The organism is Rossellomorea sp. DA94 (assembly GCF_029834455.1).
Lineage (GTDB): Bacteria > Bacillota > Bacilli > Bacillales > Bacillaceae_B > Rossellomorea > Rossellomorea vietnamensis.
In genome coordinates this window covers 1544646-1659988 of sequence record NZ_CP122397.1, presented here as the reverse complement: position 1 = coordinate 1659988, position 115343 = coordinate 1544646, and the positions used below count along the sequence as shown (strand labels likewise).

The following is a 115343-nucleotide window of genomic DNA, read 5'->3' as shown; positions in this document are numbered from 1 at the left end:
TATTCAAGGCGAAGGATTCAAAACTTTAGAAGAAGGTCAAAAAGTTTCTTTTGAAATCGTTCAAGGAAACCGTGGAGACCAAGCAGCTAACGTAACTAAAGCATAATTTATGCTTACCGAAAGACTCTACTCTGTAGAGTCTTTTTTCTTTGCCATCCATTCACAATGTGTATACAATATTCTTAACTTGTTTTCTGGGAGGATTCTATGTATGGCAAAACACTCGTTTCATATCTCTACTGAATGGCCGGGTCTCAGGAATGATACAGGCACCTTGAGCTCTGAACATTTTCATACGAAAATTTCGATCCCACCTGAAATGGACGGTCCAGGAATCGGGACAAACCCTGATGAAATGCTCCTTGGAGCTGCAGCTACATGTTATATCATCACGCTTGCTGCTATGCTGGAAAGAAGCCATATAGAGAAAAAAGACTTAACCATGACATCTGAAGGGATTGTAGAAGTGGAAAAAGGGGTCATCACGTATAAAGAAATCATTCATCGGCCGATCCTATCACTCGGTTCTGCTGCCAGTGAAAAAGACATCGCACTTTCAAAGAAATTGATGCTGAAAGCTGAACAGTCATGTATGATCACCCGTGCCCTCAAGGGGAATGTATCGGTGAAGGTAGATCCAGAAATACATATGTAGTAAAAAAGGGCTTCCGAACGGATGCCCTTCTTTGTTTGCTCACGATTCTGCGTGAACAAGTTTTACGAGCATGTGAGAAAGCATATGCTGTTCTTCTTTATTTCCCGCTTTCCATAATTCATACAACAGCTTCTCTTCCCTGTTTTTCGGTTCTTCATGAGCTGCAAGATAGTCCCCTACCTTCTGTGCTGCCTTTGCCTGCTGCTCTTCATTCATCCCCAGCTTATCTGCTAAGGAAACCTTGTTACCTAAGTACTCTTTGAAATGATCAAAGTTTGAAAGAATGTCCTCTTTTTTATCATTGGACATTCGATCCATCGTACTGCTTACCTTCGACTCCATCTTTTCTTCTGTAGAATGATTTGCCATGCAGCCAACCTCTCCTCTCACTAATCTACTATGTATATTCCCAGCAAAGGAATTACTAAACATTTATTTTCTTTAATATGGAAAAACACACTCGACTCTCTCTGTATTGTTTATTTGCTGAACTTAATGTGTAAACAATAAGGAGGTAATAAAGCTAAACAACTATTAAGGAGGATGAATGAGTATGAGTTCAAAGAAGGTAGCGATCATTACGGGAGCGAGCAGTGGGATCGGTCAGGCAACGGCAAAGGAATTGGCGTCAAAGGATATCACGGTGATGCTTGCAGCGAGACGGGAAGAACGATTGAAGGAATTGAAAAATGAAATAGAGCAAATGGGCGGAACGGCATATTATCACGTCACAGACGTGACGAACGTCGAAGAAATGGAACAACTTGCGAAGAAAACGGTAGAAGAAGCCGGCCGGATTGATGTATTGGTCAATAATGCAGGCCTCATGCCCCTCTCACTGATAAATAAACGAAAAATCAAAGAATGGGATCAGATGGTTGACGTCAATATAAAAGGGGTACTCTATGGGATATCCGCGGTTCTTCCTTATATGGAAGATCAGAAGTCAGGACATATCATTAATATTTCATCTGTAGCCGGACATAAAGTGATGCCTGGCAGTTCTGTCTACAGTGGAACCAAATATGCTGTCAGGGCGATTACAGAAGGCTTGAGACAGGAAATGAATGCATCACATAACATTCGTACAACGATTATTTGTCCCGGGGCAGTTGCGACAGAACTGACTGAGACCATTACAGACGAAGATATTTTAGCCGCTTTCAAGGATCGGGATATGAAGCCACTGGACAGTGAAAATATCGCCAAAGCGATTTCTTATGCCGTGGAGCAGCCTGATCATGTAGATGTCAATGAAATCATTGTACGCCCTACCCAGCAGGATATGTAAACAACAAGGAGGAAATGGATTTTATGAATACACAATTTGATAAACTTTTCATCAATGGTGAATGGCTTAATGGAAACAGTGAAAAGACAATACCGAATCAGAATCCTTTTGATCATTCTGAAATCGGATCCATTAAAGCTGCCAGTAAAGAAGATCTCGATAAAGCGTATCAATCAGCACAGGAAGCCCAAAAATCCTGGGCAAATGAGCTTCCTCAAACCAAGAGAGCCATTATGGAAAAGGCGGTCTCTGTTGTTGAAGAAAATAAGGATTTAATCATTGAATGGCTCATCAAGGAGTCAGGCAGTACGTATATGAAAGCTGCAGGGGAAGTGACCGTCTCCATTAATAGCATGAAGGAAGCTGCAACGTATCCCTATAGGATGGAAGGGAAAATCCTGCCTTCCCAAGTTCCCGGTAAGGAAAACAGGGTATACAGGGCACCACTTGGAGTCGTCGGCATCATCAGCCCATGGAATTTCCCCTTCCATCTGGCTGTCCGCTCCATTGCGACTGCTTTGGCTACCGGAAACGGGGTTGTCGTTAAGCCGGCTACACATACCCCTGTGACTGGCGGGTTATTATTTGCAAGTATATTTGAAGAAGCCGGACTTCCCAAAGGACTTCTTAATGTTGTAGTAGGAAAAGGGTCGGAAATCGGGGATGATATCGTGACCCACCCCATCCCCCGCTTGATTTCCTTTACAGGATCTACGGAAGTGGGACGCCGCATCGGGGAACTTGCAGGGAAAAATCTTAAGAAAACGGCTTTAGAGCTCGGTGGCAATAATGTCTTTATCGTACTTGATGATGCAGACCTCGATCAGGCTGTTGAATCAGCCCTTTTCGGTAAATTCTATCACCAGGGTCAAATTTGCATGAGCATCAACCGGATTATGGTTCAAAAAGGGATGTATGAAAAATTTGTGGATGCCTTCGTTTCCAGGGTAAAAGAATTACATGTTGGAGATCCCTCGGACAAAAAGACACAAATCGGTCCATTGATCGATCAAAATCAAGTAGACCGGATATTGAAAGATATTGAAAGCAGCAAGGAAATGGGGGCTGAAGTGGCCCTAGGAGGAAATGCAGAAAAGAACTTATTATATCCGACCGTTCTGACCCATGTGACAAATTCAATGCCGATTGCAAAGAATGAAATTTTCGGACCAGTGGCAGCCATCATACCATTCGATTCCGAAGAAGAAGTTGTAGGGCTAGCTAACGAACATCCTTATGGCTTAAGCGGAGCAGTCCATTCTTCATCCATTGAGAGAGCGACGAATGTGGCTCATCAAGTGGAAACCGGGATGATTCATATCAATGACGAACCGGTCAATGACGAGCCCCATATGCCATTCGGCGGAGAGAAAGATTCAGGACTCGGACGTTTCAACGGGGAATGGGCACTCGAAGAATTCACGACGGTGAAATGGGTGGCCGTTCAACATAAAAGAAGGGATTATGGTCCTTTTATTGAAAAGAGATAACAAAAAGCGAGTCATGCCGACTCGCTTTTTGTTATGATTCCTTTATAGCTCATCAAATCCATTGGCATCCGATGTTTTCGTATATTGCCTCGATTTTTGTTCAAAGAAATCGGTCTTTCCCCTATCCACTTCCTGATACGCTATGATCCATTTGAGCGGATTCGTTCTGTACCCCTCGAATGGTTCGTCAAAACCTAATTGCTTCGATCTTTTATTGGCCATGAATTTAATATAATCCTCTACATCACTCATCAGAAGCCCTTCCACATGGGATCCAATGATCTCCCTCCCCCATTCCATTTCGAGGAGCGCTGCCTGTTTAAATGTTTCCATCCCGAACGTACGCAGCTCTTCCGTCTCATAAGAGGGATTTTCATTCAAAACTTCTTTAAATATCTTTTCAAACAATCCGACATGGAGCTGTTCGTCACGATTGATATAATTGATCATCGTGCTCGTTGCGACCATCTTTTGGTTTCTTGCTAAATGATAGAAAAAAGCAAAACCTGAATAGAAGAATAATCCTTCCAGGATGACATCATAAATGATTGACTTTAATAGATTCTGAACAGTCGGTGATTCCACAAATCCTTTATAGCCATTTGTGATAAATTCATTCCTTTTTAACAGAATGGGATCGTTCTTCCAAAAGTCAAACACTTCATTTTGCTCTCTTTTCGACACAATGCTCGATAACACATAGCTGTAGGAATGGTTATGCACGACTTCTTGCTGTGCCAGGATGATCATCAAGGCGTTTAGGCTCGAATCCGTCAGATAATCTGCCACTTTACCCGCATAGTCGGTTTGAACGCTGTCAAGAAGCGCCAGGAGACCTATGATCTTAAGAAAGGATTCCTGCTCGTTCTCAGGCAAAGTAGGGAACTGCTTGATATCTTTAGCCATATTGATTTCAAATGGAGTCCAGAAATTCCCTAGCATTCTTTTATATTTTGGGTAGGCCCAGGGAAACCGCACATCATCCCAGTTTAATATATTGGAACTTTTCCCGTTTACGATACCCGTCGATTTATTTGGGGCCATTGAGTCAATCAGTACCCGCTGTTTCAATTCTTCCATTTTCCCTCTTCCTCCCTAGCTATGACAGCTTTCGCATTCTTCAAAATTGGATACGGACGTAGACCTTACATAATAAGTGGTTTTCAATCCGGACTTCCATGCGTCCAGGTGAAGATCCAGTAAATCTTTAGCCTTGATGTCATTACGCACATACAGATTAAATGAAATCCCCTGATCGATATGTCTCTGCCTCTTTTCGTTCTGTTCCACACTCCAATGTTGATCCACTTGATAAGCGGTCTTGTAATACCAGGTCGTATGCGGAGACAGATCGGGAGCGGTCACTGGAATCTTGTAATCTTTCTTTTCTTCTGAATACTGGAGCCTGAATATCGGATCGATGCTCGCAGAGGACCCCGCAATGATCGAGGTTGAGGAATTGGGGGCTACCGCCATTAAGTACCCATTGCGGATCCCTTTGTCTTTAATCCCATCCTTCAATTCAATCCATCTTTCACTTGAATAGTCCCGCTTCAGAAAATATTCTCCCGTCGCCCAGTCCGAATCCTCGAAATAAGGATAGCTTCCTTTTTCTTTTGCCAGTTCATGGCTTGCGTTTATCGTGTAATAAGCAATCTCTTCATAAAGGGAATCACAATAGTCCACCGCCTGACTGCTTTCCCACTTCAATCCCTTCAGGGCAAGGAGATGATGCCATCCGAATGTCCCTAATCCGATCCCCCTGTACCGCTGATTGGTGATCTGGGCCTGCAGGACGGGAAGGTCATTTAAGTCAATCACATTATCCAGCAGTCTTACGCCTATCGCCACCACTCTCTCAAGCTCATCATCCAGGATGGTCTTGGCTAAAGAAATGGACGCGAGATTGCAAACGACATAATCTCCCGGAGACTTATATGTGACGATCTTCCCATCTTGTATCACCTCTTCTTCCATCACAGTCGCACTCATATTCTGAGCGATTTCGGTACACAGGTTACTGCAATAGATCATCCCTTTATGTGGATTGGCATTCATACGGTTAACGGTATCACGGTAAAACATATACGGAGTCCCCGTTTCGAGCTGAGAAATCATGATGCGCTTGAAGATTTCAATGGCAGGCACCACTTCCCGAGAAAGGGTGGGGTGAGCGACACATTCCCAGTACTTCTCACGAAAAGTACCAGCACCGGATGTTTCGTCATAGAAGTCTTCAAGGGAAAAGCCCATGACTCCTTTCACTTCATGAGGGTCGAATAAATACCACTCTTCCCTCTTCTCCACCTGTTCCATAAACAGATCCGGTAAGGAGACTCCCGTGAAAAGATCATGGGTCCTCTGCCTTTCGTCCCCATTGTTCAACCGCGTATCCAAAAATGGGAAGATATCTTTATGCCATACATCCAAATAAACGGCGATCGCCCCTTGGCGCTGACCCAGTTGATCGACGGATACCGCCGTATTATTCAGTTGTTTCATCCACGGTATGACCCCGGAGCTCACTCCTTTAAAGCCCTTTATATCACTTCCCCTGCTGCGGACCTTCCCTAAATAAATTCCAAGGCCCCCTCCATTCTTGCTAAGAGTGGAAACGTCAGTATTACTGTCATAAATGCTCCTTAAGTCATCCTCAACCGTATCAATGAAACAGCTGGATAGCTGGCCATGGCTTTTTCCTGCATTTGCAAAAGTAGGGGTTGCCACGGTCATATACAGATTGGATAGTGCCCAATACGCTTCTTCAATCAATGACATTCTTTTTTCCTTTTCCTCATTCATGCATAACGTCATACTGATGACCATAAATCGCTCTTGAGGAAGCTCCAGCACTTTTCCATTATGGGACTTTGTTAAATACCTCTCAGCCAGCGTAACGATCCCTATGTAAGTAAATAGTTGATCCCTGTCGAAATCCAGAATGGAACCTAAGTAATCCACTTCTTCCTTGCTATATGAATCCAGTAGTGACGGGGAATAAAGGTGAGCTTCAGTTAATTCTTTGACCATTTCATAAAATGAGCCGGATAGATTCTCTTCTGATTTACCCCTTGAAAATGATATGCCCTCATATAAATCCTTGATGTACAAGGATGCAGCCACATAGGTCCAATCCGGTTCGAGTGCGGTGATACGTTCGATCGCTGTCAGGATCATGAAATGATGAAGCTGTTCACTGGTCCATTCCTCCTGCTGATTTGCATACATGGTGATTTTCTTATCGAAATCTGTGAAATCCAGGTTGGGAAACTGTCTGCTAAGGCTGTGGAGAATCCCTTCCACTTCTTTTTGTTTTACCATTGTGAATGTCATGATTCATTCCTCCCGTTTCTTAATGTGGGAAGGAGTCAAAAAAAGCCCATCCTTCAGGAAGGACGGGCTTTAAACAATACGGAGATATAAATAGACCTGACGCCTATTGTAATCCTCGCTTTATCCTCCCAATTCCCGAAGAAGATAACACGTGTTAAATAAGGCAGGTCTCCTGACTCGCGCTTCACCCTACTCTAAGGCCTTCCCATCGATACGACAGTGGCAGTTCCTTATTTCGTCAGCACATACAGTTGCGGGGACAGCTCCGGATTCTCACCGGATTCCCTTTTAAGTCTCATCAGACACCTTATTTACAGGTTATAATCAATATATAGTTATTAAAATAAAAACAGACACCAAATGTTGTGTCCTTAACTATCATATATGATTCAAAATAGATTTACAAGTAATCTTTTCATTTTTATTTTTGCTCTCTCCGCAGAGATTGGTGTAAATTAGTCAATTACTAAGTTCTGTAGCTCTGTCAACGAGGATGAGCTTTAGGGTGAGGGGAACTGCTTCGCTTTCCACGGACGTTCGGTCGAGCCTCCTCAGCACAGTTCGCTTCCGGGGTCTCGACACGCCCGTTTTTCCGTAGGAGTCTACGCAGTTCCCCTCACCCTCTATTTAAGCTATTGGAGACAGAGCTCAAAAATTTTCGAAACCCTACTACAATAAATAGCATATATTTCTCTTATTAATCAGTGGTTTTCGCTTTTGAATGGATTTGAAGGGGTATACAATTATTACAAAAGGTAAAAGACCATCTTAATGTATTGATTGGAGCGGAAGGTGCTCGACTCCGACGGGAATAGCGGGAAAGCTTGAAAAGCGGAGGTGGCTTGCTCAGCCCCGACAAGCATAAGATGAATGGGCTAAGAAGGCGTCCTTGTGACTTCTTGGACCATTTAGCTTATGACCTCGAGGGGCTAGCCACCGTAGCTGGATCTTGAGACCCCGCAGGGCAAAAGCCCGAGGAGGCTCAACTCACGCCCCGCGGAAAGCGAGCACCTGCAGCGGAAATCAACTACTACTCGCTAATTCAAATTTTCGAAACCTTATCTACAATTAGTCTGGATTATGCTTATAATTATTATTTTCCCTGAAAAGGAAAGAAGATGATGGAATAGTGCTTCCAAACGGACAGTAGTCCGTCTACGTTTACATATATGTGGGTTGAGGGATATGAAGACCATCTCTATAATCCAAATAGAAGGTTGTTTGACAGTATTCTTTGGTCCCCAATATTTTTGATAGGTTGTTTAAATGGAGAAAGACTCGATTTAAACAACCTCTTTTTTTGAACGTATCTATGTAATATTCCTCCTGCTTTATCACTTTAGTAGTAATTGTATTCCCTATATATCAATGTACGGAAGGAGAATATGCTTTATACTCTGTGTTTCATCCAGATTACAATCAATATATTTTAACCTAAATACTTTCTTTTTGCAGGTTTTTCATTTACAATGCCCATTAAGTGATTTTTTTTAGAATCACACCTTAGTTCTGAAAGGAGTCTATTATGAAGAAACTATTAACGACTTTACTAGTAGGATTATTAACAATTGGATTAGCCGCTTGCGGTTCGAATGAGGAGAGCCAAAAAGCTGACGATAAACCAAAAACAGAGGCTTCTGACAAAAAGGCTCAAGAAGAGCAAGCGAAAAAGATGGAAGAAATGCAAAAGAAAATGGATGAACAAAAGGTGGAAAAAGATAAGATCGTCGCCATCGTCAACGACGAAAAAATCAAAGGTGAAGATTTCAACAATGTGTTGACTCAATCACAGATGCAGTATCAACAAATGGGACAGGACCCGACAAGTAAAGATGCTGTTAAAAAAATCAAAGATCAAACCATCGACAGCATAGTCGGTCAAACACTCCTTATGCAACAGGCCGAGGAAAAAGGCTATAAAGCGACGGATGATGAAATCAATAAGCAACTCGACGAAGTGAAAAAGCAATATAAAGATGAAAAGCAATTCGAAGATGCCATGAAGAAAGCCGGATTTACCATGGATGAGCTGAAAACTCAGATTGCTGAAAATATTAAGTACACCAACTACGTTGAAAAAGAAATCAAAGTCGACGAAGTAACAGAAGATGAAATGAAGAAGTTTTATGATCAATATGCAAGTCAACAAGGACAGGACCAAGCAAAGGATGCTCCGAAGTTTGAAGATGTAAAACCACAGATCAAGACTCAGCTGGAACAACAGAAGAAGCAAGAAAAGCTTGTTCAACATGTTGAAGATTTAAAGAAAAACGCTAAAATTGATGTAAAAATCTAACACAAGTCAGAAAGCCGCCTTCTTATGGCGGCTTTCTTTTTTTCTATCTTCCATAGGAGGTTTTTCTCCCTGTGCCGGGGGTATGGTATAAGAACCTATCATTTAAAGGAGGATGTACATCATGACCAAAAGAACGAATCAAAATCCGGAAAATGCCGAGCAGGATCAGGAAAGTATCCTTGATCAGCATGAAAGTGAACAAAATGTCGATCCCATCCCTATCGACGAACTAAAAAAGGACCAGCGTGACGAAAAGAAAAAACACGATACCAAAGACGAATAAATAAACCGCCCTGTGGATGACCCACAGGGCGGTTCTATATTATTCAGCTAACCAATCTGTATGGAAAGTACCTTCTTTGTCTATACGCTGATACGTATGGGCTCCGAAATAGTCCCGTTGTGCTTGCAGCAGATTCGCCGGCAGTGACTCAGAACGATAGCTGTCATAGTAAGCTAATGCACTGGCGAGACCCGGTACAGGAATGCCCAGCTTGATGGCTGTTGCCACTACTTCCCTTGCTTCATCCTGATAATTTTCAACAATCTCTTTAAAATATGGATCAAGGAGCAGATTCGTTAAGCCGGGATCACGATCATAGGCATTCTTGATTTCTCCCAGGAAGCCGGCACGGATGATGCAACCGCCTCTGAAGATCATGGAAATTTCACCCGGTTTAAGATCCCACTTGTACTCATCCGAAGCCGATTGAAGCTGTGCGAATCCTTGTGCATAAGAACAGATCTTGCTCAAGTACAACGCCTTGCGGATCATTTCGATAAATTCCTGTTTATTACCTGTAAACTCTTTATTTTTAGGTCCTCTCAGGATCTTGCTCGCCTTCACACGCTCTTCCTTCATGGCTGAAATAAAACGGGCAAATACGGATTCAGTGATGATGGATAACGGCACTCCTAATTCAAGGGAACTGATGCTCGTCCATTTTCCTGTCCCTTTTTGACCGGCAGTATCTAAAATGACATCTACAAGGGGCTTGCCTGTTTCTTCATCCACTTTCGTGAAGATATCGGCTGTAATTTCAATCAGATAGCTGTCAAGCTCCCCGGCGTTCCATTCTTTGAATATTTCATGAAGTTCTGTTGCACTTAACCCCAGTACATTCTTCATTAAGTAATACGCTTCACAAATGAGTTGCATATCACTGTATTCTATTCCGTTATGAACCATTTTCACGTAATGGCCGGATCCGTCCGGGCCGATATATGTACTGCATGCATCTCCTTTTACCTTTGCAGCGATGGCTGTGAGGAAAGGCTCGACTAAATCGTACGCTTCTTTCTGGCCGCTTGGCATAATGGCAGGTCCGTATAACGCACCCTCTTCTCCGCCGGAAACTCCTGCACCAATGAAGTTGATTCCCTTCTCATCCAGGGCCTTATTACGCCGGATGGTATCTTCAAAGTAGGTGTTCCCACCGTCAATGAGGATATCCCCTTTATCCAGATGAGGAAGCAATGAATCGATCGCTTTGTCCGTAATATTCCCGGCAGGTACCATGATGAGAATTTTACGCGGTACTTCCAGTGATTGAACAAATTCACTTACATCATGTGTTCCAACCAATTTCTTTCCTTGATGCTCGTCCAGTACTTCTTTTACCTTTTCATCCGACACATCATATATAGAAACTGAATAGCCCCTGCTTTCAAAGTTTAAGGCTAGGCTCTTTCCCATCACTCCGACGCCGACTACTCCTATTTGTTGTTTTGTCATTACGATCATTCCTTTCAAGTACGATTATATAGATTACTTCACCGTTATTATTATAATACGAAATAAATTTCCGTGGTGGATTTTTATGAAATAATATTTTTTTATTTCGTAAAATAGGTTAAAATTATTTTCACAGAAGTCTTATAGGAGGTATTCTACCATCATGGATGAGCAGGCTCAACATTGTTTTCCACGAATCCGGTCCCATTACTCTCAGTTCAGTGAAAAAGAAAAGATGATTGCTGATTTTATTATTGCTAATCCTGAAAAAATTATCCATTCAACCATCAGTGGCGTGGCAGAAGATCTCGGAATTGCAGATGCCACCGTCTTCCGCTTCTGCAAACGATTAGGCTTCAAAGGCTACCAGGCGATGAAGATTTCACTGGCTTCTGATCTTGTGGCACCGATCAAGGATATCCATGAAACCATCCAGGAAGAGGATACTGAAGGGGTCATCGCCCAGAAGGTGTTCCGGTCCAATATGAGGAGCCTTGAAGACTCATTGCGCATCATGAAAGAAGACACGTTCCGGCAAGCCGTTGAAGCGATGATTTGTGCAAGGAGGATCGAATTTTATGGTACAGGCGGTTCAGGATTCATTGCCATGGATGCCCATCATAAGTTTCTCCGAACCGGGATGACCACTAACGCTTATAATGACTCCCACATGCAGCTGATATCCGCTTCTCAACTGACAGAAGAAGATGTGATTGTGTTTATTTCCCATTCAGGGGCCAATAAAGATCTATTGGAAGTGCTGGAGGTTGCGAAGAAAAATCATGTCACCACGATCGGCATCACTCATTTTGCTAAGTCTCCCTTGAGCAGCAGGATCGATATTCCGTTATTCACCGTCTCACAGGAAACTGAATACCGCGGGGAAGCCCTTGCGTCAAGAATCAGTCAGCTGAGCATTGTAGATGCCCTTTATGTGAACATCATGAAAAAACGGAAGGACCTATCCAAAACCTCCCTGCAAAAAATACGCGATGCCATTTCCATTAAAAAAGTATAATCATTGAGAGGGACGGACCTTTAAAGGTCCGTCCCTCTCAATGATTATACTTCCAATCTCTCGATGATTGTGGCATTGGCCATACCGTGTCCTTCACACATGGTTTGCAGTCCGTATCTTCCTCCCGTGCGTTCAAGCTCATGCATCATGCTCACCATGATTCTTGCTCCACTGGCCCCTAATGGATGGCCGAGGGCGATTGCCCCTCCGTTCGGATTTAACTTGGATGGATCCGCATCGATCTCCTTCAACCATGCAAGTGCTACTGGGGCAAATGCTTCGTTCACTTCAAATATGTCGATATCTTCGACAGACAGCCCCGCTTTTTGCAGGGCTTTCCTGGTTGCAGGGATGGGCCCCGTTAACATCAGGGTCGGATCAGATCCCACCACTACACGGGTATGAATCTTAAAACGTGCTTTCAATCCCAATTCGTCGGCTTTTTCCCTCGACATAAGAAGAAGGGCTGCAGCGCCATCACTGATTTGACTGGCATTCCCAGCATGAATGACGCCATCTTCTTTGAATGCAGGTTTTAATTTCCCAAGTATTTCGAGTGACGTTTCTTTTCTTGGTCCTTCATCTTTTGTGAATAAGAATGGATTTCCGTCTTCCCCTTGTACTTTCACACCATAAATTTCACGATCGAAGCGTCCTTCTTCCTGGGACTTTAAAGCTTTCTGATGACTATCATAGGAGAACCGGTCTAATTCTTTACGGGTAAAACCATATTTTTCAGCAATTCGTTCAGCTGATAACCCCTGATGAATGATTTCATGTTTTCCCGTTAACTTTTCACTAAAATCTGCACCTTGATAATTAGATCCGATCGGCGTTCTGGTCATGTTCTCCACCCCACCTGCAATGACGACATCCATATCCCCGGAGAGGATGGCTTGTGATGCAAAATGCACGGCCTGCTGACTCGATCCACATTGACGGTCAATGGTTGTGCCGGGCACTTCAATCGGAAAATCCGCTATTAGGGCAGCCACCCTGGCAATATCTCCTGCCTGTTCTCCAGACTGAGTGACACATCCAAGAATGACATCGTCGATACAACCCGGATCAACACCCGACTTCTCTACCAATCCTTTAAGTATCTCTCCTGCCAAATCGTCAGGTCTCATCCCCATCAACGATCCCTTTCTTCTTCCAACCGCAGAACGGATCCCTTCAACAATGACAACTTCTCTCATCCCACTCTCCCTTTCTATAACCCCAGATTCTTCGCAATGATCACTTTCATGATTTCATTTGTACCGGCATAAATGCTTGCAACCGGTATATCCCGATATCGTCTGGCGATCGGATATTCTTCCATATAGCCATATCCACCGTGAAGCTGCATGCATTCTGTGGCAATGTGACGGGCCATTTCTGTCAGCTTATACTTGGCCATGGATACCTTTGTCACTACGTCCTTTCCATGCATATGCTCGGCTATCAACCCATCCAAAAAAGCTCTGCCCATTTCAATATCAGTGGCCATTTCTGCCAACTTGAATTGGGTATTCTGAAATTGACTGACGGGCCTTCCAAAGGCTTGACGGCTCTTCACGTATTCCATCGTAAGGGAAAACATTTCTTCCGAAGCCGTTTGGGCTGCGATCGCCACAATAAGCCGTTCCTGTTGCAGCTTATTCATCAAATAGTGAAAGCCACTGCCTTCCTCTCCGATCAGGTTTTCTTTCGGTACCTTACAATCTTCAAAAATGAGTTCGGCTGTATCCTGACAGTGTAATCCGATCTTATCAAGCTTCCGCCCCCTGGAAAACCCTGGAGTATCCCTTTCAATCGCCAACAGGCTGACACCTTTATAAGGCGGTTTACTGTGGAGATCCGTTTTAACCGCAACAATCACCAGATCTCCATGAATACCATTTGTGATAAAAGTCTTTTGCCCGTTCACAATATAATGGTCCCCGTCTGACTCAGCTGTCGTTTTGATGGCGGCTAAATCAGAACCTGTCCCCGGCTCTGTCATGGCAATGGCTGTGATCATCTTTCCACTCGCACATAAAGGAAGCCACTTCTTTTTCTGTTGTATTGTCCCGTACTCTGAGATATAAGGAACGACGATATCATTATGAAGCCCTATTCCAATCAAACCGGAACCCACTCTTTCCAATTCTTCATTAATGATGACCGAAAAGCCCCAATCGACCCCGCTTCCCCCATATTCCTCTTCAATGTCCGGGCAAAGAAACCCTTGCTCCCCCATCTTCTCCCAGAAAGATCTCGGAACCATCCGATTATTCTCCCACTCCTCATAAAAAGGATAAGCTTCCTTTTGTAGAAACTTCCTCAGAGCCAGACGAAATATACTGTGTTCTTCGGTTAAATAAGGATGTTTCATACGTCTCTCCCTCATTTCGTATTGGCGTCTAAAAGATAGCGCTTTCATTGATGAATGAATGAACATGCATTCACTCACTGGTTATTTAGGCTGCAGCCTGATGGCTCCGTCCAGGCGTATCGTCTCACCATTCAACATCGGGTTTTCGAGTATGCTTTTCACCAACTGGGCATATTCAGATGGATAACCAAGTCTTTTAGGGAAAGGAACCGTGCTTCCAAGGGATTGTCTTGCCTCTTCTGGAAGAGTGTCAAACATAGGGGTATGGAATAATCCTGGTGCAATCGTCATGACCCTGATGCCGTCCCTGGCAAGCTCCCTGGCAATCGGCAGAGTCATTCCAACAATTCCTCCTTTTGATGCACTATACGCAGCCTGACCGATTTGTCCGTCAAATGCGGCAACAGACGCAGTATTCACAATCACACCTTTTTCCCCATGCTCATTCGGTATGTTTTGCATCATCTTTTCTGCAGTCAACCGAATGACATTGAACGTACCGATCAAATTCACTTCAATTACTTTGGAAAATTTCTCAAGGGAATGGACTCCTTTTCTCCCCACCACTTTTCCAGGAGGTGCGATACCTGCACAATTCACAACTGTATTGAATCCTCCGAAATCTTCCATGGCTCTCTCAAGGGCCTCTTTTACACTTTTTTCATTTGTTACATCGGTTTCATGATAATGCATGGAGTCCCCATACTCTTTTTTTAACGTAGAGCTTCTCTCCCCATTGAGGTCAAGGATATAAACCTTTCCCCCTTCTTCCATGATTTTTCGTGCCGTGGCTTCTCCCAGTCCGGATGCTCCCCCCGTGATCACCGCAACAGAATTTTTCATCTCCATTCACATTCCCTCCAATCTGCCTGCTTATAGTTTTATTTTAGCGTTGGATGCAGGAAAAAGATATAAAGTTTTAAAAATTCCGTCTATTCATTAGATAAGTAGATCCACACGAACCAAACAGGCATGAATCCATAAAAAAACAGACTCACGAATGAGTCTGTTTTTGGATGTGTAAAGTTAGATTATGCTTTACGTACGTTAGCTGCTTGTGGTCCACGAGCACCTTGTTCAACGTCGAAAGATACTTCTTGACCTTCGTCAAGAGATTTGAAACCTTCACCTTGAATCGCTGAGAAGTGTACGAATACGTCGTCTCCACCTTCTACTTCGATGAATCCGAAACCTTTTTCTGCGTTAAACCATTTTACTTTACCATTTTCCATGTTTGTTGCCTCCTAAAGTGCGTTACACACAATATATTACTATTCTTGCGATATCAGGTGAAAACCAAATCTTGTTCTTCCCTCGTATACCGGACAAAAATAATTCTTCTATAGAATAACAGTAATGAAACAAATAAGCAAGTTCCTGAGAGGGAAGTTTTTAAAGTCAGACCTCTGACATAATTTAACTCCTTCATCTTAAAACCCTTTTTGCCGAGGGTGCATTCCACTATTTAACATGAATGCGCTTCCCTTTCTTCTTCCTTCTGGTCCTTTTGGTGGAACGTGATCGTTTTATCAAGTTTATCACTCATGGGACTCTAAAATGGAGGGTAAACTGTGGTATAATGAGTAAATATGAAAGGGAGTGCCCAATGAAATCCACAAAAAATCGGTTCAGTAATGGTTCTATGGTTACGATCAAGGAAACAGGAGAAACAGTGACAATATTGAAATGGCAATACGTTAAGAACATGAAGCGGTATTCTTATATCGTAAAGGAACATCCAGGCACATTTTATTTTGAAGAAGAGTTAGAACTGAACTAAATACGATTATCATTATTAATATGATTTTGACAAGGACTCTTACCCGAATTCAGCAGAGTCCTTTTTCAATTTAATCTTTTAAACGTCCAAAAAAAAGGATGCATCTTATAAGATGCATCCTTTTTTCTATGTATGACCTGTGAGGGATTCGAACCCACGACCCCTTCCCTGTCAAGGAAGTGCTCTCCCACTGAGCTAACAAGTCGCGATGTAAGGTACATATTCTATTATAGTAAATTCAAGAGAATTGTCAATGGATTTTTCTAAAGAAATTCACCTATTCCAGATTTCATGTATAAAAGAACATTCGTTCGCATACAATGTCAATACATCCTACTGAGAGGGGCTTCCACATAATGAGGATATTAGAGCGATCGTTGATGGATCGATGTCCCATTGAAATTATATACATGACTTCGGAGCTGAAATGTTCAAAAAGGAGAATACTGGTCAAAAGAGTTGAAAAGCATTATATCACCGCTTATTGCTATTTCAGGCGAGATGTGCGCAACTTCAGAATTCATGACATCCTAGCCGCTTCTCCAATCCTTTTTCATTCTGACCGAATGATATCAAGACTTGATCAAAATCAATAAGAGGCTGTTAGCCCATGAATGGGGTAACAGCCTCTTATTGTGTTATGCCGTTGCTCTTGTTGGTGTTTTATCTTCTCTCTTAATAAAGAATTGCAGCGCAAGCATGATACCGAATAATACCAGACCAATAATGTCTGACATCCCCTCAGGATAAATCAGTAATAATCCGGCTGCTACGCAAAGGAAACGTTCTATGACGAACACTCGACGGTACCAATATCCGATCATACCTGCCCCGATCGCCATCATCCCCGTTACGGCCGTGAAGACGACCCAAAGTAATCTAGGAATGGTCGTATCGATCATTAACAGTTCAGGTGACAGGACGAACATATAGGGGATGATAAAGGCGGCGATGGCCAATTTAGCGGAATTGACCCCTGTCCTTATCGGCTCCCCTCCCGATACCCCGGCCGCGGCGAATGCAGCCAGCGCCACTGGAGGCGTGATATCAGCAATGATCCCGAAGTAAAACACGAATAAATGAGCCGCAAGCTCCGGTGCCCCTAATAGAATAATCGCAGGAGCAGCGATGGTGGATGTTATGACATAGTTCGCCGTTGTCGGAGAACCCATGCCGAGTACAATCGACGCGATCATCGTAAATATCAATGTAAGGATCAGCTTACCTTCTGTTGTATTGGTCAGATCTGCAGCCAGGTCCACCAATCCATTTGCCAGAGTCAATCCTAATCCCGTTTTCGTTACAACACCGACGATCATACCGGCGGCAGCAGTTGCCACGGCTACAGACAAGGCAGTCCTGGCACCGTCAACAAGGGCATCCACAGCATCCTTGAAGCCGATCCTTGTATCTTTACGTATGGCACTGATGAGGATAGTGGCTACAATCGACCACAGTGCAGCACGCATGACACTCATTCCGCTTACCAACAGAATGATGACAGTCAGTATCGGAAGCAGCAGATAAATCTTTTTGAATACTTCTTTACGGTTGGGCATTTCTTCATCTGATAATCCACGAAGACCGATACGCTTCGCTTCAAAGTGAGTCATGATCCAAATCCCGGTAAAATAAAGGACGGCAGGAATCGAGGCAGCTTTCGCAATATCCCAATAGGAAATCCCCCCGATAAACTCGACCATCAGGAAAGCGGCAGCTCCCATGATCGGAGGCATCAGCTGACCACCTGTCGACGCAGCAGCCTCTACCCCTCCTGCAAACTCTTTACGGTACCCGAGCTTCTTCATCATAGGAATCGTGAAAGAACCCGACGTCACGACGTTTGCTACTGAGCTTCCACTGATCGTCCCTTGAAGGGCACTGGAGAAGATCGCAACCTTTGCGGGCCCTCCTACACGTTTCCCGGCAATGGACACTGCCAAATCATTAAAATATTGTCCGACGCCGGTTTTCACCAGGAATGCCCCGAACAATAAGAACAGGAAGATGAAGGTGGCTGATACATATAAGGGCGTACCAAGGATCCCTTCACTTGTAAAGAACATCGTTTTAACGATATCATCCCAGTCATATCCTCTATGGGCAAGGAATCCAGGCATCAGTCTGCCATAATACATATACAGGATGAAGGCAGAAGCAATGATGGTAATCGGTAACCCCACTGCACGACGGGTTGCTTCGAGTACAAGGATCATTGCAGCGAAACCGACATAGAAATCAAGGGAGGTCATTAATCCCACCCGGCTGACGATGTCATCCTGCATGATCGGCCAATAAGCACCGATCCCAATCGAGATGACTGAAAGAACAACGTCATACCAGGCAATCTTATCCTTCTTCAGATTCTTCTTCCGGGCAGGGAATAAGAGGAACACTAAAGAAAGAGCGAACCCTAAGTGAATGGATAACAATAATTGCCTAGGGATGAATTGAAAGATGGATGCTACTAATTGAAATAATGAAAATGCCAATAATCCGAAGAATATGATCCATTTGAATATCCCGTGATGAAATTTCCTGGTCGATGATTCAGGATCATACTTCTCAAGTAACTCTTGTTGTTGTTCTGCAGTCAATGATTCAAATTCTTTATCTTTTTCCAACTACAGTCACTCCTTTCCACTGATCATAAAGTGATTGTTTCATTATTTGAACCCGAACGACGGAGCCTTTATCAAAATAGTCGGCTAAAGGATATTCCTTTCCGTCCATCACAAGACGGTGATTGGCGACGACCTGTCCGATCCGGATATCAATGAATGGGAACACTTTATCCATATTAGAAATTAAATATTTGCCTTCCTTCGTCACTTCAAAGGTTTCATTTCCCTCTGCATTGGCCGGCATCCCAATGGCAGTATCTTCATAGAGTAATTGGGTTTGTTGAATTTGATTGGAAGATGTTTGATGGTAAAATTCCTCTACTTCTGATAGATGAATAGAGTGTGTGTAGCGAACCGAAAATGAATGATCGTCGGGAAGGCTGAAAAGGACCGGGTCCCCCGCAGTACTTCTCGGTTCTATCACTAAAAAAGTTTGTAAGGGTATAAAAAGGATGATTCCGACACAAAGAATTAGGAGAATCGCACCCATGAATGAAAATTTCTTCATCAAGAATTCCCCACCATTCCATTTTTTGTCCATTTTGCTAAAGGTTTGGAATTAGCTCGAACCAAAACAAAAGAATAGACCGTATTAAGCGGCCTATCCCTTCGTCCATCTACTGGTGTGAAACTATTCCATTGAAATTCCTTTTTCATCAAAGTATTTCTTTGCACCAGGATGTAATTCAATTCCCATACCTTTAAGTCCATCTTCAGCTTTGATCAGCTTTCCTTTGGCGTGGGTGATTTTATCCGTGTTTTCGAAAATGGCCTTTGTTACATCGTAGATGACATCTTCAGAAATATCAGCGTTCGTCACAAGCATGGCACGAACGGCAACCGTAGTCACTGCATCATCCACTTTACTGTATGTCCCAGCCGGGATTTCATCTTCTGAGTAGTAAGGATACTTCTCGATCAGCTCACTCACTTTTCCTGATTCAACAGGTACGATCGCAATGTCTTCTGTCGCAGCCAGACCTTCAACCGCTCCAGTAGGAGTACCCGATGTGATGAATGCCGCATCGATTGTACCGTCCTGGATTCCTGTCGTTGAATCATCAAATGATAGATTACGAGCTTCTAAGTCTTCCAGCTTGATACCATGAACCTCAAGGATTTGAGTGGCATTCAGTAATGTACCAGATCCAGCTTCACCTACAGAAACGACTTTTCCTTTTAGATCTTCCACTGATTTGATACCTGAATCCTTCGTTGTAACGATCTGGATAGTTTCTGGATAAAGTGTCGCGATACCTCTTGCGTTCTCTACCTTGTTGTCCTTGAACATTTCTGTACCTTCAGACGCGTAAGATGCAATATCCGTTTGCGTAAAAGCGATTTCAGTTTTGCCGTCTTTCACAGCGGCCATATTTTCAGCAGATGCACCTGAAGTGGATGCGGAAGACTTGATTCCGGTTTCATCTTCAATGATCTTTGCGAATGTTCCGCCTAACGGGTAATATGTACCCCCTGTTCCACCTGTAGCAATTCCAATGAAGTCAACCTCTTTGTTACCTTCACCATCAGATGATGAACCTCCACCTGATCCGCCGCCACATGCAGAAAGAACGACAGATAGAACTAGAAGTAGTGCAGTGCTTAGAAATAAACTGCGTTTTTTCATATTCTAATCCCCCCTATTAAATTTTGTACGTTAACGAAATAATTGTAACACAGTCTGTAACAATCTTGTCAAATCAAATACATAAACTTTTAACATTTTTCATAAAAAACCCTTTTATACAATTCCCATGTCATACAGTTCCCTTTATCCTGAACCTTGAAATGTATAGGAAATGTATAAAGCGGTTACAGGAATTACCCTCCTTTTCACCTTCCGCGTATATTTGTCCACACAAAAAGGACTGAAGATGAATTTCTTTCTTCAGTCCCCTTCTGTTATATATCAGGTTGTCTTTCAGCCTATTAATTCCTCGTCCTCGAACTTCAACTTATCTTCTTCTGAAATATTCTCTTCACGGTCCCTTAAGCTATGGGCGATCCTTGAAGATGCATTTGCAGCGATGCTTGCTACGATATCATCTAAAAAGGTATGGACACCCTTTCCGTTTTTCGTATCCAATTCACGGATGATGCCTATCTTATTTTTGTCAAGATGACCAAAAGTGGTCACGGCTATACTTCCATACCCAAGGGCAGCTCCCAGTGCGATGGTCTCGTCGACCCCAAATAAGCCCTCATCCGATTCCACGATCGATTGAAGAGGTTCAGAAAGCTTCTTCTCTTCAGCAAGCTGGTCCAACTCTACCCCGACAAGGATGGCATGCTGAATCTCCCTCTTTAATAAGACTCTCTTCACACTATCAATGCAATCGTCCATCGTAAGTTCATGATTATATGGATACTGCATTTCAAAGACGATTTCGGCTATATCTTCTATGGTCACTCCACGATCTTTCAATTTCTGGAGTGCAGCTTTGGTAACATCTCTTGAATGAACAGGTTTATTCATGGTTATTCCCCTTTCTAAACAGTCCTGATTGTATGAAAATTATAACACTCTTTTGAATTTTCGTATTGCAATCCGCTTTTGGGAATTCTGAAAGAGATTATGGTACAATCTTTCTGTAACCGTTAACAATGATTCTAGGAGGCTATCGTCATGACAACTGTAAGAGGAAATGTAACCGAATTAAACCTCTTTAGTAAAGAATTAAACGAAGAGATGAAGATGCTGGTTTATTTACCGGCAACCTACTCTCCCCTTTATAAATACACCCTGCTCATTGCACAGGATGGCAAAGATTACTTCCAGCTCGGGAGGATTCCGCGACTCGCGGATGAATTGCTTTCAAACAGGGAAATCGAAAATATGATCATAGTGGGGGTTCCATATAAAGATGTAGAGGATCGCAGACGGAAGTATCATCCCCACGGTGAGGAAAACGATGCGTATATCCGTTTTCTGGCACATGAACTGGTCCCCTATTTAGATGAGCATTACCCGACTTATCATATGGGGATGGGACGTGCCCTTATCGGAGATTCATTGGGGGCAACCGTCTCGTTGATGACTGCTTTGAAATACCCGAACACATTCGGCAAGGTTCTCCTACAATCTCCTTTCGTCAACGAAAAAGTCCTTGATGCCGTGGAAGAATTCACACAGCCTCATCTATTAAGCATCTACCATATAATAGGGATGCAGGAAACCGAAGTGAAGACGACAGATGGAAAAGTTAAGGACTTCTTAAAACCAAACCGACAGCTTCATGAAACATTCGATCAAAAAAGATTCAGTTCCTTTTACGATGAATTCGACGGGGACCACACCTGGAAGCATTGGCAGCCTGATTTAAAACGTGCATTGAAGTTAATGTTTTAGCTGACCTAAAAGGCAAGGGGTCCCTCCCTTGTCTCTTTAGACCAGCCGTAAGCTTCAGTAATCATCCCATTGCTCTTTCGTTCGCCCTATATTAAATTTTTGAAAAATTTGCTATACTATACATATGACAATGTTAGTTAAATAGAGGAGGATTGAAGAAAATGAATTATGGTATAGTCATTTTCCCATCGAAAAAGCTACAAGATATCGCGAACTCTTATAGGAAACGCTATGATCCTCATTACGCATTGGTTCCGCCACATTTGACATTGAAAAATGTCTTTAGTGCAGATGACGATCAAATTAAAGATATCGCAGGAAAGCTTTCCGTGATTTCAAAAAAATACGATCCATTTAATTTAAAGGTGTACAAAGTAAGTTCCTTCCAACCTGTAAACAATGTGATTTATTTCAAGGTCGAGTCAAAGCCTGAACTTCAAGGGTTGCACGATGACATGCATAATCAAAACTTCATGGGTGACGAGCCGGAATTCGCTTTCGTTCCTCACATCACCATTGCCCAAAAGCTTTCGAATGATGAACATTCGGATATTTTCGGATCATTGAGCATGCTGGGCATCGACCATGAGGAGATCATCGACCGCTTCCACTTGCTTTATCAGTTAGAGAACGGCTCCTGGACCGTGTACGAAACTTTCCGATTAGGGAAGGAACAGTAAACGGTGAACGTCGAAGTTGCCAAGACAGAGGATCAGATTCAAGAGGTATTCCATATTCGAAAGACGGTCTTTGTAGAGGAACAGCAGGTTCCCCTGGAAGAAGAGATCGATGAGTATGAAAACGACTCCACGCATTTCGTTCTCTATGACCAGAACAAGGCAGTCGGGGCCGGACGGTTTCGCATTCTTGACGGAGTTGGGAAAGTGGAAAGGATCTGCGTCCTTAAATCCATCAGGGGAAAAGGGGCCGGGCGTACAATGATGCTCGCCATTGAAGAGTATGCGAAGAGGCAGCCATTAGCACAATTGAAATTAAATGCCCAAACATATGCCATCCCTTTTTACGAAGGATTAGGATATCAGGTTACGTCCGAGGAATTCCTCGATGCCGGCATTCCTCATAAAACAATGAAAAAAACCATTTGAATAGAACAGAGAGTCCAGTTTCAGGTCTGGATTCTCTGTTCTTTTTTGTTTGTCCCTTCGTATATTCACCACCCTTCCCGGCGATAATGGGGAAAGGTATGGAAAGGGGGATCATTATGGAAATCAAGTCCATTGCCATTGAATTGATCGTCGGATATTTTGCTCTACTCATTCTGACTAAAGTCTTAGGAAAAACACAAATCACGCAAATATCAGCCTTTGATTTCATTTCCGCTTTAATTCTTGGTGAGCTCGTCGGAAACTCCCTTTATGACGGGAAAACGACCGTCTTCCAAATTCTCGCCGCCATTTCGATTTGGGGAAGCCTGATCTTCATTACTGAATACTTCACTCAAAAATCAAGGCGTTTCCGGCATATGCTTGAGGGGACGCCTTCGTTAATCATCAATAAAGGTCAAATTAATTATGATGAACTCAAAAAGAATCATCTGGATTTGAATCAGCTTCAGCATTTACTCCGGGCAAAGGATGTATTTTCTGTAAGAGAATGTGAATATGCCCTTCTTGAATCAGACGGGACGTTGAGCGTCATCCGAAAGCCGCTATATGATATGGTACAGCGACAGGATCTTCAACTCCCCATCAAGGCAGCCACCCTCCCTCTTGCCTTTATTGTAGATGGTGAAATTGTCTATGATAACTTGACCCTTGCCGGACAAGAAGATACTTGGCTATTGAGTGAAATAAAAAAACAAGGCTTCCACTCCTCCAAAGACGTGCTTTACGCAGAATGGGAAGATGGAAAAACCTTGTTGGTACAAGGATATTAACGGGGTTTAATGATCAGCTCATTGTTTTGAATCAAAAAGGATAGAAGTTTCTTCCGTTCAAGACTTGTGAGGTAGGCTGTGACCGATGTTCTGAATAGCAGCCACTGCCCCACATTCGAGACGGTGATTGTATGTAGGTCCAAGTATTCCCTCACGATATGATCGATTGTCATTCCGTTAGGACTTGTATTTACCACATTTAAAAGGGAGTCCATTCGTTCTTCATGAAGTTCGATATTTTCCTTTACTGTTTGAGTAATATCTTCTTCGAATCGGCCATGACCCGGGATTGCTCCTTTACAGGCTATGTGAAGGAGTTTTTTTAACGATTCCAGTGTAAGGTCTGCATCCACAATAAAGGGGATCACATGCTTTTTTAACGTCTCACTTCCAAAATAACTGTCCGCTGCATATAAAATACCATCAACCAGAAGACCTGCCTGACTATGCGAATGCCCTGGTAAATCAATGACGTCGAAGGTAAACGGACCAATGATGTTTTCTCCCGTTACTAGTTCTCCATCTACCTCGACTGCCTGTCCCTCAAGAAATTTATTCCTTAATTCCTTTATAGGAACAGCCCCATTGAACAAATAGATAGGTTCTAAAATGGAATTCTCAATGATCGCTTTTTCAAATTTCAGGGCAAACAATGGAATAGCATACTTACTCTTAAGATAGCGGGCACCGCCAAAATGATCGGCGTGGGCATGGGTGATCACGCAATAATCTAGGGGAAGTCCCTCCCCGTCCAATATCCTCTTCACCTTCTTAACAGCCGAATCATCCAATCCGCAATCGATTAATAGCCCCTTCCCATCTTTTACACAATAACCAATCGTAACCGCACCTGTAAATGCAAAGCAATGTTCTGTGAATTTCTGTAGTTTCAATTAAATACCCCCATAGAATCGGTTCACTACACATATTCGTTAAAGTGTTTTCCTTTTCCTGTGAGCTGTGCTAATAAAGTGGAGGGGATGGCTGATCTACTCATTTTCTCGTATGGAACCTTTACTTGAATGGAATGCGGAACATGATCTCCTGCTCCTTCTGGGTGAGCTTGTGATTTATTTTTCAGTGGTTTAATCCGTTGTACGGGGAAAAAGCTGAAGTGGTGTTGATCAACCTTGATTTCTCTTTCCTGATACTGTTTGTATTGATAGTGAGGAATCGGCGCAATATATCCCATTTTTATGACCTCCTTGGTTTTATTTACCCAATTTCAGATTGTTAAAAACGCACTCACGCATACCTTCCTGTCTCTTTAATACTTCCTATAAAAAAGAAAGAAGAATTAACATAAAATACGTGGCTTCACGTTTTTTTATGTCCATTCTCCTTGATTTTTAATGTCTTCTTTTATTTTTTCCCCTTGTTTAACATGTTGGAGATGGTTCCAAAGTCTAATTGCTTCCCATCGTTCACGATCGATTGGACAATTTTATCTTCCATTTCCTTATTTACAGGTTTATTGGCGATTTTAGATACACGTTTGATGACGCTTCTAACCGTTGCTTCATCTTTAAAGTTTGCATTTTGTAAAGAGTTTGCAAGCTCTAACACTTCGTTCATGTTAACGCCTGTCTTCTTCTCTAAATTCTTAAAAAAGTTATTATTCATTTCCATCACGCCTCCTTTTAACTATAAGCATCATATGTAAAAAACCCAGGAGCGTGAATTGAATACCAAAATAATTGAAAATTGGATGTAGCATCCTTAAAACAAAATCCCTTTAAGCAAGGGTTACTGTTTTACAGACATATCGTCTGCTCAGGCTCTGTCTATGAGTGTACGGTTGGATGGCAAGGGGAACCGCTACGCTTTCCGCGGACGTACGGCCGAGCCTCCTCAGCTCTCGCTTCCGGGGTCTCGGCACGCCCGTTTTCCGCAGGAGTCTCCGCGGTTCCCCTCGCCATCAACAGGATTAGAGTGACAGAGCCCAAGATGGAGGAACAAAACCAATTTTATAAACATGACTTCTACTACAGAATTCAAGCTCTACCCTTCTACTTCTGTATAAGATAGGCAGCTCCTAGTTCTTCAAGAAAAGGTGTTTATATTAATCATGTTTTAAACATTATGCTTTAAGTTGATTGGAGCGGAAGGTGCTCGACTCCTGCGGGAATTGCGGGAAAGTTGAGACCCCGCAGGGCAAAGCCCGAGGAGGCTCAACTCACGCCCCGCGGAAAGCGAGCACCTGCAGCGGAAATCAACTGTAACGTCACTCTTTAGAAAAAAAGAAATATATAAAAACAAAACAAAAAGACAAAATCTCTCCAATGAGGATTCTGCCTTTTGTACCCCTTTCTAACAGAAACTTGCTCCAACGATAATCAAGAGAATGAAAAGCACAACGATCAATACAAACGTTGAGCCATACCCCCCGCCATATCCACAGCCGGCACCATAACCACAGCCACCGTATCCATATCCATACATAAAATTTCACCTCTCTTTTACCTCTAGTCTCTTATAACATATGTACTAAGAGAGGAGAACGTATGGGCTTTTGGATATTTTATTGTGTGTTTGTCCAATCGAACAGGTCGAAGGTCAAGTTGCCTTCAGAATCCAATTGTGCCAGAAAGACGGACTCCACCCTCAGTTTCCGTCTAGACAGCTCCCGAACCAACCATGGCAAGGGAAAACCCACTTCAGCCAAGGCTTTTTGATCGATTTTCCCATCTGTGATCACGGCTTGGGGAGGGGTGGATTTTTGTGATATCGCAAATACATCTTCTCGGACAAGGGGTTGTTTTTCTTTCTTCAACAAAACACTTAGATCACCGTTCGTGTCAAGGGATGCGAATTCCACATCTGCAACGCGGAACACATCCTTTTTCCGTAATTGTTCAAGCATTTCATCAACGGAATACTTCTCCTTCTTCAACGCTTTTTCATCGATATTTCCATCCTTTATGAATACCGTAGGCTTGCCTTCAGCAAATCTCCTAAAGCGAATGCTCTTCAGGGACAGGAAAGAAAACAGGAGGGGAAATGCAAACCATAATAGGATACTCATCAGCCCTTCACTCAAGGGCAGGTTCAAATCCATTGAAAGTGTCCCTGCAATGCTCCCGACTGTAATCCCTGTGATGTATTCGAAGAACGATAATTTCGACAGCTGTTTCTTCCCCAACAATTTGGTGATCGCAAAAAGGGAAAGCAGGATAAATATACTTCTTAGTGCCACCTGTAAGTATTCAGGCATCTGTTTTCACCTCTATCATCCCTTTGGTTTGAACAGGAGCGCACCAATAAATCCGAAGATTATGGCGGATGAGATCCCGGAACTTGTGACTTCGAACATACCCGTAAGAACTCCCACCAATCCGTGTTCCCCGGCTTCCTGCATCGCCCCATTGACGAGTGCGTTCCCAAAGCTCGTGATGGGAATGGTCGCTCCCGCCCCGGCAAAATCGATAAGGGGCTCATATAATCCGAAGCCTGAAAGGATGGCTCCCGAGACTACCAGCAGACTTAATGTGTGCGCCGGGGTCAGTTTCGCCACATCAAACAATAATTGACCGATCACACAGATGATTCCACCTATTGTAAAGGCCCAAAAAAACATCGCTAACACTTGGTTTCCTCCTTTCAGATCTACATAAATTCAATCGACACCGCATGGGCGATACAAGGAATAGACTCTCCTTGTTGAAATGTCAGGGGTGACAACAATGCTCCTGTCGCAATGACCAAGATGCGTTTGTACGTTCCTTTTTTCATCTCATTCAATAAATGACCGTAAAGTACGGTGGCTGAACACCCCGGCCCACTTGCTCCTGATTGAACCGGCTGACTTTCACCATATATCAGCATCCCGCAATCTTGAAATAACCCATCAGGGATCGCGTAGCCTTTTTGTTTCAACATTTCAACAGCCGTCTGCCTTCCAATTGTGGCAAGATCGCCTGTAATAATGAGATCATAGTAGGAAGGGTCCCTTCCCAGATCCTGAAAATGACCAACAATCGTATCAACAGCTGCCGGGGCCATGGCCCCACCCATATTAAATGGATCCTTCAACCCCATATCCACAACTTTCCCGATCGTTGCGGATGTCACTCTCGGAGTCGGCATGGTGACCGATGTCCCATCTCCAACTACAGCATATCCGGCACCCGTAACCGTCCATTGGGCCGTAGGGGGTTTCTGGCCACCATATTCAGTGGGGTAGCGGAATTGTTTCTCCGTAGCAGAGTTGTGGCTGGAAGCTCCCGTAACCACATGACGGGCTCCGTGATAATTCACTAAAAACGCTGAAAGCGCGAGACCTTCCATAGATGTCGAGCACGCCCCGAACAAACCGAAATAAGGAATTCCACTGGTTCTTGCTGCAAAACTTGAAGGGGTGATTTGATTGATCAGATCACCAGTCAAAAAAAATTGGATATCGCTTTTTTGCAGAGATTGCTTTTCGAGAGCAATTTGAACGGCGTCTTCAATGAGTGTCCGGTTGGCTTTCTCGTATGTTTCCTGCCCCATCCATACATCATCGTAAAATTGATCGAAGTCGGCTGTGAGGTTTCCTTTTTTCTCAAAAGGCCCACCGACGACACCGGTTGAAAGGATGGCCGGATTGCCAGGAAATACCCACGAACGTGTCCCTTGCAGCATCAGATCACCCCCAGCTGGATTAGAATGGTCTTGATTAATGCCACTATAAAGGCTGAGAATACCCCGAAGACAATGACAGATCCTGCCAGTTTAAAGATATTCCCTCCAACACCGAGGACGAGTCCTTCTGTTCTGTGCTCAATGGCGGCAGAAATCACGGCGTTCCCGAAGCCTGTGACAGGGACGGCACTTCCTGCCCCAGCAAATTGGCCAATGTGGTCATACACCCCAAAGCCGGTCAGGAGCATGGCGAAAAAGACCATCGTCGCAACCGTAGGGTTCCCTGCAGTCTGCTCAGTGAAGTTGAAATAATAGATGTACATATACGTTACCGCCTGTCCGATCAAACAGATGAAGCCTCCCACAAAGAATGCTTTCACGACATTTTTCAGTAGGGGCCGCTTCGTTTCATATTGTTTTTCTAACTGCTCGTACTTCTTTTGTTCGGGGGTTTTTTGTGTTTTTGCCACGAAACATTCCTCCTACGTTTTCTCTTTTTGCAGCTTCACGATATCCTGGAATCTTTTTTCGGCATCCTTTTTTGAGATTGACCCATTTTTCAGTCTTTCTTTTAAGCGGATGGTTTCGAGAAAGATTTTATAGTCACTGGATAATATGAAATCTTCCTTTGGATATTTATCTTCCAAATAGCGGTCCATTTTCTTTTCGATCTTTTTCATTTTGAATCTGTGCAAGTGCTTCACCTTGTAAACAACGAGCGTTTCTTTCTTTCCCTGGATGACAGCGACATCATAAAGCTCCTTCATTTTGGAGATTTCCCTTTTGATGGCGTGACCGTAACTGTCAGTCTCTGGATTGTCCACTAATTCAATGGGAGGCGGATTGGTTTTCTTCATAAGTGCAATCTTACTATCGCTTCCATCTTCCTTATTCGCACATCCAATCAAAACGCATAATGAAAGTGGAATGATGATCCTTTTTTTATTCATGACAGATCCCTCTTTTGTTTGTACTCACCTTTATTTTTTTCATAAAGTCGTTTTTTATTAAAAAAAGACTGCCCAATTTGAGCAGTCTTAGCTTTTTTTCACTTTTGACCCACAGCCGCACCCTTTTTTCTTAGTGGATGAGTTTCCTTGTTTCTGTGTATTTGTAGAGGGTTTCTTCACTTTTTATTTCCTCCTTTATCCTGATTCCCTATTTAGTATATGTGAAGAAACCCGAGCTTGTTTCCACTAATTACCTATAGCTTCAGTCTGTTTTCCAACTTTGTACCGCAGCTTCCAGGATGGCAGCGATTCCCGCAACGGCCAATAGGGTGATGAGTGGAGTGAAGTACAATGAAAAAAAGCAATAGCCTCCATAAAGAAAGCCTGATACCCATATACCCGTACACCAATAACAGGACAATAACTCTCCGATAAACCCCTTCAAACCACCTTTTTTGGGAGAAAGATAAATTGCCTCTTCCCCATTCTCTTCCACTTCAACATACTCATCGAAAAATGGAGCTCGTAAGAACTCAGTGATCTTATCGAAGACAATGAGATGGGTCAAACGAAATATGGCTAAGCCAAGTGCAATCAGTTCAATAAAAGTAACTTGCAATGGAAAGACTCCCTTCAATTCACAAATTATACAAGCCCAAATTTACAAAAGAGGGCAGATGTCCGTTACCTAATTGCCTACAAGACAATATGTTAGTAATGTAAATGAAATTCATTTTAAGGAGGAACTTCTATATGGGTTGCGGAAGAGATAAAGACAATAGTTCAAAAGATCGTGGTTGCGTATGTCAAGCCGTCCGTGCTATTAAAGATATCCAAGACGAAGCAAATCAGGAGTGTAACGATTGTAAAAATGATTGTTTCCTTGAGCCACTAGGTTCATTGGTGAGCCCTTCCAATCGGTTGAACACTCGTATCTTCAAATTATATCTAAAAAACGGTGAGACGTTTAAAGCGCACATCAAAGGATGCCCTTGGAAATCACCATTTTTCCGGGTAAAGGAAGTTTTTGATAACTGCTGTGCCACTCTTCAAGTGTTAAAGCCTGACTATGCTGAAGCTTCTGGTTCTGGGTCAAGGTCAGGATCCGGTTCTGATATGGACACTATGGGCAATAACACTGACTGGGTATTTACCGGTGAATGTATCACAGTCGACCTGGATTGCTTCTGTGCGATTCAATGTATCAAAGATGTACACGTATTCTTGGAATGCGACGAAATAAACTAAGTCAGATGAAATAAGCCAGCCGGAAATCCCGCCTGGCTCTTTTTTTTATTGGAGGCCGATCATCTTGATGGATTGCAATTCATTCTTCCTCATTTTTACTTCTTCCCCTTGAAAGCTTTTAACGGTTATTTCATTTCCGGAATCCTCAAGGATGACGCCTTTCACTGCCAAAACACCATTTGAAAATTCACAAGGAAAAGGTACCTTACCGGAAATGCTTGCAGAAATGTAGTCTAATTTCTCTTCTATGGTCAATTCACGGAATGGCTTTAATTTCCTGAACGCAGAAGTGGCCGTTTTCCGTTCTGGAAGCGGAGGGGCCGGTTGGACATTTGGTTCTTCCTTGTTGTGCTCCCCCTGATCCAAAAATAATTGCTCATCAACATATTTACCTTCTTGTACACCTTGGCTTAATGGTGTTTCAGAGTCTGATATCCTTTTACTTTTATCAATCTCTTCCTTTGCCTTGGGTTTCTTGACTGATCGGTAAGTAACTTGCATATTGCCTTTCACTTCTTCTAATCTCGGCTGGTTTATATACAGCAGGGGTTCTCTCCCCGCTTTTTTCTCTTTTCTCACTGAGACACCTCCTAATTGATCTCCACTTTTATATGTATGCAAAAAGCGCCCAGGGGTTTCATGTTTATGGAATATAAAAAAAACGGCTGAGGGAATCTTATCCCACAGCCGTTTTTTATATTATTATCCCAGTACGTGATAGCCTGAATCTACGTGAAGGTTCTCTCCTGTAATCCCTCTTGAATAATCACTGAAAAGGAATACTGCCGTATCTCCGACTTCTTCCTGAGTCGTATTGCGGCGAAGTGGAGCACGCTCTTCGATTTCTTTCAGGATGCTGTTGAAGTCCCCGACGCCTTTGGCTGACAGGGTACGAATCGGACCTGCAGAAATGGCATTCACACGGATACCGTGTTTCCCAAGGTCGCTCGCAAGATATTTCACGCTCGCTTCAAGAGAAGCTTTTGCCACTCCCATGACATTATAGTTCTGCATGACTCGTTCTCCGCCCAAGTACGTCATGCTCACAATGCTTCCGCCTTCAGTCATAAGGTCCTTAGCCACTTTTGCCACTGCAGTCAGTGAATAGGAGCTGATATTGTGAGCAAGCAGGAAACCGTCTCTTGTCGTATTCATATAATCTCCGGCAAGCTCTTCTTTATTGGCAAAGGCAATACAGTGAGCCAGTCCATGAATCGTTCCCACTTCTTTTTTGATTGTGGCAAAACATTTTTCGATATCTTCATCATTCGTCACGTCACATGGAAGTACGAGTGAATCTTCTCCGCCTTCCAATGTTCCGGCTAAATCCCTGACACCTTTTTCAAAACGCTCACCTGCATATGTAAAGATCAAACGTGCACCTGATTGATGCAGCGAACGGGCGATACCCCACGCGATACTTCGCTTATTCGCCACTCCCATTACAACATATGTTTTACCTTTTAATGAAAGAGTCATTATTATCCTCCTAATTAATACATGTTATTAGTACCTGCTACTAATTCTACCGCACTCTCCCCTAAAAGAAAAGAAAATTTCTATCTTATTCTCTTTTTCACATCTTCCATTTGCAAGAGATGCCTCTGTTCGTGTTTCCCGAGAAGCTCGAGTACCTGCCATATCGGCATGTTACCAAATCGGTGATGGTTCATGGACAGGCGATCCAAGCCTTCTTTCGTGTATTTCTCCAGAAAGTGTGTGGTGAGGGATCGTGATTCATCCAATGCTTTCATCAACTCGTCCAAGGTCTGTGGATCAGTGGACGGCTCGATCGGCGCTATCATTTTTTGGGATGGATCATCGAATACCGATAAATCCACATCGGAATCGCTTCTCACCCCTTCATTTTCGGCAGAATCAAGGGCCAAAGTCAAAAAGCGGGTTTCCGCTCCGGCCAGATGAAGGATGATCTGCGCAATGCTCCACTCCCCGGGGGAAGGTTTTTGATTCAATTCCTCATAAGACAATCCTTTTATACTTTCCTTCACCAATTTCCGAATCTCTACAATTTTGGTTTCCCACATATTGGTTTCCTCCTTTTCACCTTTATTATCTATTAGGGATTAAGTCATGATACTCCTTTATAAAGTAAAAACTTCCCAAGAAAAATGTTTCTTGGGAAGCAGGATTCATGTTAGCAGTATTCACAGAATTCGAGTTCCCGTTTGAGTTCATCGACGTATTCTTTAGAACCTGTGACAATCAGGCGGTCATTCATATGAAGTTCTGTATCCCCATGGGGAACGATGGAATCCTTCCCTCTGAAGATCCGTACGAAGATGACATCTCCCGTGAATGGGAATTTCCGGAGTGTCATTCCTTCAAACTGACTGTTCAACATGCGGATTTCGTATAAGGATGTTTCTTGATTGGTCAGGATGCTCATGACGGATGGTGATTCAATGAGCGCCCTTAATAATGCTTTCGTTGATAAGAATACAGAATATACTTCAATATCCTGTTCACGAAGGCTTTCATGCAAATCAGGGCTCTCCACCCTTACAATCACACGACCTACTCCATACTCTTTCGCCGTCACTGCAAGTGTCGCATTAACCTCTTCATCCCCCGTTGAAATCACGAGGATATCGGATTCAAAGATTTCCTTCTCTTGTAGTGTCCCGAGATCATAATCATCGATTTCGTGGATATCGAACAGTGAATCAGCGATACTTCGATCTGATTTATCCTGTTTCGTATGATACAGGACGGGTTCATATAGGGAGGATTGAAGCTCCCTTGAAACGGGCATGGTTAATTGATTGGCACCCAGGAACGTAATTTTCAGCTTCTTCTCTTTTGCACTTTCCCGTGGGAAAAGCTTTTTAAAGATGATAGGTGTGATGATACACGTAATGACGGCCACCAGAATAAGCGTTCCACTCATTTGAGGGGTGATGATTTCAATTCTTTCTGCGATCTTCGCAGCAGCAATTACCAACGACAAAGTTGACGTAAGAAGAAATGCTGAAGCGATCGTCGTTTTCGTATCATACCAGTACCTTAATAAATAAACCGGGATGATCTTCGAAACAAGGAAGGCAAGAACCAGTAATGGGATGAGTAAAAGCATTTTCTTGTCACTCAGTAGTGACCCAAGGTCCAGCTCCACACCGATCATCACAAAGAAGATCGGGATCAAAAATCCATATCCAAATGAATCAAGCTTATGAACCATCTCCTGATTCGGTGCAAGTAAAGATACGAGTACACCGGCAAGGAAAGCTCCCAGAATGTTCTCGGCACCCACCGTCTCTGACACGGCCACCAGTAACATAATCAAGGTAAAGACCGCACGTGTACCGATTTGAACAGTCCCTGTCGATAGACTTTTGATGAAAGGGTTATTCTTCAGCCTCTTGGCGAGGAAGTACAATAGCAGACCTACACCAAAAAGGATCAGAAGTAGCCACATATTCCCGTGTCCTTCTCCATAAAGCGAAACGAAAACAGCCAGTAAAATCATGGTCACCAGGTCTGCGATGACAGCTACCAAAAGAATGATCTGACCGATGGCACTTTTCGTGATATGTGCCTCTTTCAGCGTAGGTACCACGACACCAAGGGATATCGTGGAAATGATCAACGTCATCAAGAACGCATTATCGATGAGTCCAAACAGGACAAACAGATATGACAATCCCAATGATACAAAGAAAATACCGATGAAAATGAGAATGGCCAATTTCAAGCGGTTTGGTTCTTCTTTCCCACTTGGTAATAGCTCTTTTTTCTTTTTCCCGCCGGAAAAAGCGGTGAAGTCAATTTCAAGACCGCTTAAGAACATGAGGAATATAAACCCCAGGGTAGATAATGTCTCAAGCCACATGTCCTGGTGGACGAGGTTGAACCCGCTCTTTCCTATAACCAATCCCATGATAATCTCTGCGATGACGACCGGGATGAAATTCAACTTGAATCGATGAAGCAAAATGGGAGTTAAAAAAGCTACCATTATCACGATTACAAGGGATGCAACAGATGCATGTTGTTCCATTCATATTTCCCCCTTTTCTCTCTATATTAGGTAATTCATAAACATCGTCGCTAATCCAAGATAGATTAAAGTACTGATGATATCATTGATCGTCGTGATAAAAGGACCGGAAGCGACAGCCGGATCTACTTTTAACTTGTGCATCAAGAGGGGCACTAATGTACCTGCGAGGGTAGCAACGAATAGTGAAATCAATACGGAGACGCCGACAAGGATCCCTAAAAAGAATTCGCCTTTCCATACGTATACGATGATGCTGACCACAATCCCGCAAGTCGTCCCGGTAATCAGCCCTGTTCCCGCTTCACGAAAGACAAGGGACATCTTGTTTTCCTTTTCAAGGTCCCCTGTCGCAATCCCCCTTACGGCAACCGCAAGGGCCTGCGTTCCAGTATTTCCAGCCATTCCGGCAATCAGTGGAATAAACACGGCAAGGATGGCCACTTTATCCAATGTATCTTCAAATCTGCCGATGAGGCTGGCAGTGAACATTCCGAGAAATAGTAAGGCGATGAGCCACGGGAGACGCTTCTTGGCTGCATTTATAGGGCTTCTGTCAATGGAATCCAAATCGGCGATACCGGCAAGCTTAGAGTAGTCATCGGACGCCTCTTCTTCCATGACGTCCATGATGTCATCTACCGTAATGATCCCTAGCAGGTGATGTTGAAAGTCAACAACCGGCAGGGCAAGGAAGTCGTAATCCTTCATCTGTCGTGCGACGGCTTCCTGATCTTCGCTGACACCGACAGACATGACCCGGCCACTCATAATTTCACCGATCATCACATCATCATGGCTGATGATCAAATCTCTAAGGGATATGACCCCTACAAGCTTTTTATCATCATCCACCACATAGATATAGTAAATCGTTTCAGCATTCGGTGCTTCATTTTTCAATATATACATGGCAGACCTGACCGTCTGATTCTTTGAAATGGCCACGAACTCAGTGGTCATGATACTACCAGCTGTGTATTCTTCATAATGCAGTAACTCTTTAATCTCTTTAGCCGATTCATCATTCATGATGGTCAAATAACTGACAACCTGATCTTTATCCAGCTCATTCAAGACATCCACTGCGTCATCGGCATACATATTAGAGAGCATTTCGGCTGCGTATGTAGGATTCATTTCAGCCAGGATATCCTGATAATCTTCTTCATCTATATCCAGGCTTTCAAAAAGCTCCGCCATTTCCTCCGGTGAAAGATAATGATACAGCCTGCTTCGTAAGTCTTCATCTATTTTAGAGAAAAACTTTGCCTGATCATAAGAGTGTAATTGAACAAATTCGGAACGAAATAAATCCAGATCTTCTTCCTGAAGGGCTCTGATGAGAAGGTCTTCATCATACATTTCCTTTTCCTGCTTATCCCTTTCATTCTCCTGTTCTTGAGTTACCTCAGACATCCAATACACCCTCCTTCATAAATTGATTGAATATAGTCGTAATAATACTAGCAAATCTCAACATAATTGTCTCTTATGAAATCATAACCATCTATGTATTCCTTTGCTTTAATATGCAATACTAATGCCAGACGAATCATACATGCAGGAATTGCTGAATCATTAATATGTCATAAAATACGGGAAAAGAAAAGGAAAAAGGCAGGTAAGGGAGTGGGATTTCAATGAAAATGGATATTATCGGTGATGTGCATGGCTGTTTTACGGAATTTAGAGAGTTGACGAAAAAGCTTGGGTATGAATGGGGCAGCGGCCTTCCTGTTCATCCCCATGGAAGGAAACTTGGTTTTGTGGGAGACCTGACTGATCGGGGACATCACTCCCTGGAGACGATCTCAACAGTATACAGCCTTTTTAAAAAAGATACTGTTTACTATGTCCCTGGGAACCATTGCAATAAGCTTTACCGTTATTTTTTAGGGAACAACGTGAAAATACTTCACGGCCTTGAAACAACCGTGGCGGAACTGAGTGCCCTCACTCAAAAGGAAAGAAATCGCTATCGGGATATGTTCATGGAATTATATGAACAATCCCCTCTATACCATGTATTGGATAAAGGGAAGCTGATCATTGCCCATGCAGGCATCAAAGAAGAACTAATCGGAAAACAATCGAACCGTGTCAAAACCTTCGTCCTTTACGGAGACATAACGGGAGAAAAAAACGATGACGGTACCCCGGTAAGAAAAGACTGGGCACGTGATTATCAAGGCGAAGCATGGATCGTATACGGCCACACCCCTGTGAAAGAAGCACGCCTCATAAATAAAACGGCCAACATCGATACGGGAGCCGTGTTTGGCGGTATGCTCACGGCATTTAGATACCCTGAACTGGAAGTAGTGAGTGCAGCATCAAGGATGCCTTTCGTGGCGGAGAAATTTCGGGAAATTGAATGAGTCTTCCTGCGGGCAATATCATCATTATCAAAAAGAGATCCCTTTCAGTTTACCTGAAAGGGATCTCTTACTGTCTATCAAGCAGCATCCTCATATCATCGGGCATGGGGCACTCCAAGCTCATCCATTTTTTCATAATCGGATGGAAAAAGTGCAGTCTTTTACAATGAAGGGCCTGTCTGCCTATCAGTTTAATACTTCCGCCATATAAGTCATCTCCCGCAAGAGGATGTCCTAAGAAGGAAAGATGAACTCGGATCTGATGGGTCCTGCCTGTTTCAAGTTTCAATTCCAGTTGCGCAAATTCAGGGAACTGCTTCTCCACCCTGTAATGAGTCAGGGCATATTGTCCATCCGACCGCACTTCTCTTTCAATAATGCTGTCGGATTTCCTTCCGATCGGTTCTTCTACCGACCCCGATCCCTTCATAACCCCTTCTGCAAAGGCTTCATATGTCCGATTGATCTCCCTTTCCTTCTGCTGAAGGCTGAAGAGATGATGAACGTGGCGGTGTTTTGCCACGAGTACCAGTCCAGACGTGTCTTTATCCAATCGGGTAACGATGTGTACCGTTGAGGCGAGGTCCATTCGATTGAAATATCCTAATAGTGCATTTGCAAGACTTCCTGTCGGCTCTTCTTTCGTGGGGATCGTTTTCATCCCCCACGGTTTGTCCACAACGAGCACATCATCATCTTCGTAAACGATTGAGAGGGGGATCTTTTCTGCAACCAACGTTTCACTTTTTCTTTCTACGGGAAATCTCACCTCAAGAAGATCCCCTGTAGTAAGTGGATGCCGGACATTTTCTTCTTTTCCATTGATGGTGATCCTTCCTCCGTCAAACTTGACTGCCGTCAATGTACGCTTTGACAATTGCTGATCGATCAGAAAATCTCTCATCGGTATCCCTTCATAGGTTGAAGGGATGCACCATTTTAGCGTATATCCCTTCACCTTACCATTCTCCTTTATTCATCCGCTACAAATGAATCATGCACCCGTTTCCAGAACGGGAAAGGACGAAAGCGTGCAAAGCGGATTTTCTCATCTGCGACACGATACTGAATGCTTTTAACGTCTTTATGAAGGAGGGAGAGATGATCAATCGTGACCAGGAAGTCCGGTCCATTCACAGGCTTCAGCATGCATGTATGATGTGCAGGTAAAATAAGGGGCGATCCTATTGTACGGAACACCCGATTATTGATGGAAGCCATTTCAGCGAATTGGATGGCGGGTAAGGACGGGTGAATGATTGCCCCTCCCAGCGCCTTATTATATGCCGTACTGCCGGAAGGAGTGGACAGACATAATCCGTCGCCCCTGAACCGTTCAAAATGCTGTCCCCGGATTTCCACATCCATGACCAGGGTCCCTTCGACGCTCTTGACCGTTGATTCATTCAATGCAAGATAACGTGTTTCCTTTCCACCATGCTGATAACGGATAATCGTTTCCAACAGTGGATATTCAATGATCTGATAGGGTGTCTTGGCGATGGCAATGACAAGTTTCTCGATTTCTTCCGGCACCCAGTCTGCATAAAAGCCGAGGTGACCCGTATGTACACCCACAAAGGCCGTCTTATCAAGCCTTGATCTATAGCGGTGAAACGCATATAGCAGTGTACCGTCCCCACCGACTGAAATGACGATATCGGGTTGATCATCATCATAGGTCAAGTTGAAATCCTGGAGATATGTTCTCATTTTATGCATCAGTGTATTGGACTTGGAATCACCTTTTGATGTAATAGCGAACTTCATTCATTTACCCCCTGCTGTTTAGGTTCCGAGCCACGCTGGTCTTTTTCCTTTTTGTTTGTGAAAATGACCTGGGCTTCCTGGATTTCTTCACGGATCAAACTCATTTCTTCATCCAGCCTGAATGCCGCTTCGGCAGCACTTTGCAAACGGTGACGGATCTGATCAGGAATTTGGCCACTGTACTTATAATTCAACGAATGTTCAATCGTAGCCCAGAAATTCATCGAAAGCGTACGGATTTGAATTTCCACCAGGATGTTCTTTTCACCGTGGATCGTTTGTACCGGATAGTCGATGACGACATGATAAGAACGGTAGCCGCTTTGTTTCTTGTGGGTCACATAGTCCCGTTCTTCAATAATCGTAAAGTCCTTGCGTCCCCGGAGCTTTTCCACCACCACATGGATATCCTCTACAAATTGACACATCATCCTTAGTCCTGCGATGTCCTGCAATTCTGTTCCAATGTTGGATAGCTTGATTCCTTTTTGATTTGCTTTATCAAGGATACTCGCAATCGGTTTAACTCTGCCAGTTACGAATTCAATGGGAGAATGAGTGTTATGAAGTTCATATTCTCCCCTCATCCCCTTAAGCTTAATCTTTAATTCATCAACCGCCTGCTTGTAGGGAGCCAAAAATTGTTCCCAGTGATTCATTCCCCTCACCTCTAAACGCCTACTTTTCAAGAAATACGTTCTCTACCTTATTAACCATTTCGTCACCGTAGTTCCCGTTTCCTTCTATATTATCTATGAGATACTCAAGCTCTTCTATGAATTGAGTTAATTCCAGTGAATCTTTTTCACTTTTTGCCACTACTGCCGCTTTTTCATGAAGGGCTTTTTTTATTTCCGGCCAGATTGACTCTTCCAAATATAAGTATACATATTCCTCTTCATTTTCAGCTAAGTATACGAAAGCATAGCGATCGGAATCTGCAATGATTTGACCTGCCGCCGTTGTACCTTTTAAGAGCTCCGACTGGTCCGTATGTAAATATAATGTCCCTTTTTCATAAGTTGTGTGGTTAAATTGAACAATTTTCCTCATGCTTTTCTTCATCCTTCCATTAAACAATCAGTATCATTTTAACATAAGAAAACCATTTCATCTAAATATTGAAGTTCCCTTTTATTAAAGAGATAATAGAGGAAGTATGCAAGGAAAGGATGCTTGTAATGGCACAGGAAATTGAAATTGAGTTTAAGAATCTTGTAACAGAAGAAGAATTCAACCGATTGACTTCACATTTTCATATAAAGGAGGAAGATTTCATTTCTCAGGATAATCATTATTTCGATACACAAGATTATCAGTTAAAGGAGATGCAGTCTGCCCTCCGGATCCGCGAGAAAAACGGGACGTATACGTTGACGTTAAAGACCCCTTTGAAAGAAGATCTCCTGGAGACGAATCAACCCTTATCCAAAGACCAATCGTATTCCCTTTTACATGATGGGCTATTCCCGGAAGGTGAAGTCAGAGATGTGCTGAACTCCCTTTCCATCTCTTATGAGTCCCTGCAACACTTTGGGACACTCTCAACCAGCAGGGTTGAAATCCCTTACAGGGATGGTCTCCTTGTTTTCGACCATAGTTCTTACCTGCAAAAGGAAGACTATGAACTCGAATATGAAGTGAAAGAACGTACATCAGGCGAAGTTATATTCCTGGAATTACTCGACCAGCATCAGATCCCACTTCGTCAGACAGATAATAAAATCAAACGTTTTTACTTGGAGAAATTAAAACAGGATCGATCATGACCGATATAGAATAGGAATAAGCGTTTTATTAAAGAGGAGTCAAATATATGAATGTCCAACAGTTGAGAACGATGATGGAGCTTCAAGCCTTGAACAGTCTCGGGTCCGTATCTTCTTTCCAGGATACAACCGGTCAATCGAATGATTTATTTCAACAATTATTAACAAGTGCCCTACAACCAAGCCAACAAAATATAGATTTGAATCAAACACTTGGAGCCGTCAATGGAGCCCTCCTGACCCAATCCGCCAGTTCGGTCCCTATAGGCATCAATCCCCTTTCGGCTCTAAACAAGTCGAACTGGAATGCCCCGGAGGAAATCGATGAAATCATCAGCCGGGCAGCGGATCACTATGCCATTCCAAAAAAATTGATTCAAGCCGTCATTAAACAGGAGTCCAATTTCAATCCGGATGCCGTCAGCCCTGCAGGCGCCACCGGATTGATGCAGCTCATGCCGAGCACCGCACGAGGACTTGGGGTCAACAATGTATTCGATCCGGAAGAGAATGTTTTTGCCGGTACAAAATATTTAAAGCAAATGCTCGATAAGTACAATGGAGACATCCACCTTGCACTGGCTGCCTACAATGCAGGTCCCGGAAACGTTGATAAATACAACGGTATTCCACCGTTCAAAGAAACCACTTCCTATGTAAAAAAAGTGACGGATCGCTATTTTGCCTAACGATCCCGTCATCATTCAAAAAGCAGGCCGCATAGGCCCGCTTTTTTTGATGACGCGGATGTGGTCCAATCGACCCTGATTGATTCTTCAGCCATATTTCCCACTATTTCATGGGATTTGGGAATAGAGTGACAAAAGCGGGCTACACTAATTTAGGAATAATCAGTTGATGTAAGGCGATTTGTTTGAGATATGAAAGAATGCTTGCTAGAATGAACATACAATCTAAGGAAAAAGGAGTCATTCTTATGGTCGAGAAACCACAAATGCCTTATAATCTTATCGGCGAAAAGAAACTCTCCATGCTCGTTGAAGCCTTTTATAATAGAGTATCAAATCATCCTGAGTTATCACCGATCTTTCCGGATGATTTAACCGAGACAGCTCGTAAACAGAAACAATTCCTAACTCAATATTTAGGTGGACCGGCTCTTTATACAGAAGAACACGGACACCCCATGCTGCGTGCAAGGCACCTCCCCTTTCCCATCACAGAGTCACGGGCTAAGGCTTGGTTAAGTTGTATGCATGATGCAATGGATGAGGTCAACTTAGAGGGTCCTGTAAGGGATGACTTTTTTCACAGACTTGTATTAACCGCCCATCATATGGTAAATACTGAAACACCCAAGGGTTCTTCCATTGACTAGAACAACTAGCTGGCATCACCTGAAAGGGTGTGGGCGTGACAAGAAACCTCTGGAAATATATATGTTTGTTGACCCTCTTTGCCCGGAATGCTGGGCGCTTGAACCAATCTTAAAGAAATTGCACATTGAGTATGGACAATACTTCCGGATCCGCTACATTCTAAGCGGACAGCTCGCCTCATTGAACCTGGCGACGAAGCGGAAGAAGGAAGATCTGGCACAGCAATGGGATAAAACAGCGAGTCGCTCCGGTATGTCCTGTGACGGGAGCCTGTGGATTGAGAATCCGATTGATTCACCCTATCTCGCTTCATTCGCCATTAAAGCGGCAGAACTTCAAGGAAAGCACTCAGGGATCCGCTTTTTACGTTTTTTACAAGAACGATTATTCCTTCAGAAACAAGACATCTCCAATATCGAGGTACTGAAGGAATGCGCACAGGCAGCCAAGCTTGATCTCACGGAATTCATGAACGATATCAACTCTTCTTCCGCATCCAAAGCTTTTCAATGTGATGTCAAAATCACGTCTGAAATGGAAGTTGAGGAAATTCCGACACTTGTCTTCTTCAATGAGAATATTGAAGATGAGGGACTAAAGATTACAGGATTGTATTCCTATGAGGTATACGTACACATCATTGAAGAAATGCTTGCAACAAAGCCGGAAAAACAGCCATTGCCTCCACTGGATGTATTCATGAAGTATTATCGGGTTGTCGCATCGAAGGAAATAGCCGTTGTGTACGATTTATCGGTAGAAGAAGTAGAGAAACAAATGAAGAAATGGACACTTCAGCAAAAAGTGAAAAAGCTCCCTGCAAAGCACGGAACCTTTTGGAAATATATCAGTCAATAATTATTTCAATATAATTAAACAGCCTTATAAACAAGAAAAGCCGATGTTGTTTCCAACATCGGTTTTTCAATACGAACAAAGGGGATGGGAGAAATTTTTCACGGTCAAACAAAGGGGTATATGTTTGCTTGTGATCAACTTCACACTGATAATATATCACGTATCCACTTGTATTGGCAAGTTGTTTGTATGGTATTTCACAATATTGTCAAAATCGATTCATGTTCTCCATTTCCCCTTCATATACATGGTAATAAGACAATGCTCGGAGGGAATGACTATGCTCTCAAAAATGAAATATGGGATCCTCCTTCTACTGATCGTGATCAGTTTCTTCATAAATATCCTTGGACTTATGCACCTGGTACCAGTTTATATCACATCCCCCATCCTCTTTCTCTCCCTTCTCCTCTTCTTCCACTCACTGGGAAACCGTAACCGCTTCAGGGGATTCAAATCCATGAAATGAGGGACGGACCTATATAATCAGGTGCCAATAAAAAACACCCCTCCTGAAAGGTTACCTTCAGGAAGGGTGTTTCATTTTGTAATCGTCACTATTTATTGCAATTTTTCAAGCAGTTCTTCCATTTCATTCAGCTTTTCTTCAAAGACCTTACAAGCATCTTCCACCGGTTTGGATGTTGTCACATCCACCCCTGCTTTCTTCAATACTTCAATCGGGTAATCGGAACTTCCAGCTTTAAGGAAATCGATGTAGCGTTCCACTGCAGGCTCGCCTTCTTCCAGGATCTGTTGACTAAGGGCCGTTGCTGCAGAGAAGCCTGTAGCATATTGATATACATAATAATTGTAATAGAAATGGGGGATACGAACCCATTCCAATCCAATCTCTTCATCAATCGAAATGTCTTCCCCGAAATACTTCTTATTCAACTCATAATACTGTTTGGTGAGGAACTCCGAAGTCAGCGCTTCTCCTTCCTGGGCTTTCTTATGGATAAGATGCTCGAATTCAGCAAACATCGTCTGACGGAAAACAGTCCCTCTGAATCCTTCAAGATAATGATTCAACAGGTACAATCTTTTCTTCTCATCATCGATCGTATTTAACAGATAATCATTTAATAATGCTTCATTGCAAGTGGAAGCGACTTCTGCCACAAAGATGGAATAATGACCGTACGTATAAGGTTGGGAACTGCGCGTATAGTAACTATGGACACTGTGACCGAATTCATGGGCCAGTGTGAACAGATTGTTTACATTATCCTGCCAATTCATGAGGATATAAGGATTGGTACCGTATGCCCCGGATGAGTAGGCACCACTTCTCTTTCCTTTATTTTCGACCACGTCCACCCAGCGATTCTCAAATCCTTCTTTCAGTACATTGGCATACTCCTCACCCAGTGGCTTTAGTCCGTCGAGGATCATGCTCTGTGCTTCGTCATAGCTTATGTCCATTTTGACTTCCTTCACGAGTGGGGTATACAAATCATACATATGAACCTCATCCAGACCCAGCACTTTCTTACGAAGCTTGACATAACGCTGAAGGAGATGAAGGTTTTTATTCACCGTATCGACAAGGTTATCATACACTTCTTCAGGAATATTGTTATTGGATAATGCCGCATGTCTCGCCGAATCGTAATGCCTGACGTTTGCGACGAAATTATCTTTCTTCACCGCTCCGCTTAACGTTGAGGCGAATGTGTTTTCAAATTTCCCGTACGTTTCATAGACCTTTTTAAAGGCTTCTTCCCGGACACGGCGATCGCTGCTCTCCAAGAATCGGATAAAACGACCGTGTGTGATATCCACTTCTTCCCCATTTTCATCTTTGATGCTCGGAAACTCAAGGTCTGCGTTATTCAACATGCCGAATGTATTGCTTGCAGCACTGAACACTTCAGACGCCTGGGCCAAAAGTGCTTCTTCTTCAGCGGAGAGAACATGCGGACGCTGAAGATTGATTTCCTCTAAAGCATGCTTATACTTTTTCAGTTCATCCTTCTCTTCAAGGAAACCTTTCAGCTTCTCTTCGTCAATCGATAGAACTTCCGGTACCAAATAAGCAAACTTACTCCCTAACTGTGTATAAAGACTTTTGGCACGGTCATCAAGACCCTGATAATAGGAATTGGTCGTATCCTGGTCATAGCGCATATGAGAATATGTATACACCTTACCCATACGTTCCATTATTTCATCCTGGAAGGCAAATGCTTTATAAAGCTGATCTGCACTATCACCCAGTGTTCCCTTAAATTCGTCTGCTCTCTTTGTCATTCCTTGGATTTCTTTATATTCTTTCTCCCACGCATCATCACTTTCGAAAATATCTTCCAATCTCCACGTTAACGTTACATCTACCTCTTTTCTTCCAGGCAGACTTTTAGTAGCTGTATCTTTTGACATATACATCCTCCATTCTGAAATCTACAGAAAATTCCTTATAGTTACATTCTCTCTCATCTACCATTTTCCTGCAACAATACAATCTTTCTTACAGCTTTTTTAATATATGCTTCCATCTAGGAAAAAAATCATGTTTATGCTGTTCGTAGGCTGAAAAATGATCCGGGCAGCTCCAGGGCTCAGTGAGTTGATACATATCATTTATTTTCCTGAGAACCTGCAACTCTTCAAGTAAACGTAAATACCCGCTTGCGATTCTCTTTATCTCTTCATCGATTTTTAGGAGAGGAAGGGAACGCAGCTCGATATGGCCATTTGTAATCCTTCTATTCAGCACCCTGCACACACTTTCCTCTGAAAAAACCGTATTCCCTTTCAAACAATCTTTCCATACGTAATATTGCCATTCCACTTCGTGATTTCTGATATGAATGCCATGGGGAATGACAGGGATGCCAATATACAGGGGCAAATATAAAAACGTATCCCCTTCGCCGTACACTTCCCTTAAAAACACATCTGTTCTCGCTTTATTATAGTGAATTTTGTTGTATATCCATTTCGTTCTAAAATCGTACCAATGGGATAAAAAGGCGGGATGAAGAACGGAAACATTCGGAATGGAAGGAGGAAGTGTGAACTCCGAAACGGGGATGATGATGGGTGCTGCACTCATAAATGCCGTGGCGGAAACCGGAAGGAGATGAGGGTAGAGTTGAAAGATGCTTCTATCAGGAAGAAAATGAAGGATAAAATAATCCAGATGTGGAGAGTATCGGATGAATGCTTGTTGGAAGGTCGTTAGACTCAGGAGCTTCTTCGACTTAAGGGGCTGTGTCAGGATCCATAAGGGGGTGATTCCCTGTCGATGATAACCATATGTGCGTCGCACTATTTCAGAAATCGGTATGCTTGAACATTGAATCTCGATGGCGATCTCTGCCGTATCTGTTTTCACATAAATATCCGCGACTTGCTTAAGCCCTTTAATGGAATGTTCGAGACTCACCCTTGTATAGAGGGAGCTGATCCTGTCGTATAATAACTGCTTACTTAATAGATGTTGCGGGGTCTCCCCCCTTACTAACTCGCAATCTGCATGGGAGATATGGGCAAAATGGGATACGTTGCGGCTACCGATTTTCATTGTCAACGGTGAAGAACAATGGGGACAGATAAATGAGGCACCTTTCTTTCTTAACCCTCTTAATTCCTCCCTGGAATAATGGATGGTGGTAAATACTTGCCGGTTGAGTAATGCTGTTAACATAGAACACCTCCTTTTGTTACCATTCGACATAAATAGTAAAAATCCTGCATAAACAAAGCCCTCAAGCAAAAAGTGCTTGAGGGCTTCACTCTATAACAAAGGAGACATCAGGCGGGAAGTGGATTCCAAGATCCTGTATCCCAGATGCCGCTTCTGAAATTCTTCCAGTTGCAATTCTTCCGATTCCTCCAAGTCATGTAAATATTCTTTTACAATAGAGGAAGTGCTTTCTGTTTTATACAAAAACGCATTCACTTCAAAATTCAAGTGAAAACTTCTCATATCCATATTCGATGTTCCGATTGAAGCCATTTCTTCATCTACAATCACGATTTTACTATGCATGAACCCTTTTTGATACTCAAATATTCTGGCCCCGGCTTCCAGAAGATCTGGGAAATAAGAGCGGGAAGCATGGAATACAATCCGTTTATCCGGTTTATGAGGAACCAGAAGTCTCACATCCACACCGCTTAAAGCGGCAATCTTCAAAGCTGAGAAAATATCTTCATCAGGAACGAAATAAGGGGATGCCACCCACACACTCTTTTTCGCCGAGGTGATCATCGAGAAGAATATATTCTTCAAAACGCTCAATTCATTATCGGGTCCCCCCGCAATCATCTGAACTCCGCCGTCGTTCGCATTTTCAAGTGGATCAGGACTTAAATATCCGGGTGTCAGGAAATCATCGTTCGTCATATAATACCAATCCTGCAGAAAAATCAACTGCAGGGTCCGAACCGCTTCTCCCCTTACAAACAGGTGAGTGTCCCTCCAGAAACCGAAGTGTGGATTCTTACCTAAATATTCATCCCCAATATTGAGTCCTCCCACAAATCCGATACTCCCATCGATGACAATGATTTTACGGTGATTCCGAAAGTTAAATTTATTATTCAGCACCGGAATCTTAACAGGTCCGAACGCAACGACTTCTACACCTGCATTTTTTAAATCATTTATATAATCCTTTGATAGTTGCCAGGCACCGACAGCATCGTAAAGGAAGCGTATTTTGACTCCATCATTGGCCCGTTCAATAAGGATATCCTTAATCTGGTTACCGATTTCGTCATGACGCACAATATAATATTCCATATGGATATGATGCTTTGCGGTCTTTAACCACGTCAGAATTTCACCGAACGTTTCGTTACCATTGGTCAACAGTTTTGTTTCGGTGGAAAAAGATATGGCACTATTCCCGATTCTTTGTGCTAACTGAAAATGCTTTTCTTGAAATAAGCCAAACATATCTGCGTTTATTTCTTTTGGACCGGGCTCGAATTTATTATAGGTTTCCTGATCCAAAATGTACTTCTTTTTATACATTTTCTCTTTTCTGTAATTCCGTCCAAATAATAAGTAAAAAATGAAGCCTAAAAACGGGAATGCCCCCAAAACCACGAGCCATGTCAAGGTTTGGGCAGGATGACGATTTTCAAAGAAAATAAGAAACCCAATGACAACGACGGAAAATGTGAAGACAATACTAAAATACTTCACCATTCCTGAAAGATACTGATCAAAATAAAAAATATAACTTAATACAAGGACAGCACAAAATAAGAGGACCCTTACCGTATTCTTCATATGTAGTAACACCTTCCACCGGCTTAATGTTTCAAAAATAGAAAACCCTTATACAAAGTGTGGATATAAAAAATACCGATTTCTATATGAAACCGGTATTGATCCTTACGAAAAGTGTTCACTTAACGTCTCAAAGACATGGTCATGGATGACGACTTTGCCATACTCTTCAAGGCGATGAACGGTCATTCGTGATTCATCGGCATATTCAAGCAGAATACTTAACGTATTATCGATATCTTCTTCTGAAAAGTGTTCTTCAGAAAATTTAACATAAATAAAATATTTATCTTCAAATGCAAGCAGCTTTGTTTCTAAATGTTCCATAGGCATATCTTTCAACCGATGGGATAAAGAAATCGCATCTTCGAAATCATTGAATTTCAACGTGAAGTCCAAAACAACTTCAGCTTCCCCATCCTGATCCTGCTTGATTTGGAAATGCTGATCCAATAGTTCCTCTATACGCTCATCGACAGGAAGTTCCTTGAGCTTATCCTCTGGAATAGGAAGCTCGAATCGCTGACCATCCTTAGAAACCTGAGCTCTTGTAACAAGGACTTCAAGCCCTTTATCTAACGCCTGAACCTGAATCCAAAGCGGTCCTTCAATTCCGAAATCTTCTTCCTGATGAACTTCATCCATCATTTCCCAGAAGAGTTCTTCACTCCGTTCTCGGTTATACCAGATTTCTTCACGGTCAAATCCGCGATCTTCTATATCCCCATAAGAAATATAGAACTTGACTGTATTTTCGTTTATGCGTTCGATTTCCAATTAACACCTCTCCCTTCTTGCATGATGTTAGTGAAGGGACTACACCCTCTGAGCAAAACGCTCTATTGCTGGTGAAGATTGAAGATACATTTAGATTAGTTTGTACCTTGTACTTCTATTTTATGATAAAACCTCAGAAAATGGAATTAAACTAACACCCATTTTTTTCTCACAAATCCCTCTAGGCGTTTTTGACATTTTAGCGGATATTTGCAGAAAATTCAAGTGATAAAACTTATTCTAAAATAAAGAGACTGACCCGAAAGGAGACGCAACGTTCCTTAAAGGGTCAGCCCCTTTTACTTATATATTCCCCTACTTGGAAAAGAGTACTTTAGTTTACCATTCTTTGAGCTTCAAGAAGCTGGAATGTCCGAACCTTTCTTGGTAGGAAACGTCTGATCTCATCTTCGTTGTATCCAACCTGAAGGCGCTTTTCATCAAGGATGATCGGGCGTCGCAGCAGTCCGGGATTTTTTTGAATCAATTCGAACAGTTCTTGAAGTGGTAAAGTTTCCAGGTCAACATTAAGCTTCTGGAATGTTTTAGAACGGGTTGAAATGATCTCATCTGTTCCATCCTCAGTCATGCGAAGGATTTCTTTGATTTCATCAATGCTTAATGGTTCAGAAAAAACGTTGCGTTCGGTATATGGAATCTCATGCTCTTCTAACCAAGCTTTTGCCTTGCGACAAGATGTACAACTAGGTGAAGTGAATAATGTAACCACGAATCATTCACACTCCCTTTAGGAATTTTTATAATATAGAGTATTTTATTTAAACGCCGTTAATTAAAATTAGTTTAAATAAGAAATCTCTATTATGTATTATACATGAATTACTGCCCTATGAACATAGTTTTAACTAATTTGTCAAATTTCCTGTACAGAGGTTTAACAAAGCTATAAATTCTGTTTCTATTATGGGTTTACCCGGTACACTCTTAGCTTAAACATGATATTGTATATTTCCATTTTTTCATTTAGAAAACCTTATTGCGAATAGGCAATAAGGTTTTCTTTCATTTAAAGATCTTTTAATACGTCCCCATCGCGCTCTTCGTCCTTCTTTAACACTTCGTCAACGGGTTGATAAGATGCACCGTAAAATTTGTGGTCATTATACGTATGAATGAGCTCATATGTTTTTTTCATGGAATTGAAGATAAGATCTTCGGATTCATGTTGAGGGGCCCAGTATAGGATTTCCATTTCATTTATTTCGTTTGTAGCAAGTGAACGGCGGGCATACCCGATACTGACGGCGTGTTCGAATCCTTCACGTTTGTAGAATTTCAAGCGCTTCTCAGTGTCAGTGTCATCATAGTCCACTGGTTCGACTTCCAAAATGATGGCTTTCTTCTTTTCTTTCAACTTATCGAGTAATTTATGGCCCAGGCCTTGTCCACGTGCATCCTTTGAGACGAAGAGATAATCGATGAAGATAAAGTCTTCAAGTTCGGCGTACATAAGTACATGGTGCGGCCCTTCATCTTTGTGATAGATGTCGCTTCTTTCTTTTAACAGTGATTCAAGATGTTCTTTTGATTTCATTTCCTCTACAGGGAAATATTGATTTAATTTTTCATACCAGTGCATGGATCTACTCCTTCATTTGAATTTTTGAGTGACATTGACTAACGGGATACCATTATCATTCTCAGAAAAAATAGGTTTATGTTAGATGTTAGTCTTATCCGTGGGATAATCGTACGGAATCACAGGCTGTACTGCCCATGAAGAGGAAGATGTGGTTGAAAGCGGTTAATCTTACCAATACTTTAATGATAACAATATTTCAACGCTTTTTCAAATGAGAAGCAATGTTTCGGTCCCGGTTTCTCCTTTTAAAAAAAGACTGACCTGCACGTTCCAGAGGTCAGTCTCTTCTATTAAGGAGTGTAGTCGACGCCTTCCGTATAGGAATTACCTGCATCCCACAGAAGGAATTCATTGATTCCTTGATCATTCAACGCCTTGATCTGCGCCTCTACTTCTGCTTTTCCATAAGGTTTATAGTTTCCGCTGCCAAGCCAGGAAGCGGTGAAATCCTGAAGCCACGGTCTTGAGACCGGCTTATTTTTCAGTTCGGCTATTTTCGCTTTCTCCACCTTCGAGTATTCTGTTACCAGTTCGTACGGCTGTAGATCCGGTTTGGCAATTCCGAAGTAAGGTGTCCAATGACTAGGATAGATCATGGATGAAATGACATCCACATTTTCAGATATCTTCGAGAAATTCTGACCGATACCAGGCGCCTCTGGTAGCGTTGCCGTATAACCGAAGATATCAACGGATACTTTCACACCATATGGTTCCAGCTTCTTATGGGCATATTCCACAAAATCAGTGACGGCATGTACTCGTTTCTGTACATTATCACTGTCTTCATTGGCATATTCCCCTCCGTTATAGATGAGTTCATCATCACGCTTCTCGAATCCTTCAGGGAATCGGACGTAATCGAACTGGATTTCCTGAAAGCCCATTTTTGCTGCTTCAATGGCGATGCCTACATTATAATCCCATACTTCTTTGAGGAATGGGTTGACGAAGGAATCCCCTCCTCCATTTGACCAAACCTTATTACCGTCCTTAAATGACAAGTCAGGGCGCTGATTCGCAAGAACCGTATCCTTGAATACAACGACACGTGCAATCGGATAGATGTTCTTTTCTTCCAGTGTCTTTAACATCGCTTTGGGATCTTTGATATACGGCTGACCCACCGTGGCATACGGAGAAGACGCTTCCGGTTCATATGTCACATTCCCTACGTCATCTTTAATATCAATGACCATGGCATTAAGATCTGTCGTATCCATTAATTTTGTAAGTGTATCAAAACGGGCTCCGCCAGCTGAATGTGCTGTAACGTATACCCCTCTTACCGCATCCGGATACTCGAAGCTCAGTCCTGAGTCATAGACAAATCGTGGTACCGGGCTTGTAATCTCCTTTTTGCTCATCGCAAACGTTCTCTTCTCATGTTTCACCGGACCATCCTCAGCGGCACTTGCTGACTGGAAGGGCAAGACGCACATTGTGGCTACACATAAAGATGTCGCTACCTTACTCCATTTCAAAATGAACCTCTCCTCTATTAAGTATGCTATCTAGTAAATTATGTAACTCCTTATACTATTCTAACAAGGAAATAACTTGAAAGAAAAGGGTTAATCCACCTAGTCTGTCGAAATTTCCAAGGAAATGAATATTCTTCAATATATAGTATGAATCACATCAGGATTTAGACGTAATCAACGGAAAAAGCTCCCCTCATCGAAGGGAGCTTTTATCATCCTCTTAGCTTTTATACGATGCTTGAAATTGCGCAAATTCTTTCTCTGAGCAGTAAACGAAATGTCCAGGGACCACTTCACGCATTTCAAGATTATCATCCTCTGTATAGTTATGAACAGAAGGATTATATTCTTTTCTTCTGCGGGTACGCTCATACTCGGGATCCGGTAACGGTATCGCAGATAGAAGCGATTGAGTATAAGGGTGAAGCGGATTTTTGTACAGGGCGTCACTTGTCGTCAATTCTACAAGCTTTCCGTAATACATAACACCAATACGGTCACTGATATACTTCACCATGGAAAGGTCATGGGCGATGAATAAGTAGGTTAACCCTTTTTCCTTCTGAAGTTCCTGCATCAGGTTGACGACCTGAGCCTGAATCGAAACGTCAAGGGCTGAAATCGGCTCATCGGCGATGATGAAATCAGGGTCCACTGCCAGTGCACGGGCAATCCCGATACGCTGACGTTGTCCACCTGAGAATTCATGTGGATAACGGCCTGCATGCTCTTTGTTCAGACCCACAGTTTCCAGGAGCTCATGAACCTTCTTCAAACGTTCTTCCTTGGAAGAAGCCAAACCATGAATATCAATACCTTCAGCAATGATATCGGCTACCTTCATACGGGGATTCAGACTCGCATAAGGATCCTGGAAGATCATTTGCATTTTACGGTTGAATTTCTTTAATTGAGAGCGTGACTTCTTCCCATGAACATCCTCACCGTTAAAGAGAACCTGACCGTCCGTCGCATCATAAAGACGAATGATCGTACGGCCTGTCGTAGATTTACCACAACCTGATTCTCCAACCAGTCCAAGAGTTTCCCCTTTATAAATATCAAAGCTGATATCATCGACTGCCTTAACCATATTCGGTTTTCCAGGGTTGAAGTATTGCTTTAAGTTCTTAATTTCTAGTAATTTTTCTGTCATTATGAACGAACCCCCTCAACAAGTACCGGCTCTCTATAATTTGAAGGCATCAGTCTTTGCCTAACTTTCACTGCTTCCGGCGGCTCAACCTGTGGAGCACTCGGATGTAACAACCATGATTTCACAATGTGAGTATCAGATACCTGATAATATGGCGGTTCCTGTTCAAAATCCACTTTCAAAGCATATTCACTTCGGAGAGCGAAGGCATCTCCTTTTGGTGGATTCAATAGATCCGGAGGAGTACCAGGAATCGCAACAAGCTCCTGCTCACCTTCTGTGTCGGTTGTCGGCATCGAACCGATCAATCCCCACGTATACGGGTGACGAGGATCGTAGAATATTTCATCGACGGTTCCCGTTTCTACGATTTGACCACCGTACATGACCGCTACGCGATCTGCCACATTCGCAACTACGCCAAGATCATGGGTGATGAAAATGATGGACGTTTCAATTTTATTTTGAAGATCCTTCATCAGCTCAAGGATTTGTGCCTGAATCGTAACGTCCAACGCCGTTGTAGGTTCATCGGCAATAAGGATTTTAGGATTACATGCAAGAGCGATGGCGATCACGACACGCTGACGCTGTCCACCCGAGAACTGATGCGGGTATTGCTTAAAGCGGGTTTCAGGGCTCGGAAGACCAACCAGCTTCAATAATTCAATGGCGCGTTTTTTCGCGTCATTTTTGCTCATGTTTTGGTGCTTCACCAATGGTTCCATGATTTGTTTCCCGATTGTCATCGTTGGATTCAGAGACGTCATTGGATCCTGGAAGATCATCGAGATATCTTTCCCGCGGATCTTTTGCATGTCTTTTTCCGGAAGCTTCGCTAAATCTTTTCCTTCAAAGTGGATCTCTCCGCCCTTGATGAATCCCGGCGGGTTTGGAATCAATCTCATAAGGGCTTTCGTCGTTACGGATTTACCTGAACCCGACTCCCCTACGATTGCTAATGTTTCACCTTTATCTAAATGGAAATCTACACCGCGTACTGCCTGTACTTCCCCTCCATGCGTACTGAAGGAGACGTGTAGATCTTTCACTTCTAAAATTTTCGACATAGTATTATCTCCCTTCCATTACTTACGCATTTTCGGATCTAGTGCGTCACGCAGTCCATCGGCCATTAAGTTGAAGCTTAGAATGACTAATGAAATGACAGCTGATGGTACAAGCATCATATGTGGATATGATTGAATAGATCTGTATCCTTCATTAACCAATGATCCCAGAGATGCTTTAGGTGGAGCGATCCCTAATCCGATAAAGCTTAAGAATGCTTCTACGTATATTGCTGAAGGAACCGTGAACATTGTCGTAATGATGACTGGTCCCATTACGTTCGGTAGCAGATGTTTAAAGATTAAACGATTACTGCTTGCCCCTAATGTACGGGATGCTAAGACGAATTCCTGATTCTTTAATTGAAGAACTTGTCCACGGACAATCCTTGACATTCCGACCCAGCCGGTTATGACCATTGCCATTGTAATGGAGAAAATACCCGGTTCAAATATCAGGATGAAAAGGATGACTACGATTAGATTTGGTATCCCTACCAAAATTTCAACGATACGCTGCATTACATCATCGACTCTTCCACCATAGTAAGCGGAAATCCCACCGTATGAAATCCCGATCAGGAAATCAATGACTGCGGCAAGTATCCCGATGTATAGAGAGACGCGTGTTCCGTTCCATGTACGTGTCCATAAGTCACGTCCGAGGTCATCTGTACCGAACCAATAATTCTCTTTGATTTGTCTCGATTCATACACATCAAAGCCGTCAGCATCTTTTCCGTCAAACGGAAGCCAGCTGATCCCTGAAAGCGCTTCAATTTTCGGAGGCAGCTTTGCATGACGGATATTTTGATCACTGAAACTGTATTCATTCATTCCAGGACCGAATATGGCAAAGAATACGATAATTACAGTGATAATGATTCCCACAAGTGCGCCTTTATTCTTGCGCAAACGAATCCATGAGTCCTGCCAGAAATTCAAGCTTGGACGTGAAATTTTTTCTGCCTCGTCTCCACTAGCCTGTTGGGGTTGGAAGAGGTCTGGACTAAGTTGGTCTAGTTGCTCTTGTTTCTTTTGTTTTGCTCCCATTATTTCTTCCCTCCAGCTAAGCGAATACGCGGATCAATGATTCCGTATAAAATATCTACCAAGAAAATGACACCAATGAATAAAGCACTAAAGAAAAGGGTAATTCCCATAATGACCGTATAATCATTCGTGTTGATTGATAAGACGAATTGTTCCCCTAATCCAGGAACCGCAAAAATCCGTTCTACAACCAGTGATCCAGTCATAACTGCTACTGTCATAGGCCCAAGAATAGTTACAATTGGAATCATGGCATTTCTAACTCCGTGCTTCACAATGGTACCCGTCTTTGAAATACCTTTGGCAGTTGCTAGTAAGATATAATCAGAGTTTAAAATCTCTAACATTTCTGTTCTCATAAAACGGGCAATAGTGGCTACCACACCGACTGTAAGTGCTAGTGTAGGTAGAATGGTATGCTTATACTCACCCCAAAGTGCTACTGGAAGCCATTCAAGTTTTACCCCTACATAATATTGTAATAGTGCTGCAAATACAAAGGACGGAATCGATATTCCCAATACAGCCATGAAAGTAGATCCATAGTCTAACCAAGTATTGTGTTTAATTGCAGCAACGATACCTACTAACAGTCCTATAAACGTTCCTAATACCATGGCTTGAAATCCTAAAAGTGAGGAAGGACCAATACGACTGCCAAGAATTTGAGTAACCGGGCGATTATCATATTGGAAGGATAACCCCAAATCTCCTTTAGCCAGCCCGACCATATAGTTGATATATTGTTCTGGCAGCGGGTCGTTGAGACCGTATTTATCCAGGATGATTTGTTGTTGTTCCGGAGACAGCCTTTCTGTGTTTTGCAGTGGAGATCCAGGCAGGAGCTTCATCAGAAAGAAAGTGGCGGTTGCAATGATAAGCAAAGTGATGATCATATAGACGATACGTTGAATTGTATATCTGACCATTCTTTAGCCCCCCTTTTTTATCTTATTTTTTCTACATTTTTAATTATAGCTATTTTCGACAAATTTTCAATCTATTTTTACTTTTTTGATAATTATCGACATTCACTGGAAAAGGAGAGCATATGCTCATGCATACGCTCTCCCTTTAAAGGTGTGTCTACTGAGTTAATACTTACTCAATTGAAGCCCATTTGTATGAATTATCTGCACCAAATGAATGACGTAGAACATTCTTAACATACGGACGTTCTAGATAAGAAACCCCTTTTTGATACATTGGGCTGATCGCTTGATCGTCAAAGAGGATCTTTTCTGCATCAACCATTGCCTGCCAGCGTGCATCTAAATCGTCAAGAAGTTCACCTTTAGCTTGTTCAATTTTCTTGTCATATTCAGGATTTGAGTAACCCATTTGGTTATGAGCACCGTCTGTCACGAACATGTCAACGAAAGTCATCGGATCTGGATAGTCAGGACCCCAACCAGCGAAAGAGAAGTCATATTGACCTTTAGTTTCTAATTCAAGCTTTTGCTTGAATGGTTGAGCTTTGATCTTAACCGTTAATCCTTCAAGGTTTTGCTCAAGTTGTTCTTTTAGGAATTCACCGATTTTCTTAGAGCTGTCAGAGTCATAGTTTAATAGTTCTAATTCAATAGAATCTTTACCTAACTCTTCTTTTGCCTTAGCCCAGTAGTCTGCAGCTTTCTTAGCGTCGAATCCACCAAAGTCGCCAACAGCTTCACGGTATTCAGTTCCATCAGGACCTGTTACGAAATCTTTTGGTACTAAGTAGTACGCAGGGATGGATCCGTTATTAAGAAGTACGTCAACCATACCTTGCTTGTCATAAGCAGCATCGATTGCTTTACGAGCATTTACATTTTTCAATACTTCATTACCTTGGTTTAAACGTAAGAAGTATACAGACGTAGCAGCTCTTGTTTTGAAGTTTTCATCTGATTTGTACTTGTCAACGAATTCAGCTGATAGACCAGCGATATCCGCTTTGTTTGTTTCATAAAGGTTAACACCAGTAGCAGTATCTTTAACGATGTTGAAATTAACTTCTTTCAACTTCACAGTTTCTGCATCCCAGTAATCTTCGTTTTTAGAAAGTTTGAAACTTTGCTCATGCTTCCACTCAGAAAGAGTGAATGGTCCGTTATACACAACCGTGTCAGCTTCAAGACCGAACTTGTCGCCTTGCTCTTCCACGAATTTTTGATTTTGAGGATAGAATGTTGCGAAAGAAAGTAAAGCTTTGAAATATGGTACCGGAGTTTCAAGCTGAACTTCTAATGTTTTGTCATCAGTTGCTTTAACACCTAATTCATCAACTGGTAGGTCACCAGCATTTACTTTAGCAGCGTTTTTGATATCGTACATGATGTACGCATACTCTGCACCAGTATCAGGATTTAAAGCTTTTTTCCAAGCGTAAACGAAGTCGTTAGCCGTAACGGGGTCACCGTTTGACCATTTCGCATCACGAATCTTGAACGTGTAAGTTTTGCCATCTTCACTGACTTGTGGTTCTTCAGCAGCCATACCAAGAACTGCCTCGTCATTTTCACCTAAACGGTAAAGACCTTCCAATACGTTGTTCATTACGTTGAATGAAACAGCGTCAGTTGCCAGAGTAGAGTCCATTGATGGGATCTCAGACGCCTCCAGCAGGTTAAGTACCTGTTCCTTCTTTTCGTCAGAACCGCCTGCACCTGATCCTTCTTCATTGCCTTCAGTCTTCTTGTCGCCGCCACAAGCAGCCAAGAAAGTACTTAGAGCCAGAAGAAGAACCAGCAAGAATGAAAACTTTTTCTTCATCTTGAAATTGACCTCCTCGTAAATCTCATATTTATTTATCTTCTAATTTTCAGAAGATTTGTTACTTATTATACATGATAGAGAAATTATTGCAATATGAATTTAACAGTTTTTTTGCTAAATTATCAGATTAGTAGGTATATTGTTGTTGAAAACCTGTTATATCAACGTTTTTTCTAAACATTTTAGAGAGTTTGTCCCATTACAATTGTTACAATCGTAAATTTCTACTGTGTAAAACCATTATACAATCTGGATGATTCTTCAGCTTCTGACGCTCCCCTTCTATTATAAATATTAAAACATCAGACTAAATATAAATAATAGAATTAATACTTATTTCTCTCACTTTCAACCTTTGGAATGAGCTAACGTTTGTATGTACGCTCTGTATGGATGTCTGTCGTCTCCTGTTATACACTTACGAAAGAATTGTATATATATGAATGAGGATTGAATTATTCTTCTTCCTTCATGTATACTTTGGTTAAAAACATCTTAAGGAGCATTATGAAACGAATGATATTGTTCAACATACTTACCTTTCTTATTTTTATCATTGCCATGGTAGTGGCTTCACTGCAGGAAAAAGATCTATTTCTTTCTATTATAGACAGTTTGTTTGTCATCGGGATTGCCTATATCAGTATCGGTGCCCTCCTTTATATTTTTGGAAAGGGATTTTTCAACGGGATCGTGTACGCTCTTAAAAGATTTCGCAACAGCACGAAACAGGGAAAGTATATATCCCAGTTCGATGACCTGGATGAGATGAAAGAAGCACACGAGGAATATGGTGTACAACGTTCCTACTCCATTACGAAATCCTTTTTATTGACCGGAGGACTCGCATTCGTCCTTTCGATTATCATGACCTACCTTCTGTACACTTGAATTCACCCTTTTTTTCTCATATAATATCTACATATGAATGAAAGTATAAGCATGGATGAAGAGTAGTACTTTTCAGGGTGAGTCAAAGAGAGCTTGTGGGTGGTGCGAACAAGTATTCATTCGAAAAGGAATGGACTTCGGAGCTTTATGTGTGAAACGGAGTAGCACATAACGGGATGACCTTACGTTAAAGAGGTTCCATGCACGTCATGGACTAAGGTGGCTCTAACAGGCACTTAGGGTGGCACCGCGGAAATCATCCCATTCGTCCCTATTTTTCATAGGACGGGTGGGTTTTTATTTTGTGTAAAACTAGGAGGAAATGAAATGAAGACAATATTTAGTGGCATTCAGCCGAGTGGGACGATCACCCTCGGTAATTACATCGGAGCGATGAAGCAATTCACCGAGCTTCAGGAAGAATATAATTGTTACTTCTGTGTGGTTGACCAGCACGCGATCACAGTGGCTCAGGATAAAATGGAGCTGCGTAAAAACATCCGCAGTCTTGCCGCCCTGTATATCGCCTGTGGCATCGATCCGGAGAAATCCACATTATTCATTCAATCGGAAGTCCCTGCACACGCACAGGCAGGATGGATCCTGCAGTGTGTGACCTATATCGGGGAGCTTGAAAGAATGACTCAATTCAAAGATAAATCTCATGGCAAAGAGGCCGTTTCAGCAGGATTATTAACGTACCCACCGCTTATGGCGGCTGACATCCTCTTATATGGAACCGATCTTGTTCCAGTCGGGGAGGATCAGAAACAGCATCTGGAACTGACCAGGAACCTGGCAGAACGCTTCAACAATAAATACAATGATATCTTCACGGTACCCGAAGTAAGAATCCCCAAAGTCGGTGCCCGGGTGATGTCCCTTCAGGACCCGTTGAAGAAGATGAGTAAATCGGATTCGAACCAGAAAGCGTTCATTACACTCCTTGACGATCCTAAACAGATCGAGAAGAAAATCAAGAGTGCCGTAACCGATTCAGATGGCATTGTGAAATATGATAAAGAAAGCAAGCCCGGTGTGTCTAACCTCCTTTCGATCTATTCGATCCTTGAAGGTACTTCTATAGATGAACTCGAACAGAAATATGAAGGGAAAGGATACGGGGACTTCAAAAGCGACTTGGCACAGGTGGTCATAAACGCCATCAAGCCGGTACAGGACCGCTACTATGAATTGATCGATTCAGAGGAATTGGATGATATCCTTGATCGCGGTGCAGAAAAGGCAAACTTTGCAGCAAACAAAATGCTGAAGAAGATGGAAAAGGCCATGGGACTGGGAAGAAAAGAGAGAAAGAGGAAATAAACAGAAAGGCCAGAGACTGCTTCCGCGGTGTCTGGCCTTTTTCCTGCCGGCATACAAAAAAACCTCAAGCCCACTCCTGACTCAAGGTTTTCATGCGAAGTATCAATTTACCTTAGGACGGTTTTCCACTTCCCATAGTTTTTCGAAAAATGGTTGTCCCTTTATCAAATTTTCACAGAGAGTGAGGTGCTTGTCCGACCAACCGTACTGGGTTTCTTCATATAGCATCTGCCATATGTCTTCGAAATCCATTTCCTGTATGGTGCGGTAGCGCTCTGGTGCCCATTCGGTGTACCAATAGCGGATTTCCGCCGTGTTGTTTGAACTGTGAAGTTGATCAAGGGCCATGAATAACAGCTGCTTCAATTGTCTTTCCTTCCGCGTTAGCCCACTCATCATATAAGGATTCGGGGAAAGAATATGATACGCATCCTCCCTTTTACCGTCCGGCTCAATGGAATACTGTACCGTTTCATGACTTTCGACCATTTCATACACCAGTTGTTCCTGTCTTGGTATCAGCCTGCTTTTTCTGATTGGAACGGTGTATCCGATTGTGTCCACTGCCAGTATCCCGGTACCATCCGTCACAATGAAACAATAATCCAACTGGATCCGTTCGTGATTTTTTCGCAGATACGCTTTTTGATAAACATGATGGAGCAGTTGTTGAGGTAACTCTGATAGATCATTCTCGATGTAATGAAACAGTGTCGTGTCTACTTTAATCAGAGGAACCTGATCCAGTAATTCAATAACGTCCTCTTTTCTCCATTCATGAAAATGGCAGACATTGTAACCATTTTCTTCGCCTTCGAACCAATTTACCCATACATCATGAAGATATAACATGATTGACCCCTCGCTTTGCTTCAATCTTATTTGTCAATCAGTATAGGCTAATCCGTGTAAATTTATTCCTATCATAAGGGGTTTTATGATAGTGATTATATTTTTCTGCGGGGTATATAGATCGAGAGGGTGATGACGAGGATTCCCAAAAGGAATAAATAACATTCGACACGTGTGGAGACGAAGACTATATAGTCTGCAAATGTCATTCCGGTCGTAAGCAAGTTTAAATACATGATTAAACTTACTCCTCCTGAAACAGCCAGTCCAAATCCTATAAAGAGCCCGAACAATTGTACCACCATACCTTCCGCCTCTATCCTTACATTTAGATATTGGAGCCCGTCCATGCTTAATATATTTTATGAAAAGAACAGGAAGATATGACGGCACAGGTCATTCTAATTTCAGGAAGATCAGATTCAGCAATTCCCTTGATTTCTATGGCAAAAATACTGCTGACGGTTCTCCTATGAGGGAAAGGGTTGACGAATCCTGTTTCTTTAAAAACTGTTGCACCAATCGGTAGCCCGATGAATAGCCGAGCATTTTCGGAAAGGATTTCTGTCCAAGAAGCAGCTGATCATGCAGGGGACTATCCCGCCTCACTTCCAAATTGGGCTCTATCCATTTTTCATAGTAGCGGGACAACTCTTGTTCATCATACGCTTTTGTCCAGGGAGCCACATATTTCTCTCCACAGTATTCTTTGACAGCCGTTTCTGCCAGCCCTTCAAAGATGATGGAGTCAAGGAGCGTGTAGTGATCCTCCTTTTTGCTTAAGCGCTTCATTCTGACACAGTGATGATATTCATGGACAAATAACGCTTCATACTCTTTTGGGTCTTCCTGGTCCGTAACAAAAAAGAAGATTTCATCTTTGAAGCATACCCCTGATTTTTTCATGGATGACTGGAACATCCCCTTTTTTTCCTGTACGGGGAATAGATAGATCGGAACGCTCGGTCCATTCCACTTCCGCTTATATTTTTTTTCAAAGAGAGCAAATCGTTCCCAAAGTTTCTTTTCTTTCATTTTTTCGTAAATATCTCCGGCGAGACGCCCAGAACGGTACATTCCGTGCTTTGTGAGGTATTGATAAAAGGATTGCTGATCGTCTTTGCCATTTTTCGTTTTCTTGAGAAGATCCAAGGGATTATCAATCCACTCTGCCAACCACTCATCTGTAGGTATGACTGCCACCTTCATCCCTCTTTCCATGTTTTTTATCATGTATATGTGAAAGAGGAAAGATTCACAACAAAAAGAGCCTGCTGAGTAGCAGGCTCTTTTTGTTAATTTTGATATTTTTTAAATACGATGGTGGCATTATGACCACCGAATCCTAATGAATTACTCATCGCTACATTCACTTCTTGTTTCCTTGCTTCGTTTGCTACATAGTCGAGATCACAATCAGGATCCGGCGTTTCAATATTGATCGTAGGAGGAAGCACACTGTCTTTCATCGCCAATACAGTGAAAATCGCTTCCACTCCTCCTGCTGCACCAAGAAGGTGGCCCGTCATTGATTTCGTCGAACTCATAGCCAGTTTATAAGCATGGTCCCCGAATACTTCCTTCACAGCCATCGTTTCGTATTTATCATTATATGGAGTACTAGTTCCGTGGGCATTGATGTAATCCATCTCTTCAGGAAGGATCCCGCCATCTTCAAGTGCCATTTTCATCGCTCGTGCGCCACCCTCTCCAGCCGGGGCCGGGGCAGTGATATGATAGGCATCTCCGGTACATCCGTACCCAACGATTTCTGCATAAATCGTCGCTCCGCGTTTTAAGGCATGCTCAAGTTCTTCCAGAACGACAATTCCTGCTCCTTCTCCCATTACGAAGCCATCACGATTGGAATCAAACGGTCTTGATGCTTTTTCAGGATCTGGATTCGTGGAAAGGGCTGTGTTTGCACAGAATCCGGCAACGGACATTTTCGTGATGGGTGCCTCTGCTCCACCGGAAACCATCACATCCGCATCCCCACGCTGAATGACCTTGAAGGCATCACCGATTGAGTTTGTCCCTGTCGCACATGCCGTTACGGTACAAGAGTTGAAGCCTTTGGCTCCGAGCATAATGGATACTTGTCCCGCTGCCATATCAGGTATGATCATTGGCACGAAGAACGGGCTCACCCGGCGGTATCCACGTTTTTGGAAGGTTTCGTATTGCTGTTCAAATGTTTCCATTCCCCCGATTCCTGAACCGATCCAAACACCGACACGATGTGCATTTTCGTCTGTGATATCAAGCTTTGAATCTTTTACTGCCATTAACGACGCGGCAATCGCATAGTGAGTGAAGCGGTCCATCTTCCTTGCTTCTTTTCTTTCCACTCCGAACTCTTCAATATTGAAGTCTTTTAGTTCTGCCGCTACTTTGGCAGGATACTCATCGGCGTTTAAACGCGTCAGAGGCCCTACCCCTGTCTTTCCGGCCAAAATATTCGACCAGGTCGATTCAACATCATTACCTAAAGGCGTGACGCTTCCTAATCCTGTCACCACTACACGCTTTTTATTCATTCTATTCCATCTCCTTTATCTGCAAGTTGTCGATAAGTTTCTGATACTCTATTATTTACCCCAGCGCATAATGATTGCGCCCCAAGTTAAACCGCCACCGAATCCTACCATGACGACAACATCATTCTCTTTCACTCTTCCCGCCTCTAGATCTTCCACTAAAGAAACCGGGATAGAAGCCGCTGATGTATTCCCATATTTATTTACGGTCTTAGACATTTTCTCCACGGGCAGTTCCAGTCGTTGCCTGGCTGCTTCCATGATACGGATATTGGCCTGGTGAGGAATCAGGAAATCTACGTCCTCTTTACTTAAACCTGCCTTTTCAATCACATTTATACTGGATTCACCCATTTGACGAACGGCGAACTTAAACACTTCCCGACCGTTCATGATCAATTTTTCATCCTGATACAAATGCTTCGCTCCTGAACCGTCCGATCCTAATTCAAAGGCGAGAATCCCCTTGCCGTCTGGAACGGGTCCAAGGACCGCCGCACCTGCAGCATCTCCAAACAGTACGGCTGTGTTACGGTCCTCCCAGTCAGTGATTTTGGATAATTTCTCCACACCGACCACTAGGACATTCTTGTACGCACCATTATCAATGAATTGCTTTGCCGTAATCATACCATACATGAAGCCTGCACATGCGGCACTTATATCCATTGCCGCAGCCTTCTTGGCCCCCAATCTTTCCTGAAGGAGGCAGGCAACGGATGGGAATGGATGATCCGGGGTAACGGTTGCAACCATGATCAGGTCGATGTCCTCCGGATCGATTTCCGCGTCAGCGATTGCCTTCTTTGCGGCTTCGAATGCCATATCAGAGGTATTTGTTTCATTATTTGCTATTCTTCTCTCTTCAATGCCTGTTCTCGTACGAATCCATTCATCCGAAGTATCCACCATTTTTTCGAGGTCCGCGTTTGTTAAGATCTTTTCAGGAAGATAACGTCCAATTCCAATAATACCTGTATTCATACTGGCGTTCCCTACTTTCGTTTATAATTTTTTTCATATGCTTAATGGTTATTATCAATTATTATGACTTGGTACTAATTTTATCGAAGATTTCTACTTTCTGCAATTATTTTTTCTTCCTTACCCTCTCCCACATCATCTGACCACACTCGTTCATCCCCACTACACAACGAAAGACGGGCCACCTAACATTCAGGTGACCCGTCTTTCCATTCGCTTATTCTTTATGTAAGGCATCCTGTTTGCCTAATTCATAGGCTTCACTCATGACTTGAGTGAACAGCGTCATGAATGGCTGCAGCATTTCAGGAGAGAACTCGACTCCCGCTTGATCGAGTTGTTCCTTCGCTTGAGGGAAATACTTCATGGCAATTTGCATAAATTCCATTGTTTTGTCTTGATTCATTGCTTCGATTCCTTTCCATTCGGCAATTTGCCGGTATCAATATAGTCCTTGATATGTTGCTTCATTTCAGATTGAAAATCTTTTGGAATGACTGGACTGAATTTCCCCATGGAGATCACACCGTCTTCAAAATCGAATTCCAGGTTACCTGACTCCAGCTCATCATGGGCGAACCTCTCGGCTACTACTGCATACAACTTATCTGCCTGTTGAACTGTGCTTGTCAGGACCGTTGATTCCCCAAGATCGGATTGATCGGATACGTACCCTATGGCATACAGTCCTTTTTCCTTAAGCTTTTCGATTACAGCTACATTATAGCCGTCACCTGCAGGATACACAACATCGATATCCTCGTTTAGTAAAGTGTCCAACTCGTTAAGGGCCCTCTCTTGATCGTCCCAATGATTGGTGTACTCTACGTTAACCTCTGTCTCACTGTTTTGATACTTCGCTCCATCTATAAACCCTTGAACTTCCGGCTGCCACTCGAAGGCCGCAATCACACCGATCTTCTTCGTTTTAGAGTGAAAGGCTGCTGTCATTCCTCCGAAAAAGCCCATTGCGTATCCCTTGAACTGTAGGCTTGTCGTATTTTTCTCCGTGGCATGCCCGTTAAAGCTGACGAAATGCATATTGGGATGCTCTTCTGACAAGTCGTTAAAGACATCCGCATACTCACTTCCATGTCCAAATACTAAGGTGACATCCTTATCATCAAATTCCTCTACTGCCTGCTTGATTGATGTATCATTCTTCATTCCCTCTTTATAGAACACGTCTGCATGATAATCGGATTGTATTTTTAGTAATCCTTTGTAACCTTTTGTTCCCCAAACTCCATCATTCACTGCTTCCGGAACAAGTAAACCAACCTTTTCTATCTCTTCGCTGTTCCCTGCTGAACAACCACTTAGTCCGACCAGGAATACAATCAGGTAAAACATGTACCATTTCTTATTCATGTGCAGCAACTCCTTTAAAGCCCATGCAGCATCTATAAAAGGTTCATTACATCATTCCTATTTTACCCTCACCTGTATCCACATGAAAAGGAAAAGTTTTCTCACTCCTCCATTTCATGCAAGCGTATCCCTTTTTCTTGTTGATCAATGATGCCCTTGTGAGACTTTGATGGTCTGACGATCACTTCTTTTCCAACGGCATCGATTTTACGGTGACTAGTTGAAAACGTTTCATTTGTTATATAGGATAGAGCTTCATTCCAGCTCCTGTCTGACAGAGGCTTCAAGGTAAAGATGTCTTTTTTTGAAGAAAGATTGACAATCATTTTGGCTGCGTCCTTCACATAAATCGCCCCCGAGGGATCATCCACATAATTCTTTCCTTCCCCTCTGCCGGTCAAAATCTGTGCAAACAGGAATTCTTCCGGTTGATGGATGCCATATAACGTTGGAAGGTAGAAGGCAGCACCATCTTCTTCAAGACTTCCATTCCCTTTCCCGTTGCTGTAAATTCGAATCATATGGAAGGGTTGGTCCACTTTTGAAAGCAGTTCATCCACTTCTGATAAATACCCCGCTCTATTCCCTCTTATCTGATCATAGTAAGGAAGGAATACACTGGACCCTGAGCGTACGCTCTTATCCCATTCCCGATAAGGCACGTACTCAAGGTTTGCATTCCTTCCAATTTCCATCCATTTATCCTTCGTCTCTTGGTGCTCATCAATGGCGGTCACGGTCCATCCTTTTTCCAGAAGGGCATGACAGAGTTCAAATCCCAAAAACTGTTGTGCAGCAAAAACGAATGCATGATGGTTCAAGTCAATCACTCCAATTTATTAGTTATAACTCTTTCTCATGCAGGGAAAAGTAAGATGCGATCTTCCCTCCAAGAGACCCTCGCTTCTCAGGAAGAACAAAGAATAGATCCGTTGAAACTCCTTTTGCTAAACGCTCCGTATATATATCTTTTATGAGAGTGAATTGATTTTTATAACGATTTAGAGTCATTGACTGAACAATATACAGGGGAATAGGGATCTCCTGGAATATTTTGTAGTCCTGTGATTGTTTTGAGATGAAGGCTTCACAATCCTCTTCCTTCATCTTCAGCATGAAGGAAAGTTCTTTTATCACTTTTTTATAAAAGAATTTCTGCTCTTTTTCTTGTTCTAAATGGTCATACATCGATACGCAGGGGGAGAGCAGGACAGCACTTCTTATATCATGTGCCAATTTCGGATAGAGATTTTTCAATACTAACGCTCCCATTCCTTCGGCCAAAATATGGATCTTTCCATTGATGATTTCGTTCCGCTTCACATGCTGATAGAGTCGCCTGGCCAATTGCACGGCTTGATCGCTACCCCAATTCGCTCCATACAGATTACTATAATATACAATGTACCCCTTGGCTGTCAGCTCTTGAATCCACTTATACCGTGCCTCATGCTGCACCCAGAAACTGCTCTTTTCGTCTACATAGTGATGGGAGTCCCCTATAATCATTACAGCGAATCCATTTGGTCGTTCAGGGTAATGAATCATGCACCACTCTTGCTCTAATTGAAACAATCGTTGATACATTTAAATTTCTCCTTTTACATACTGAGTCTCTATAGTTTATGTAGTGAGACAGCATTTGTAAGGGAGATAGCCCATAGGAACCCTATTATTTATAAATTTTCGGCCCCTATCCTCCAACAGATGACAGGGTTTACATTTCACAGATTAGTCATTTATTAATTGTTGAAGCTGTGGTAAACTAATAAAGATTGAAATGAGTGACAACATATGCTTGAATGTGTTCAATACATAGGAATGAGGTGACTTGGCGTGAGATTTTTTTGGATGTTCTTCTGGGCTTTTGCATTGTCCGAAATGCTGACTTACGTTGTAAGTTCAATGAATGGAAACGAATTTCATTTTCAAACAGGATTAATCCTTTCCGTTTGTTTCGCGGTACTGGTATTCCTTATCACGCTTGTTATTCCAAACGAGCCTGTAGAAAACCATTAAAAAAAGCAGCCAAATCCGGCTGCTTTTTTTCATTTAATGAATCGTTAGACCATTTTCACCTGCATCAATCGTGATGGTTCGACCCTGTTGGATATTTCCGGCAATGAGTTCTCTTGCAAGCTTGGTCTCGATTTCCCTCTGAAGATACCTTTTTAATGGACGTGCTCCATACACGGGATCATAGGCGGATTCCGCGATGAATTCCTTCGCCTCCTCTGTCAGGGTAAGGATGATTTGCTGTTCCTCTACCCGATGCTGAAGGTCCTCAATAAGTTTATCTATGATCCCCTTAATATTTTGGATGCTCAATGGTTTAAATAGAATAATGTCATCCACACGGTTAAGGAATTCAGGTCGAAACGCGGAACGAAGCTGCCCCATCACAAGATCTTTCGTATCGGGGTCAATCTCTCCCTCCCCTTTATTACGTTCAAGGAGATGAGAAGATCCGATATTGGATGTCATGATGATCACGGTGTTTTTACAATCAATGGTCCTTCCCTGAGAATCGGTGATCCGACCATCGTCAAGCATTTGCAGAAGAATATTGAATACTTCGGGATGGGCCTTTTCAATTTCATCCAGTAAGATGACTGAATAAGGTTTACGCCTGATCGCTTCCGTCAGCTGACCGCCTTCTTCATAGCCAACATATCCAGGAGGTGCACCAATCAAACGGGATACCGCATGCTTCTCCATATATTCAGACATATCGATTCGGATCATCTGCTCTTCGCTGTCAAATAACGTTTGGGCAAGTGTCTTCGCAAGCTCTGTCTTCCCGACTCCTGTCGGGCCTAAGAAAATAAAGGAACCAATCGGTCTGTTCGGATCCTTGATCCCTGCCCTGGCACGAATGACGGCATCACTGACCAGTTGTACCGCTTCATCCTGGCCGATCACCCGTTCATGAAGAATGTGATCAAGCTTCAACAACTTCTCCCGTTCTCCTTCTACAAGCTTTGTGACCGGAATGCCTGTCCATCTCGCCACAATGTTCGCGACTTCTTCTTCTGTCACTTCTTCACGAAGCAGGCGCCCTTCCTCTTCTTTCATCATTTCCTGCTCCACTGCGGCAAGTTCTTTCTCCATGGCCGGAATCCGTCCGTGCCTGAGCTCAGCGGCTTTATTCAAATCATAATCACTTTCGGCTTCTTCGAGCTGGCGCCTGAGTTTCTCCAGCTCTTCCCGCTTCTCCTGTACGACGGAGATACTTTCTTTCTCCTTTAGCCACTTTAATTTCATGGTGTTCGCTTTTTCCTTCAGATTGCTTAGATCTTCACGGATACGTCCGAGCCGCTCCAGACTTGCAGCATCTTTCTCCTTATTCAACGCCGCTTCCTCGATTTCAAGCTGCATCACTTTACGTGTCACTTCATCGAGCTCTGATGGCATCGAATCGATTTCCGTCCGGATCATCGCACATGCTTCATCGATCAGGTCGATGGCTTTATCAGGGAGGAAGCGGTCTGATATATAACGATCGGACAGGCTGGATGCAGCTACGATGGCCCGGTCATGAATATTGACCCCATGATGGATCTCAAAACGTTCCTTCAACCCTCTCAGGATGGAAATCGTATCCTCCACATTCGGTTCCTGTACGAGCACTTGTTGAAATCGTCTTTCCAGGGCAGGATCCTTCTCGATATACTTTCGGTATTCATTGAGGGTCGTTGCCCCGATGCAATGAAGCTCCCCTCTGGCAAGCATCGGCTTCAGGATATTCCCCGCATCCATGGCCCCCTCTGTTTTTCCTGCACCTACAATCGTATGGAGTTCATCTATGAAAAGAAGAATGCGTCCTTCACTCTTTTTCACTTCTTGGAGTACGGCCTTCAGCCGCTCTTCAAACTCACCCCTGAATTTCGCTCCAGCGACTAAAGAGCTCATGTCCAGCTCGAAAATCGTCTTATCCTTCAAGCCTTCGGGTACGTCCTTACGAACAATCCTCTGTGCCAGACCTTCCACAATGGCGGTTTTCCCTACTCCCGGCTCTCCGATCAAGACGGGATTATTCTTCGTTTTCCGTGAAAGAATGCGAATGACGTGGCGAATTTCACTATCTCTTCCGATGACAGGATCGATTCTGCCTGACCTCACATCTGCCACAAGATCCCTTCCGTATTTCTTCAGTGCTTCATATTTCACTTCCGGGTTTTGTGTCGTCACCCTGCTCCCTCCTCTTATCTCTTCAATGATTTCTCTGACGTTCTTTTCTGTTACCCCTTGCTGCATTAAGTACAGCGTTATCAGATGCTGTTTCTGCTTCCACAGGGATAGAGCAAGATGCTCGACGGAAATATAATCGTCTTCCCATTTGCGTTTTAAACTCTCACTTTCAGAGAAAAGTTGATGGATATCCCTTGAAAGGTACTGTCCATATTGGATTCCTTCCCCCTCTACTGAAGGGATGTCATCTATCTTCTCATCGATCCATTCCGTCAAAGACTGAATGGTTACCCCCGCCCGTTCATATATGGTGCGAAGGAAACTCTCTTCCGACCCTAGCAGCGACTTCCACAAATGCAGCGCACTTATATCTGTATGTAGCTTTTCAGCAGCCAATTGACCAGCGGTAGCCAACCCTTCCTGAATGCTGTGGGTCATGCTATCAAGATTCATTATCTGCCACCTCACATTTTGACCTTCATTGACCTTTAATGACATTATATCCCTTTCATTCGAAAAGGAAAAGAAAAAGGAACAAGGATTGCCTTGAACGGGGCACCCTTGTTCCAGATGGTTAAGGTTTTCTCATATACGACCATAGGCGGTTATGGTTGGAGTTCTCAGGAAACCTGTCCCCTGCTTTCAAACGCAGTTTTTGCGGATTCTTTACCATGCTCCCGGTTTCACCGATTTCTATATACTCACCATTGTTCGGTGCCTTTTCGCCGGCCCTGAATTGTCGTGACTGTCCCATTCTTACCCCTCCTTTTTCGAAGCGATGCTTCTTTCCTATTTTTCTACAAGCGTGACCATTCATGCATGCCAGATGAAGGATAAATATGATAATCCCGTTACGGTTCGGTTAACATTCGGAAAAAGGCTTTACAGTCTTTCCCTTAATGGTGTTAAATTAAAAAATGTGGAGAAAAAAAGCTTGGAGGATATACAATGGATTTTTATTTGATTATGAAATACTTATTTTTAGGGATTTTTCAAGGGTTCACGGAACCGATTCCGATCTCATCCAGTGGACACCTGCTGCTTGCACAGCATTTCCTTGGTATCAAAGACACAACACTGACCTTTGAAATTCTGGTCAATACGGCATCTTTACTCGCTGTTCTCATTATTTACCGGGAAGACATCTTACGCCTCATCGTAAATGGCCTCGGTTATTTCAAGCAGAAAACACCCGAAACAAAACGTGATTTTCATTTCATCATATACTTACTGATCGGCACAATCCCAGCAGGGGTGATCGGTATATTATTCGGCGATGTGATTGAGGAACATCTTACTTCTGTCATCACGGTAGGTATCACGCTCATCGTTACAGGTATCGCCCTTTGGATGATCCGTAACCTGAGAGGAAGAAAAAATGATGGAGACTTAAATGTAAAGGACGCAATCATCATCGGTCTTGCACAGGCAGTTGCCCTCATCCCCGGAATCAGTCGTTCAGGTGCAACGATCGTTGCCGCCATGGCAAGCGGTATGAAGGCAGAAACAGCCTTGCGTTTCTCATTCCTTCTTTATATACCTGTCAGTGTGGGCGTCATGGTATTTGGGATAAGCGACTTGATGGGTGATCCGAACCTTGCTTCCATGGCGATTCCATATACAGTTGCCTTCATTGCTTCCCTGATTGCTTCTTACTTCTCATTGAAGTGGTTCATGAATATTATGGCAAAAGGGAACTTGAAATACTTCGCTATTTATTGTGTCGCGGTCGGAGCAGCCGTCCTGATTTTCACATAAACCTTCTATCCGTCGGGTATCTTTGGTAAGCTTGTTAGAATAAGACATTTTGATGGAAACGGTGTGATCTCATGAGTGAGAATATTGAACTCCCTTCCGAGATAAAACAATTATTCATCGATAAAAAGTCGGTGAGAACCTTAAAAAAAGGACGTTTTTTGTTTCAAGAAGGAAAAGCGGCTCACGAGTTATATTTAATCAAAAACGGTCGGGTTCAAATAAGCAAAGTCATTCCTGATGGACGGGAATTATCCCTACGCATCTGTTCAACGGATGATGTCATCGGAGAATTGACTTTATTCAGTAAAGAAGCCTACTACATGCTCAGCGCAAAAATACTTGAGGACACGACGGTTTATGTTTTACCGAAAGAAACGTTTGAAGAAACACTTTCCCAAAACGGTGATCTGACCATACAATGGCTGAAATGGATACAGCTTCAAAACCAGCAGAATCAGACAAAGTTTCGCGACCTCATCCTTCATGGAAAAAAAGGAGCCCTGTATTCTACCCTGATCCGCATGACCAATAGCTACGGAAAAGCCGTTAACACCGGTATTCTGATCGACCTGCCCTTAACCAACCAGGAATTGGCCAATTTTTGCGGAACATCCAGGGAAGTCGTGAACAGATTATTGAGCGAACTGAAGAAAGACAACGTCCTTATGTCGGAAAAAGGATACATCACGATTTTGGATCTGGAATATTTGAAGAATGAAATTGACTGTGAGAATTGCCCGGTCTCCATCTGCCGGATTGATTGATCTAAACATGAAAAACCCCCTGAAGCAAGCCTTTCAGGGGGTTTCTCTTGTATCGGGTATTACCTGATTCCCAATGCGATTTTCGCATAGCGGGACATATTATCTTTGCTCCATGGTGGATTCCAGACGATGTCTACCTCTGTTTCTTTCACTTCGGGAATGTCTCTCAGTGCTGTTTTCACTTGATCCACAATGGTTCCGGCCAGGGGACAACCCATTGATGTAAGGGTCATGGTGACTGTTGCTTTTCCTTCCTCATCGAGATCAACATCATACACTAAACCTAAATTCACTATGTCTATTCCTAATTCAGGGTCGACAACCTGCTCTAAAGCACCCATCATATTATCTTTAAGATCTTGATCCATGCTAATCACTCCTTCATGCTTATACTTGTCTCTTACCCATTTTCATTACTCATCTTAACAAATAACCACGTATAAAACAAAAGGTTAAGCTGATAAATGCATCTCGAACCACTCGACAAGCCGTAATACGCCTTCTCTCGTAACCTTGTGATCGGCTTTATCATCTTCTATGAACAGCAGATGATCTTCCCGTTCCTCATAATAAGGCAATATGCTGTCATAGAATTCCCTGGTCAAATGGAAGGGGACGACTTTGTCGCGCTTTCCATGCCAGAACATGAGGGGTCTGCCCCCGAGCTTCTCAGGTTGAAGGCTAAGATCATAATGGGCAAGCTCACTCATCATGCTTTCGATTTCCCCTTCACTAAATGGCAGGTCATATCCAAGCGATTCCACTTGAGCGAGCTGGGCCTGTGCAAATTTCACATATGTAGGGTTCCCCATCAGTGAAACGGCTGAAGAAATCCATTCATATTGAGTAAGGGCACCAAGTGTAACGATCCCCCCCATGGATGTTCCTGCGACACCGATTCCATTTGGTGTGATCAGCCCTTTTTCTTCAAAGTGCTCTTTCAATATGGATAATTCATGTATGGTATTCAACACGATCTTCCAAAAAACTTCTCCTAATTGATACTCTGACTTTCCAGAAGATCGTTCTCCGTGCTCTAAACAATCCGGGAGTATCACCCTGAACCCCTTTTCAGCAAGAAGGTATGCGTAGTGAAGATTATGCTCTTTCGCACTCGTAAAGCCGTGAATAAAGAAGCATGTCGGTAACGGTTTATTCATGTCTTCTTCCCTCACAAGATGAAGGAATGGGATCGTTTGTATAGTTGATTTATCAATAAGAATCATGATGGTTCTCTCCCTCCTGATTGCTTTTCACTTTACTATGATATCCTAGATTTGGTAGTATGTATAATATTTAAATCGAAGGCGTATGTAAACATTTCTTAAAATCTATGTGCAGGCGGTGGACAACTTTCTTCGTGTAACGCTACACTAGAATAGCCTTCATACCAATAAGATTGGGGATTTGTATTCATGAACTCACAAGAAAAACATCTGATTGTTCTGGATCTCGATGGAACATTATTAACCGATGAGAAGAAAATCTCGTCCAAAACACATGATATATTAAAAAAAGCGCGCCATAAAGGGCATGAAGTGATGATTGCAACTGGCAGGCCGTTTCGTGCAAGTGAATTGTATTATCAACAATTGCAGTTGACCACTCCCATTGTCAATTTCAATGGGGCATTCGTGCATCACCCGACCGACCCATCATGGGGAGTCTATCATGAACCGATGGATCTCGATGTGGCCAAACAAATCATCAATGCTTGTGATGATTTTCCATTCCGTAATATCGTCGCTGAAGTGATGGATGATGTCTATCTTCATTATCATGATGAAAAGATCATCGATGTATTTATGATGGGTAACCCTTCCATTTCAACAGGTGATATCCGGAACGTATTATCGGATCATCCAACTTCCATGCTCATTCATGCTGAAGAAGAGGATGTAGCCGACATTCGTGCCCACCTCGATGATGTTCATGCAGAACTGATCGACCATCGCCGCTGGGCAGCACCTTGGCATATCATTGAGATCGTTAAATCCGGATTGAATAAAGCTGTCGGGATAGAGCGTGTGGCTTCTTCCTTGAATATCCCCCAAGAAAGAATCATCGCATTCGGGGATGAGGACAATGACTTGGAAATGCTCGACTACGCAGGAACAGGTGTCGCCATGGGTAACGCCATTGATCCACTGAAGGATATCGCGAATGAAGTGACACTTTCGAATGAAGAAGATGGCATCGGGCGTTATCTGCAAAAACGCTTCGACTTATAAATTCTGATGGAAACGGTGGGTAAATCTTCTTACTGTACGTTCCGCCTCCGAGAGCCATACTAGAAGAGAACGCATCCAGCGTTCCAACTTGCACAAGGGGTGGTAAGTGATGGGTAGAAAATCGAAACGATTTGTACAACAAGGTAAAATTGCTGTATCAAAACATGACGAACGTATCCCGTATCATCTGACGTATGCAGAAGCAGAGGCTAAGAAGCTTGCTTCACATGGTGACGGTGCAGGGGGGCTGGAATAATGAGCAATCCACTATTCCAGCAGGCACGTACCGCTGTATCTTCCGCTAAACAGGCATGCAGTACGGGAGAAAACGCTCAAATGTCCATTGATAAAGCGAAGAATGCTTTGTCATCTGCTTACGCTAACTCGAATGTCGAAGAGCAGAAGCAGCTTCATGCTCTTCAGGACGAGTTAAACCGCCTTTCATAAGCTAAATCAAACAGGGTTGCCCGTAAAAGGGCAACCCTGTTTATTTGTATGGAAGAACGACAAGATAACTGTGAATGATCTTCCCGTCCCCCTCATCCCGCTCATATAAATTCAGGTACAGCTTTCCATTTCTCCTTTTCAACTCAGGGAGTATGATGGAAAACTCCGTCCAGGCAGGAGCTTCTTTATTCACTTTCAGCAGCGTTTCCGGGAGGAGAACCCGATGTCCATCCTCAACCATATAGTAAAAACTTCCACTCGATACACGGGCTTGTCCAGTGACCGTAAAGCGACCTTTGACCTCCCTTACCTTTACATTTTTAAAGGAAGTATGTTCCTTGGGTAATACGCTCTCTGCTCCCGATTTGGCGGGGATCCCCAATAACAGGATTGAGCTGATCAGTATATACACGATGGCTTTCAAGGTGATGCCCCTTTCTATCTGGGTTCACCTATAGTATTTGTTAAACATGAGAATCTAATCTTTTCGAAAGAACCCGAATATCCCGGTAGTCTGAACGATATTTGTAAACGCATTTGGGTCTACATCCTTGATCGTATGTTCAAGCTCGTATAATTCATACCGGGATATGACGATGATTAACATCTCTTTGTCCTCTCCGGAAAATGCCCCTTTAGCAGGCAAAGTCGTAATTCCCCTCACAAGTTTCGAATGGATGGCTTCACGCAATTCATTCGATTTCTTGGTCACAATCATTGCTGTAAGCTTTTCATGACGTGTATGAATGGCATCGATGACACGTGTGGAAGCATATAACGTGACTAACGTATACAATGCTTTCTCCCAGCCGTAAAGAAATCCGGCAGAAGTAATGATCACTGTATTCATCAAGAAGAAATAAGACCCAACCGGTTTATCTTTCATCCTCGAAAGGATCATGGCGATGATGTCCATTCCCCCGGTGGAAGCTCCCCATTTCAAAGTGATCCCGACACCTACAGCGGCGATGACCCCTCCGAATACCGCATTAAGGAGGATATCCGGTGATAATTTAATGACAGGAATCACTTCAAGGAAAAAGGAAGTCATAAATACAGAAATAAAGCTATACACAGTAAAGGAACGGCCGACCTTCAGCCAGCCCAGAATGGTTACAGGAATATTAAGAATGAATAATAAAATACCTGTTGAAATATTGAATGGTGCAAACTCCTTCAGTAAGCTTGACAGCAGCTGGGCAAGTCCCGTAAAGCCGCTCGCATACACATTTGCCGGAATAAGAAAGAAGTTCATGGCAATGGCCCCTAAAAGGGATCCCACCAGGACCACGACAAATTTCTTCGCCTCTAATTGAACATGATCTCTCGACATACACATACCTCCTGCATCTTGTTGTTATTTTCTATGTTCCACATTTCATCTTACCTAAACTCCCTCTACTATTCATCTTTTTATCCAAATTCACGTTCAATCGATTGTTATTTTCACAGAAAATCGCTAGACTAAAGCTATAAAGATAAGTCAAAGGATGATGAGGATGACAGTAAAATTATTTGCTGATAGTGCAAGCGACCTTCCTGCTGCCTATTTCAACGAACACAACATAGAGCTACTTCCGCTTAAAGTACATATAGATGGTCAGGACTACGAGGACTTGATCACCATTGAACCGAAAACCGTATTCGATAAAATCAGGGACGGACATATGCCGAAAACATCCCAAGTCTCACCGGACCTGTTCCTGAAAAAATTCACACAGCTTGCAGAATCAAATCAATCCGGCATTTACATTGCCTTCTCCTCCCAATTATCAGGCACGTATCAAACGGCTGTCATGATCCGGGATCAGGTTAAGGAAGATCACCCTGATCTTGATTTGACCATCATCGATTCGAAATGTGCATCACTCGGATATGGATTGGTCGTCATGAAAGCGGCCGAACTCCTGAACAACGGCGGGACAAAAGAAGAAATCATTGAAGCCTCCCGCTTTAACTCAGAGCATATGGAACATCTTTTCACCGTAGAAGATCTTGAATATCTGGCAAAAGGAGGACGGGTCTCAAAAGCTTCTGCCTTTCTCGGCGGACTCCTTAACATCAAGCCCCTTCTCCATGTGGAAGACGGGAAACTTGTTCCGATTGAAAAAATGCGCGGTAAGAAGAAACTCCTTAAACGCATTTTAGATGTGATGGAAGAACGTGGTGACGATCTTTCAAATCAAGTCATCGCCATCAGTCATGGCGACGACGAAGAGCTCGCTCTTGAAATGAAGCAGCTCATAGATGAAAAATTTTCACCGAAGGACGTTTACATCAGTATTATTGGATGCGCCATAGGTTCTCATACAGGGACAGGGACCTTAGCCATATTTTTCTTAAACCAGCACTCATAAACTTCTCTCCCCTTCCCCATACTAATAACGAGATCCAATACGGAAGGGAGAATCATCATGCCACATACTTCTGATAACGAAAAAAAGGCGAGGGACAACAATGCCCTGCGCCAGGAAAAGAATAAAATCAAAGAAATAAACCGGAAAGCCGGTAAAAATCAATACTCCAAAAAAACGGATCATCTGTAAGGGATGAACCGGCCCGAAGGCACCCGTTCTTTCTTGAAGGGGTGTCTTTTGTTTTCCCCCTAAAAAAACCTGCACCATTTCAACCAAAGAAGTTGTATGTCCCGTCACAGCTTGTCTATAATGAAAAGAGAAAAAAGGTTGGAGGGGTTATATATGGCAAAGGAAAGTTCGTTTGACATCGTATCCAAAGTGGATATGTCAGAAGTGAGCAATGCGATTCAAATCGCGTTGAAAGAGGTTCAAACCCGTTATGACTTCAAAGGGAGCAAGAGTGACATTAAATTGGACGGTGAGGAAATCGTCCTCGTCTCTGATGATGAATTCAAGATGAATCAGTTGAAGGACGTCCTTCTCAGTAAGCTGATCAAGCGTAACGTCCCTGTGAAGAACCTTGATTACAGTAAGCTCGAAGGTGCATCAGGCGGTACTGTCCGTCAGCGTGCCAAGCTTGTACAGGGAATCGACAAAGACAACGCTAAGAAAATCAACACGATCATCAAGAACTCCGGCGTGAAGGTAAAGAGTCAGGTTCAGGATGATCAGGTCCGCGTTACCGGTAAAAGTAAGGATGATCTCCAAAAAATCATCGCAGCCATCCGTGAAGCTGATCTTTCCATTGATGTACAATACGTAAACTTCCGTTAATACCGGGTTTTCCAAAGAAGTCTAATGGGTACAATAATGCCATTAGACTTCTTTCATTTAGGAGGAAAAACATGAAGAAAAAAGTCATCATCATCGGTGCCGTAGGAGGAGGAGCGACGACAGCCTCTCAAATCAGGAAGCTCGACAATGATATCGAGATTATCCTGCTCGAGAAAACCTCTTACTTATCCTACGGAGCCTGCGGCATGCCCTATTACCTGGGAGATGTCATCAAAGACAGGGAAAGTCTTTTTGCCGCAACTCCTGAACAATTACATACCAAAAAAAATATTGACGTCAAAATGCATCATGAAGCGTTAAAAATCGATCGCGAGAAGAAATCTTTACTTATCAGGGATCATGACCGCAATGAAGATTACGAGGAAACCTATGATTATCTCGTCCTTGCAACGGGAGCCTCCCCCTTTATACCGGATATTCCGGGGATCGACCAAATCCCGTCTTTCCATCTCAGAACCGTCGAAGATATGGACAGGATCAAACAATTCCTAGAAACCTCCAAACCTGATTCATGCACCATCATCGGCGGTGGATTCATCGGGGTCGAAATGGCTGAAAACTTCACTCATCTAGGAATGAAGGTGAATATCGTCGAAAGGTCTGAGCACGTCATCAGTATCATTGATGAGGAGACAGCTGCAGGATTGCAGAATCATATCACGGAAAAAGGGGTAAAGCTGTATACGAATGATGGTCTGAAAGAAGTACTGCCGGAGAATACGTTAAAGCTCGACAGCGGGGAAACGTTACAGTCCGACTTCATCCTTCTCTCAGTCGGAGTGAAACCCCGGAACCACCTGGCGAAGGATGCCGGCTTATCAATCGGGGAATCAGGTGGGGTCGTCAGCAATGAGTTCATGCAAACCGACGATGATTCCATTTATTCAGTCGGTGATGTCGTCGAGTCCATCGACTTCGTTGACGATACGCCGAAACAAGTACCCCTTGCATGGCCGGCTCATCGGCAAGCCTATATAATCGCTAAGCACCTGTCCGGTGACCCTGTCCCTTTCAAGGGAATGCTTGGAACGGCGATTGCCAAAGTATTCGACCTTTCCATCGCTTCAACGGGACTTGGAGAAAAAGAATTAAAGGAAAAAGGCTATACTTATCAAACCGTCGTGCACGAAGGAAAGTCCCACGCCGGCTACTACCCCGGGGCCCATGACGTATATGTCCGCGTCCACTTCTGTCCTGAGACCGGTAAGATCTTCGGGGGAAATGTGGTAGGCGGTGAAGGGGTCGATAAACAAATCGATATCCTGGCCACTGCCATCTACGGTGGACTCTCGGTCACCGATCTACAGGAAATCGAGACCTGCTACGCCCCTCCCTTCTCTTCACCGAAAGGATTGTTGAATATGATTGGATATAAGGCTGCAGGAAAGATGAAAAAGAAATGATGCACACAGGCTCCCCATATGAGGAGCCTGCTTTTTTAGTGGGCCCGAAATCCTACTGATTCCTCCTCCCCACACCCAAACTCAAACCTCATCCACCCTCTCCATCCTCAAAAAACACGTTAATAATTATTTTTTCCGGGTAAACACTATCTTAAGATAACCTAAACCTTTAAAGGAGTGTTTTCATTGTCTCAACAACAACAAAACCAGAAGCAGACTTTTCCCCCTCAGCACCAGGATCATCAGCCTGGTACAGTGGATGAAATGAACCCCCAGCCCATCCATACGGATCAAAACTATAAAGGCAGTGGGAAGCTTGATGGAAAGGTCGCACTCATCACAGGAGGCGACAGCGGGATCGGCCGGTCGGTTGCCTGGTACTTCGCAAGGGAAGGCGCTCATGTAGCGATTTCGTATTTGGATGAACATGAAGATGCGAATAAAACGAAGGAACTTGTAGAAGCTGAAGGGGTCAGATGCATCCTATTACCAGGTGATGTGGGCAGTTCGACTTTTTGCAAAGACATCGTGAGTAAGACGATATCCGAGTTCGGGAAACTTGATATCCTCGTGAACAACGCTGCCGAACAGCACCCTCAGGCAGGACTTGTGGATATTAGCGATGAACAGTTAGAGCGTACATTCAAAACGAATATCTTCTCCATGTTCTATTTGACGCGGGCTGCCCTCCCCCATCTCAAGAAGGGAGCCTCGATCATCAATACGGCTTCAATCACAGCCTATAAAGGAAATAAGGATCTGATCGATTACTCTTCTACCAAAGGCGCCATTGTAAGCTTCACCCGCTCACTGGCTGAAAACATCGCAACAGACGGCATCAGGGTGAACGGGGTCGCTCCAGGACCGATTTGGACTCCTTTGATACCATCGACTTTCAGTTCACAAAAAGTGTCGGAATTCGGAGCGAATACACCCCTTGGACGGGCTGGACAACCGTTTGAATTAGCACCTGCCTACGTGTATCTTGCCAGTGATGATTCAAGCTACGTGTCAGGACAGATGATTCATGTTAATGGCGGTACCGTCATCAACGGATAAGACAAAAGCGACTGAAGTTCATGACCCCCTTCTTTTTTTGAGGGAGTCATCACTTCAGTCGCTTTTTATTAGGACTTCACTTTCCGTTCACCACAGGTACACCGGGTCACTAGATGGTGAGGAACAATGATTCTCTTGATCGGTTCTTTCGGATTCTCTATTTTCTGGATCAGGCTTTTCGCAGCTTCATTCCCAAGGTTATAAATATTGATATCCACTGAAGTAAGCGGGGGTCTGGACATTTCCGCCAGGAGAACATTATTGAAGCTGACAATGGAGATGTCTTCCGGGACACGGATGCCCATCTCATCCAATGTATTCAAGACCCCAAGCGCCATCAAATCATCGGCTACAACCAGGGCAGTCGGGGGTGCTTCCAGCTGCATGAGCTCTTTAATGGCTTCACGCCCCCCTTCCCGAAGGAATTCTTCGTGTATGATATATTCGTCCTTCATATCGATCCCGGCATCACGGAGGGACTTCTCGTAGCCTAACAAACGCTCGACCGTCACAACCAGATTCAGGTCTCCTCCGATGAAGCCGATGCATTCATGTTTAAGTCCGAGGAGGTAGTCCGTCACTTCTTTCGTTGCCCGGTAGTTGTCATTATCCACATGTGTGATTTCTTCACAATATTTATATGGCTTCCCGACGACAACAAAGGGGAAATCACGATTCTTCAAGTAGTTCATCACTTTATCTTCTACCTTTGAATATAACAGGATGATTCCGTCCACCCGTCCACCCTGTACCATCTGGACGACACCTTCATAAATTTCCTCTTCAGATTGACCGGTGGACATTTGAAGGGCATACTGTTTTTCCTGAGCCCCTTCACTCAATCCTCTTAAGACCGTCGGAAAGAATGGATTTTGCGAGAAAGCACTGGCGGAACCCGGTAATACAAGTCCGATCACCTGTGTGGACTGATTTGCCAGACTCCTTGCAATGAAGTTGGGATGGTACCCAAGTTGCTCCATCGCTTCCCGGACTTTTTGTTTTGTTTTTTCACTTATTCTTGGATTGTTTGCGATCACACGCGAAACCGTGGATGGCGCTACGTTTGCAAGTTTTGCAACATCCTTGATGGTAACAGCCATATATTCCACCCCCCTTTATTAAAAATGCGGACCCGTAGGCGGGCTGCTCAATCATAAAATTAAAACGCTTCCAATTCTGTATGGTTAAAATGGCAGCAGGGCTCATCGTAAGGGCCCTGCTCTTCACTCATTACTTGTTCTTCGCTTTTCCACGTTTCTTTACAAGATAAAGGAAGAGGAAGAAAAGGAAGTACATGATTCCCAAAGCGATCAGATAAGGATAATTCAGTCCGCTCTTGTTTTTGAGCAAGTAGATTTCCGACTCTTCTCGATCGAGGACAAGCTGATAATTTCCATCCTTGTCACTGCGGACCAGGTCATCACTGATCAATCCTTTTAGTTCATGGTTATCCGCCAGATCGTCTTTCGTTAATTGAACATTTTGTGTTTCACTCGTGTTGTTGATGGCGATGACGATGGTCTGATCTTTGTATGTACGCTTAAAGATTCCCATCCCATCTTGATTGTAGATCGGTGTGATATCCCCTCTCGTCAGTGCGGGATATTCTTGACGAATTTCACCTAACCGGGAGATATAATCCATGAGTTCCTTATCAGCCCTGAAATTCATAAAGCGGCGATTGTCAGGATCATTTCCCCCGTCCATCGCTATTTCAGATCCGTAATAAACAATCGGAATTCCCGGGGTTGTATACATATACGTGAGGGCAAGCTTCCATCTCGTTCCTGGGAAGAGCTTCTCTTGAACAATCATTCTCGTAAATCGTTCCATATCATGGTTATCAATGAATGTTCCCATCACATATGGATTGTCATAGAACGTTTCATTGTACTTCCAAAAGTTGAATAACCGATCCATGGACGTATCGGGCTTTTGGAAGACGGAGCGCATTTCTTCCGCTTGGGGAACATTGACGAATCCATCGATCCCTGTCCCATTATAGGCAGCGATTTTTTCCGGATCTCTGTCGTTCACTTCACCTAACAGGTAGAAATCTTCTTTCACCGACTTCACTTCATCGCTGAACTCATCCCAGAACTCCTGCGGGACATGACGTACAGTGTCGAGACGATATCCATCGATATCGGTTTCTTTGATCCACCATTTTGCCGCATCGAATAAATAGTTTTTCACTTCGGGATTTTCTGTATTTAAATCGGGAAGATCATATAACCAGGCATTCTGAAGACTTTCTTCATTATTGAAGTTCATCGGCTGTTTTTCATGGAACCAGTCCTCTTTTTCAGGGTCATTGACCCAGGGATGTTCCGGCCCGACATGGTTCACAACAAAGTCCAGCATCACCTTCATATCCCGTTTATGGGCTTCTTCCACAAGCTTCTTGAATGTCTTCATGGAGCCGAAATGTTCTTCGGTTTTGTAGAAGTCTGTAATCCAATAACCGTGATAACCCATCGGTTGATTATCAAATATGGGGGTCAGCCAAATAGCAGTGAATCCCATATCCTTGATGTAATCCAGTTTATCGATGATTCCTTGGAAATCCCCGCCCTGATAGGCTTTCGGATCCTTCGTGTTAACATCTTTATCATTGCTTGTATCCCCATCATTAAAGCGATCGACCATTAGAAAATAGATGGTCTCATCCTGCCATTTGCGTTCTTCTTTTTCAACTGCTCCTACCGGAAGGGCGTAAAAAAGAAGAAACGGGACTAAAATGAGAGATAATACTCTTCTTTTCATCTCCGCTCCTCCTAAAAATGTTAGTAACGCCTATAAGATTATCCTTTTGTACCCCCTGCCGTCAATCCTGAAACGAAGTATTTCTGGAAGAACAGGAATAATAGGGCAATCGGTACGGCAATCAATACAGAACCGGCAGCGAAAGTCGTGAATTCCGCTCCGAACTGTTTTGCCACCATATCATAAAGGGCAACCGGTAATGTGTACATCTTTTCTGAACGTAACAGGATACTTGCAATGATAAAATCTGCAAATGGTGCGATGAAAGAAAACAGTGCAACCACCGCAATGATCGGCTTCGCAAGGGGCATGACGATCTGGAAGAAAATCCGTAAATGTCCCGCTCCGTCCATCTTGGCTGATTCATCAAGCTCTTTCGGGATCGTATCCAGATACCCTTTCATCAGCCATGTGTTCATCGGAATTTGACCTCCAACATAAACGAGAATCAAACCAATGTGAGTATCTAAAAGTTTCGTTAATAGTGCCAGTACGAAAATCGCAATCAGTGCTGCGAAGTTCGGTATCATTTGTAAGATCAAGAATGTCATCAGACCATTCTTACGACCGGCAAACCGGTAACGTGAGAATGAATAGGCCGTTAAACTTACAAGCAGGACAGTCAGGGCCATCGTGGATAAACTGACCTTCAATGAATTCCAGTACCAAAGCATATAATTACTTTTTTCGAGATCAAATAGTTCTTTGTAATGGGCCAATGTTGCATTCTTCGGAATAATGGATGAACCAGATAAACTTTGACCCGGATTGAAAGAAGATCCAATGATCCAGGCAACCGGGTAAAGGATCAAGGCAAACATGATTCCAATGGCTGCGTATGAAAGTGTCAAACGTATGAGTTTCTGTCTCTTCATATTCATATTACATCATATCCTCTTCTTGGAATGATTTCGTTCTCTTGAACTGCCAGATCGCTACAGTGATGACGATGATGGATAATAATAAAGTAATGGCAGCGGCTTTCGAATACTGTGCGGATGTCATCGTCAGACTGTAGATCCAGGAGATCAGGATATCCGTCCCACCTGCATTTTGTCCGGTTAAGGCCGGTCCACCGCCGTTAAATAAGTAAATGACGTTGAAGTTATTAAAGTTAAACGTGTATTGTGTAATGATGATCGGTGCCGTTGCAAAAAGGACAAGTGGCAGCGTGATATTCTTGAATTTCTGGAAAGCTGAAGCCCCATCGACCGTCGCTGCTTCATAAAGTTCATCGGGAATCGATTGAAGCACCCCTGTTGTCATGGCAAAGATGAACGGGAAGCCGAGCCATGCCTGGATTCCGATCAAGGCGATTCGTGTATACATCGGTTCGGTCATCCAAGGTAATCCTTCAATGCCGAAGAAGCCCAGGATGTCCCGGTTGATCGTTCCGAATGATTCATTGAACATTCCGGCGAAAACCAAGATCGAAACGAAAGCCGGGATTGCCCATGGCAGGATGAATACCGTACGGATGATGGCTTTCCCTTTTAAATCCTTTTGATTCACAAGGATGGCAAGGAATACACCAAGTGCCACTTGAAGGGTTGTCGCTCCGAACGTCCAAACGAGTGTCCAGGCAAGTACTGTGATGAATGTTTCTCTCCATATATCAATCTTGAAGATATCAACAAAGTTTTGAATCCCTACCCAGTCGACCAGTTTAGCTGGTGGTGAGTGATACAGATCATAGTTTGTAAACGCCAGTAAAACGACAAAGATGATCGGGAAAATGACGACGAACACGAGTAGTAAGAACCCTGGAGACATAATGAGATATGGAAAACCATTATCAATCAGATTTCTGTACTGCTCGCGGATCGTGCTAAGCTTCTCTCCCCTGTCGCGCTTCTCTCCATTCTTAAATGCATCCCGGAGATTAAACAGATAAAAACCGATTCCAAAAATAGATACTATGATTGCCAAGATACCGTATACCATTAAGAAAATGGAATGATCTCCGTATGATACATCTGTCCCAAGGGTCGTAATCCCCCATAATCCGTAGCCGATCAAGTCTCTGAAGACAAGAATAAAGGCGGCAGTCATGATCAGGAAGAATCCGCCTTTTAGAAACTGCCTATGATACATCTGACCTAAACCAGGGATTAGGGAAAGGGCCAGCGCTGTTTTTCTATGATTTGTTTGATAGGATTGTTGCTCCATCCTATATTCCCCTTTCTACGTTCACAGTTTTGATAAGCTTCAAGAGCTTTTTAAGAAAAGAAAGCTTTTTTCCTTAAAAAGCCCTTGAATAGGTCTTTAAAAGGATAGCAGTACCTCTCAAGATGAGAAGGTACCGCTATGTTCAATGATTAGTTGGAGTGATTCGCATCAATGTTCTGCTCAATTTGCTTAACTGCAGCATCAAGAGCCGCTTTCGGTTCCTGCTTACCTGTTACAACCGTTTGAAGTGAATCAGCCATTGGTCCCCAAACTTCTCCCATCTCAGGGATGTTCGGCATTGGAACCGCGTATTGAGATTGCTCAGCAACCGCTTTTGCACCAGGATTGTCAGCGATCGCAGGATCGTCGATCAGACCTTGGTTTGTTGGAACTTCCTGAGTTTGTTCGAAACGTAATTTAGCATACTCGTCTTGAGTGATGAATTCGATGAATTTTTGAGCCCACTCTTTGTTTTTAGAGTAGCCTGACACATGCCATCCTTTAACACCCATGAATGTTTTCATCGGCTCACCGTTTGGAAGCTTAGGCATTGCAGAGATACCGATGTCGATGCCGGCATCTTTATACCCTTGGAAAGACCAAGGTCCGTTCATGACAGACGCTACTTTTCCTTCTCCGAAAAGACCGTCAAGTGCAGATCCGCCATTTTCCCCGATGATTCCTTTAGGGAATAATCCTTCTGTATACCATTTTTGAATATATTCAGTACCTTCAACAGCACCTTCATTATTTAACCCAAGATCTTTCGCATCTAAAGCACCATCTTTTTCAGCAAATACATATCCGCCGAATCCACCGATCGGTGCATGTGCGAAATAGAAGTTATCCCAAAGAGCTAAGAAACCATATTTTCCGTCTTTTGTGAAATCTTTAGAGAAAGTGTAAACTTCATCCATTGTCTTTGGAGCTTCTTCCATTAACGCCTTGTTGTATACAAATACAGGCGTTTCAGAAGATTTTGGCAGTCCATATAACTTTCCGTCATAACTTTCAGCTGTCATAGAAGACTCGGTGAAACGCTTTTCAATGTCCCCGTCCACTTCTAAAGGAGCGATATGCCCTGCAAGAGCAAGCTCACCAATTTGGTCATGCGGTAATGTTAAAACGTCCGGGCCCGTTCCTGCTGGACCGTCTAAACGTAATTGTTCTTTCATCTTAGTAGCCATTTCTACTTCTTTCACTTCAACCTTGATACCAGTTTCTTCTTCGAACTTGGCACCTACTTCATCCAGCCATCCAGTTTTCTCTTGGTCTTCCCAGACAACCAGTTTTTCAGGTTTGTTTGCATCGTCTGTTTTCTTCTCTCCGCTGTCACCTGATCCTTCCTCACGGTTTGGACCACAAGCAGCGAGCGCCCCTAGTACAAGCATGATTACCATAAGCAATGATAACGCTTTCTTCATTTCGACCCCTCCTAAGTATGGTGAAACTATTAATTCATGTTTTAGATTGAACAAACGCTTGCACATACTATGACTTAATCTCTAAAGATATCGCTTACATTCTCTTGTGAAAACGATTGCACAACCTACTTCTTATTATACAAACTAAATCTCCTTTGACAATACTTTTTTTGAAAATTTTTGCGTATGACCTAAAAGAAAAGAAAACGCTTTACTAGTTTGACTGCCTATCATTGACAACATTGTTGGTTTGGAATACTCTTTAATGGAATGAATAAGAGGAGGATATACGATGCTACTGGAAGCCATCTATCATAGACCGAAAGATAATTATGCATACGCTTGCACAAATAATGAATTACACATACGGATTCGCACGAAGAAAAAAGACGTCGAAACCGTCACTCTCCTCCACGGAGATCCCTATCAATGGGAAAATGGAAAATGGCAATATGATCGCAAGGAAATGGTTTTAACCGGAACGGATAAGTTGTTCGATTATTGGTTTGCTTCCGTCTCCCCTCCATTCAGACGGCTTCGCTATGGTTTTCTCCTCGATGACACAACGGATGAAGTCTTTTATGGAGAAAAGGGATTTAATGATGCACCTTCCACTGATATAGGGGACTATTTCTGCTTCCCGTTCCTGAATACCATCGATGTCTTCGAAGCACCTGGCTGGGTGAAGGATACGGTCTGGTATCAAATTTTTCCTGAGCGCTTCGCAAATGGGAATACGGAGAATGATCCAGAAGGGACACTGGATTGGAATAGTACAGAGCCCACACCGACCAATTTTTTCGGAGGGGACTTAGAAGGCGTGATCCAGAACATTCCTTATTTAAAAACGCTTGGAATCTCCGGGATTTACTTTACCCCGATTTTTAAAGCGCATTCCAATCATAAATACGACACAATCGATTATTTCGAAATCGATCCCCAGTTTGGGACGAAAGAAACATTGAAGGAATTAATCAAGGTCTGTCACGAGCATGATATCAAAGTCATGCTCGATGCCGTCTTTAATCATAGCGGCTTTTACTTTGATCAGTTTCAGGATGTGCTGGAAAAGGGCGAGGATTCTCCTTATAAAGAGTGGTTTCATGTACATGAATTCCCATTGGATATCGAAAGTTCGCCTCCCAATTATGATACCTTTGCATTCGAACCTTCCATGCCAAAGTTAAATACTGAGAATGAAGAGGTGCGCAATTATCTATTGGAAGTGGGCCGCTACTGGATAAAGGAATTTGATATCGATGGATGGCGTCTCGATGTAGCCAATGAAGTCGATCACCACTTCTGGCGTGAATTCCGAAAAGAAGTAAAAGGGATCAAGCCGGAGCTGTATATCTTAGGGGAAATCTGGCACGATTCCATGCCCTGGCTACGTGGAGATCAATTCGATGCTGTCATGAATTATCCTTTTACGACCAATCTATTGAATCTGTTTGCCCACCAGACCATTTCTGCTTCACAATTTGCAGAAAACATGACGTCTGTCGTTCATATGTACCCTAAGAATGTAAACGAAGTGAATTTCAACCTTGTCGGTAGTCATGATACACCACGAGTATTAACAGAGTGCGGCGAAGATATCCGACGTGCTAAACAAATCTACACGTTCATGCTCTCCTTTACCGGCACACCTTGTATTTATTATGGTGATGAAATCGGTCTGACAGGTGAACAGGATCCAGGATGCCGTAAATGCTTCCCATGGGACCAGGAACATCATAACGAGGAGCTCTTCGGGCATATACAGAAACATATCGCCCTCCGGAAGAAATACTCACTGTTAAGCAATGAAGGAAATCTGACATTCTTACCCGGTGATCTTCATGAGCATTGCCTTTCATTCACCAAGTCAAACGGAGAAGAAACAATCTTTGTTTTATTAAACTGCAGTGAAGAATCGACCACCTACTCCCTTCCTTTTGAGTTGAAAGGAAAGAAGATCACCAATCTGTGGAATGGGGAAGATTTTGCCGCAGAAGCAGAGTCCATCGAGGTGGCACTCGAAGGGTATGGATTTGCCATTTTGAAATTCTAATGATGCTTATTTCCTAAACAAGAGGGACTACACCTTAACGGTTAGTCCCCTTATCTATTTCATATGTAATGAATGCCGGTTTATGCCCCCGGTAAGCAAAAGGAGAAAAACTATGAGCAATAACCAAAGAAACATGACCCTCTTTGCCTTGACCTGGCCGATCTTCATTGAAATTTTCCTTCACATGCTGATGGGAAATGCGGATACGTTAATGCTGAGTCAGTACTCCGATGATTCAGTAGCAGCGGTAGGGGTCTCCAATCAGATCCTTTCTCTCATCATTGTGATGTTTGGATTTGTCGCGACGGGTACAGCCATCCTAGTGGCCCAGCATCTCGGGGCGGATGAGAATCGCATGGCAGGGGAAGTGTCGATCGTTTCCATTGCTGTCAATCTACTATTCGGACTCTTATTGAGTATCGCCCTTGTATTTTTCAGTAAGCCAATCTTATCATCTATGGATCTCCCCCGTTCACTGATGGATGAAGCTTCTTCCTATTTAAGAATCGTGGGAGGCTTCGCTTTCATCCAGGCATTGATCATGACTGCAGGAGCCATCATGAGGAGCTACGGCTATACAAAAGACGCCATGTATATCACAATCGGCATGAATATTATCAACGTGATCGGAAACTACCTATTTATTTTTGGACCGTTCGGTGTCCCGGTATTAGGCGTAGAGGGTGTGGCGATTTCCACCATCACTTCAAGACTGATCGGATTCATCGTAAGTATCATCGTGATAAAGAAACGGATACCCACTGCTCTTCCATTCAGAAGATTATTGAATCTGCCTCTCTCTCACGTTAAAAATTTACTGCGGATCGGCATCCCCTCTGCAGGGGAGCATCTTTCCTATAACGGGTCACAAATGGTCATTACCTACTTCATTGCGAGTATCGGGACCAATGCTCTTACGACGAAGGTATATGCCCAAAATCTGATGATGTTCATTTTCTTATTCAGCGTCGCCATCAGCCAGGGAACACAGATCATCATCGGACACATGATCGGCGCCAGGGATTTTGACAGTGCTTACGAACGATGCCTGAAAAGCTTAAAGATCGCAATCATCATCTCGCTCATCATGGCCGGAGTTTTTTCCGTTGCAGCAGAACCTCTCCTCCGCATATTTACGAGCAACGAAGAAATCATTTCCCTTGGTAAAACATTGATCTATCTGACCATCATTCTCGAGCCGGGAAGAAGCTTTAACTTAGTGGTCATTAATGCGCTTAGGGCAACAGGTGATGTACGCTTCCCAGTCTATATGGGGATCTTATCCATGTGGGGAGTAAGCGTCACGCTTTCCTACATTCTCGGAATCTCGTTCGGACTCGGACTTATCGGAATCTGGATCTCCTTCATTGCCGATGAATGGCTGCGTGGAATCATCATGCTCAAACGCTGGAGATCCAAAAAATGGATCCATAAACGATTTATCCAACATGATAAAAACGCTGTTTAGAGGGACGGACCTTCCTTTAAGCGGTTTCGAACTAACACCCCTCCCATCATTAAAAAAGAGTCAGCTCTCCAGTCGAGCTGACTCTTTTTTCCTTCAAATGAAAACGCCCTCATTCATAAATGTTATGTTTTTTTACATAAAAACGCTTTCATTACAAATTAATACTTGAACTTTTGTTATTTTCTGAATATGATAAATGATATAACTTATTCATGTCATAAAACCTAACATGAAGAAACACCAATTTTATAAAAGGAGGAAATCATAATGAAAAAAGTGGAAGCCATTATCCGTGCGGAAGCGTTTCTGTCCCTGCGAGAAGCACTATGTCTTCGTGGATTCAGCGGCCTGACAGTATCAGAGGCAGCTGGGTGTGGAAAACAAAAAGGGAAACAGGGGATATTCAGGGGGAATAAATTTGAACTGCAGTTAGTCCCCCGCGTAAAGGTGGAAATGATCATCGACGATGGACAGGTGGAAGACATCATTGATCTCATCGTTGAACATTGCAGTACAGGCACCGTTGGCGACGGTAAGATTTTCATCTATCCCGTCGAAGATGTCATCCGCATCCGTACAGGCGAACGAGGAAAAAAAGCCGTTTTGTAAATCACTTCTTTCTTCACACAGTCATTTAGCTGCTTTACCAAACCAATACTGGAGGGATTCCATTGATTAAAAAAATTACTTCTCTTATGTTCCTGTCGTTTTTTGTTAGCACTACAGCATTCGCAGCTGCCCCTACCGCAGAGTCTGTTCAAGCATCCGTCGACTCCCTGTGGGTGATGATCGCTGCAGTCCTTGTGTTCTTCATGCATGCCGGATTTGCCATGGTGGAGACCGGATTCACCCGCGCCAAGAACTCTCTTAATATCCTCATGAAAAACTTCTTAACTGTAGCCATTGCCTCTGTTCTTTATTTCATCGTAGGGTTCGGATTCATGTTCGGCGGGTCATCAGGCGGCCTCATCGGCACGGACAGCTTTTTCCTATCAGGACGGGAAGACATCGGTTTCTTCTTATTTCAATCCGTATTTGCCGCTACCTGTGCCACGATTATTTCCGGTGCTGTGGCTGAACGCATGAAACTTAAAAGCTATATCCTTTTGACCATTGCCATGACAGGAATCATCTATCCGATCGTCGGACATTGGGTGTGGGGCGGCGGCTGGCTTTCTGAGCTTGGGTTCGTCGATTTCGCCGGATCTACTGTCGTCCATTTAACTGGTGCAGTTGGCGCATTCATCACAGTCTTATTCCTTGGATCCCGCGTTGGGAAATACAGCAAAGGAAAAGTGAATGTCATCCCGGGCCATAATATTCCCATCGGTGCCCTCGGTGTGTTCATCCTTTGGTTCGGCTGGTTCGGGTTTAATGGAGGAAGCAGTCTGGCCGCAGATCCCACCCTTGTCCCGCACGTCATCACGACGACTTTATTTTCAGCTTCCGCCGCCATTCTTTCATCCGCTTTTTACACGTTGATCCGATTTAAGCGAATCGATCCATCCCTTACATTAAATGGCGCCCTCGGCGGACTAGTGGGTATCACCGCCGGTTGTGCAAATGTATCACTGGCCGGTTCTCTCGTGATCGGTCTGATCGCTGGAGTTGTTCTGGTAGAGGCTGTCACCTTCATCGATTCGAAATTGAAAGTCGATGATCCTGTTGGGGCCATTGCCGTTCATGGAATTTGTGGAATATGGGGTACAGTGGCTGTGGGACTGTTCGACGTTCAGAACGGACTTTTATATGGTGGAGGCGCTACCCTGGTCGCCACTCAAGCCCTTGGGGTGTTAGCCGTCATTGCCTGGACGTCCGTTACCGTTGGTGGATTCCTATTCATCGTAACGAGACTATCAAGTATCCGTGTCTCCCGTGAAGAAGAACTTTCAGGGCTCGATTTTACGGAGCATGGTTCCAATGCCTATGAATTAAAGGATACAGTATTGGAATCGAACGTTTCTTCCGCTTCCCCATTCGGATCTGACTTAGTCGAGCGATTGAACTCGATCGGAACGGGAAATGTAAATGATATGAATCAACGGAACACAATCTGATTTTGAGTAAGAGCTGCTTTATGCGGCTCTTTTTTCTTTTTCAAAATGGACACAGGACAACAATAAGCTCATATGGAAGGCATCCGTACAGCCTCCATACGAGCTTATTTATGAAATGGATGAAATGATCTTTTCTTTCGCATCTTTTGATACATAGTGCTTCTTGGAAAAAACATTATAGTCATTCGTTCTGACTTCGTTCAGAATCGCACGGTACAATAGGGCAGCACCTTTTACCGGGGTCCTCGAATACATAGGATAAAGATTCATGGTACGAAACGCTTTTTCATAATAATCTTCTGCAAGTTGGGCCATTTCTTCCCATATAGACTGAAAGGCTTCATTGATTCGGTGTTCTTTTAAATCCGTTACGGTATACTCATATTTCACTAATAGATCCTGAGGGATGTATAATCGACCCCTTTCAAGATCCTCGCCGATATCTCTTAATATATTGGTCAGCTGCATGGCATAACCAAGGTAGATCCCATCTTCTCTCAATGACTGTTCTTTCCCGGGGGCAAGGATGGGCAGGAGCATTAATCCTACAGTACTCGCCACGTGATAGGAATAGTCAAGGACATCGTCCATCTTGACGTAGACCTTTTCACCAAGGTCCATCCTTTGCCCCTTTATCATGTCCCGGAAAGCTTGAATATCCATGTTGAACCGTTTAAACACATCATCCAACGCTACCCACATAGGCTCATCCGGGGGATAAAAACCGGTCAGATACGATTCGAATTCCATTTCGAACCGGCGCAATTCCTCTGAAGGATTCGTGCCCTCGTCAACGATATCGTCTACTTTGCGGCAAAAGGCATACACAGCCCACACAGCCTTCTTTTGGTCTTTCGGCAGTAATGAAAAAGCTCTGTAAAAAGTTTTGGAATGAACTTTTATGATATTTTCACAGTGGTCGTATGCTTCCAAAATCTTGTTCATGTAAGGACACATCCTTCCTTTCTGATTCTGTTTCGCAATGTTCCTTAAAGGCTTGGGCTACGAGCTTAGCACCCTGCATGACAATCGGTACTCCTCCTCCAGGGTGGATGGATGCCCCCACAGCAAAGATGTTCTTCTCCGGAAAGGGTTGTACCTGGGGTCTGAAGGGACCGGATTGACCCAAGCTTGGCGCAATTCCGAAGCTCCCCCCTGAATATAACCCTTCTTGCATCGCCTCTTCAGGCGTCCTGATTTTCATCCATGTTATCCGTTTTCTCAGTTCTTCGAATCCCCTTTCTTCCATTGTATCCAATATAAGGTCGGAAAGGTATTCTGAAGCTTCTTTCCAATCCAATTTCTCCGACACAGGAACCGGTATGAGGACATAAAGGACACTCTTACCTTCAGGGGCAAGTGAAGAATCGACCTTGGAAGGATTGAATACATAAAAGGAAGGTTCTTTAGGAATTCTCTTATTCTCGAAAATATCCTCCATATTCCCAGAGAAATCTTCATTTAAATAAAATTGATGCATTTCCTTATCATCATACTTCCCGTCGACTCCCATATATAAAAGCACACAGCCTGATGAAGGCTTATACGGTTTGGGCGCTTTCTTCCTTACTAATTTGGATGCTGTAGGAAAATCCCCATTAATGATAACCGAATCGACCGGCTCCCTCTGTTCTCCAAGGATGATATGCGTCGCTTTGCCTCCTTTCGTTTCGATTTCCGAGACGGGTGAGGAGGTCTTGATCTTCACACCATGCAGGTTGCACGCTTCCTTCACATGGTCCAATAGCCCAGCATATCCCCCTTTTATATAGTAGATGCCGTGCTTATGTTCACTGAAGGACACCAGGCTGTAAATCGCCGGGGTCGTGTAGGGATTGCCGCCGATATATAGTGTTTGCAATCCATAGGCTGTCTGCAACTTCACATGTTGAAAATAATGCTTTAAGTTCCCCATCACATTGCGGTATGCCTTCAGCTTAAACAATGACCCTAGTGTTCGGGGATTGAGATAATCCCTCTTTTGCAGAAAAGACGTTTCAAGAAATTGGGGCTTCCCTATTGCAAATCGTTCATCCATATCGCTCATAAATTGAATGAAGCCTTCTTCATCCCCGGGAAACTTCTTCTTGATCTCTTCATATTGCTTATGAATATCGGCATATTTCGTATACGTTTGCCCATCAGCAAAATGAACATCATAGAGGGGGTCGCAGCGAACGAATTCTATTTCATTCGTATCTATGCCCGCTTCCGAAAGGATGGACATGAGCATGTCTGGCAGGAGGACAATGGTAGGTCCCTTATCAATCTTGTAATCACCATCCTGAACAAAGGCAAGACGTCCACCGATGATCGGCTCTTTCTCATAGACCGTAACGTCGTGACCGTCTTTTGCAAGTAACAATGCCGAAATCAATCCACCGATACCTGATCCTACGACTGCTGTTTTCATAGAGCTTCCTCCATCGTTTGTTCTTTCGTGAACGAGTGTGAAGGGTCTTCATTCATCAACATATTGGTCGTGATCCTCGCAGATTCCAAGATTGTAGGCAGTCCACTCCCAGGATGCGTGCCTCCGCCGACCAACCAGCAGTGTTCGAGTTCTTCAAATTTATTATGTGGGCGGAGTGCCATCATTTGCGTTAATTGGTGGCCAAGATTGAAGGTGGCACCTTCATATATGTTGAAGTCGGTCTCCCAATGATGGGGGGAGATGACCTTTTCTACCTTGATGTGATCCCGGATATTCTCTAAACCTGTCTTGCTCTCCACTGCATCCAATACCAGATCCCGGAACGTTTGTTCATTTTCTGTCCAATCGATCCCGCTTACATTATTAGGTACCGGCGCAAGGATGTATAATGTGGAATGCCCCGGCGGCGCCAGTGTTGGATCTGTCACTGATGCATTTTGGATATAAATCGAAGGGTCCTCTGAAAGGGTGTATGTCTTTGTTATCTCCTCTACATTTCGCCTGTAATCCTCCGCGAACACGATACTGTGATGAGGGAGATCATATTGTTTATCAAGCCCCAGATAAATCATAAATGTGGAACAGGAGTATTTTTTCTTTTTCAGCTTTTCTTTGCTGTATTTTTTCAAAACCCCCTCTTCCACCAGGTTGGTCATGACATGAGCAAAGTCCCCGTTGATGATCACTTCATCCGCTGCAACTCTCTCCCCATTTTCAGTTATGATCCCTTTTACGTCATTTCCGTCTTCAATCCACAATTTCTTGACACCAGACCCGAGATGGATTGAGCCCCCATGCTCCTTCACCACTCTTGCCATGGCTTTCGATAATTGATTCAATCCGCCGATCGGGTGAAAGATGCCGTATTCGTGCTCCATGAAAGACAAGATGGAAAAGGCGCCCGGACACTCCCAGGGGGACATGCCTAAATACTTCGACTGGAAGGTGAACGCGAGTCGCAATTCATGTTCTGTAAAGTAATCACTCAACACGCTGTATAGGGATTTACCCAAGGATAATTGAGGAAGTGCCCTCAATACCTTCCAACTGATATATTGATAATATCGATCCATCGGGCTCTGTAAAATCGGTTTCAAACGTTCCATTTTTTTACGGGTATCATTCATGAAACGTGTATATCCTTCTGAATTCCCTGGATAATGTCGTTCGATTTCCTCCGATAACGCTTCGGGATCTTTATACATTTTGACTTTCTTATCTTTAAAAATGAGTTCATACATCATGGAAAGCTCCCGCAGGTCAACATAATCATGGAGATTCCTTCCTGACGCCTCGAATAATTCTTCTGCTATCTCCGGCATGCTGAGGAATGTCGGCCCAATATCGAATGTATAGCCATCCATCGTGACCGAACCATTTCTTCCTCCCACAAATGATTGCTTCTCATAGATATCTACTTTGTACCCTTTACTGGCAAGAAGCATTGCCGCGGCCAGGCCCCCGGGACCCGCACCAATGACGATTATCTTTTCGGCCATCATTATAGCCTCCAATGTCTTTTATTTGTACAATTATTATACAACACTTATACAACTGTTTTCCACTCTGAAAAAACAATAAACTTTATTTTTCCAACTAAATTTGTTTTTCCCTCTCCATTGGACTTGTCCTACACCCAATAAACCCTTTAAAACCGCAATCGGATCTCTTTCCCATCATTTTGTTGCTACATAGCAACAAAATTCAAAGCCAGAGCAAATAAGAGGCATAGTAAAAGGATTCTTATCCTTTTACTATGCCTCCATTTCAATCATTCATACTTTCATTCTATGTTTGTACCTGTCTCTACATTCTTTGTCGCTTTGATTGCTTTACTCCACAATTTCAATATTATAATCCTTGAACCACACATGGATCTGGGCAAGGTGGGCAAGTAGTTGGGGACCGGTCATGAGTTGGCCGTACCAGGGGACTTCAAAGGCAGCTCCCCCGCTAGCGACGATTTCTTTGAGTTTCGCCTCGTCAAATAATTCATAGAGAATGCTTGACTTGTCTTCCAGGATTTCATTGAGCCAGTCACTGACCAGTTTTGTATACTCCGGGTGATGGGTTTTCGGGTATGGGCTTTTCTTTCGGTAAAGGACTTCATGGGGAAGTACGCCTTCAAGTGCCTTCCTCAGGATGCCCTTTTCCCTGCCTTCATGCATTTTCATCTCCCACGGGATATTCCACACGTACTCTACAAGTCTATGGTCTGCAAACGGCACACGGACTTCGAGGCTCGCTCCCATACTCATGCGGTCCTTTCTATCCAGCAAAGTCGTCATGAACCATAATAAGTTTAAATAGAATAATTGTCTCCTTTTGGTCTCCAGTTCATTTTCCCCATCCAACAACGGAGTTTCGGCAACCGTACGATCATACTGCTCCAGAACATATTCCTCGAGGTTTAATTTCTTACTCCACTCTTCTTTGAGAAGCCCCTGTCGTTCCGCTGTGGAACGCATCCAAGGGAATCCTCTGCGGTTGAAATCTTCCGGGCGGTGAAACCACGGATACCCCCCGAAGATTTCATCCGCACATTCACCTGATAGCCCTACGGTAAAGTCCTCTTTGATTTCCCTGCAGAACCATAAGAGAGATGAATCCACATCGGCCATACCCGGAAGGTCCCTTACATGCACGGCTTCGATCAGATAATCCTTTAACTCTTGTTGACTGATTTCACATTTGTGATGAATCGTATCAAATTCAGCTGTCATCTTTTCAATCCAAGGGGCATCGGAATTCGGTTGGAAATCATTCGCTTTAAAGTATTGATCATTTTCTTCATAATCAATGGAGTACGTGTGGAGTTTCCCTTTCCCCTCATCCTTATACGAATTTGCTGCCACCGCCGTAATCGCACTGGAATCGAGTCCTCCCGATAAGAATGTGCACAGTGGTACATCGGAAACCAGCTGCCTCTCTATGGCATCCGTAAGCAGAAAGCGCACTTTCGAGACCGTCTCGATGAACGAATCCGTATGCTCCTCACTTTTTACATTCCAGTATCTCCAAATAGTCAAGCCTTCCTTAGAGAAGATCATGCTGTGGGCGGGACGCAGTTCCTTCACCCCTTTGAACACCCCATTCCCGGGAGTGCGGGATGGGCCGAGGCCGAGCACTTCTGAAAGCCCCTGCAGATCAACCTGTGGCAAAACATCAGGATGAGCAAGTAAAGCCTTGATTTCTGATGCAAACAGGATCCCGTCATCCTTTTCAAAATAAAATAAAGGCTTTACGCCCATTCTGTCCCTGCCTATAAAGGCATGCCCCTTCTCACTGTCCCATACGGCAAAGGCGAAAATCCCGTTCAGTTGCTCGACACATTCTTCCCTCCACTCAATATAAGAGGTTAACAGGACCTCGGTATCAGAATGCCCTTTGAAGGTATATCCCTTCTCTATAAGTACTTGTCTAAGATCTTCAGTATTGTATAGCTCTCCGTTATAGCAAATGGTGAAAAGGTGTCCGTCATGGTGGAGGCTCATAGGCTGCCTTCCTCCTGCCGGATCCACTACGATCAATCGTTTATGACCGAACGCAGCATGCTGGTCGACCCATACATTCGTTTCGTCAGGTCCCCTTTTAGAAAGGGTTTCCGCCATTTTTTCAACAACTTCTTTTTCATTCGACATATCTTGTTTATAATCGATCCAACCTGTAATTCCGCACATAGTGATCATCCTCACTTTCTAGTCAAACAAACTGGGCTCACTGACACATAAATTATTCTATGCCCCTTTGAGAGAAATGGTTAATTGTCTCAATCAATCTTTACATGAATGAAATATGATAATTATGACAAGAAATGTAGTTAAGGAGGGATATTCACTTGAGCAACATATTTCGATCAAACATTTTAAAATCCCAAAAAAGATCTTTTTCCGAAGGCACTGCTTTATTCGAAGAAGATACATGGTTCTTTTTCGAGATCGACGCCGAGGAAGAATCTGAGCTCGAATTTTACCTCAATCATGAACTGAAAGTGTATAGAGATGGAGAGTGGCTTTCTGGCGTTCTCTTGGAAGACGGTATCATCGTCACCCCCTATGAGCGAATAAGAATCGAGAATGGCGATCGAATTCAAATAAAGAAGAATATATTGTATTCATTGGAGAATTTATTAGAAGAGATTTCGGATGATGCCTTTCATCAGTTTACAACAGCCTTAAATAACCTTGGCTATTCGATTTATGACAGTATTTTTTGCCATAACCACCTTGTCTTCCTCGGAAACCAAAAAATCAAGGAAGGCGTAAACTTCATTACGTTTGATAACGGTGTGGAAGTATGTGCCGTCCAGCATCACTTCACCTACTACAAGAAGAAACGCGACCGCTTTGAATTCACTTTAAGTACGGGTAGACGAATTGTCATTGAAAGCTTCAATATTTAATCGTTCCCCACATACAAAAGACAAGCGCCTGTCAGGTAAGATACCCGACAGGCGTTTGTCTATCATCAATCGATAGTAGTGCGAGATATCTGACGAAAAGATCAAAATAAAAAAGCCTGCTCCATAAATGAGCAGACTTTCCAGCTTATGCAAATGGATGTAACCCAAGTGGTAAACGCAGTCCCAAGTATAGAACAATGAGTAGCGCGACCACCATGACAATCCACAATACATTCGTGCTTTTCCCTTTATTCATGCGGACCAGGATCATCTCAAACATCCCGATCACCCATATTCCCACCAATCCTTTAATGCCATAAAGGGCCGGATTGATTCCCTGATGCTTCCAGAATAAAAGGGCACCGGTTAGAATAATGAGCAAGTAAAATAATCGTAAGATCATATGTACAACTTTCATGCCTTTTTTCTTTCCTGCGTTATGCAGTCCGACCGCTACAAAGAAAAGAATGATGGCAACGACCCATGTTGTAATATGGGCATGTGTATTATCAAACATATTGAACCTCCTACAGGTAGATAGTTTACGCTCATAATATTACCACAGTCTGTACATCAACAGAAATTTTAACTAAGCCTGTAACCGATTTGTCAAAATTCCCAATCCTTCTATTTCGATTTCCACTACATCTCCCTTTCTTAAAAAGCGTGGGGGATTGTAGCCTTTTCCGACTCCAGAAGGTGTTCCTGTCGCAATGACATCCCCCGGCAACAGCGTCATTCCTTTAGACAGGGTGGAAATAATCGTCGGAATGGAGAAAATCATTTGTCCCGTATTGGAAGACTGGCGGATTTCGCCATTGACCTTCGTGGTGATGGACAGATTCTGAGGGTCATCCACTTCATCCTTTGTCACAAGGGATGGACCCATGGGGCAGGTTGTATCCAGGCTTTTCCCGATGAAAAATTGGCCATGCTTTTTTTGGAGGTCTCGGGCTGTGATATCATTCAGGATCGAATAACCAAACACATGGTCCATCGCTTCTTCAGGAGAAATCCCTCTCCCTTTCCTTCCTATGATGACGGCCAGTTCCCCTTCATAATCAAGCTCCTCCGTGATGTCATCATGATGAAGCACCGTTTCCCCGTGACCGATGACCGTGTGGGTTGCTTTCGTGAAAATCATGATATTCTTCGGGATATCCTGTTCACCGCCCATTTCAATGGCATGTTCACGATAGTTCTTTCCTACACACATGATGTTTCTCTTCACTCTCGGAATCGGGGAAAGCCACTGCACTTCATCTTTTCGGAATGATGGAAGAGCTCCACCCTTTTCCCTAAGAACCGCTTCCGCACGTTTAAGAAAATCTTCCCCGGCTTCGATTCCCTGAAGTAAATCCCCGGGTAATTCATCCACCCCCGCTAAATCAATGATCCTTCCTTCCACTTCCACTCCATATGTTTCGTTCCCCTCAACTGCATAGCTAACGAATTTCATCCTTCTTCATCCCCTTTTCCAGTTTTACACTTCTCCCTTTTTCACAACATTGCGTCTCCCATAACTTAATACTCGCCAAAGCTTTTCAACAGGTCCATATTGAAACTTGGATAACCAAATTTCAGAAAGGATCACCTGTATGACATAAATCCCCACTGCGAGCATCGTCCCTGTCGTTAACGTCACTTCTCCGTAAAGTCCAAACCCATAGGAATAGAAAATCAGGGTGCCGATGATGGATTGCATCAGGTAATTTGAAAGGGACATCTTCCCTACTGAAGCGAATGGCTTGCTCCATTTCATCATTTTTTCATTCAACAATAATAATGAAAGGATTATTGCATAAGATACTGATAAGAACGGACCTCCTAAAAAGTCCTGTATATAGCTGTAAGCGAAGTTGGACTCAATGAGTAACGGCAGCGATTTAATGATGATTCCAACGAGTAACGTACATCCACCCGTTATCATCCAAACCTTCTTATGCTTTCTGACTTTGCTCAATAGCTGAAGTTTACTTGCGCCTGCCCCGATCATCATCATAGGAAGAATCGAAAGTAATAAGAATAAAAGATTGTCAGGTGAGTTCACTATATACCAGTCCTGAAAGCGCTGTTCCATGATACTGCTGAAGCTTCCTGACGCATAGGCGGCGACCGAATCCTGCAATGCGGCAATGTTCGTATAATTGGTCACACCCGTGGGATCAGAGAATGTCATCAACACTAGTAAAATACTAAAGAACAACTGCGGCATGAGAAATAGAATTCCTCCAAGCCACATTAAGCCCTTCCCGGAAAGCCGCATGAAACCAAGAAGGATCAGACCGAAAACGGCGTAATTTATCAGAATGTCCCCTGACCAGATCAGGAAGGCATGAATACAGCCGATACCCAATAAAATAAGGAGTCTTCTTACCCCAAACAGGTAGAAGGACGTTCCTTTCATCGTTGCCCTTTGCTGCTGAATCCCCAGCCCATAGCCAAACATCATGGCGAATAAGGGATAGAAACTCGCTTGGACCAAAACATCAATCCAAGGAAATAATGCCGTATCTTCAGGCGTTTTCCACCAGGTATACGGATCAAGGTACAGAAACGGTGAATGAAAGGAAATCATGTTGATGATAAAGATGCCAAGCAGAGAGAATCCCCTGATCACATCGAGAGTTACAATACGTTCTGATTGTTCAATTGGCGACAAGTTGTTCATTCATTTTCCTCCGAAATCATTGATCTAATTTCTATTCTAACCTGAAACGGTCATTTAGGCGATTATCACCTATTCATGTTCTTAACATAGAATAACAATAATTAACTTTGTCTTAAAGGTGTGAGTCAGAATGCCTGCAATTGTAGGAATAGCACAAGTCATAAACGTCGGTTCCAGTGCCGTCTTTCACATTGGGGACGTCTTTAACATCAGTCCGATATCAACAGCCAAAACCTTTGCCGGTGCAGGTTCATTTATTACAGGTAGAGGGATTTCCGTCTATAATGAAAGTTCCTTGACCTACACGGTTGACGACGATGGAATGGATCAAGGAATAAACTTTACCCTATGAGTGTGATGCGAAAATGACGAATTATTATGTTCAACAATCCATACAGATACACTTCATTAAAATCGGGGGAATGTCCAATTCTTCCGTATTGCAGATTGGTACATGCGGACAAATAAATACAAATGACTATCTGTATAATACCGGTGGTTTCACAGAACCTGCTCCTGAAGCAGAAAAGAACGGGAGTGTGTCACAGGGACCATCAGCATCTCCTTTAGTTCCTCTTCAAAGGCCTTAAAAAGAGTCCGCGACAAGAAAAGAGGTGGCAGGATGACTAATTACTATATGACACCCCAACAACTGTATCAGTATATCGACATGTTGAATTCGAGAATTGTCGCGTTAGAAAAGAAAGTAGATGAGCTCTCACAGGAATTGACGACGATCAAAGATACCCCCAAGATCAATGTTGAAAAAATTGAATATAAGTTCGATCAGCTTAAAGTCGAGTCTCTGGACGGCACATTGAACATCGGCCTTAATCCAAGTAATTTAAAGGATACGATAGAAGATATGGCCGTGGATCAGAATGTGAATGTCGATTCGATCAAAGACCTGACTCCTTATAAAGAAAGAATAACGAAAGAAATACAAGCGTACATTCAAAACGAAGTACCTGCCCTGATTCAAGACAACGAAATGCAATTCCAACGATCCCTCGATCCTTCCTATTATGAAATGGTGCAGCAAGATCTTCTGAATCAGATGCCGCAGAGAATCGATTTCTATCTGGAGAACATACCGCATGTTGAGTCCAAACAATCTGAAGGGGAATGGGAAAGAAAAATCATTTCAAAAATCAAACAGGATATTCAAACGGCACTCTTCTCCTTTATGTCCCAGATGCCGGAGAATATGGAAGGGATGAATAACAATGAACCTCCAAGTAATCAATCGTGAATTGTCCGTCGGTAATATCGAGATTGCAGGGGTGGCGAGCTCGTCCCTCGTCCTGATCGGGGACGCTGATATCATTCAGCTGACTTCTGCATTCGATACACCGCCAGAGTCATTGATCGTCGGTCCATTCGTTCCACTGACACCGAAAGGATGATTGATGTTTAAGCGTTATTCGATTGTAAACAAATTAGATGGCATAACGTTATCCTTTAGCTCTCTCTATCAACTAGGCGATTCCGAAAATATAAATGCTCTATCCTTTGCCTATGCGGTCCAACGAGAGAAAGAATTTTTCTTGACGAGTGAAGGAAGTTTTGATTCTGATGTTTTTCAAGGTCCACTGAAAAAACCTCCCATCGATCCAACAGTGAGAGTCAACAGACTGAACCTTTGTCCGATCAAAGTGGATCAAATATTTGTAAAGGCTACAGCGTTCTCTTCCATTATCCATATTGGAAATACGTCAAATGTTGCAATGGAAGCAAGGGTAAAACATATCCGACAACTTGAGCCTAAAAAACATGAAGAGCTGGAAAACTTTGAAACCATAGACCAGCCGGACTAGAAACCCGTAGAAACGGGGAACATGAACATTCTAACCTATTCCACATAGGTTAATTGTATAGATATTTTTTGAAGAGGATGTTGAATATGCCCGCTTTAGTAGGTCCTGTCGCTATTCTTAATGTAGGCGGAGGAAGTGTACAGTTTGGGGATACAGGTATTATCTCCCCTAAGTCCGCATCGAAAACGTTCAGTGGTTCTGGTGGATTCAATACCGGACCATTTCAACTGAGCTACAATGTATTTAGTGTTAATACAACATTTGATTGCAACGTGGTAGACCAGCCAATTACCGGAAATAACTAAAAAACCAAAAAGCCCACCAGCAGGCTTTTTGGTTTTTTTGTATCGACTATCTCTTCTTTCTTCGCTCGTGACTTTTCTTTGTTTTGATTAACTTCGTAGGCGGCTGCTTACGGATCCATTTTATGAATGCATGAATCTTCTCATCTTTTCTTAACTCTTCAATTGAATTCAATCTAGCGCCAAGCTCGTCATTTGTGTAAAGGGAATGAATCTGTTTGTGACAAGGGATGCATAGTTGTGCCGTGGGGAGGAATGTTCCCCCGACCTCCTTAGGTGTGAGGTGATGAATCGTGATCTCTACATTTCTCCTGGCACATAACTCACATGCACCAATTGCTCTTTTACTCATCTTTCACCATCCCTCAATAAGTGTTTAGTATAGGTATTCCCCTGTAGTAGCAAAAAAATGGGCTGGGAGATAACTAAATCCATTTGCTCTAAAGGAACAATAAAAGTTAGGATCACTTGTTACACCGCTATTGATTTCCGTGCAAGACTTCGCTTTCCTCGGGCGGAAGGCAAGCCTCCTCGTCGCTAACGCTCCTGGCGGGGTCTTACCTATTCCGCTTTTCCCGTAGGAGTCTTCGTCTTGCACTCCAATCAATAGCTAGAACCTGCTTTATACACTGAACGTGCTTTAGCAATAATTATAAAAGGAACATTTCACCAGAATGTTATACATACACAGACTGCAGGTTTCGAATCTTCCCTCATTTTAGATGTGTTGGAGTAAAATGAGTCATTCACGTCAGGTTGGACAGTAATCGGTAAGAGTTGGTGAATGTGAGGGTAAAGCAATCTTTACATTATATTGTGATAGTGAAAACTTACACTTGGAAAGTTGATTGGAGCGGAAGGTGCTCGACTCCGACGGGAATAGCGGGAAAGCCTGAAAAGCGGAGGTGGCTTGCTCAGCCCCGACAAGCATAAGATGAATGGGCTAAGAAGGCGTTTTGTGCCTTCTTGGACCATTTAGCTTATGACCTCGAAGGGCTAGCCACCGGAGCTGGATCTTGAGACCCCGCAGGGCAAAAGCCCGAGGAGGCTCAACTCACGCCCCGCGGAAAGCGAGCACCTGCAGCGGAAATCAACCACTACTCGCTACATCTAAAAGTGAAAGTATTTATGTAAACAGCTAAATGATTAATCCGAACGATTTCGAATGATCGTTCAGATATTCTTTTAACAAAACACTTCGAAGCTAATGCTCCGAAGTGTTTCCTTTTATAACTCCAACACATGTCCTCCATCGAAGAAATACAGATACTTTTCTGCTACCGGTTCCTTCCATATGGATTCCAATGCCCGGGTGTATAATTCGATTTGTACTTTATACCTTTCTTCAAGGACTGGCCTCGCTTCAGTGAACCCGCCCTGATAGCGGTCATGGATACCGTCTGTCTTGTAATCCAATAGGACGATCCCCGACTCATCCCTGAATACACAGTCGATGACCCCTTGAACAAGTATGGTTTCTTCAGGTGCTTCTTCACCCGTTTCCGATATTTCACTAAGGGGGACGCTCATACTGAATGGGATTTCCCGCTCTATATTCCGGGCGTTTGCCATCCTCTGACCGAGTCCACTCTGGAAGAAGCCTGCGATGTGTTCGACTGACACCGCCAGTTTCTGTTCTTCCGTCAGGATTTCTTTCTGGACAAGCCTTGATAAAAGATCTTCAACCTTTTCCTCTGTCGGCACACCATCGTCAAAAGAAATATGCTGCATGACTGTGTGCATGGCTGTTCCCTTTTCCGCAGGGGACAGTTCCTTCGATTGCATGAACTGAGGTCGATTATACACAGGCTTCTGGTGCTGCCTCAGGATATCAATACTTGAGGCTTCATCCCGTACTTCAACCATCCGTTTCAGCTCTGAAACCGATTGTTTTGAACGTAGGTTTGTAGCACGTATATGAGGGTATTCCCACGACAGACGTTCTAATACCTCTTCTTGATGGGATGACACAATATCCACCACTTCACCATTCTTCACTTTCTCCTGCCACGTTTTTTCTTCATTCATTTTCTCATCCTCGTCCGCGATCAACTCGGATTTATGAATTTTCGTGATCTGAAAGCAGGAAGGGTGATTGAGAATCTCTTCATTCATCAAGCCGACTCCTGACGCTCCTGACGAGCCAAGCTCCCCACACTGTGGATGACGCATGAGGGACGGACCTATCCAATCAAGATAAGAACTCGCCCCGGCCCGGTCATAATCAGATAATAACCAATCTGTCTGGCTTAAAGCCCCTCGCCATTTCTTCAGCGATTTCTCCAGGCTTTTCACGGTGCCGACCAGATATAACTTCTCCTTGGCCCGGGTCAAGGCCACATACAGCACCCGCATTTCCTCCGAGATTGCTTCCATTCGCTTCTTCCGCTTGAACGCCAATTGGGGAAGGGACGGGTAGCTGATTCGTTTAGCTGCATCAGTGTATTTCACGGCCAATCCCAGGTCTTTATCTAATAAGTATGCTGCATTCAGATCCATCAGGTTGAATTGTTTAGAGGTCCCGGCGACAAATACGACGGGGAACTCAAGGCCTTTACTGGAGTGGATCGTCATTAACCGTACCACATCTTCCTGTTCACTCAGGGCTCTCGCCACTCCGAGGTCATCTCCCCTTTCCCTCATCCTGTCAATGAATCGCAGGAATCGGAATAATCCCCGGAAGGAAGTTTCTTCGTATTGCCGGGCACGGTCATAAAGAGCCCTGAGATTAGCCTGACGCTGCTTCCCACCGGCCATCCCTCCTACATAGTCATAGAATCGGGTATCCCGGTACAATTGCCAGATTAATTCTGTCACAGAGCCCTGCCTTGCCTTCGTCCGCCAGTTCCCAAGATGATAAAGGAACACTTTGACCTTTTCGAATGTTTCTTCTTCACGGGGATTGCCCGGCTTTTCACTGGCAAATGTCTTCAACGCTTCGTAATACGTCCCTGCCCTGGAATGGATCCGGATACTGGCAAGACCCTGCTCATCGAGTCCGACAATCGGAGATCTTAGAACGGACGCAAGGGGGATATCCTGGTATGGATTATCGATCACTTTCAGCAGGGAAAGCATAATGGCGATCTCGGTCGCCTCGAAATATCCTGTAGATAAATTTGCATAAATCGGTATTCCCTGGCGCTTGAATTCTTCCATGATTTCTGCCGCCCAAGGCATGGAGCGAAGCAGGATGACGACGTCACGGTACTGTATCGGACGCTCGGTCTTCGTTTTGGCATCATAGACCGGTGTCCGCTCTTCGATCATCCTTTTCACTTTGTTAGCCATATAACGGGCTTCAAGGACCGATTTCTCGATATCCCCTTCATCAAAGATGGACAGCCCCTCTTCATCACCACCGCCAGACGGTTCCTCCGATTCCTGATCGATGATGGCCACTTCAATCGGATATTCCGTTTCTTCCGGATACGGAGCACCTTTTACAAGTTCGGCTTCCCTGTTGTATTCCATTTCACCGACCGATGGACCCATGATCTGTTTAAATAAGAAGTTCGTCCCTTCTAGCACTTCTTTCCGGCTTCGGAAGTTTTGGGAAAGATCGATCTTCAATCCGGCTTCCCCTCTCTCGGGAAGAAAACGGGTATACTTTCCTAAAAACAGATTCGGTTCCGCTAATCTGAAACGGTAGATGGATTGCTTTACATCCCCCACCATGAACCGGTTTCCAATTTCTTCACGTTCCTCGGTAATGAGAAGGAGGATGGATTCCTGAACCATATTCGTATCCTGGTATTCATCCACCAGTACTTCTTTGAACTTATTCTTGTAAAGACTCGCTGCTTCTGATGGGACCAACGCATCAGATGCAGGGTCCCTTAAAATGTCGAGACAAAAATGTTCCAAATCGGCAAAATCGACGAGTCCCTTTTCTTCTTTCACTAGCCTGAAACGGTTACCGAATTCGATCACCACTTCCGCAAGGGTGTGGATCACGTCCTTCATTTTTCGCATATCTTCAAGGAATGAACCGGGTCTTCTTGAAAAGAAATCCTCCTGAAGCTTTTCCAGAGTTTTCTTTCCTTGATCCCGGAGTTTCTTCGCTTCATCCACTATTTCTTTATCATAATCGTCTCCCCTGCATGCTTTCAGCTTCGTAAAGGGCAGGGTTTGTATCGTTTCATATAAAGTGTTCCAGGAAGTTGCAAGACTTTCCTCCAGGCTCTCGACGATCTCGATATCGCTTAAGAAATTCTCCGCTCTCGGACCAGGCCCCCCCGGCACACGGGTGAGTTCCAGAGCACGTTGAAATAAGCTTTTTGCACCATGAAGCTGTAATCGGATATCTGTCAGAAGAGGCTCAATAAAGGAGAGTTGATCGATTTCCTTTCCTTCCTCCACCTCATACAGATCTTTGAGACTTCTCAACCACTCATCGGGGTTCGGATGGGAGCGGGAAAAATCATACAGCTTCCTGATCATATCCTGCAGGGCCCCGTCACTCCGGTCGTTCGTAAATGTATCGACAAGCCTAAAGAAGTCCTGATTAGCTTCTTTGCCGTATTCCTCTTCAAAAAGATCGTCAAGGACCTCATCCCGAAGCAGGTCGCCTTCTGTCTCATCTGCGATCCTGAATCCAGGATCGATATCAATGAGATAATAGTATTTTCGTATCACTTCTAAGCAAAAGGAGTGCAGGGTCGAAATGGACGCCCGGTTCAGTAAACTGAGCTGCTTCCTTAAATGACGGGAATGGGGATCCTCATCGATTGCCTTCTCCAGCGCCACGCCGATCCTATGTCTCATTTCAGCCGCTGAAGCATTGGTAAAGGTAACAACCAATAATTCATCCACGTCCATCCTGTCTTCTTCTGAGAGAATCTTTTGAATGATCCTCTCTACCAGGACAGCCGTCTTACCCGACCCTGCCGCTGCAGCGACCAAAATATCCTGTCCTTTTGCCCAGATGGCCTTCCACTGATCCTCCGTCCATGTAACATGATCCGGTTTGACTGGAATACTGTCTTTATTCATTGAATTCTGCCTCCTCTCTCACTTTCCGTAATAAATCTTCCGGTTTCGCTGTCGGCAGCACCCTGTACTCGTTTTCCTCCAACGAATGATCAAATTGACAGACGGAACGGAACGAACAAAATTGACACGGTGTCCGGTCCTTGAGCTTATATGGAGCTATATCCGTCTCTCCTGAGATGATCCGGTTCCCGGAGGCTTCATAGAGCTTCCTGACATGTTGACGCATATAATGAAAGTCTTCACCTGAAGCCGCCTTCGAACGGGAAGATAACGTACCGTCCTTCTTGATCCCTGCTGAAATGATATCGGAATTCCCCGTATCGAGCGTCTGGTCCATCAATCTGACAATGTCGGAATCCCCAAGGACGAGGCCCTTCATCTTAAAGCTCTTGAAAATCTCGTTCTCGATTTGATCCATCGTCAGGATCTTCTTGCTGTTGATCATCGGGTTGTGAACATGGAAATAAAGTACACCGGCAGGCTTCGCTTCCTTTCCGACGAACTGTTTTGAATTGGTTAACACAATGTCCAAATATGTCAGCATTTGCAGGGCCAACCCGTAATAGACTTCCGTCATATCCAAATCCCTGGCGCTCGATTTGTAATCGACGATTCTGAGATACACCCCGTTTGCATCCTCCGCTTTATCCACCCGGTCAATCCTTCCCTGCAACTCCATCTTCGTCCCATTTCTCAATTGGAACTGGAACGGCGGCAGAGTCGCCTGTGGACCGAATCCAAGTTCCACCCCGACAGGCACAAACCCGCTGGCCTTTGCATGTTCACTTAAGATGAGGCTTGCCCTGCCTATGATTTGCTCAAGCTTCTGAGCGATATAATAATGCCGGTTCGAGCTTAATAGGATCTGATGCTGCAGCTTCGGTGCGAGCATCAGGACGGCTTCTTTCGCCAACTGCAAACACTGGGATTTCGAGAGTGATGCCCAAGTCATTCCATGACGTTCGACTTCTTCTGAGATCCACTTTAAAGCCGAGTGGAACATCTCACCGATATCCGGTGCCTCTAATTTGAAGAAATCCCGTTCCCTGAGCTTCAATCCGTGACTGGCAAAATGGGAGAATGGGCAGCTGTGAAAGAGCTCCATCCGGGAAACACTGGCAAGGATATGGTCTCCGTACAAATCTTTGCTCGTATCCTCTGACAGTTGCTTTCCGCGATTTTCATAAAAAAGGCTCGACAGGATATGTCCGGCATGCCATTTCCATTCATTGGACTCAGTATAAAAATTGTATACATCCCACCAGAAGTCATGAATTGGATACTCCCTCTTCTTTAACTGAAGCTGCGACGTCAGATGGGAAATCGTCACATTCGGATGACAGACGTAATGAAGCTGATCTTCTTCGGATAGTTCTGACGGTTCATTGATGAGAAGCTTTGTATGCGCACCCGGGAACATTTCATTCAATCGCTTAATAAACGAAGAAGGCAAGAGTGCCTTTCCTTCTTCATTGGCGATGGGATAGCTGATGAAAAGGCGTTCGGCCGGAGTCGTGAACGCTTTATACGCCACAAACTCTTCATCCAACAGCTTCGTCCTGTTACTCGGTGCGATCTTGAATCCCCTTGTGATCAATGACTCACGATCTTCATCGGACAGGACTCCGTCTTCATTCATTTTCGCAGGGAGGACCCCGTCATTCACTCCAATGATGAACGCGGCTCTGATATCGCCAAGCCTGGATTTCTCGAGATCTGCAATAATGACCTGATCAATGGCAGGTGGGACTAAGGAGAATTCCATCGTTTCAATCCCTGCATCAAGGATGGATGAGAATTTCTTCATGGTCGTGTCTTCATCACCAAGCATCTCTACATATTGATCAAGCAGATCCATCACTGCCGACCACGCCTGGTCATGTTCCCTTGCTGCGATCAAATTCCCTTTTTCCTCTGCTTCCATGCGCATCCGTTCAAGCTTTGCCGGAATATCCAGCTCTTCCAGATAAAGATAAAGGGCCTCACAGTATTCCCGTCCCGTAGCGCGCTTCTTTAATCGTTTCCCCAGTCGGATGATCGGTGCCGAGATAAATAACCGTAATTCATTGATCTCGTGCTCAAGCTCCCTCTCCCGGTCGGTCTGCGGGGCGTCCACATGTTCAAGGCCCCTGAAGCGACGATATTTCCAGCGGTCTTTCTTCGTCCACCGATCTCCCTTTATTCCATAAGCAAGCACATAATTCTCCAGCCGGTCCATCTTTTCACGCAAATCAGTGGGATTTTTCTGATATGGAAATAAAAGGTCTGTTTTCACTGCCCGAAAAACCGGCTCATACCTCCAGTTCGTGTTCATGATTTCAAGTGTGGAGCGAATGAGCTCGATGAGAGGATGGTTCAGCATCGTCCGCTTCTGATCAAGGAAAAAGGGAATCGCATAATCTTGAAAAATCGTTTCGACCTTATCACGATAATCCTGACTGTTCCGAACCAATACGGCGATATCCTTGTAACGGTACCCTTCTTCCCGGGCAAGCTTTCTGATCTCCCTTGCGATTCCTTCAACCTCAGCACGACGGTTGGACGCTTCGAGGAATTCAAGGGCACTCTTTCCTCCTTCGTAGGGAATCGTTGGCCGATCTTCAAAATGACGCTCTAAATGAAGCATCGTTTCACTTCTGTAGCGGATCGGTTTATGGAGCACCTCTTCATTTACCGATACCCCTGCGACCCTGCATATATCCTGAAGTGTATGATAGGTTTCGTTTGTCATCCGATACAGGCTTAGCTCGTTCATGGCATCAATTGGCTGCCCCGGATCCGTTGTAAGGGCAACCGTCACTTTTTTTGTATGTTGTATGAGCTGATCGATTATGAGGTATTCCTGTGGAGTGAAACTATGAAAGCCGTCTATGTAGATCTCTGCCTCTTTCAGGAGGTCTGAGTTTTTCACATGATCAGCCAGAAGTTGAAAATAATCTTCCGAATCAATGTACTTTCCGAAAAGCTTTTCCTCAAATTTCTCATAAATCAGTTCAAGGTCATGAAGCTTATCCTTCAGTACCTTGGAGCGATCATTGTCTCCCTCGAACCCCTGGAGGTCCGCGGGCGTTATGCAATAGCGTTTGAACTCCTTGACAATCGTTTCCACATGATGAATGAATCCCGGCTTGTCCGATGCCTTGGTGAAAATATGGAGATTCTCCTTGTTTTCGTCTATGATCTTCCGGATCATCATATTCAAACCGACATCAGATAGGTGATAACGGCTCATTCCACCGGTTTCCTGGAGGATCTTCCACGCAAGGCGGGTGAAGCTGAACACCTGTCCGCGGATCATACCATTCAATCCAGGCGTGTTTACGAGCTCGTATTCAGATATAAAGGACATTTGATCCGGTACGATATAGATGATTGGATCTCCATTCGGGGCTTCCAACAAACTCTTCTTCATCTCATCCAATATGTGATGGGTTTTCCCCGTACCGGAGCGTCCGAGAATAAAACGTACAGACATCCTCTCACTCCTTTTCTTATATTCTATCTATTCTACCCAAAAGGGTTTATGAATTTTTGTATAGGTTCATTATAGTACACAACCACGAATCTTTCCCGTCTCAATTTTGATTGAAAATATTTGGAACATCCGCATACAGTAAAGATAGGTAGGTGATATCATCATGAATCCACATTTCAACAGAATTGCTGCTGTCCTGGTTGTGATGGCCGTGATGGTGGCTTGTAATATTTACACCTTCATCCCCATTTATGGAAGCATCTCTGCCACTCTTTCCATTCCGCAAAGTGAAGTCGTCATGGCCGGAACTTCATTTATCTTTCTCTACGCATGCGGATTATTAACCTTTGCCAATGCCGCAGATCATTTCGGCAAAAAAAAGATCCTCGTCTGGGGGATGCTTGCATCTGCCGTTTCTTCAGGACTCGTTGGACTATCTGCAGACTTTTGGAGTTTATTTATCACGAGGGGATTACAGGGATTTTGTCTGGGGAGCTTTGCACCTGTCGCATTTGCCTATACGTATGATTTGTTTTCAGGAAAGCAACGGACCCTGCTTCTGGCCTTCATCAATTCAGGATTTCTCTTTGCCGGTATCCTCGGTCAGTTGCTCAGCGAAGGAATCACACACTTCTCCGGCTGGGCTGCAGTGTTCTTCTTTTTCGCGGTCGTGTACGCCTCCCTTTTTCTGATCGGAAACCAGACGCTTCCACCAACAAACACTGTATCGGTTTCACCCTCACAACAACTCGCCACCATCGTGAAGCTGCTTAAGAGAAAAGAACTCCTTTACTGTTACGGAATCGTCTTCACCCTTCTCGCTACATTCATCGCCTATTATGACAGCTTGACCCGCTACATATCAGATGACCCGGGCCTGCTTTTCCTCACCAGGGCAGTAGGTCTGATCGGAGCCGGTTTATCCCTTTTCACCGGCCGTCTTATGGAGGCACTCGGAATCTACAAAACTCTGTTTATCGGAGTCGCTCTATCGCTGATTAGTGTGGCGGCTGCTTTCATGTTTGCATATGTTCACGAACCCTTCATCATCATTCTTTCCTCCATTCTTTTTGTCTCGGCCATCTCTTTATTGATCCCCACCGTCATCACCCTGATCGGAAATATGAGCGGAAAGGGACGAAGCCAGGCACTCAGCCTCTACTCCTTTCTATTATTAGGAGGGACCAGCGTGGCACCGTTGGTCATTATGCATCTGACTTATGTACAATCGTTGTTTCTGTTGGTGGGCTGTTTTTTATTTCATGCATGGATGGGGGGCTTGTTATATGCGGGGCGGAAGAGGTGGGGGACGGGTGATTAGCTCCCCTCCTCACCACACAAAAAAAAGAAGGACACCCTCATCCTCCTTTCCATTCATCCACCAATAACCCATACAGGATCATGTCATATCGTTTCCCATCTCTCTGCAGGAACTGACGGAAGCTTCCTTCTTTCACGAATCCCATTGATTCATATAAACGGATCGCTCTCTCATTATACGAAAATACCGTTAACTGAAGACGGTGTAAATTCAACTCATGAAAGGCGTATGCCAGGAGACACTGCATGGCTTCCCTGCCGTATCCATTTCCCCATGACTGCTCGTCACCGATGGAAATCGAGACCCATCCCACTCGATGTGACCACAGAATTCCGTCCAACTCAACAAATCCGATGATCCTGCCGTCATCCTTCAGACGGACTGAAAAACGATAGGCATTTTCACCGGGATCGCCCATCCATTTCTTGATTTCCTCTTCTGATTTCGGTTTATGGGGGAGGGCATCCAATAGTCTTTGCACTTCTTCATTTGCATTCCATTCCCTTATAGCCGAAACGTCTTCTTCCTGAAATCCTGAGAGATATATTCTTGTACCGGATAATAACCGTTTCATCATTTTCACCTCGTCATATGTCATTCGAGATGTGCCGTCATTTTTCCTTTATTGTCCTTGTAAAAGCTTTGTCAACGCCTGTTTATTGACTTTGCCCACATCGGTTTTTGGTAATTCTTTCACAAAGTGATAGTCCTTGGGGATCTTATACTTGCCGAACTTCTGCAAGCAAAATGACTTCACATCCTCCGTTGATATACCAGCACCTCTTTGTAACGAAATAAAGGCTGTGACGACTTCCCCCCATTTTTCATGCGGCAAACCGATCACCGCACACTCGGAAACGTCAGGGTGTTCGCTTATCCAGTGTTCGAGCTCCTGAGGGTAAATATTCTCACCGCCTGAAATGATCATGTCTTTTTTCCGGCCGACAATGTAGTAATCTTCATCCTCATCGAATTTCGCCAGGTCCCCGGTATGAAGCCATCCGTCTTGTATCACCTTTTGTGTT

The 115343-nt window shown here is 43.5% G+C and carries 119 protein-coding genes, 1 tRNA gene, 1 riboswitch and 1 other annotated feature (2 of these 122 cut by a window edge); of the genes, 44 read left to right on the top strand and 76 right to left on the bottom strand.

Annotation, left to right across the window (positions count from 1 at the left end):
• Nucleotides 1-106, top strand: the 3' portion of a protein-coding gene (locus P8596_RS08725) for a cold-shock protein (protein WP_034763568.1). Its footprint begins 95 nt before the window's first position; the window shows 106 of its 201 coding nt (coding positions 96-201); the start codon falls outside the window, past its left edge; its stop codon occupies nucleotides 104-106.
• A gap of 105 nt (nucleotides 107-211) precedes the next feature.
• A complete protein-coding gene (locus tag P8596_RS08720; RefSeq protein ID WP_034763564.1) occupies nucleotides 212-655 on the top strand; it encodes an SACOL1771 family peroxiredoxin in 444 nt (147 codons plus the stop codon).
• A gap of 39 nt (nucleotides 656-694) precedes the next feature.
• Here the strand turns inward: P8596_RS08720 and P8596_RS08715 are convergent, their stop codons facing one another.
• A complete protein-coding gene (locus P8596_RS08715) occupies nucleotides 695-997 on the bottom strand; it encodes a DUF3243 domain-containing protein (protein ID WP_371928756.1) in 303 nt (100 codons plus the stop codon).
• A gap of 211 nt (nucleotides 998-1208) precedes the next feature.
• On the opposite strand from P8596_RS08715, the gene P8596_RS08710 reads away from it, so the two are divergent.
• The gene (locus P8596_RS08710; protein ID WP_279726610.1) at nucleotides 1209-1946 is read left to right on the top strand and encodes an SDR family oxidoreductase; all 738 of its coding nucleotides are present in this window, start codon (nucleotides 1209-1211) and stop codon (nucleotides 1944-1946) included.
• A gap of 23 nt (nucleotides 1947-1969) precedes the next feature.
• Nucleotides 1970-3436 (top strand): aldehyde dehydrogenase family protein, encoded by a 1467-nt coding sequence (locus P8596_RS08705; RefSeq protein ID WP_279726609.1) that lies wholly within the window; start codon nucleotides 1970-1972, stop codon nucleotides 3434-3436.
• Nucleotides 3437-3478: 42 nt separating this feature from the next.
• Here the strand turns inward: P8596_RS08705 and P8596_RS08700 are convergent, their stop codons facing one another.
• Nucleotides 3479-4516 (bottom strand): ribonucleotide-diphosphate reductase subunit beta, encoded by a 1038-nt coding sequence (locus P8596_RS08700; RefSeq protein WP_279726608.1) that lies wholly within the window; start codon nucleotides 4514-4516, stop codon nucleotides 3479-3481.
• A gap of 15 nt (nucleotides 4517-4531) precedes the next feature.
• Nucleotides 4532-6769, bottom strand: coding sequence for a ribonucleoside-diphosphate reductase subunit alpha (locus tag P8596_RS08695; RefSeq protein ID WP_279726607.1), 2238 nt, complete (start codon nucleotides 6767-6769; stop codon nucleotides 4532-4534).
• A gap of 145 nt (nucleotides 6770-6914) precedes the next feature.
• Nucleotides 6915-7094: riboswitch (cobalamin riboswitch) on the bottom strand.
• A 1200-nt stretch (nucleotides 7095-8294) separates the two neighbouring features.
• Between P8596_RS08695 and P8596_RS08690 the strand changes: the two genes are divergently transcribed.
• Nucleotides 8295-9065, top strand: coding sequence for a SurA N-terminal domain-containing protein (locus P8596_RS08690; RefSeq protein ID WP_224520422.1), 771 nt, complete (start codon nucleotides 8295-8297; stop codon nucleotides 9063-9065).
• 121 nt (nucleotides 9066-9186) lie between these two features.
• Complete coding sequence (locus tag P8596_RS08685; protein WP_167562134.1) at nucleotides 9187-9348, top strand: hypothetical protein; 162 nt, start codon at nucleotides 9187-9189, stop codon at nucleotides 9346-9348.
• A gap of 39 nt (nucleotides 9349-9387) precedes the next feature.
• Here P8596_RS08685 and gndA read toward each other — a convergent pair whose 3' ends face one another.
• Complete coding sequence (gene gndA, locus P8596_RS08680) at nucleotides 9388-10800, bottom strand: NADP-dependent phosphogluconate dehydrogenase (RefSeq protein ID WP_224520423.1); 1413 nt, start codon at nucleotides 10798-10800, stop codon at nucleotides 9388-9390.
• Nucleotides 10801-10963: 163 nt separating this feature from the next.
• Between gndA and P8596_RS08675 the strand changes: the two genes are divergently transcribed.
• Nucleotides 10964-11818 (top strand): MurR/RpiR family transcriptional regulator, encoded by an 855-nt coding sequence (locus P8596_RS08675; protein ID WP_224520424.1) that lies wholly within the window; start codon nucleotides 10964-10966, stop codon nucleotides 11816-11818.
• Nucleotides 11819-11862: 44 nt separating this feature from the next.
• On the opposite strand, the gene P8596_RS08670 is transcribed toward P8596_RS08675, so the two are convergent.
• The 4 genes from P8596_RS08670 to P8596_RS08655 form a co-directional block, all read right to left on the bottom strand.
• Nucleotides 11863-13017, bottom strand: coding sequence for a thiolase family protein (locus P8596_RS08670; RefSeq protein WP_254653614.1), 1155 nt, complete (start codon nucleotides 13015-13017; stop codon nucleotides 11863-11865).
• A gap of 14 nt (nucleotides 13018-13031) precedes the next feature.
• Nucleotides 13032-14177: an acyl-CoA dehydrogenase family protein gene (locus P8596_RS08665; RefSeq protein ID WP_224520426.1), complete on the bottom strand. Its 1146-nt coding sequence runs from the start codon at nucleotides 14175-14177 to the stop codon at nucleotides 13032-13034.
• 81 nt (nucleotides 14178-14258) lie between these two features.
• On the bottom strand, nucleotides 14259-15026 hold the full coding sequence (locus P8596_RS08660; protein WP_224520427.1) for a 3-hydroxyacyl-CoA dehydrogenase: 768 nt from the start codon (nucleotides 15024-15026) through the stop codon (nucleotides 14259-14261).
• A gap of 182 nt (nucleotides 15027-15208) precedes the next feature.
• Complete coding sequence (locus P8596_RS08655) at nucleotides 15209-15409, bottom strand: cold-shock protein (protein WP_034763533.1); 201 nt, start codon at nucleotides 15407-15409, stop codon at nucleotides 15209-15211.
• A gap of 374 nt (nucleotides 15410-15783) precedes the next feature.
• Here P8596_RS08655 and P8596_RS08650 point away from each other — a divergent pair, with 374 nt between their 5' ends.
• On the top strand, nucleotides 15784-15957 hold the full coding sequence (locus P8596_RS08650; protein WP_179126173.1) for a hypothetical protein: 174 nt from the start codon (nucleotides 15784-15786) through the stop codon (nucleotides 15955-15957).
• Nucleotides 15958-16090: 133 nt separating this feature from the next.
• On the opposite strand, the gene P8596_RS08645 is transcribed toward P8596_RS08650, so the two are convergent.
• The 5 genes from P8596_RS08645 to P8596_RS08625 form a co-directional block, all read right to left on the bottom strand.
• Nucleotides 16091-16162: transfer RNA gene (locus P8596_RS08645), tRNA-Val, on the bottom strand.
• A 433-nt stretch (nucleotides 16163-16595) separates the two neighbouring features.
• Nucleotides 16596-18581, bottom strand: a complete 1986-nt coding sequence (locus tag P8596_RS08640) for a TRAP transporter permease (RefSeq protein ID WP_079534623.1) — start codon at nucleotides 18579-18581, stop codon at nucleotides 16596-16598.
• Nucleotides 18568-19089, bottom strand: a complete 522-nt coding sequence (locus tag P8596_RS08635) for a DUF1850 domain-containing protein (RefSeq protein ID WP_034763527.1) — start codon at nucleotides 19087-19089, stop codon at nucleotides 18568-18570. The genes P8596_RS08640 and P8596_RS08635 overlap by 14 nt, the downstream gene beginning before the upstream one ends.
• Before the next feature lie 123 nt (nucleotides 19090-19212).
• Nucleotides 19213-20208: a TAXI family TRAP transporter solute-binding subunit gene (locus P8596_RS08630; protein WP_279726606.1), complete on the bottom strand. Its 996-nt coding sequence runs from the start codon at nucleotides 20206-20208 to the stop codon at nucleotides 19213-19215.
• Between the two features lie 294 nt (nucleotides 20209-20502).
• Complete coding sequence (locus P8596_RS08625; protein ID WP_034763521.1) at nucleotides 20503-21057, bottom strand: phosphatidylglycerophosphatase A family protein; 555 nt, start codon at nucleotides 21055-21057, stop codon at nucleotides 20503-20505.
• Nucleotides 21058-21207: 150 nt separating this feature from the next.
• On the opposite strand from P8596_RS08625, the gene P8596_RS08620 reads away from it, so the two are divergent.
• From P8596_RS08620 to P8596_RS08605, 4 genes are all read left to right on the top strand, one after another.
• Nucleotides 21208-21930 (top strand): alpha/beta hydrolase, encoded by a 723-nt coding sequence (locus P8596_RS08620; protein ID WP_279726604.1) that lies wholly within the window; start codon nucleotides 21208-21210, stop codon nucleotides 21928-21930.
• A 161-nt stretch (nucleotides 21931-22091) separates the two neighbouring features.
• Entirely contained in the window at nucleotides 22092-22610 is a 519-nt protein-coding gene (locus P8596_RS08615; protein ID WP_034763515.1) for a YjcG family protein, read from the top strand.
• A 3-nt stretch (nucleotides 22611-22613) separates the two neighbouring features.
• Nucleotides 22614-23036, top strand: a complete 423-nt coding sequence (locus P8596_RS08610; RefSeq protein ID WP_279726602.1) for a GNAT family N-acetyltransferase — start codon at nucleotides 22614-22616, stop codon at nucleotides 23034-23036.
• Between the two features lie 116 nt (nucleotides 23037-23152).
• Nucleotides 23153-23827 carry a DUF421 domain-containing protein gene (locus P8596_RS08605; protein WP_034763509.1) on the top strand — a complete coding sequence of 225 codons (675 nt, stop codon included), beginning with the start codon at nucleotides 23153-23155 and terminating at the stop codon, nucleotides 23825-23827.
• On the opposite strand, the gene P8596_RS08600 is transcribed toward P8596_RS08605, so the two are convergent.
• The 10 genes from P8596_RS08600 to P8596_RS08555 all read right to left on the bottom strand — a co-directional run bounded on the left by P8596_RS08600 (nucleotide 23824) and on the right by P8596_RS08555 (nucleotide 30019).
• A complete protein-coding gene (locus P8596_RS08600; protein WP_279726601.1) occupies nucleotides 23824-24720 on the bottom strand; it encodes an MBL fold metallo-hydrolase in 897 nt (298 codons plus the stop codon). The genes P8596_RS08605 and P8596_RS08600 overlap by 4 nt on opposite strands.
• Before the next feature lie 26 nt (nucleotides 24721-24746).
• Entirely contained in the window at nucleotides 24747-25019 is a 273-nt protein-coding gene (locus P8596_RS08595; protein WP_279726600.1) for a hypothetical protein, read from the bottom strand.
• 170 nt (nucleotides 25020-25189) lie between these two features.
• Nucleotides 25190-25450, bottom strand: coding sequence for a sporulation-specific transcription regulator SpoVIF (spoVIF, locus tag P8596_RS08590; RefSeq protein ID WP_034763965.1), 261 nt, complete (start codon nucleotides 25448-25450; stop codon nucleotides 25190-25192).
• Nucleotides 25451-26137: 687 nt separating this feature from the next.
• Entirely contained in the window at nucleotides 26138-26269 is a 132-nt protein-coding gene (locus tag P8596_RS08585; protein WP_079534613.1) for a YjcZ family sporulation protein, read from the bottom strand.
• Nucleotides 26270-26348: 79 nt separating this feature from the next.
• Nucleotides 26349-27041 (bottom strand): DUF421 domain-containing protein, encoded by a 693-nt coding sequence (locus P8596_RS08580; protein ID WP_279726598.1) that lies wholly within the window; start codon nucleotides 27039-27041, stop codon nucleotides 26349-26351.
• A 15-nt stretch (nucleotides 27042-27056) separates the two neighbouring features.
• Entirely contained in the window at nucleotides 27057-27413 is a 357-nt protein-coding gene (gene spoVAE / locus P8596_RS08575; RefSeq protein ID WP_034763503.1) for a stage V sporulation protein AE, read from the bottom strand.
• A gap of 20 nt (nucleotides 27414-27433) precedes the next feature.
• Nucleotides 27434-28450: a stage V sporulation protein AD gene (gene spoVAD, locus P8596_RS08570; protein WP_258263677.1), complete on the bottom strand. Its 1017-nt coding sequence runs from the start codon at nucleotides 28448-28450 to the stop codon at nucleotides 27434-27436.
• The gene (spoVAC, locus tag P8596_RS08565; protein WP_279726597.1) at nucleotides 28450-28920 is read right to left on the bottom strand and encodes a stage V sporulation protein AC; all 471 of its coding nucleotides are present in this window, start codon (nucleotides 28918-28920) and stop codon (nucleotides 28450-28452) included. The genes spoVAD and spoVAC overlap by 1 nt, the downstream gene beginning before the upstream one ends.
• A gap of 12 nt (nucleotides 28921-28932) precedes the next feature.
• Nucleotides 28933-29400, bottom strand: coding sequence for a sporulation protein (locus P8596_RS08560; protein WP_061810845.1), 468 nt, complete (start codon nucleotides 29398-29400; stop codon nucleotides 28933-28935).
• A 262-nt stretch (nucleotides 29401-29662) separates the two neighbouring features.
• Complete coding sequence (locus P8596_RS08555) at nucleotides 29663-30019, bottom strand: DUF1360 domain-containing protein (RefSeq protein ID WP_279726596.1); 357 nt, start codon at nucleotides 30017-30019, stop codon at nucleotides 29663-29665.
• A 134-nt stretch (nucleotides 30020-30153) separates the two neighbouring features.
• Between P8596_RS08555 and P8596_RS08550 the strand changes: the two genes are divergently transcribed.
• Complete coding sequence (locus tag P8596_RS08550; protein WP_258263674.1) at nucleotides 30154-30648, top strand: CotY/CotZ family spore coat protein; 495 nt, start codon at nucleotides 30154-30156, stop codon at nucleotides 30646-30648.
• 45 nt (nucleotides 30649-30693) lie between these two features.
• Here P8596_RS08550 and P8596_RS08545 read toward each other — a convergent pair whose 3' ends face one another.
• From P8596_RS08545 to mgtE, 5 genes are all read right to left on the bottom strand, one after another.
• Entirely contained in the window at nucleotides 30694-31227 is a 534-nt protein-coding gene (locus P8596_RS08545; RefSeq protein WP_279726595.1) for a CotO family spore coat protein, read from the bottom strand.
• A 123-nt stretch (nucleotides 31228-31350) separates the two neighbouring features.
• Complete coding sequence (gene fabI / locus P8596_RS08540) at nucleotides 31351-32127, bottom strand: enoyl-ACP reductase FabI (protein WP_224520438.1); 777 nt, start codon at nucleotides 32125-32127, stop codon at nucleotides 31351-31353.
• An 80-nt stretch (nucleotides 32128-32207) separates the two neighbouring features.
• Nucleotides 32208-32693: a DinB family protein gene (locus tag P8596_RS08535; RefSeq protein WP_254653606.1), complete on the bottom strand. Its 486-nt coding sequence runs from the start codon at nucleotides 32691-32693 to the stop codon at nucleotides 32208-32210.
• A 110-nt stretch (nucleotides 32694-32803) separates the two neighbouring features.
• Complete coding sequence (locus P8596_RS08530; protein WP_254653605.1) at nucleotides 32804-34666, bottom strand: monovalent cation:proton antiporter family protein; 1863 nt, start codon at nucleotides 34664-34666, stop codon at nucleotides 32804-32806.
• 21 nt (nucleotides 34667-34687) lie between these two features.
• Nucleotides 34688-36031, bottom strand: a complete 1344-nt coding sequence (gene mgtE, locus P8596_RS08525; protein ID WP_034763962.1) for a magnesium transporter — start codon at nucleotides 36029-36031, stop codon at nucleotides 34688-34690.
• 278 nt (nucleotides 36032-36309) lie between these two features.
• On the opposite strand from mgtE, the gene prpE reads away from it, so the two are divergent.
• On the top strand, nucleotides 36310-37047 hold the full coding sequence (prpE, locus tag P8596_RS08520; RefSeq protein WP_279726594.1) for a bis(5'-nucleosyl)-tetraphosphatase PrpE: 738 nt from the start codon (nucleotides 36310-36312) through the stop codon (nucleotides 37045-37047).
• A gap of 67 nt (nucleotides 37048-37114) precedes the next feature.
• Here the strand turns inward: prpE and P8596_RS08515 are convergent, their stop codons facing one another.
• The 4 genes from P8596_RS08515 to P8596_RS08500 are packed head-to-tail and all read right to left on the bottom strand — an operon-like array spanning nucleotide 37115 to nucleotide 39870.
• Entirely contained in the window at nucleotides 37115-38005 is an 891-nt protein-coding gene (locus tag P8596_RS08515) for an RluA family pseudouridine synthase (RefSeq protein WP_279726593.1), read from the bottom strand.
• A gap of 14 nt (nucleotides 38006-38019) precedes the next feature.
• The gene (locus P8596_RS08510; RefSeq protein ID WP_034763479.1) at nucleotides 38020-38817 is read right to left on the bottom strand and encodes an NAD kinase; all 798 of its coding nucleotides are present in this window, start codon (nucleotides 38815-38817) and stop codon (nucleotides 38020-38022) included.
• Nucleotides 38814-39476 (bottom strand): GTP diphosphokinase, encoded by a 663-nt coding sequence (gene yjbM / locus P8596_RS08505; RefSeq protein WP_224520443.1) that lies wholly within the window; start codon nucleotides 39474-39476, stop codon nucleotides 38814-38816. The genes P8596_RS08510 and yjbM overlap by 4 nt, the downstream gene beginning before the upstream one ends.
• A gap of 19 nt (nucleotides 39477-39495) precedes the next feature.
• Nucleotides 39496-39870: a UPF0738 family protein gene (locus P8596_RS08500; protein WP_224520444.1), complete on the bottom strand. Its 375-nt coding sequence runs from the start codon at nucleotides 39868-39870 to the stop codon at nucleotides 39496-39498.
• A gap of 128 nt (nucleotides 39871-39998) precedes the next feature.
• Between P8596_RS08500 and P8596_RS08495 the strand changes: the two genes are divergently transcribed.
• The 5 genes from P8596_RS08495 to P8596_RS08475 all read left to right on the top strand — a co-directional run bounded on the left by P8596_RS08495 (nucleotide 39999) and on the right by P8596_RS08475 (nucleotide 43253).
• A complete protein-coding gene (locus P8596_RS08495; RefSeq protein ID WP_254653601.1) occupies nucleotides 39999-40586 on the top strand; it encodes a CYTH domain-containing protein in 588 nt (195 codons plus the stop codon).
• A gap of 47 nt (nucleotides 40587-40633) precedes the next feature.
• Entirely contained in the window at nucleotides 40634-41275 is a 642-nt protein-coding gene (locus tag P8596_RS08490) for a lytic transglycosylase domain-containing protein (protein ID WP_224520446.1), read from the top strand.
• A 248-nt stretch (nucleotides 41276-41523) separates the two neighbouring features.
• A complete protein-coding gene (locus P8596_RS08485) occupies nucleotides 41524-41925 on the top strand; it encodes a globin domain-containing protein (RefSeq protein WP_034763471.1) in 402 nt (133 codons plus the stop codon).
• Nucleotides 41918-42784 carry a ClpXP adapter SpxH family protein gene (locus P8596_RS08480; RefSeq protein ID WP_051758461.1) on the top strand — a complete coding sequence of 289 codons (867 nt, stop codon included), beginning with the start codon at nucleotides 41918-41920 and terminating at the stop codon, nucleotides 42782-42784. Before P8596_RS08485 ends, P8596_RS08480 begins: the two co-directional genes overlap by 8 nt.
• A 280-nt stretch (nucleotides 42785-43064) precedes the next feature.
• Nucleotides 43065-43253 carry a hypothetical protein gene (locus P8596_RS08475; protein ID WP_061810837.1) on the top strand — a complete coding sequence of 63 codons (189 nt, stop codon included), beginning with the start codon at nucleotides 43065-43067 and terminating at the stop codon, nucleotides 43251-43253.
• 92 nt (nucleotides 43254-43345) lie between these two features.
• Here the strand turns inward: P8596_RS08475 and pepF are convergent, their stop codons facing one another.
• The 12 genes from pepF to P8596_RS08415 form a co-directional block, all read right to left on the bottom strand.
• A complete protein-coding gene (pepF, locus tag P8596_RS08470; RefSeq protein WP_279726591.1) occupies nucleotides 43346-45169 on the bottom strand; it encodes an oligoendopeptidase F in 1824 nt (607 codons plus the stop codon).
• An 88-nt stretch (nucleotides 45170-45257) separates the two neighbouring features.
• Nucleotides 45258-46439 (bottom strand): competence protein CoiA, encoded by a 1182-nt coding sequence (locus tag P8596_RS08465; protein ID WP_279726590.1) that lies wholly within the window; start codon nucleotides 46437-46439, stop codon nucleotides 45258-45260.
• A 90-nt stretch (nucleotides 46440-46529) separates the two neighbouring features.
• Nucleotides 46530-48035: a cardiolipin synthase gene (gene cls, locus P8596_RS08460; protein WP_224520449.1), complete on the bottom strand. Its 1506-nt coding sequence runs from the start codon at nucleotides 48033-48035 to the stop codon at nucleotides 46530-46532.
• A gap of 105 nt (nucleotides 48036-48140) precedes the next feature.
• The gene (gene mecA / locus P8596_RS08455) at nucleotides 48141-48812 is read right to left on the bottom strand and encodes an adaptor protein MecA (protein ID WP_034763461.1); all 672 of its coding nucleotides are present in this window, start codon (nucleotides 48810-48812) and stop codon (nucleotides 48141-48143) included.
• A 334-nt stretch (nucleotides 48813-49146) separates the two neighbouring features.
• On the bottom strand, nucleotides 49147-49542 hold the full coding sequence (gene spxA, locus P8596_RS08450) for a transcriptional regulator SpxA (RefSeq protein ID WP_032089161.1): 396 nt from the start codon (nucleotides 49540-49542) through the stop codon (nucleotides 49147-49149).
• Nucleotides 49543-49839: 297 nt separating this feature from the next.
• Nucleotides 49840-50412 (bottom strand): GNAT family N-acetyltransferase, encoded by a 573-nt coding sequence (locus P8596_RS08445; RefSeq protein ID WP_034763459.1) that lies wholly within the window; start codon nucleotides 50410-50412, stop codon nucleotides 49840-49842.
• Nucleotides 50413-50705: 293 nt separating this feature from the next.
• Nucleotides 50706-51902: a putative glycoside hydrolase gene (locus tag P8596_RS08440; protein ID WP_481900338.1), complete on the bottom strand. Its 1197-nt coding sequence runs from the start codon at nucleotides 51900-51902 to the stop codon at nucleotides 50706-50708.
• A gap of 217 nt (nucleotides 51903-52119) precedes the next feature.
• Nucleotides 52120-53055 carry an ABC transporter ATP-binding protein gene (locus tag P8596_RS08435; RefSeq protein ID WP_279726588.1) on the bottom strand — a complete coding sequence of 312 codons (936 nt, stop codon included), beginning with the start codon at nucleotides 53053-53055 and terminating at the stop codon, nucleotides 52120-52122.
• Nucleotides 53055-54125: an ABC transporter ATP-binding protein gene (locus P8596_RS08430; protein WP_279726587.1), complete on the bottom strand. Its 1071-nt coding sequence runs from the start codon at nucleotides 54123-54125 to the stop codon at nucleotides 53055-53057. The genes P8596_RS08435 and P8596_RS08430 overlap by 1 nt, the downstream gene beginning before the upstream one ends.
• Before the next feature lie 18 nt (nucleotides 54126-54143).
• Nucleotides 54144-55178, bottom strand: a complete 1035-nt coding sequence (opp3C, locus tag P8596_RS08425; protein WP_279726585.1) for an oligopeptide ABC transporter permease — start codon at nucleotides 55176-55178, stop codon at nucleotides 54144-54146.
• Nucleotides 55178-56107: an oligopeptide ABC transporter permease gene (gene opp3b, locus P8596_RS08420; protein ID WP_224520453.1), complete on the bottom strand. Its 930-nt coding sequence runs from the start codon at nucleotides 56105-56107 to the stop codon at nucleotides 55178-55180. The genes opp3C and opp3b overlap by 1 nt, the downstream gene beginning before the upstream one ends.
• Before the next feature lie 172 nt (nucleotides 56108-56279).
• The gene (locus P8596_RS08415) at nucleotides 56280-57932 is read right to left on the bottom strand and encodes a peptide ABC transporter substrate-binding protein (RefSeq protein WP_279726584.1); all 1653 of its coding nucleotides are present in this window, start codon (nucleotides 57930-57932) and stop codon (nucleotides 56280-56282) included.
• Nucleotides 57933-58442: 510 nt separating this feature from the next.
• On the opposite strand from P8596_RS08415, the gene P8596_RS08410 reads away from it, so the two are divergent.
• Nucleotides 58443-58826: a DUF3899 domain-containing protein gene (locus P8596_RS08410; RefSeq protein WP_279726583.1), complete on the top strand. Its 384-nt coding sequence runs from the start codon at nucleotides 58443-58445 to the stop codon at nucleotides 58824-58826.
• A gap of 43 nt (nucleotides 58827-58869) precedes the next feature.
• Nucleotides 58870-59102: a binding site (T-box leader), on the top strand.
• A 51-nt stretch (nucleotides 59103-59153) separates the two neighbouring features.
• Nucleotides 59154-60152, top strand: a complete 999-nt coding sequence (gene trpS, locus P8596_RS08405; protein WP_279726581.1) for a tryptophan--tRNA ligase — start codon at nucleotides 59154-59156, stop codon at nucleotides 60150-60152.
• Between the two features lie 102 nt (nucleotides 60153-60254).
• On the opposite strand, the gene P8596_RS08400 is transcribed toward trpS, so the two are convergent.
• From P8596_RS08400 to P8596_RS08360, 9 genes are all read right to left on the bottom strand, one after another.
• Nucleotides 60255-61004 carry a YjbA family protein gene (locus P8596_RS08400; RefSeq protein WP_034763445.1) on the bottom strand — a complete coding sequence of 250 codons (750 nt, stop codon included), beginning with the start codon at nucleotides 61002-61004 and terminating at the stop codon, nucleotides 60255-60257.
• Between the two features lie 95 nt (nucleotides 61005-61099).
• A complete protein-coding gene (locus P8596_RS08395) occupies nucleotides 61100-61309 on the bottom strand; it encodes a YuzI family membrane protein (RefSeq protein ID WP_034763443.1) in 210 nt (69 codons plus the stop codon).
• 136 nt (nucleotides 61310-61445) lie between these two features.
• Nucleotides 61446-62207: a DUF2268 domain-containing putative Zn-dependent protease gene (locus P8596_RS08390; protein WP_279726579.1), complete on the bottom strand. Its 762-nt coding sequence runs from the start codon at nucleotides 62205-62207 to the stop codon at nucleotides 61446-61448.
• Between the two features lie 92 nt (nucleotides 62208-62299).
• Nucleotides 62300-63544: a beta-ketoacyl-ACP synthase II gene (gene fabF, locus P8596_RS08385; protein ID WP_224520457.1), complete on the bottom strand. Its 1245-nt coding sequence runs from the start codon at nucleotides 63542-63544 to the stop codon at nucleotides 62300-62302.
• Nucleotides 63545-63595: 51 nt separating this feature from the next.
• Nucleotides 63596-64528 (bottom strand): beta-ketoacyl-ACP synthase III, encoded by a 933-nt coding sequence (locus P8596_RS08380; RefSeq protein WP_159361745.1) that lies wholly within the window; start codon nucleotides 64526-64528, stop codon nucleotides 63596-63598.
• 217 nt (nucleotides 64529-64745) lie between these two features.
• Nucleotides 64746-64934 carry a ComZ family protein gene (locus P8596_RS08375; RefSeq protein WP_034763435.1) on the bottom strand — a complete coding sequence of 63 codons (189 nt, stop codon included), beginning with the start codon at nucleotides 64932-64934 and terminating at the stop codon, nucleotides 64746-64748.
• Nucleotides 64931-65899: a BMP family ABC transporter substrate-binding protein gene (locus tag P8596_RS08370; protein ID WP_279726577.1), complete on the bottom strand. Its 969-nt coding sequence runs from the start codon at nucleotides 65897-65899 to the stop codon at nucleotides 64931-64933. The genes P8596_RS08375 and P8596_RS08370 overlap by 4 nt, the downstream gene beginning before the upstream one ends.
• Nucleotides 65900-66000: 101 nt before the next feature.
• Nucleotides 66001-66720 (bottom strand): hypothetical protein, encoded by a 720-nt coding sequence (locus tag P8596_RS08365; protein WP_279726575.1) that lies wholly within the window; start codon nucleotides 66718-66720, stop codon nucleotides 66001-66003.
• 22 nt (nucleotides 66721-66742) lie between these two features.
• Complete coding sequence (locus P8596_RS08360; protein WP_224520461.1) at nucleotides 66743-67486, bottom strand: alpha/beta fold hydrolase; 744 nt, start codon at nucleotides 67484-67486, stop codon at nucleotides 66743-66745.
• 264 nt (nucleotides 67487-67750) lie between these two features.
• On the opposite strand from P8596_RS08360, the gene P8596_RS08355 reads away from it, so the two are divergent.
• Nucleotides 67751-67918, top strand: coding sequence for a YjzD family protein (locus P8596_RS08355; protein WP_263497663.1), 168 nt, complete (start codon nucleotides 67751-67753; stop codon nucleotides 67916-67918).
• A 33-nt stretch (nucleotides 67919-67951) separates the two neighbouring features.
• Here the strand turns inward: P8596_RS08355 and clpB are convergent, their stop codons facing one another.
• Nucleotides 67952-70543 (bottom strand): ATP-dependent chaperone ClpB, encoded by a 2592-nt coding sequence (gene clpB / locus P8596_RS08350; protein ID WP_279726573.1) that lies wholly within the window; start codon nucleotides 70541-70543, stop codon nucleotides 67952-67954.
• A gap of 121 nt (nucleotides 70544-70664) precedes the next feature.
• Entirely contained in the window at nucleotides 70665-70844 is a 180-nt protein-coding gene (locus P8596_RS08345; RefSeq protein WP_034763424.1) for a YjzC family protein, read from the bottom strand.
• Between the two features lie 194 nt (nucleotides 70845-71038).
• Between P8596_RS08345 and P8596_RS08340 the strand changes: the two genes are divergently transcribed.
• Nucleotides 71039-71848 (top strand): undecaprenyl-diphosphate phosphatase, encoded by an 810-nt coding sequence (locus P8596_RS08340; RefSeq protein WP_034763423.1) that lies wholly within the window; start codon nucleotides 71039-71041, stop codon nucleotides 71846-71848.
• Between the two features lie 71 nt (nucleotides 71849-71919).
• Nucleotides 71920-72612 carry a Crp/Fnr family transcriptional regulator gene (locus tag P8596_RS08335; protein ID WP_279726571.1) on the top strand — a complete coding sequence of 231 codons (693 nt, stop codon included), beginning with the start codon at nucleotides 71920-71922 and terminating at the stop codon, nucleotides 72610-72612.
• Between the two features lie 59 nt (nucleotides 72613-72671).
• On the opposite strand, the gene P8596_RS08330 is transcribed toward P8596_RS08335, so the two are convergent.
• Both P8596_RS08330 and P8596_RS08325 read right to left on the bottom strand, forming a co-directional pair.
• Nucleotides 72672-72980 carry a metal-sulfur cluster assembly factor gene (locus P8596_RS08330; protein WP_060670294.1) on the bottom strand — a complete coding sequence of 103 codons (309 nt, stop codon included), beginning with the start codon at nucleotides 72978-72980 and terminating at the stop codon, nucleotides 72672-72674.
• Nucleotides 72981-73064: 84 nt separating this feature from the next.
• Nucleotides 73065-73838, bottom strand: a complete 774-nt coding sequence (locus P8596_RS08325) for a prolyl oligopeptidase family serine peptidase (RefSeq protein WP_279726569.1) — start codon at nucleotides 73836-73838, stop codon at nucleotides 73065-73067.
• 189 nt (nucleotides 73839-74027) lie between these two features.
• On the opposite strand from P8596_RS08325, the gene P8596_RS08320 reads away from it, so the two are divergent.
• The 3 genes from P8596_RS08320 (at nucleotide 74028) to P8596_RS08310 (ending at nucleotide 75290) form a co-directional block, all read left to right on the top strand.
• Nucleotides 74028-74843: a Cof-type HAD-IIB family hydrolase gene (locus P8596_RS08320; RefSeq protein WP_034763418.1), complete on the top strand. Its 816-nt coding sequence runs from the start codon at nucleotides 74028-74030 to the stop codon at nucleotides 74841-74843.
• 109 nt (nucleotides 74844-74952) lie between these two features.
• Entirely contained in the window at nucleotides 74953-75099 is a 147-nt protein-coding gene (locus P8596_RS08315) for a hypothetical protein (RefSeq protein WP_167562130.1), read from the top strand.
• The gene (locus P8596_RS08310) at nucleotides 75099-75290 is read left to right on the top strand and encodes a DUF3813 domain-containing protein (protein ID WP_034763417.1); all 192 of its coding nucleotides are present in this window, start codon (nucleotides 75099-75101) and stop codon (nucleotides 75288-75290) included. Before P8596_RS08315 ends, P8596_RS08310 begins: the two co-directional genes overlap by 1 nt.
• Before the next feature lie 40 nt (nucleotides 75291-75330).
• On the opposite strand, the gene P8596_RS08305 is transcribed toward P8596_RS08310, so the two are convergent.
• A complete protein-coding gene (locus tag P8596_RS08305) occupies nucleotides 75331-75714 on the bottom strand; it encodes a Gmad2 immunoglobulin-like domain-containing protein (RefSeq protein WP_279726567.1) in 384 nt (127 codons plus the stop codon).
• Nucleotides 75715-75768: 54 nt separating this feature from the next.
• A complete protein-coding gene (locus tag P8596_RS08300; protein ID WP_224520467.1) occupies nucleotides 75769-76623 on the bottom strand; it encodes a YitT family protein in 855 nt (284 codons plus the stop codon).
• Between the two features lie 166 nt (nucleotides 76624-76789).
• Here P8596_RS08300 and P8596_RS08295 point away from each other — a divergent pair, with 166 nt between their 5' ends.
• The 5 genes from P8596_RS08295 (at nucleotide 76790) to P8596_RS08275 (ending at nucleotide 80964) form a co-directional block, all read left to right on the top strand.
• Entirely contained in the window at nucleotides 76790-77647 is an 858-nt protein-coding gene (locus P8596_RS08295; protein ID WP_279726565.1) for a DegV family protein, read from the top strand.
• 57 nt (nucleotides 77648-77704) lie between these two features.
• On the top strand, nucleotides 77705-77836 hold the full coding sequence (locus P8596_RS08290; protein WP_094075248.1) for a DUF3941 domain-containing protein: 132 nt from the start codon (nucleotides 77705-77707) through the stop codon (nucleotides 77834-77836).
• 153 nt (nucleotides 77837-77989) lie between these two features.
• Complete coding sequence (locus P8596_RS08285) at nucleotides 77990-78481, top strand: YajQ family cyclic di-GMP-binding protein (RefSeq protein WP_034763412.1); 492 nt, start codon at nucleotides 77990-77992, stop codon at nucleotides 78479-78481.
• Between the two features lie 71 nt (nucleotides 78482-78552).
• Entirely contained in the window at nucleotides 78553-79905 is a 1353-nt protein-coding gene (locus P8596_RS08280; RefSeq protein ID WP_279726564.1) for a CoA-disulfide reductase, read from the top strand.
• A gap of 186 nt (nucleotides 79906-80091) precedes the next feature.
• Nucleotides 80092-80964, top strand: coding sequence for an SDR family oxidoreductase (locus tag P8596_RS08275; protein WP_034763409.1), 873 nt, complete (start codon nucleotides 80092-80094; stop codon nucleotides 80962-80964).
• A 68-nt stretch (nucleotides 80965-81032) separates the two neighbouring features.
• Here the strand turns inward: P8596_RS08275 and P8596_RS08270 are convergent, their stop codons facing one another.
• The 5 genes from P8596_RS08270 to P8596_RS08250 form a co-directional block, all read right to left on the bottom strand.
• Nucleotides 81033-82064: a LacI family DNA-binding transcriptional regulator gene (locus tag P8596_RS08270; RefSeq protein WP_034763407.1), complete on the bottom strand. Its 1032-nt coding sequence runs from the start codon at nucleotides 82062-82064 to the stop codon at nucleotides 81033-81035.
• Between the two features lie 130 nt (nucleotides 82065-82194).
• Nucleotides 82195-83730, bottom strand: a complete 1536-nt coding sequence (locus P8596_RS08265) for an alpha-amylase family glycosyl hydrolase (protein ID WP_279726562.1) — start codon at nucleotides 83728-83730, stop codon at nucleotides 82195-82197.
• A gap of 38 nt (nucleotides 83731-83768) precedes the next feature.
• Nucleotides 83769-84611: a sugar ABC transporter permease gene (locus P8596_RS08260; RefSeq protein ID WP_219166967.1), complete on the bottom strand. Its 843-nt coding sequence runs from the start codon at nucleotides 84609-84611 to the stop codon at nucleotides 83769-83771.
• A gap of 1 nt (nucleotide 84612) precedes the next feature.
• Entirely contained in the window at nucleotides 84613-85899 is a 1287-nt protein-coding gene (locus P8596_RS08255; protein ID WP_224520473.1) for a carbohydrate ABC transporter permease, read from the bottom strand.
• 149 nt (nucleotides 85900-86048) lie between these two features.
• Nucleotides 86049-87323 carry an extracellular solute-binding protein gene (locus P8596_RS08250; RefSeq protein ID WP_254653570.1) on the bottom strand — a complete coding sequence of 425 codons (1275 nt, stop codon included), beginning with the start codon at nucleotides 87321-87323 and terminating at the stop codon, nucleotides 86049-86051.
• A gap of 292 nt (nucleotides 87324-87615) precedes the next feature.
• On the opposite strand from P8596_RS08250, the gene P8596_RS08245 reads away from it, so the two are divergent.
• From P8596_RS08245 to P8596_RS08230, 4 genes are all read left to right on the top strand, one after another.
• A complete protein-coding gene (locus P8596_RS08245; RefSeq protein WP_224520475.1) occupies nucleotides 87616-89376 on the top strand; it encodes an alpha-glycosidase in 1761 nt (586 codons plus the stop codon).
• Nucleotides 89377-89488: 112 nt separating this feature from the next.
• Nucleotides 89489-90844 carry an MATE family efflux transporter gene (locus tag P8596_RS08240; protein WP_224520476.1) on the top strand — a complete coding sequence of 452 codons (1356 nt, stop codon included), beginning with the start codon at nucleotides 89489-89491 and terminating at the stop codon, nucleotides 90842-90844.
• Nucleotides 90845-91111: 267 nt separating this feature from the next.
• Nucleotides 91112-91453 (top strand): P-II family nitrogen regulator, encoded by a 342-nt coding sequence (locus P8596_RS08235; RefSeq protein WP_224520477.1) that lies wholly within the window; start codon nucleotides 91112-91114, stop codon nucleotides 91451-91453.
• 62 nt (nucleotides 91454-91515) lie between these two features.
• Nucleotides 91516-92901 (top strand): ammonium transporter, encoded by a 1386-nt coding sequence (locus P8596_RS08230; protein WP_224520478.1) that lies wholly within the window; start codon nucleotides 91516-91518, stop codon nucleotides 92899-92901.
• 108 nt (nucleotides 92902-93009) lie between these two features.
• Here the strand turns inward: P8596_RS08230 and P8596_RS08225 are convergent, their stop codons facing one another.
• From P8596_RS08225 to asnB, 4 genes are all read right to left on the bottom strand, one after another.
• Nucleotides 93010-93846, bottom strand: coding sequence for a phytoene/squalene synthase family protein (locus P8596_RS08225; protein ID WP_279726561.1), 837 nt, complete (start codon nucleotides 93844-93846; stop codon nucleotides 93010-93012).
• Complete coding sequence (locus P8596_RS08220; protein WP_224520480.1) at nucleotides 93812-95314, bottom strand: phytoene desaturase family protein; 1503 nt, start codon at nucleotides 95312-95314, stop codon at nucleotides 93812-93814. The genes P8596_RS08225 and P8596_RS08220 overlap by 35 nt, the downstream gene beginning before the upstream one ends.
• Nucleotides 95311-96834 carry a phytoene desaturase family protein gene (locus P8596_RS08215; RefSeq protein ID WP_224521117.1) on the bottom strand — a complete coding sequence of 508 codons (1524 nt, stop codon included), beginning with the start codon at nucleotides 96832-96834 and terminating at the stop codon, nucleotides 95311-95313. Before P8596_RS08215 ends, P8596_RS08220 begins: the two co-directional genes overlap by 4 nt.
• Before the next feature lie 333 nt (nucleotides 96835-97167).
• Nucleotides 97168-99024 carry an asparagine synthase (glutamine-hydrolyzing) gene (asnB, locus tag P8596_RS08210; RefSeq protein ID WP_224520481.1) on the bottom strand — a complete coding sequence of 619 codons (1857 nt, stop codon included), beginning with the start codon at nucleotides 99022-99024 and terminating at the stop codon, nucleotides 97168-97170.
• A gap of 149 nt (nucleotides 99025-99173) precedes the next feature.
• Between asnB and P8596_RS08205 the strand changes: the two genes are divergently transcribed.
• A complete protein-coding gene (locus P8596_RS08205) occupies nucleotides 99174-99737 on the top strand; it encodes a DUF2777 family protein (protein ID WP_060670340.1) in 564 nt (187 codons plus the stop codon).
• A gap of 145 nt (nucleotides 99738-99882) precedes the next feature.
• Here P8596_RS08205 and P8596_RS08200 read toward each other — a convergent pair whose 3' ends face one another.
• The 3 genes from P8596_RS08200 to P8596_RS08190 form a co-directional block, all read right to left on the bottom strand.
• Entirely contained in the window at nucleotides 99883-100254 is a 372-nt protein-coding gene (locus tag P8596_RS08200) for a YisL family protein (protein ID WP_224520483.1), read from the bottom strand.
• A gap of 72 nt (nucleotides 100255-100326) precedes the next feature.
• Nucleotides 100327-101196, bottom strand: coding sequence for a fumarylacetoacetate hydrolase family protein (locus P8596_RS08195; protein ID WP_224520484.1), 870 nt, complete (start codon nucleotides 101194-101196; stop codon nucleotides 100327-100329).
• Nucleotides 101197-101220: 24 nt separating this feature from the next.
• Nucleotides 101221-102408, bottom strand: coding sequence for a DUF418 domain-containing protein (locus tag P8596_RS08190; protein WP_224520485.1), 1188 nt, complete (start codon nucleotides 102406-102408; stop codon nucleotides 101221-101223).
• A 130-nt stretch (nucleotides 102409-102538) separates the two neighbouring features.
• Between P8596_RS08190 and P8596_RS08185 the strand changes: the two genes are divergently transcribed.
• The 6 genes from P8596_RS08185 (at nucleotide 102539) to P8596_RS08160 (ending at nucleotide 104530) form a co-directional block, all read left to right on the top strand.
• Nucleotides 102539-102760 (top strand): spore germination protein, encoded by a 222-nt coding sequence (locus P8596_RS08185; protein WP_224520486.1) that lies wholly within the window; start codon nucleotides 102539-102541, stop codon nucleotides 102758-102760.
• A gap of 13 nt (nucleotides 102761-102773) precedes the next feature.
• A complete protein-coding gene (locus P8596_RS08180; RefSeq protein WP_224520487.1) occupies nucleotides 102774-102998 on the top strand; it encodes a spore germination protein GerPB in 225 nt (74 codons plus the stop codon).
• Between the two features lie 32 nt (nucleotides 102999-103030).
• The gene (gene gerPC, locus P8596_RS08175; protein ID WP_224520488.1) at nucleotides 103031-103660 is read left to right on the top strand and encodes a spore germination protein GerPC; all 630 of its coding nucleotides are present in this window, start codon (nucleotides 103031-103033) and stop codon (nucleotides 103658-103660) included.
• Nucleotides 103635-103814 carry a spore gernimation protein GerPD gene (locus tag P8596_RS08170; RefSeq protein WP_224520489.1) on the top strand — a complete coding sequence of 60 codons (180 nt, stop codon included), beginning with the start codon at nucleotides 103635-103637 and terminating at the stop codon, nucleotides 103812-103814. Before gerPC ends, P8596_RS08170 begins: the two co-directional genes overlap by 26 nt.
• A 3-nt stretch (nucleotides 103815-103817) precedes the next feature.
• On the top strand, nucleotides 103818-104225 hold the full coding sequence (locus P8596_RS08165; RefSeq protein ID WP_224520490.1) for a spore germination protein GerPE: 408 nt from the start codon (nucleotides 103818-103820) through the stop codon (nucleotides 104223-104225).
• Nucleotides 104226-104302: 77 nt separating this feature from the next.
• Nucleotides 104303-104530, top strand: a complete 228-nt coding sequence (locus P8596_RS08160; protein ID WP_479567038.1) for a spore germination protein — start codon at nucleotides 104303-104305, stop codon at nucleotides 104528-104530.
• A 46-nt stretch (nucleotides 104531-104576) separates the two neighbouring features.
• Here P8596_RS08160 and P8596_RS08155 read toward each other — a convergent pair whose 3' ends face one another.
• The 3 genes from P8596_RS08155 to addB all read right to left on the bottom strand — a co-directional run bounded on the left by P8596_RS08155 (nucleotide 104577) and on the right by addB (nucleotide 112997).
• The gene (locus P8596_RS08155) at nucleotides 104577-104879 is read right to left on the bottom strand and encodes an HNH nuclease-like protein HlpB (protein WP_034763372.1); all 303 of its coding nucleotides are present in this window, start codon (nucleotides 104877-104879) and stop codon (nucleotides 104577-104579) included.
• Nucleotides 104880-105754: 875 nt separating this feature from the next.
• Complete coding sequence (gene addA, locus P8596_RS08150; RefSeq protein ID WP_279726560.1) at nucleotides 105755-109522, bottom strand: helicase-exonuclease AddAB subunit AddA; 3768 nt, start codon at nucleotides 109520-109522, stop codon at nucleotides 105755-105757.
• Nucleotides 109515-112997, bottom strand: a complete 3483-nt coding sequence (gene addB / locus P8596_RS08145) for a helicase-exonuclease AddAB subunit AddB (RefSeq protein ID WP_224520492.1) — start codon at nucleotides 112995-112997, stop codon at nucleotides 109515-109517. The genes addA and addB overlap by 8 nt, the downstream gene beginning before the upstream one ends.
• Before the next feature lie 163 nt (nucleotides 112998-113160).
• Here addB and P8596_RS08140 point away from each other — a divergent pair, with 163 nt between their 5' ends.
• Nucleotides 113161-114318: an MFS transporter gene (locus tag P8596_RS08140; protein WP_224520493.1), complete on the top strand. Its 1158-nt coding sequence runs from the start codon at nucleotides 113161-113163 to the stop codon at nucleotides 114316-114318.
• Nucleotides 114319-114355: 37 nt separating this feature from the next.
• On the opposite strand, the gene P8596_RS08135 is transcribed toward P8596_RS08140, so the two are convergent.
• Together P8596_RS08135 and P8596_RS08130 are read right to left on the bottom strand one after the other, a co-directional pair.
• Nucleotides 114356-114895 carry a GNAT family N-acetyltransferase gene (locus P8596_RS08135; RefSeq protein WP_224520494.1) on the bottom strand — a complete coding sequence of 180 codons (540 nt, stop codon included), beginning with the start codon at nucleotides 114893-114895 and terminating at the stop codon, nucleotides 114356-114358.
• A gap of 45 nt (nucleotides 114896-114940) precedes the next feature.
• Nucleotides 114941-115343: the final stretch of a class I adenylate-forming enzyme family protein gene (locus P8596_RS08130; RefSeq protein WP_224520495.1), read on the bottom strand. 1085 nt of this gene lie beyond the right edge of the window; 403 of the gene's 1488 nt are visible here — the last part of the coding sequence; its start codon lies beyond the right edge, outside the window; it ends in the stop codon at nucleotides 114941-114943.

What these genes read in the sequence shown, in the direction of transcription:
- P8596_RS08720 (WP_034763564.1), top strand. Translation starts at nt 212, where the DNA reads ATGGCAAAACACTCGTTTCATATCTCTACTGAATGGCCGGGTCTCAGG.
- P8596_RS08715 (WP_371928756.1), bottom strand. Translation starts at nt 997, where the DNA reads ATGGAGTCGAAGGTAAGCAGTACGATGGATCGAATGTCCAATGATAAA.
- P8596_RS08710 (WP_279726610.1), top strand. Translation starts at nt 1,209, where the DNA reads ATGAGTTCAAAGAAGGTAGCGATCATTACGGGAGCGAGCAGTGGGATC.
- P8596_RS08705 (WP_279726609.1), top strand. Translation starts at nt 1,970, where the DNA reads ATGAATACACAATTTGATAAACTTTTCATCAATGGTGAATGGCTTAAT.
- P8596_RS08700 (WP_279726608.1), bottom strand. Translation starts at nt 4,516, where the DNA reads ATGGAAGAATTGAAACAGCGGGTACTGATTGACTCAATGGCCCCAAAT.
- P8596_RS08695 (WP_279726607.1), bottom strand. Translation starts at nt 6,769, where the DNA reads ATGACATTCACAATGGTAAAACAAAAAGAAGTGGAAGGGATTCTCCAC.
- P8596_RS08690 (WP_224520422.1), top strand. Translation starts at nt 8,295, where the DNA reads ATGAAGAAACTATTAACGACTTTACTAGTAGGATTATTAACAATTGGA.
- P8596_RS08685 (WP_167562134.1), top strand. Translation starts at nt 9,187, where the DNA reads ATGACCAAAAGAACGAATCAAAATCCGGAAAATGCCGAGCAGGATCAG.
- gndA (WP_224520423.1), bottom strand. Translation starts at nt 10,800, where the DNA reads ATGACAAAACAACAAATAGGAGTAGTCGGCGTCGGAGTGATGGGAAAG.
- P8596_RS08675 (WP_224520424.1), top strand. Translation starts at nt 10,964, where the DNA reads ATGGATGAGCAGGCTCAACATTGTTTTCCACGAATCCGGTCCCATTAC.
- P8596_RS08670 (WP_254653614.1), bottom strand. Translation starts at nt 13,017, where the DNA reads ATGAGAGAAGTTGTCATTGTTGAAGGGATCCGTTCTGCGGTTGGAAGA.
- P8596_RS08665 (WP_224520426.1), bottom strand. Translation starts at nt 14,177, where the DNA reads ATGAAACATCCTTATTTAACCGAAGAACACAGTATATTTCGTCTGGCT.
- P8596_RS08660 (WP_224520427.1), bottom strand. Translation starts at nt 15,026, where the DNA reads ATGGAGATGAAAAATTCTGTTGCGGTGATCACGGGGGGAGCATCCGGA.
- P8596_RS08655 (WP_034763533.1), bottom strand. Translation starts at nt 15,409, where the DNA reads ATGGAAAATGGTAAAGTAAAATGGTTTAACGCAGAAAAAGGTTTCGGA.
- P8596_RS08650 (WP_179126173.1), top strand. Translation starts at nt 15,784, where the DNA reads ATGAAATCCACAAAAAATCGGTTCAGTAATGGTTCTATGGTTACGATC.
- P8596_RS08635 (WP_034763527.1), bottom strand. Translation starts at nt 19,089, where the DNA reads ATGAAGAAATTTTCATTCATGGGTGCGATTCTCCTAATTCTTTGTGTC.
- P8596_RS08630 (WP_279726606.1), bottom strand. Translation starts at nt 20,208, where the DNA reads ATGAAAAAACGCAGTTTATTTCTAAGCACTGCACTACTTCTAGTTCTA.
- P8596_RS08625 (WP_034763521.1), bottom strand. Translation starts at nt 21,057, where the DNA reads ATGAATAAACCTGTTCATTCAAGAGATGTTACCAAAGCTGCACTCCAG.
- P8596_RS08620 (WP_279726604.1), top strand. Translation starts at nt 21,208, where the DNA reads ATGACAACTGTAAGAGGAAATGTAACCGAATTAAACCTCTTTAGTAAA.
- P8596_RS08615 (WP_034763515.1), top strand. Translation starts at nt 22,092, where the DNA reads ATGAATTATGGTATAGTCATTTTCCCATCGAAAAAGCTACAAGATATC.
- P8596_RS08605 (WP_034763509.1), top strand. Translation starts at nt 23,153, where the DNA reads ATGGAAATCAAGTCCATTGCCATTGAATTGATCGTCGGATATTTTGCT.
- P8596_RS08595 (WP_279726600.1), bottom strand. Translation starts at nt 25,019, where the DNA reads ATGGGATATATTGCGCCGATTCCTCACTATCAATACAAACAGTATCAG.
- spoVIF (WP_034763965.1), bottom strand. Translation starts at nt 25,450, where the DNA reads ATGAATAATAACTTTTTTAAGAATTTAGAGAAGAAGACAGGCGTTAAC.
- P8596_RS08585 (WP_079534613.1), bottom strand. Translation starts at nt 26,269, where the DNA reads ATGTATGGATATGGATACGGTGGCTGTGGTTATGGTGCCGGCTGTGGA.
- P8596_RS08580 (WP_279726598.1), bottom strand. Translation starts at nt 27,041, where the DNA reads ATGCCTGAATACTTACAGGTGGCACTAAGAAGTATATTTATCCTGCTT.
- spoVAD (WP_258263677.1), bottom strand. Translation starts at nt 28,450, where the DNA reads ATGCTGCAAGGGACACGTTCGTGGGTATTTCCTGGCAATCCGGCCATC.
- P8596_RS08560 (WP_061810845.1), bottom strand. Translation starts at nt 29,400, where the DNA reads ATGAATAAAAAAAGGATCATCATTCCACTTTCATTATGCGTTTTGATT.
- P8596_RS08550 (WP_258263674.1), top strand. Translation starts at nt 30,154, where the DNA reads ATGGGTTGCGGAAGAGATAAAGACAATAGTTCAAAAGATCGTGGTTGC.
- fabI (WP_224520438.1), bottom strand. Translation starts at nt 32,127, where the DNA reads ATGACTCTTTCATTAAAAGGTAAAACATATGTTGTAATGGGAGTGGCG.
- P8596_RS08535 (WP_254653606.1), bottom strand. Translation starts at nt 32,693, where the DNA reads ATGTGGGAAACCAAAATTGTAGAGATTCGGAAATTGGTGAAGGAAAGT.
- P8596_RS08530 (WP_254653605.1), bottom strand. Translation starts at nt 34,666, where the DNA reads ATGGAACAACATGCATCTGTTGCATCCCTTGTAATCGTGATAATGGTA.
- mgtE (WP_034763962.1), bottom strand. Translation starts at nt 36,031, where the DNA reads ATGTATGATGAAGACCTTCTCATCAGAGCCCTTCAGGAAGAAGATCTG.
- prpE (WP_279726594.1), top strand. Translation starts at nt 36,310, where the DNA reads ATGAAAATGGATATTATCGGTGATGTGCATGGCTGTTTTACGGAATTT.
- P8596_RS08510 (WP_034763479.1), bottom strand. Translation starts at nt 38,817, where the DNA reads ATGAAGTTCGCTATTACATCAAAAGGTGATTCCAAGTCCAATACACTG.
- yjbM (WP_224520443.1), bottom strand. Translation starts at nt 39,476, where the DNA reads ATGAATCACTGGGAACAATTTTTGGCTCCCTACAAGCAGGCGGTTGAT.
- P8596_RS08500 (WP_224520444.1), bottom strand. Translation starts at nt 39,870, where the DNA reads ATGAGGAAAATTGTTCAATTTAACCACACAACTTATGAAAAAGGGACA.
- P8596_RS08495 (WP_254653601.1), top strand. Translation starts at nt 39,999, where the DNA reads ATGGCACAGGAAATTGAAATTGAGTTTAAGAATCTTGTAACAGAAGAA.
- P8596_RS08490 (WP_224520446.1), top strand. Translation starts at nt 40,634, where the DNA reads ATGAATGTCCAACAGTTGAGAACGATGATGGAGCTTCAAGCCTTGAAC.
- P8596_RS08485 (WP_034763471.1), top strand. Translation starts at nt 41,524, where the DNA reads ATGGTCGAGAAACCACAAATGCCTTATAATCTTATCGGCGAAAAGAAA.
- P8596_RS08475 (WP_061810837.1), top strand. Translation starts at nt 43,065, where the DNA reads ATGCTCTCAAAAATGAAATATGGGATCCTCCTTCTACTGATCGTGATC.
- pepF (WP_279726591.1), bottom strand. Translation starts at nt 45,169, where the DNA reads ATGTCAAAAGATACAGCTACTAAAAGTCTGCCTGGAAGAAAAGAGGTA.
- P8596_RS08465 (WP_279726590.1), bottom strand. Translation starts at nt 46,439, where the DNA reads ATGTTAACAGCATTACTCAACCGGCAAGTATTTACCACCATCCATTAT.
- cls (WP_224520449.1), bottom strand. Translation starts at nt 48,035, where the DNA reads ATGAAGAATACGGTAAGGGTCCTCTTATTTTGTGCTGTCCTTGTATTA.
- P8596_RS08445 (WP_034763459.1), bottom strand. Translation starts at nt 50,412, where the DNA reads ATGCACTGGTATGAAAAATTAAATCAATATTTCCCTGTAGAGGAAATG.
- P8596_RS08435 (WP_279726588.1), bottom strand. Translation starts at nt 53,055, where the DNA reads ATGACAGAAAAATTACTAGAAATTAAGAACTTAAAGCAATACTTCAAC.
- P8596_RS08430 (WP_279726587.1), bottom strand. Translation starts at nt 54,125, where the DNA reads ATGTCGAAAATTTTAGAAGTGAAAGATCTACACGTCTCCTTCAGTACG.
- opp3C (WP_279726585.1), bottom strand. Translation starts at nt 55,178, where the DNA reads ATGGGAGCAAAACAAAAGAAACAAGAGCAACTAGACCAACTTAGTCCA.
- opp3b (WP_224520453.1), bottom strand. Translation starts at nt 56,107, where the DNA reads ATGGTCAGATATACAATTCAACGTATCGTCTATATGATCATCACTTTG.
- P8596_RS08415 (WP_279726584.1), bottom strand. Translation starts at nt 57,932, where the DNA reads ATGAAGAAAAAGTTTTCATTCTTGCTGGTTCTTCTTCTGGCTCTAAGT.
- P8596_RS08410 (WP_279726583.1), top strand. Translation starts at nt 58,443, where the DNA reads ATGAAACGAATGATATTGTTCAACATACTTACCTTTCTTATTTTTATC.
- trpS (WP_279726581.1), top strand. Translation starts at nt 59,154, where the DNA reads ATGAAGACAATATTTAGTGGCATTCAGCCGAGTGGGACGATCACCCTC.
- P8596_RS08400 (WP_034763445.1), bottom strand. Translation starts at nt 61,004, where the DNA reads ATGTTATATCTTCATGATGTATGGGTAAATTGGTTCGAAGGCGAAGAA.
- P8596_RS08395 (WP_034763443.1), bottom strand. Translation starts at nt 61,309, where the DNA reads ATGGTGGTACAATTGTTCGGGCTCTTTATAGGATTTGGACTGGCTGTT.
- fabF (WP_224520457.1), bottom strand. Translation starts at nt 63,544, where the DNA reads ATGAATAAAAAGCGTGTAGTGGTGACAGGATTAGGAAGCGTCACGCCT.
- P8596_RS08380 (WP_159361745.1), bottom strand. Translation starts at nt 64,528, where the DNA reads ATGAATACAGGTATTATTGGAATTGGACGTTATCTTCCTGAAAAGATC.
- P8596_RS08375 (WP_034763435.1), bottom strand. Translation starts at nt 64,934, where the DNA reads ATGAATCAAGACAAAACAATGGAATTTATGCAAATTGCCATGAAGTAT.
- P8596_RS08370 (WP_279726577.1), bottom strand. Translation starts at nt 65,899, where the DNA reads ATGAATAAGAAATGGTACATGTTTTACCTGATTGTATTCCTGGTCGGA.
- P8596_RS08360 (WP_224520461.1), bottom strand. Translation starts at nt 67,486, where the DNA reads ATGTATCAACGATTGTTTCAATTAGAGCAAGAGTGGTGCATGATTCAT.
- P8596_RS08355 (WP_263497663.1), top strand. Translation starts at nt 67,751, where the DNA reads ATGTTCTTCTGGGCTTTTGCATTGTCCGAAATGCTGACTTACGTTGTA.
- clpB (WP_279726573.1), bottom strand. Translation starts at nt 70,543, where the DNA reads ATGAATCTTGATAGCATGACCCACAGCATTCAGGAAGGGTTGGCTACC.
- P8596_RS08345 (WP_034763424.1), bottom strand. Translation starts at nt 70,844, where the DNA reads ATGGGACAGTCACGACAATTCAGGGCCGGCGAAAAGGCACCGAACAAT.
- P8596_RS08340 (WP_034763423.1), top strand. Translation starts at nt 71,039, where the DNA reads ATGGATTTTTATTTGATTATGAAATACTTATTTTTAGGGATTTTTCAA.
- P8596_RS08335 (WP_279726571.1), top strand. Translation starts at nt 71,920, where the DNA reads ATGAGTGAGAATATTGAACTCCCTTCCGAGATAAAACAATTATTCATC.
- P8596_RS08330 (WP_060670294.1), bottom strand. Translation starts at nt 72,980, where the DNA reads ATGGATCAAGATCTTAAAGATAATATGATGGGTGCTTTAGAGCAGGTT.
- P8596_RS08325 (WP_279726569.1), bottom strand. Translation starts at nt 73,838, where the DNA reads ATGATTCTTATTGATAAATCAACTATACAAACGATCCCATTCCTTCAT.
- P8596_RS08320 (WP_034763418.1), top strand. Translation starts at nt 74,028, where the DNA reads ATGAACTCACAAGAAAAACATCTGATTGTTCTGGATCTCGATGGAACA.
- P8596_RS08315 (WP_167562130.1), top strand. Translation starts at nt 74,953, where the DNA reads ATGGGTAGAAAATCGAAACGATTTGTACAACAAGGTAAAATTGCTGTA.
- P8596_RS08310 (WP_034763417.1), top strand. Translation starts at nt 75,099, where the DNA reads ATGAGCAATCCACTATTCCAGCAGGCACGTACCGCTGTATCTTCCGCT.
- P8596_RS08300 (WP_224520467.1), bottom strand. Translation starts at nt 76,623, where the DNA reads ATGTCGAGAGATCATGTTCAATTAGAGGCGAAGAAATTTGTCGTGGTC.
- P8596_RS08295 (WP_279726565.1), top strand. Translation starts at nt 76,790, where the DNA reads ATGACAGTAAAATTATTTGCTGATAGTGCAAGCGACCTTCCTGCTGCC.
- P8596_RS08290 (WP_094075248.1), top strand. Translation starts at nt 77,705, where the DNA reads ATGCCACATACTTCTGATAACGAAAAAAAGGCGAGGGACAACAATGCC.
- P8596_RS08285 (WP_034763412.1), top strand. Translation starts at nt 77,990, where the DNA reads ATGGCAAAGGAAAGTTCGTTTGACATCGTATCCAAAGTGGATATGTCA.
- P8596_RS08280 (WP_279726564.1), top strand. Translation starts at nt 78,553, where the DNA reads ATGAAGAAAAAAGTCATCATCATCGGTGCCGTAGGAGGAGGAGCGACG.
- P8596_RS08270 (WP_034763407.1), bottom strand. Translation starts at nt 82,064, where the DNA reads ATGGCTGTTACCATCAAGGATGTTGCAAAACTTGCAAACGTAGCGCCA.
- P8596_RS08265 (WP_279726562.1), bottom strand. Translation starts at nt 83,730, where the DNA reads ATGAAAAGAAGAGTATTATCTCTCATTTTAGTCCCGTTTCTTCTTTTT.
- P8596_RS08260 (WP_219166967.1), bottom strand. Translation starts at nt 84,611, where the DNA reads ATGAATATGAAGAGACAGAAACTCATACGTTTGACACTTTCATACGCA.
- P8596_RS08255 (WP_224520473.1), bottom strand. Translation starts at nt 85,899, where the DNA reads ATGGAGCAACAATCCTATCAAACAAATCATAGAAAAACAGCGCTGGCC.
- P8596_RS08250 (WP_254653570.1), bottom strand. Translation starts at nt 87,323, where the DNA reads ATGAAGAAAGCGTTATCATTGCTTATGGTAATCATGCTTGTACTAGGG.
- P8596_RS08245 (WP_224520475.1), top strand. Translation starts at nt 87,616, where the DNA reads ATGCTACTGGAAGCCATCTATCATAGACCGAAAGATAATTATGCATAC.
- P8596_RS08240 (WP_224520476.1), top strand. Translation starts at nt 89,489, where the DNA reads ATGAGCAATAACCAAAGAAACATGACCCTCTTTGCCTTGACCTGGCCG.
- P8596_RS08235 (WP_224520477.1), top strand. Translation starts at nt 91,112, where the DNA reads ATGAAAAAAGTGGAAGCCATTATCCGTGCGGAAGCGTTTCTGTCCCTG.
- P8596_RS08225 (WP_279726561.1), bottom strand. Translation starts at nt 93,846, where the DNA reads ATGAACAAGATTTTGGAAGCATACGACCACTGTGAAAATATCATAAAA.
- P8596_RS08220 (WP_224520480.1), bottom strand. Translation starts at nt 95,314, where the DNA reads ATGAAAACAGCAGTCGTAGGATCAGGTATCGGTGGATTGATTTCGGCA.
- P8596_RS08215 (WP_224521117.1), bottom strand. Translation starts at nt 96,834, where the DNA reads ATGGCCGAAAAGATAATCGTCATTGGTGCGGGTCCCGGGGGCCTGGCC.
- asnB (WP_224520481.1), bottom strand. Translation starts at nt 99,024, where the DNA reads ATGATCACTATGTGCGGAATTACAGGTTGGATCGATTATAAACAAGAT.
- P8596_RS08200 (WP_224520483.1), bottom strand. Translation starts at nt 100,254, where the DNA reads ATGTTTGATAATACACATGCCCATATTACAACATGGGTCGTTGCCATC.
- P8596_RS08195 (WP_224520484.1), bottom strand. Translation starts at nt 101,196, where the DNA reads ATGAAATTCGTTAGCTATGCAGTTGAGGGGAACGAAACATATGGAGTG.
- P8596_RS08190 (WP_224520485.1), bottom strand. Translation starts at nt 102,408, where the DNA reads ATGAACAACTTGTCGCCAATTGAACAATCAGAACGTATTGTAACTCTC.
- P8596_RS08185 (WP_224520486.1), top strand. Translation starts at nt 102,539, where the DNA reads ATGCCTGCAATTGTAGGAATAGCACAAGTCATAAACGTCGGTTCCAGT.
- P8596_RS08180 (WP_224520487.1), top strand. Translation starts at nt 102,774, where the DNA reads ATGACGAATTATTATGTTCAACAATCCATACAGATACACTTCATTAAA.
- gerPC (WP_224520488.1), top strand. Translation starts at nt 103,031, where the DNA reads ATGACTAATTACTATATGACACCCCAACAACTGTATCAGTATATCGAC.
- P8596_RS08170 (WP_224520489.1), top strand. Translation starts at nt 103,635, where the DNA reads ATGAACCTCCAAGTAATCAATCGTGAATTGTCCGTCGGTAATATCGAG.
- P8596_RS08165 (WP_224520490.1), top strand. Translation starts at nt 103,818, where the DNA reads ATGTTTAAGCGTTATTCGATTGTAAACAAATTAGATGGCATAACGTTA.
- P8596_RS08160 (WP_479567038.1), top strand. Translation starts at nt 104,303, where the DNA reads ATGTTGAATATGCCCGCTTTAGTAGGTCCTGTCGCTATTCTTAATGTA.
- P8596_RS08155 (WP_034763372.1), bottom strand. Translation starts at nt 104,879, where the DNA reads ATGAGTAAAAGAGCAATTGGTGCATGTGAGTTATGTGCCAGGAGAAAT.
- addA (WP_279726560.1), bottom strand. Translation starts at nt 109,522, where the DNA reads ATGAATAAAGACAGTATTCCAGTCAAACCGGATCATGTTACATGGACG.
- addB (WP_224520492.1), bottom strand. Translation starts at nt 112,997, where the DNA reads ATGTCTGTACGTTTTATTCTCGGACGCTCCGGTACGGGGAAAACCCAT.
- P8596_RS08140 (WP_224520493.1), top strand. Translation starts at nt 113,161, where the DNA reads ATGAATCCACATTTCAACAGAATTGCTGCTGTCCTGGTTGTGATGGCC.
- P8596_RS08135 (WP_224520494.1), bottom strand. Translation starts at nt 114,895, where the DNA reads ATGATGAAACGGTTATTATCCGGTACAAGAATATATCTCTCAGGATTT.